The organism is Rhizobium sp. WCS2018Hpa-16 (genome assembly GCF_031843705.1).
In the GTDB taxonomy this organism is placed as follows: domain Bacteria; phylum Pseudomonadota; class Alphaproteobacteria; order Rhizobiales; family Rhizobiaceae; genus Agrobacterium; species Agrobacterium tumefaciens_C.
Genome location: NZ_JAVTIX010000002.1, coordinates 1 through 115,343, shown reverse-complemented (window position 1 = coordinate 115,343; position 115,343 = coordinate 1). Strand labels below are relative to the sequence as shown.

General features: G+C 58.0%; 100 protein-coding genes, 1 tRNA gene and 1 other RNA gene. 63 read left to right on the top strand and 39 right to left on the bottom strand.

Annotated features, from left to right (window positions below):
- Positions 1-47: 47 nt before the first annotated feature.
- On the bottom strand, positions 48-377 hold the full coding sequence (locus tag RQI55_RS06680) for an integration host factor subunit beta (protein ID WP_269082219.1): 330 nt from the start codon (positions 375-377) through the stop codon (positions 48-50).
- Between the two features lie 2 nt (positions 378-379).
- On the bottom strand, positions 380-1,333 hold the full coding sequence (sppA, locus tag RQI55_RS06675) for a signal peptide peptidase SppA (RefSeq protein WP_243256865.1): 954 nt from the start codon (positions 1,331-1,333) through the stop codon (positions 380-382).
- Positions 1,334-1,572: 239 nt separating this feature from the next.
- Between sppA and lptC the strand changes: the two genes are divergently transcribed.
- The 6 genes from lptC to ptsN all read left to right on the top strand — a co-directional run bounded on the left by lptC (position 1,573) and on the right by ptsN (position 6,715).
- Positions 1,573-2,238 (top strand): LPS export ABC transporter periplasmic protein LptC, encoded by a 666-nt coding sequence (gene lptC / locus RQI55_RS06670; protein ID WP_243256866.1) that lies wholly within the window; start codon positions 1,573-1,575, stop codon positions 2,236-2,238.
- A 13-nt stretch (positions 2,239-2,251) separates the two neighbouring features.
- Complete coding sequence (locus RQI55_RS06665; protein WP_192063168.1) at positions 2,252-2,824, top strand: LptA/OstA family protein; 573 nt, start codon at positions 2,252-2,254, stop codon at positions 2,822-2,824.
- Positions 2,825-2,900: 76 nt separating this feature from the next.
- Entirely contained in the window at positions 2,901-3,647 is a 747-nt protein-coding gene (gene lptB / locus RQI55_RS06660; protein ID WP_162196011.1) for an LPS export ABC transporter ATP-binding protein, read from the top strand.
- Between the two features lie 182 nt (positions 3,648-3,829).
- Positions 3,830-5,371, top strand: a complete 1,542-nt coding sequence (gene rpoN, locus RQI55_RS06655; protein WP_243256867.1) for an RNA polymerase factor sigma-54 — start codon at positions 3,830-3,832, stop codon at positions 5,369-5,371.
- A 224-nt stretch (positions 5,372-5,595) separates the two neighbouring features.
- Positions 5,596-6,174, top strand: a complete 579-nt coding sequence (gene hpf / locus RQI55_RS06650) for a ribosome hibernation-promoting factor, HPF/YfiA family (protein WP_192063166.1) — start codon at positions 5,596-5,598, stop codon at positions 6,172-6,174.
- 79 nt (positions 6,175-6,253) lie between these two features.
- Positions 6,254-6,715, top strand: coding sequence for a PTS IIA-like nitrogen regulatory protein PtsN (gene ptsN, locus RQI55_RS06645; RefSeq protein ID WP_042616200.1), 462 nt, complete (start codon positions 6,254-6,256; stop codon positions 6,713-6,715).
- A 128-nt stretch (positions 6,716-6,843) separates the two neighbouring features.
- On the opposite strand, the gene grpE is transcribed toward ptsN, so the two are convergent.
- Positions 6,844-7,479: a nucleotide exchange factor GrpE gene (grpE, locus tag RQI55_RS06640; RefSeq protein WP_243256868.1), complete on the bottom strand. Its 636-nt coding sequence runs from the start codon at positions 7,477-7,479 to the stop codon at positions 6,844-6,846.
- 112 nt (positions 7,480-7,591) lie between these two features.
- A complete protein-coding gene (gene hrcA / locus RQI55_RS06635) occupies positions 7,592-8,683 on the bottom strand; it encodes a heat-inducible transcriptional repressor HrcA (protein ID WP_192063164.1) in 1,092 nt (363 codons plus the stop codon).
- A 159-nt stretch (positions 8,684-8,842) separates the two neighbouring features.
- On the opposite strand from hrcA, the gene rph reads away from it, so the two are divergent.
- From rph to hemW, 3 genes are read left to right on the top strand one after another with little or no spacing between them, the layout of a single operon-like run.
- On the top strand, positions 8,843-9,559 hold the full coding sequence (rph, locus tag RQI55_RS06630; RefSeq protein ID WP_042616197.1) for a ribonuclease PH: 717 nt from the start codon (positions 8,843-8,845) through the stop codon (positions 9,557-9,559).
- A 17-nt stretch (positions 9,560-9,576) separates the two neighbouring features.
- The gene (rdgB, locus tag RQI55_RS06625; RefSeq protein WP_311272431.1) at positions 9,577-10,221 is read left to right on the top strand and encodes an RdgB/HAM1 family non-canonical purine NTP pyrophosphatase; all 645 of its coding nucleotides are present in this window, start codon (positions 9,577-9,579) and stop codon (positions 10,219-10,221) included.
- Positions 10,221-11,426: a radical SAM family heme chaperone HemW gene (gene hemW / locus RQI55_RS06620; protein ID WP_192063162.1), complete on the top strand. Its 1,206-nt coding sequence runs from the start codon at positions 10,221-10,223 to the stop codon at positions 11,424-11,426. The genes rdgB and hemW overlap by 1 nt, the downstream gene beginning before the upstream one ends.
- A gap of 105 nt (positions 11,427-11,531) precedes the next feature.
- Here hemW and RQI55_RS06615 read toward each other — a convergent pair whose 3' ends face one another.
- The 5 genes from RQI55_RS06615 to mutM all read right to left on the bottom strand — a co-directional run bounded on the left by RQI55_RS06615 (position 11,532) and on the right by mutM (position 16,750).
- Positions 11,532-11,966 carry a DUF805 domain-containing protein gene (locus RQI55_RS06615; RefSeq protein WP_243256870.1) on the bottom strand — a complete coding sequence of 145 codons (435 nt, stop codon included), beginning with the start codon at positions 11,964-11,966 and terminating at the stop codon, positions 11,532-11,534.
- 233 nt (positions 11,967-12,199) lie between these two features.
- On the bottom strand, positions 12,200-13,666 hold the full coding sequence (gene dnaA / locus RQI55_RS06610) for a chromosomal replication initiator protein DnaA (protein ID WP_311272430.1): 1,467 nt from the start codon (positions 13,664-13,666) through the stop codon (positions 12,200-12,202).
- A gap of 867 nt (positions 13,667-14,533) precedes the next feature.
- The gene (gene rpsT, locus RQI55_RS06605) at positions 14,534-14,800 is read right to left on the bottom strand and encodes a 30S ribosomal protein S20 (RefSeq protein ID WP_042616193.1); all 267 of its coding nucleotides are present in this window, start codon (positions 14,798-14,800) and stop codon (positions 14,534-14,536) included.
- A gap of 252 nt (positions 14,801-15,052) precedes the next feature.
- Complete coding sequence (locus tag RQI55_RS06600; RefSeq protein ID WP_243256872.1) at positions 15,053-15,826, bottom strand: enoyl-CoA hydratase; 774 nt, start codon at positions 15,824-15,826, stop codon at positions 15,053-15,055.
- A 30-nt stretch (positions 15,827-15,856) separates the two neighbouring features.
- Positions 15,857-16,750 carry a bifunctional DNA-formamidopyrimidine glycosylase/DNA-(apurinic or apyrimidinic site) lyase gene (gene mutM / locus RQI55_RS06595; protein ID WP_243256873.1) on the bottom strand — a complete coding sequence of 298 codons (894 nt, stop codon included), beginning with the start codon at positions 16,748-16,750 and terminating at the stop codon, positions 15,857-15,859.
- Between the two features lie 145 nt (positions 16,751-16,895).
- On the opposite strand from mutM, the gene ubiE reads away from it, so the two are divergent.
- Both ubiE and ubiB read left to right on the top strand, forming a co-directional pair.
- Positions 16,896-17,672, top strand: coding sequence for a bifunctional demethylmenaquinone methyltransferase/2-methoxy-6-polyprenyl-1,4-benzoquinol methylase UbiE (gene ubiE / locus RQI55_RS06590; RefSeq protein WP_192063158.1), 777 nt, complete (start codon positions 16,896-16,898; stop codon positions 17,670-17,672).
- Positions 17,673-17,709: 37 nt separating this feature from the next.
- Entirely contained in the window at positions 17,710-19,284 is a 1,575-nt protein-coding gene (gene ubiB, locus RQI55_RS06585) for a 2-polyprenylphenol 6-hydroxylase (RefSeq protein WP_311272429.1), read from the top strand.
- A gap of 12 nt (positions 19,285-19,296) precedes the next feature.
- Here the strand turns inward: ubiB and RQI55_RS06580 are convergent, their stop codons facing one another.
- Both RQI55_RS06580 and recR read right to left on the bottom strand, forming a co-directional pair.
- Complete coding sequence (locus RQI55_RS06580; protein ID WP_311272428.1) at positions 19,297-20,562, bottom strand: lytic murein transglycosylase; 1,266 nt, start codon at positions 20,560-20,562, stop codon at positions 19,297-19,299.
- Between the two features lie 14 nt (positions 20,563-20,576).
- The gene (recR, locus tag RQI55_RS06575; protein ID WP_042616187.1) at positions 20,577-21,182 is read right to left on the bottom strand and encodes a recombination mediator RecR; all 606 of its coding nucleotides are present in this window, start codon (positions 21,180-21,182) and stop codon (positions 20,577-20,579) included.
- A 55-nt stretch (positions 21,183-21,237) separates the two neighbouring features.
- Between recR and RQI55_RS06570 the strand changes: the two genes are divergently transcribed.
- A complete protein-coding gene (locus RQI55_RS06570; protein ID WP_243256876.1) occupies positions 21,238-21,852 on the top strand; it encodes an MOSC domain-containing protein in 615 nt (204 codons plus the stop codon).
- A gap of 6 nt (positions 21,853-21,858) precedes the next feature.
- Here RQI55_RS06570 and RQI55_RS06565 read toward each other — a convergent pair whose 3' ends face one another.
- The 3 genes from RQI55_RS06565 to ffs form a co-directional block, all read right to left on the bottom strand.
- The gene (locus tag RQI55_RS06565) at positions 21,859-22,182 is read right to left on the bottom strand and encodes a YbaB/EbfC family nucleoid-associated protein (protein WP_042616185.1); all 324 of its coding nucleotides are present in this window, start codon (positions 22,180-22,182) and stop codon (positions 21,859-21,861) included.
- A 19-nt stretch (positions 22,183-22,201) separates the two neighbouring features.
- Positions 22,202-24,070 (bottom strand): DNA polymerase III subunit gamma/tau, encoded by a 1,869-nt coding sequence (locus RQI55_RS06560; protein ID WP_243256877.1) that lies wholly within the window; start codon positions 24,068-24,070, stop codon positions 22,202-22,204.
- 82 nt (positions 24,071-24,152) lie between these two features.
- Positions 24,153-24,249, bottom strand: an RNA gene (gene ffs, locus RQI55_RS06555) — signal recognition particle sRNA small type.
- Between the two features lie 89 nt (positions 24,250-24,338).
- On the opposite strand from ffs, the gene RQI55_RS06550 reads away from it, so the two are divergent.
- Complete coding sequence (locus RQI55_RS06550; protein ID WP_311272427.1) at positions 24,339-24,743, top strand: HIT family protein; 405 nt, start codon at positions 24,339-24,341, stop codon at positions 24,741-24,743.
- Positions 24,743-25,723: an NAD(+) diphosphatase gene (gene nudC / locus RQI55_RS06545; protein WP_243256879.1), complete on the top strand. Its 981-nt coding sequence runs from the start codon at positions 24,743-24,745 to the stop codon at positions 25,721-25,723. The genes RQI55_RS06550 and nudC overlap by 1 nt, the downstream gene beginning before the upstream one ends.
- Positions 25,724-25,725: 2 nt before the next feature.
- Here the strand turns inward: nudC and RQI55_RS06540 are convergent, their stop codons facing one another.
- Entirely contained in the window at positions 25,726-26,583 is an 858-nt protein-coding gene (locus tag RQI55_RS06540) for a prephenate dehydratase (protein ID WP_279290421.1), read from the bottom strand.
- Positions 26,584-26,593: 10 nt separating this feature from the next.
- Positions 26,594-27,343, bottom strand: a complete 750-nt coding sequence (locus tag RQI55_RS06535; protein ID WP_042616181.1) for a 3-deoxy-manno-octulosonate cytidylyltransferase — start codon at positions 27,341-27,343, stop codon at positions 26,594-26,596.
- A gap of 148 nt (positions 27,344-27,491) precedes the next feature.
- Here RQI55_RS06535 and RQI55_RS06530 point away from each other — a divergent pair, with 148 nt between their 5' ends.
- The gene (locus tag RQI55_RS06530; RefSeq protein WP_042616180.1) at positions 27,492-28,064 is read left to right on the top strand and encodes a cytochrome c family protein; all 573 of its coding nucleotides are present in this window, start codon (positions 27,492-27,494) and stop codon (positions 28,062-28,064) included.
- A gap of 141 nt (positions 28,065-28,205) precedes the next feature.
- On the opposite strand, the gene RQI55_RS06525 is transcribed toward RQI55_RS06530, so the two are convergent.
- The 3 genes from RQI55_RS06525 to RQI55_RS06515 all read right to left on the bottom strand — a co-directional run bounded on the left by RQI55_RS06525 (position 28,206) and on the right by RQI55_RS06515 (position 31,815).
- A complete protein-coding gene (locus tag RQI55_RS06525) occupies positions 28,206-28,823 on the bottom strand; it encodes an Imm42 family immunity protein (protein ID WP_311272426.1) in 618 nt (205 codons plus the stop codon).
- A gap of 72 nt (positions 28,824-28,895) precedes the next feature.
- Positions 28,896-31,226 (bottom strand): transglycosylase domain-containing protein, encoded by a 2,331-nt coding sequence (locus RQI55_RS06520; protein ID WP_311272425.1) that lies wholly within the window; start codon positions 31,224-31,226, stop codon positions 28,896-28,898.
- Between the two features lie 130 nt (positions 31,227-31,356).
- Positions 31,357-31,815 carry a YbaK/EbsC family protein gene (locus RQI55_RS06515; RefSeq protein WP_243256882.1) on the bottom strand — a complete coding sequence of 153 codons (459 nt, stop codon included), beginning with the start codon at positions 31,813-31,815 and terminating at the stop codon, positions 31,357-31,359.
- 509 nt (positions 31,816-32,324) lie between these two features.
- Here RQI55_RS06515 and RQI55_RS06510 point away from each other — a divergent pair.
- Positions 32,325-32,534, top strand: a complete 210-nt coding sequence (locus tag RQI55_RS06510; protein WP_042616177.1) for a cold-shock protein — start codon at positions 32,325-32,327, stop codon at positions 32,532-32,534.
- A gap of 459 nt (positions 32,535-32,993) precedes the next feature.
- Here RQI55_RS06510 and RQI55_RS06505 read toward each other — a convergent pair whose 3' ends face one another.
- The gene (locus RQI55_RS06505; protein WP_042616176.1) at positions 32,994-34,385 is read right to left on the bottom strand and encodes a M20/M25/M40 family metallo-hydrolase; all 1,392 of its coding nucleotides are present in this window, start codon (positions 34,383-34,385) and stop codon (positions 32,994-32,996) included.
- A 91-nt stretch (positions 34,386-34,476) separates the two neighbouring features.
- Positions 34,477-34,920: a MarR family winged helix-turn-helix transcriptional regulator gene (locus RQI55_RS06500; protein ID WP_243256883.1), complete on the bottom strand. Its 444-nt coding sequence runs from the start codon at positions 34,918-34,920 to the stop codon at positions 34,477-34,479.
- A gap of 428 nt (positions 34,921-35,348) precedes the next feature.
- Between RQI55_RS06500 and polA the strand changes: the two genes are divergently transcribed.
- The 11 genes from polA to RQI55_RS06445 all read left to right on the top strand — a co-directional run bounded on the left by polA (position 35,349) and on the right by RQI55_RS06445 (position 47,667).
- Positions 35,349-38,336 carry a DNA polymerase I gene (polA, locus tag RQI55_RS06495; RefSeq protein ID WP_243256884.1) on the top strand — a complete coding sequence of 996 codons (2,988 nt, stop codon included), beginning with the start codon at positions 35,349-35,351 and terminating at the stop codon, positions 38,334-38,336.
- A 75-nt stretch (positions 38,337-38,411) separates the two neighbouring features.
- The gene (locus tag RQI55_RS06490; RefSeq protein ID WP_192063144.1) at positions 38,412-39,134 is read left to right on the top strand and encodes a DUF1868 domain-containing protein; all 723 of its coding nucleotides are present in this window, start codon (positions 38,412-38,414) and stop codon (positions 39,132-39,134) included.
- Positions 39,135-39,325: 191 nt separating this feature from the next.
- On the top strand, positions 39,326-39,511 hold the full coding sequence (gene rpmF, locus RQI55_RS06485) for a 50S ribosomal protein L32 (protein ID WP_003507205.1): 186 nt from the start codon (positions 39,326-39,328) through the stop codon (positions 39,509-39,511).
- Positions 39,512-39,694: 183 nt separating this feature from the next.
- Entirely contained in the window at positions 39,695-41,518 is a 1,824-nt protein-coding gene (locus tag RQI55_RS06480; protein ID WP_311272424.1) for a sensor histidine kinase, read from the top strand.
- Entirely contained in the window at positions 41,515-42,879 is a 1,365-nt protein-coding gene (locus tag RQI55_RS06475) for a sigma-54 dependent transcriptional regulator (protein WP_243256886.1), read from the top strand. The genes RQI55_RS06480 and RQI55_RS06475 overlap by 4 nt, the downstream gene beginning before the upstream one ends.
- A 214-nt stretch (positions 42,880-43,093) precedes the next feature.
- Positions 43,094-44,077, top strand: coding sequence for a tripartite tricarboxylate transporter substrate-binding protein (locus RQI55_RS06470; RefSeq protein ID WP_311272423.1), 984 nt, complete (start codon positions 43,094-43,096; stop codon positions 44,075-44,077).
- Positions 44,078-44,149: 72 nt separating this feature from the next.
- Positions 44,150-44,611 carry a tripartite tricarboxylate transporter TctB family protein gene (locus RQI55_RS06465; RefSeq protein ID WP_192063141.1) on the top strand — a complete coding sequence of 154 codons (462 nt, stop codon included), beginning with the start codon at positions 44,150-44,152 and terminating at the stop codon, positions 44,609-44,611.
- An 8-nt stretch (positions 44,612-44,619) separates the two neighbouring features.
- Entirely contained in the window at positions 44,620-46,125 is a 1,506-nt protein-coding gene (locus RQI55_RS06460) for a tripartite tricarboxylate transporter permease (protein WP_192063140.1), read from the top strand.
- A 108-nt stretch (positions 46,126-46,233) separates the two neighbouring features.
- A complete protein-coding gene (locus RQI55_RS06455) occupies positions 46,234-46,446 on the top strand; it encodes a SlyX family protein (protein WP_311272422.1) in 213 nt (70 codons plus the stop codon).
- Between the two features lie 49 nt (positions 46,447-46,495).
- Positions 46,496-47,011: a DUF924 family protein gene (locus RQI55_RS06450; RefSeq protein WP_243257021.1), complete on the top strand. Its 516-nt coding sequence runs from the start codon at positions 46,496-46,498 to the stop codon at positions 47,009-47,011.
- A gap of 71 nt (positions 47,012-47,082) precedes the next feature.
- Positions 47,083-47,667 carry a LysE family translocator gene (locus tag RQI55_RS06445; protein ID WP_243256889.1) on the top strand — a complete coding sequence of 195 codons (585 nt, stop codon included), beginning with the start codon at positions 47,083-47,085 and terminating at the stop codon, positions 47,665-47,667.
- Positions 47,668-47,723: 56 nt separating this feature from the next.
- On the opposite strand, the gene dnaJ is transcribed toward RQI55_RS06445, so the two are convergent.
- Positions 47,724-48,857, bottom strand: coding sequence for a molecular chaperone DnaJ (gene dnaJ, locus RQI55_RS06440; RefSeq protein ID WP_042616168.1), 1,134 nt, complete (start codon positions 48,855-48,857; stop codon positions 47,724-47,726).
- Positions 48,858-48,945: 88 nt separating this feature from the next.
- The gene (gene dnaK / locus RQI55_RS06435) at positions 48,946-50,850 is read right to left on the bottom strand and encodes a molecular chaperone DnaK (RefSeq protein ID WP_042616167.1); all 1,905 of its coding nucleotides are present in this window, start codon (positions 50,848-50,850) and stop codon (positions 48,946-48,948) included.
- Between the two features lie 351 nt (positions 50,851-51,201).
- Here dnaK and RQI55_RS06430 point away from each other — a divergent pair, with 351 nt between their 5' ends.
- From RQI55_RS06430 to RQI55_RS06415, 4 genes are all read left to right on the top strand, one after another.
- A complete protein-coding gene (locus RQI55_RS06430) occupies positions 51,202-52,959 on the top strand; it encodes an alkaline phosphatase (protein WP_243256890.1) in 1,758 nt (585 codons plus the stop codon).
- 92 nt (positions 52,960-53,051) lie between these two features.
- Positions 53,052-53,516 carry a hypothetical protein gene (locus RQI55_RS06425; RefSeq protein WP_243256891.1) on the top strand — a complete coding sequence of 155 codons (465 nt, stop codon included), beginning with the start codon at positions 53,052-53,054 and terminating at the stop codon, positions 53,514-53,516.
- A 2-nt stretch (positions 53,517-53,518) separates the two neighbouring features.
- The gene (locus tag RQI55_RS06420; RefSeq protein WP_243256892.1) at positions 53,519-54,199 is read left to right on the top strand and encodes an ABC transporter ATP-binding protein; all 681 of its coding nucleotides are present in this window, start codon (positions 53,519-53,521) and stop codon (positions 54,197-54,199) included.
- A gap of 1 nt (position 54,200) precedes the next feature.
- Positions 54,201-55,505 (top strand): FtsX-like permease family protein, encoded by a 1,305-nt coding sequence (locus RQI55_RS06415; RefSeq protein ID WP_243256893.1) that lies wholly within the window; start codon positions 54,201-54,203, stop codon positions 55,503-55,505.
- 16 nt (positions 55,506-55,521) lie between these two features.
- Here the strand turns inward: RQI55_RS06415 and RQI55_RS06410 are convergent, their stop codons facing one another.
- Complete coding sequence (locus tag RQI55_RS06410; RefSeq protein ID WP_243256894.1) at positions 55,522-57,150, bottom strand: MFS transporter; 1,629 nt, start codon at positions 57,148-57,150, stop codon at positions 55,522-55,524.
- A gap of 278 nt (positions 57,151-57,428) precedes the next feature.
- On the opposite strand from RQI55_RS06410, the gene rimP reads away from it, so the two are divergent.
- From rimP to RQI55_RS06365, 9 genes are all read left to right on the top strand, one after another.
- A complete protein-coding gene (rimP, locus tag RQI55_RS06405) occupies positions 57,429-58,013 on the top strand; it encodes a ribosome maturation factor RimP (protein WP_243256895.1) in 585 nt (194 codons plus the stop codon).
- Positions 58,014-58,065: 52 nt separating this feature from the next.
- Positions 58,066-59,676, top strand: coding sequence for a transcription termination factor NusA (gene nusA / locus RQI55_RS06400; protein WP_042616160.1), 1,611 nt, complete (start codon positions 58,066-58,068; stop codon positions 59,674-59,676).
- On the top strand, positions 59,673-60,365 hold the full coding sequence (locus tag RQI55_RS06395; RefSeq protein ID WP_243256896.1) for an RNA-binding protein: 693 nt from the start codon (positions 59,673-59,675) through the stop codon (positions 60,363-60,365). Before nusA ends, RQI55_RS06395 begins: the two co-directional genes overlap by 4 nt.
- 102 nt (positions 60,366-60,467) lie before the next feature.
- Positions 60,468-63,227, top strand: coding sequence for a translation initiation factor IF-2 (infB, locus tag RQI55_RS06390; RefSeq protein ID WP_311272421.1), 2,760 nt, complete (start codon positions 60,468-60,470; stop codon positions 63,225-63,227).
- 104 nt (positions 63,228-63,331) lie between these two features.
- Positions 63,332-63,748 carry a 30S ribosome-binding factor RbfA gene (gene rbfA, locus RQI55_RS06385; protein ID WP_042616157.1) on the top strand — a complete coding sequence of 139 codons (417 nt, stop codon included), beginning with the start codon at positions 63,332-63,334 and terminating at the stop codon, positions 63,746-63,748.
- 3 nt (positions 63,749-63,751) lie between these two features.
- A complete protein-coding gene (gene truB, locus RQI55_RS06380; protein WP_243256898.1) occupies positions 63,752-64,699 on the top strand; it encodes a tRNA pseudouridine(55) synthase TruB in 948 nt (315 codons plus the stop codon).
- 191 nt (positions 64,700-64,890) lie between these two features.
- Positions 64,891-65,160, top strand: a complete 270-nt coding sequence (gene rpsO, locus RQI55_RS06375; protein WP_042616155.1) for a 30S ribosomal protein S15 — start codon at positions 64,891-64,893, stop codon at positions 65,158-65,160.
- Between the two features lie 286 nt (positions 65,161-65,446).
- On the top strand, positions 65,447-67,585 hold the full coding sequence (gene pnp / locus RQI55_RS06370; RefSeq protein ID WP_042616154.1) for a polyribonucleotide nucleotidyltransferase: 2,139 nt from the start codon (positions 65,447-65,449) through the stop codon (positions 67,583-67,585).
- A gap of 78 nt (positions 67,586-67,663) precedes the next feature.
- Positions 67,664-68,683 (top strand): class I SAM-dependent methyltransferase, encoded by a 1,020-nt coding sequence (locus RQI55_RS06365; protein ID WP_243256899.1) that lies wholly within the window; start codon positions 67,664-67,666, stop codon positions 68,681-68,683.
- On the opposite strand, the gene RQI55_RS06360 is transcribed toward RQI55_RS06365, so the two are convergent.
- Complete coding sequence (locus tag RQI55_RS06360; RefSeq protein ID WP_243256900.1) at positions 68,684-69,628, bottom strand: AEC family transporter; 945 nt, start codon at positions 69,626-69,628, stop codon at positions 68,684-68,686. It lies immediately after the preceding gene.
- A gap of 307 nt (positions 69,629-69,935) precedes the next feature.
- Here RQI55_RS06360 and RQI55_RS06355 point away from each other — a divergent pair, with 307 nt between their 5' ends.
- Positions 69,936-70,928: an adenosine kinase gene (locus RQI55_RS06355; protein WP_042616151.1), complete on the top strand. Its 993-nt coding sequence runs from the start codon at positions 69,936-69,938 to the stop codon at positions 70,926-70,928.
- Positions 70,929-70,952: 24 nt separating this feature from the next.
- On the opposite strand, the gene RQI55_RS06350 is transcribed toward RQI55_RS06355, so the two are convergent.
- On the bottom strand, positions 70,953-71,489 hold the full coding sequence (locus RQI55_RS06350; protein WP_042616150.1) for an SH3 domain-containing protein: 537 nt from the start codon (positions 71,487-71,489) through the stop codon (positions 70,953-70,955).
- A 184-nt stretch (positions 71,490-71,673) separates the two neighbouring features.
- Here RQI55_RS06350 and RQI55_RS06345 point away from each other — a divergent pair, with 184 nt between their 5' ends.
- Entirely contained in the window at positions 71,674-72,678 is a 1,005-nt protein-coding gene (locus RQI55_RS06345; protein ID WP_243256901.1) for a D-glycerate dehydrogenase, read from the top strand.
- Here the strand turns inward: RQI55_RS06345 and RQI55_RS06340 are convergent.
- The 7 genes from RQI55_RS06340 to RQI55_RS06310 form a co-directional block, all read right to left on the bottom strand.
- Positions 72,675-73,157 carry a GNAT family N-acetyltransferase gene (locus RQI55_RS06340; RefSeq protein WP_192063124.1) on the bottom strand — a complete coding sequence of 161 codons (483 nt, stop codon included), beginning with the start codon at positions 73,155-73,157 and terminating at the stop codon, positions 72,675-72,677. The genes RQI55_RS06345 and RQI55_RS06340 overlap by 4 nt on opposite strands.
- Positions 73,154-73,915 (bottom strand): molybdopterin-synthase adenylyltransferase MoeB, encoded by a 762-nt coding sequence (locus RQI55_RS06335; RefSeq protein WP_243256902.1) that lies wholly within the window; start codon positions 73,913-73,915, stop codon positions 73,154-73,156. Before RQI55_RS06335 ends, RQI55_RS06340 begins: the two co-directional genes overlap by 4 nt.
- Before the next feature lie 40 nt (positions 73,916-73,955).
- The gene (gene recF, locus RQI55_RS06330; RefSeq protein WP_243256903.1) at positions 73,956-75,080 is read right to left on the bottom strand and encodes a DNA replication/repair protein RecF; all 1,125 of its coding nucleotides are present in this window, start codon (positions 75,078-75,080) and stop codon (positions 73,956-73,958) included.
- 101 nt (positions 75,081-75,181) lie between these two features.
- The gene (locus tag RQI55_RS06325; protein ID WP_243256904.1) at positions 75,182-75,811 is read right to left on the bottom strand and encodes a nucleoside triphosphate hydrolase; all 630 of its coding nucleotides are present in this window, start codon (positions 75,809-75,811) and stop codon (positions 75,182-75,184) included.
- Entirely contained in the window at positions 75,808-76,602 is a 795-nt protein-coding gene (locus RQI55_RS06320; RefSeq protein WP_243256905.1) for an ATP-binding cassette domain-containing protein, read from the bottom strand. Before RQI55_RS06320 ends, RQI55_RS06325 begins: the two co-directional genes overlap by 4 nt.
- Positions 76,602-77,666 carry an ABC transporter permease gene (locus tag RQI55_RS06315; RefSeq protein WP_243256906.1) on the bottom strand — a complete coding sequence of 355 codons (1,065 nt, stop codon included), beginning with the start codon at positions 77,664-77,666 and terminating at the stop codon, positions 76,602-76,604. The genes RQI55_RS06320 and RQI55_RS06315 overlap by 1 nt, the downstream gene beginning before the upstream one ends.
- Before the next feature lie 137 nt (positions 77,667-77,803).
- On the bottom strand, positions 77,804-78,826 hold the full coding sequence (locus tag RQI55_RS06310) for a sugar ABC transporter substrate-binding protein (protein ID WP_042616142.1): 1,023 nt from the start codon (positions 78,824-78,826) through the stop codon (positions 77,804-77,806).
- Between the two features lie 273 nt (positions 78,827-79,099).
- Between RQI55_RS06310 and RQI55_RS06305 the strand changes: the two genes are divergently transcribed.
- Positions 79,100-80,332 (top strand): ROK family transcriptional regulator, encoded by a 1,233-nt coding sequence (locus tag RQI55_RS06305; protein ID WP_042616141.1) that lies wholly within the window; start codon positions 79,100-79,102, stop codon positions 80,330-80,332.
- Between the two features lie 431 nt (positions 80,333-80,763).
- Here RQI55_RS06305 and RQI55_RS06300 read toward each other — a convergent pair whose 3' ends face one another.
- A complete protein-coding gene (locus tag RQI55_RS06300) occupies positions 80,764-81,531 on the bottom strand; it encodes an alpha/beta fold hydrolase (protein ID WP_243256907.1) in 768 nt (255 codons plus the stop codon).
- Positions 81,532-81,594: 63 nt separating this feature from the next.
- Positions 81,595-82,416 (bottom strand): alpha/beta hydrolase, encoded by an 822-nt coding sequence (locus RQI55_RS06295; RefSeq protein ID WP_311272420.1) that lies wholly within the window; start codon positions 82,414-82,416, stop codon positions 81,595-81,597.
- A gap of 131 nt (positions 82,417-82,547) precedes the next feature.
- Between RQI55_RS06295 and RQI55_RS06290 the strand changes: the two genes are divergently transcribed.
- On the top strand, positions 82,548-83,000 hold the full coding sequence (locus RQI55_RS06290) for a MarR family winged helix-turn-helix transcriptional regulator (RefSeq protein WP_243256909.1): 453 nt from the start codon (positions 82,548-82,550) through the stop codon (positions 82,998-83,000).
- Between the two features lie 182 nt (positions 83,001-83,182).
- On the opposite strand, the gene RQI55_RS06285 is transcribed toward RQI55_RS06290, so the two are convergent.
- On the bottom strand, positions 83,183-84,154 hold the full coding sequence (locus RQI55_RS06285; RefSeq protein ID WP_311272419.1) for a DUF808 domain-containing protein: 972 nt from the start codon (positions 84,152-84,154) through the stop codon (positions 83,183-83,185).
- A 509-nt stretch (positions 84,155-84,663) separates the two neighbouring features.
- Between RQI55_RS06285 and RQI55_RS06280 the strand changes: the two genes are divergently transcribed.
- Positions 84,664-85,215, top strand: a complete 552-nt coding sequence (locus RQI55_RS06280; protein ID WP_243258750.1) for an invasion associated locus B family protein — start codon at positions 84,664-84,666, stop codon at positions 85,213-85,215.
- Positions 85,216-85,597: 382 nt separating this feature from the next.
- On the opposite strand, the gene RQI55_RS06270 is transcribed toward RQI55_RS06280, so the two are convergent.
- The 3 genes from RQI55_RS06270 to RQI55_RS06260 all read right to left on the bottom strand — a co-directional run bounded on the left by RQI55_RS06270 (position 85,598) and on the right by RQI55_RS06260 (position 97,373).
- The gene (locus tag RQI55_RS06270; protein WP_311276913.1) at positions 85,598-94,741 is read right to left on the bottom strand and encodes a GLUG motif-containing protein; all 9,144 of its coding nucleotides are present in this window, start codon (positions 94,739-94,741) and stop codon (positions 85,598-85,600) included.
- Positions 94,742-94,814: 73 nt separating this feature from the next.
- Positions 94,815-96,536: a ShlB/FhaC/HecB family hemolysin secretion/activation protein gene (locus tag RQI55_RS06265; protein ID WP_311273763.1), complete on the bottom strand. Its 1,722-nt coding sequence runs from the start codon at positions 96,534-96,536 to the stop codon at positions 94,815-94,817.
- Positions 96,537-97,283: 747 nt separating this feature from the next.
- A tRNA-Ser gene (locus tag RQI55_RS06260) sits at positions 97,284-97,373 on the bottom strand.
- A 233-nt stretch (positions 97,374-97,606) separates the two neighbouring features.
- Here RQI55_RS06260 and RQI55_RS06255 point away from each other — a divergent pair.
- The 18 genes from RQI55_RS06255 to RQI55_RS06170 all read left to right on the top strand — a co-directional run bounded on the left by RQI55_RS06255 (position 97,607) and on the right by RQI55_RS06170 (position 115,057).
- On the top strand, positions 97,607-97,924 hold the full coding sequence (locus RQI55_RS06255; RefSeq protein WP_042616138.1) for a hypothetical protein: 318 nt from the start codon (positions 97,607-97,609) through the stop codon (positions 97,922-97,924).
- A gap of 70 nt (positions 97,925-97,994) precedes the next feature.
- Positions 97,995-98,645 carry a peptide-methionine (S)-S-oxide reductase MsrA gene (msrA, locus tag RQI55_RS06250; RefSeq protein WP_243258747.1) on the top strand — a complete coding sequence of 217 codons (651 nt, stop codon included), beginning with the start codon at positions 97,995-97,997 and terminating at the stop codon, positions 98,643-98,645.
- 275 nt (positions 98,646-98,920) lie between these two features.
- Positions 98,921-99,913, top strand: a complete 993-nt coding sequence (locus RQI55_RS06245) for a BMP family protein (protein ID WP_042616136.1) — start codon at positions 98,921-98,923, stop codon at positions 99,911-99,913.
- An 83-nt stretch (positions 99,914-99,996) separates the two neighbouring features.
- Positions 99,997-101,502 (top strand): ABC transporter ATP-binding protein, encoded by a 1,506-nt coding sequence (locus RQI55_RS06240; RefSeq protein WP_311273766.1) that lies wholly within the window; start codon positions 99,997-99,999, stop codon positions 101,500-101,502.
- A 19-nt stretch (positions 101,503-101,521) separates the two neighbouring features.
- Entirely contained in the window at positions 101,522-102,625 is a 1,104-nt protein-coding gene (locus RQI55_RS06235; protein ID WP_042616134.1) for an ABC transporter permease, read from the top strand.
- A 4-nt stretch (positions 102,626-102,629) separates the two neighbouring features.
- The gene (locus tag RQI55_RS06230; RefSeq protein ID WP_192063112.1) at positions 102,630-103,601 is read left to right on the top strand and encodes an ABC transporter permease; all 972 of its coding nucleotides are present in this window, start codon (positions 102,630-102,632) and stop codon (positions 103,599-103,601) included.
- Positions 103,602-103,604: 3 nt separating this feature from the next.
- Entirely contained in the window at positions 103,605-103,994 is a 390-nt protein-coding gene (locus RQI55_RS06225) for a cytidine deaminase (RefSeq protein WP_042616132.1), read from the top strand.
- Complete coding sequence (locus tag RQI55_RS06220) at positions 103,994-104,794, top strand: purine-nucleoside phosphorylase (RefSeq protein ID WP_311273762.1); 801 nt, start codon at positions 103,994-103,996, stop codon at positions 104,792-104,794. Before RQI55_RS06225 ends, RQI55_RS06220 begins: the two co-directional genes overlap by 1 nt.
- 2 nt (positions 104,795-104,796) lie before the next feature.
- Complete coding sequence (gene deoC, locus RQI55_RS06215) at positions 104,797-105,570, top strand: deoxyribose-phosphate aldolase (protein ID WP_311273761.1); 774 nt, start codon at positions 104,797-104,799, stop codon at positions 105,568-105,570.
- 7 nt (positions 105,571-105,577) lie between these two features.
- Positions 105,578-106,888: a thymidine phosphorylase gene (gene deoA, locus RQI55_RS06210; RefSeq protein WP_243258743.1), complete on the top strand. Its 1,311-nt coding sequence runs from the start codon at positions 105,578-105,580 to the stop codon at positions 106,886-106,888.
- A 542-nt stretch (positions 106,889-107,430) separates the two neighbouring features.
- Positions 107,431-108,648, top strand: coding sequence for a bifunctional phosphopantothenoylcysteine decarboxylase/phosphopantothenate--cysteine ligase CoaBC (coaBC, locus tag RQI55_RS06205; RefSeq protein WP_311273765.1), 1,218 nt, complete (start codon positions 107,431-107,433; stop codon positions 108,646-108,648).
- Positions 108,645-108,998 carry an MmcQ/YjbR family DNA-binding protein gene (locus tag RQI55_RS06200; protein ID WP_243258742.1) on the top strand — a complete coding sequence of 118 codons (354 nt, stop codon included), beginning with the start codon at positions 108,645-108,647 and terminating at the stop codon, positions 108,996-108,998. The genes coaBC and RQI55_RS06200 overlap by 4 nt, the downstream gene beginning before the upstream one ends.
- 10 nt (positions 108,999-109,008) lie before the next feature.
- The gene (locus RQI55_RS06195; RefSeq protein ID WP_243258741.1) at positions 109,009-109,590 is read left to right on the top strand and encodes a histidine phosphatase family protein; all 582 of its coding nucleotides are present in this window, start codon (positions 109,009-109,011) and stop codon (positions 109,588-109,590) included.
- Between the two features lie 57 nt (positions 109,591-109,647).
- Positions 109,648-111,159 (top strand): glucose-6-phosphate dehydrogenase, encoded by a 1,512-nt coding sequence (gene zwf / locus RQI55_RS06190; RefSeq protein ID WP_243258740.1) that lies wholly within the window; start codon positions 109,648-109,650, stop codon positions 111,157-111,159.
- A 99-nt stretch (positions 111,160-111,258) separates the two neighbouring features.
- The gene (locus tag RQI55_RS06185; RefSeq protein WP_269082218.1) at positions 111,259-111,387 is read left to right on the top strand and encodes a hypothetical protein; all 129 of its coding nucleotides are present in this window, start codon (positions 111,259-111,261) and stop codon (positions 111,385-111,387) included.
- A 123-nt stretch (positions 111,388-111,510) separates the two neighbouring features.
- On the top strand, positions 111,511-111,711 hold the full coding sequence (locus tag RQI55_RS06180) for a hypothetical protein (protein WP_042616125.1): 201 nt from the start codon (positions 111,511-111,513) through the stop codon (positions 111,709-111,711).
- A gap of 152 nt (positions 111,712-111,863) precedes the next feature.
- Positions 111,864-113,759: an ABC transporter ATP-binding protein/permease gene (locus RQI55_RS06175; RefSeq protein ID WP_243258739.1), complete on the top strand. Its 1,896-nt coding sequence runs from the start codon at positions 111,864-111,866 to the stop codon at positions 113,757-113,759.
- A 122-nt stretch (positions 113,760-113,881) separates the two neighbouring features.
- The gene (locus RQI55_RS06170) at positions 113,882-115,057 is read left to right on the top strand and encodes a zinc-dependent alcohol dehydrogenase (RefSeq protein WP_243258738.1); all 1,176 of its coding nucleotides are present in this window, start codon (positions 113,882-113,884) and stop codon (positions 115,055-115,057) included.
- Positions 115,058-115,343 lie beyond the last annotated feature (286 nt).

Here is a 115,343-nt window from a genome sequence, read left to right as displayed (position 1 = left end):
ACGCCCAGTCGCAACCGTTGTTCAACACTTGCACCGCAAGCTTGGTCTCAGTCTTCGTCTTCGACGTCGCTCATGCCCGGATTGAGCCGCTCACGCAGTTCCTTGCCGGTCTTGAAGAATGGAACCCACTTTTCCTCAACGAAAACCGATTCACCTGTGCGCGGATTGCGGCCTGAGCGTGAAGGGCGGTTCTTGACGGAAAAAGCGCCGAAGCCGCGAAGCTCCACGCGGTTGCCGGCAGCGAGCGCATCCGTGATTTCATCCAGAACGGCGTTGACGATATTTTCGACGTCGCGATGGTAAAGGTGCGGGTTGTGCGCAGCCACGATCTGCACCAGTTCAGACTTAATCACGGTTGCCCCCTGAAAGGATTGGATTTTTAACGTTCTCTAACCTGCCAAACAGAGACAAGACCGTCAAGAAACAACTTGTCGGCTCCCAGTTGGCGCGGCACGTTAAATGGCAGAAATTCATCATAGCCCAGCATTTTTGCAAGGCCAGCGATGCTGAAGAGCGCCAATGGCGAACGCTGCGAAGGCGCTGTCCATTCGACGATGGGCAGATCCTTGGCAATATCGCGACCATCGAAATAGGCGCGAATTTCCTTTTCGCCGCCCAATGTGTCGATGAGTTTGACGGCAAGGGCCTGTCGTCCGGTGAAGATAGAGCCATCCGCAAGCTTCAAAACCTCATCGCGCGGCAGCTTGCGGCGGTCAGCCACCAGATCGACGAACCAGCCATAGCTATCCATAACCATGTTGCGGATCATGGCCTTGGATTCTTCCGGCGGCTCGTGGAATGGCGATGGTTCAGCCTTCATCGGCGAGGATTTGATTTCCTGCAGCGACACACCAAGCTTTTCGAGCAATGGGCCGACCTGCGGATATTGGAAGATGACGCCGATGGAGCCGGTGATCGAGGTGTCACCCGCGATGATCGTATCGCCAGCCGCCGCAATCATATAGCCAGCGGAGGCGGCCAGAGTGCGTACATCCGAAACGACTGGCTTCTTGTCTGCGATGGCGCGGATCGCCTTGAAAATGCGCTCGCCGCCATAGGTCGTGCCGCCGGGCGAGGAGATGGAAACGATCAGTCCCTTGGCGCTGTCGCTCTCTTCAATCTTTTTCAGCCGCTCCAGCAACTCGGTATCGTCCTGGATCAGGCCTGTAATCTCGATGCGCGCAAGGTGCGGGCGGGCGCTCTGCTGCGGTGGCGTCAGGGCGAAACGATAGAGTGCAAAGGCACCGACCACGAGAAGGAAAACGGCAGCAACGCGCCAGAAGGTCAGCTTGCGCCGCAATTGTCTGCGATCTGCGATTGCCATCTGATCCATGTGCTTCCTTTCGCCCAACACTCGCCACAGCGCTTCAACTTCGCCATATGAGCCTTGTAGCCACCTCTTGCAAGGAAACAAACGGGAAAGCATCCTTTTGAGAAAAATAACGTAACCCTTGCGATACTGCAGAGAAAAACCATATTGGCAGGGCATGGCCTCGCGCCAGACCCAATGTTAGAGTGAGTAAGGTCGCTTCAACCTGATGATGCGACGTATTGACCCCCGGATCCTTTAGAATGCTTGAGCGACTAAGCCAACCCAGCCCCAGCCTTGCGCTGTCCCATGGACAGCAGAACGCCTATATCAAGGCGGTGCGCCACTCTGCGCGGGTGCGAAGGCTCAAGATTATTCTGCCTCTGGGTGCGGCCATCATATCGCTGACCTTCATTGCGGTTTCTCTGATCCGCACCTGGGTGCCGGACGAGGTGACGCTTGAAAGCTCGAAGGTCGAGGACGGCAAGATTGTCATGGAAAAGCCAGCCCTTGCAGGCCGCAACAACCAAGGCTTCGATTATTCAATGAATGCCGAAAGAGCGCTGCAGGATATTACCAGCCCTAACCTCATGACGCTTGAAAAAGTGCTGGCGGCAGTGCCAATGAATGACATCGTGGCGCAGGTGGTGGCGCAGGAAGGCCTGTTTGACCGCGCAACGAACCGGTTGCAAATGACGGCCCCCTTTGACATCAATCTGAGCAATGGATTACAAGCGAAATTCCAGTCTGCAAATGTCGACCTGAAGGCCGGAACGATGGAAACGGACAAACCTGTCGCCATCAAGACCAAGGAAGGGTCGATCAATGCGGAAAGTTTACGCATTGCAGATAATGGTAAAACGATTACATTTACGGGGCAGGTACGAGCTCGTATAGCTGCATCGACCATTCAGAACGCCGGCAAGTGAGAGCCCGACACAAATGATGCAGATTTTGCGCACAACCCGCTACACCAACGTTGCCTGCTTCGCAGCCGTTGCTCTTTCATGCCTTGCTGGCACCGCAGCCGCACAGACCGCGACCAACATGGAAGGCCTGAAGCTTTCCAACGATCAGCCAATCGCCATCGAAAGCGACCAGCTTGAAGTTCGGGACCAGGAGCGCAAGGCTTATTTCACGGGCAATGTTAAGGTTGTGCAGGGCACGACGACCCTGCAGGCTGGCAAGATGACCGTGCTCTACAAGAGCCAGTCAGAGGGCGCGGCTGCAAGCTCTTCCATCACCAGCGGTGGTGCAGATATCGATAAGATTTTCGTCGACAACTCCGTATACCTGACGTCTGGCACGCAAAAAGCGACTGCCGACAAGGGCGAGTTCGACATGGCAGCACAGACGTTTATTCTGTCGGGCAAGCAGGTGGTTCTGTCGCAGGACACGAACGTGTTTACCGGCTGCAAGCTGACGGTGCTGATGAACACAGGCGAAGCGAAGCTGGAAAGCTGTGGCGGACCGGTTCGAATTATGCTCGATCCCAAATCACAGAAAAAGCAGTAGTCTTTACCCCGTGAAAATCCAGTCCATCTCAAAGCTTTTTGGCGCAGGCTCTGCGCGCGCATCGGAAACGGACAGCATGTCCGCAGACAAGGCGCGCTATGAGGGCACATTGATTGCCCAGGGCCTGACCAAGACCTATAATACGCGCCGCGTTGTCAACGGCGTGTCTCTTGTCGTGCGTCGAGGAGAAGCGGTCGGCCTTCTTGGTCCCAACGGTGCTGGCAAGACCACATGCTTCTACATGATAACCGGCCTCGTTCCTGTTGATGCGGGCAAGATCGCCATCAATGGCAATGACGTGACGTCTATGCCGATGTATCGCCGCTCGCGTCTGGGTGTTGGCTACCTTCCGCAAGAAGCGTCGATCTTTCGTGGCTTGAGCGTCGAAGACAATATCCGTGCGGTTCTTGAAGTGCATGAGCGCGACGAGACGAAGCGCAATCGCAAGCTCGACGAACTCCTGGAAGAGTTTCACATCTCGAACCTGCGCAAGTCTCCAGCCGTTGCCTTGTCCGGCGGTGAGCGACGCCGTCTTGAAATCGCCAGAGCTCTGGCGACAGACCCGACCTTCATGCTGCTGGATGAGCCCTTTGCCGGCGTCGATCCGATTTCGGTCAGCGATATTCAGAATCTCGTGCGCCACCTCACGGCTCGTGGCATCGGCGTTCTCATCACCGACCACAATGTACGCGAGACGCTCGGCCTGATTGACCGCGCCTATATCATTCATGCGGGTGAGGTTCTGACCCATGGCCGGGCCTCGGAAATCGTCGACAACGCGGAAGTACGCCGCCTCTATCTTGGCAATAACTTCAGCCTTTGACGGATAGGCCCATAAAAGTGACGCCGCCAGCGTCACCGGCCCAAAGATTCTTTATCCCCACCCCCAACTGAGCTTGACCAAACAAGAATAAAAAGCAATTTTTGGGCCAAGTCAGACTTCGCTGCCCAAACTTTTGCAAAAAAGTCGGTGACGAAGGGGTTTATGGGAGTTTAGCGTCCACCATGGCCTTGTCCGCCAGTCTTTTGTTGCGTCAAAACCAGTCTCTGGTCATGACCCCACAACTGATGCAGTCCATTCAACTGCTTCAGATGACGCATATTGAGCTGACTCAATTCATCGCCCAGGAAGCCGAAAAAAACCCCCTGCTCGAAATAGTGGCAAATGACACGGATATGGTCACTGCCGCACCCGATGATGGCTTTGATCGTCATCCTGAACCGCCCGAGCCGGTCTCCGACGCCTCCCAGGACACGGAGGAATGGTATGGCGATCGCGCCAGCACGATGAATGAACAGCTCGATACCAATTTCGAAAACGTCTTTCAGGATGACACCGCCCCTGCCAAGGCTGATGCGCCAGAGCTTGTCGGCCAGTGGAAGTCCATGCCGGGCGCCGAAGCGGGCGAATCCTTCGATCTGGATGATTTCGTCGCAAGCAAACCAAGCCTGCGCGACCATATCGGCCAACAGCTTCCCTTTACCGTATCGCTCCCGCGGGAGCGGATCATTGCCGATGCGCTGCTCGATTATCTCGATGAGACCGGCTATCTCGCAGCCGATGCGCTTGACGATATTTCAGAGCGCCTGAACACATCCAGGGTCGAGATCGAGACGGTGCTGAAGGCGCTGCAAACTCTTGATCCGCCCGGTGTTTTTGCGCGCTCCCTCAGCGAGTGCCTTTCCATCCAGCTGGCCCAGCAGGATCGTCTCGACCCGGCGATGAAAGCATTTGTCGGCAATCTCGAGCTTCTCGCCAAACGCGATTTCGTGTCGCTGAAGCGCCTGTGCGGCGTCGGCGAAGACGATCTTCTCGACATGCTGGCCGAGATAAGATCGCTCAATCCGCGTCCCGGTGCTGGCTTCGAAACGGGTAACGCCGATACGATCGTCCCTGACATCATCGTGCGTCCCTCAAGCGATGGCGGCTGGTTGATTGAACTCAATCCGGAAACCTTGCCGCGTGTGCTGGTCAATCACACCTATTTTTCTGAGGTGTCCAAGGTCAAGGCGCGCAAGGGCGAAGACGAGGAGTTTCTGTCAGAATGCATGCAGACGGCCAGCTGGCTGACCCGCAGCCTGGACCAGCGCGCCAGAACCATCATGAAGGTCGCCAACGAAATCGTGCGCCAGCAGGATGCTTTTCTGCTCCATGGCGTCGATCATCTTCGCCCGCTCAACCTCAAGCAGGTTGCCGATGCGATCAAGATGCATGAGTCCACCGTCAGCCGCGTCACATCGCGCAAATACATGCTGACGCCGCGTGGCCTTTTCGAGCTCAAATATTTCTTCAGCGTTTCAATTGGCGCGGTCGAGGGTGGAGATAGCCATTCGGCCGAGGCAGTGCGCCATCGCATCAAGATCATGATTGCGCAGGAAGCGCCCGACAGTGTTCTTTCAGATGATGATATTGTCGACAATCTCAAGAAAACCGGCGTCGAACTGGCGCGGCGAACGGTCGCAAAATATCGTGAAGCGATGAATATTCCCTCCTCCGTCCAGAGGCGAAGAGAGAAAAAAGCCATGGCAAAAGTTGCGACGGCGTAACGAAATATTCATATATTTCAAAATGTTAATAATGTTGTTTGACTCTTGCCCCCACCACGGCTAGAAGCTCGCCGCACAGATGGCTGAGGGCCCATCAACGCTAAATTGACCACGTCGCTGGGGCGCCAGTCCGGAATGACACTTAAAGTGTTTCGAAACGCTTGGATGAGCGTCTTCCTTGACGTAAGCTGGTATGCGCAAATCACTGAAAAAGGAAAAATTCCATGAGTGTGCGTGTATCTGGTAAACATATGGATATCGGCGAATCGTTCCGTCAGAGGATCGAGGACAACATTAGCCTGGCGATTACCAAATACTTTGATGGGGGGTATTCTGGTCAAGTTACTGTAGAGAAATCCGGCGCGGGTTTCTCGGCCGATTGCAAGATCCATCTCGATACCGGGGTGGTCCTGCACGCAGCCGGGCAAGCCAACGACCCGCAGGCCAGCTTCGATGCTGCAGCCCAGCGCATCGAAAAGCGGCTTCGCAGATATAAGAGAAAATTGAAGGACCACCACCACAACGGTGCTTCGGCCAATGGCATGATGGAAGAATTTCCATATACCGTGATGGATGCCGTGCCCGATGAGGACGAGGAACTGCCGGAAGATTTCGCGCCAACGATTGTTGCCGAAACGTCCAAGCAGGTCAAAACCATGACGGTCGCAAGTGCTGTCATGGCACTCGACATGACGGATGAGCCGGTGCTGCTGTTCCGCAGCCCAGCCAAGGAACTGAATATCGTGTATCGTCGCACCGATGGAAACATCGGCTGGATCGACGCAGCAACGATCAAGAACTGAACAGTCTGATAAAGGCGTCGGGGGCGCAGCCGTTTGGCAGCACTCCCGACCCGCCTCGATCGCATGAAGGATAAACAGAATGGCGTTGGCAGATTTGCTGCAACTCGATGCGATTATTCCCGCCCTCCGAGTCAATTCCAAGAAGCAACTGCTTCAGGAACTGGCGGCGAGAGCATCCAGAATAACGGGTGTGGCAGAACGGGAAGTGTTCGACGTTATCCTGCAGCGCGAGCGACTGGGCTCGACCGGCGTCGGCCACGGCATCGCCATTCCCCACGGCAAGCTCGCCAGTATCGATACGATCGTCGGTGTTTTCGCACGCCTTGAAAACGCCGTTGATTTCGAAGCGCTGGACGATCAGCCCGTCGATCTGGTCTTTCTGCTGCTGGCGCCAGAAGGTGCCGGTGCAGATCACCTCAAGGCGCTTTCGCGCATCGCCCGCGTGCTGCGTGATCCCGAGTTGGTGGCAAAACTGCGCGCAACGGATTCGGATACCGCGATCTACACCTTCCTCAACCAGGAACAGGCCAACGCGGCCTGACACGCTGGTTCGGGACCTTGCACCACCCCAACATCTCCACAAGCAACCACAAAAAACCCCGCCGGTTTGGCGGGGCTGATGACCATTAAAGATGGCTCGGCCACCTCACATGGAGATGGCCAGATATATCACGCGTCTTTTTCGTTGACGCTTGAAGTGCCTGGCTCAGCTGTGGTCGGCACATCGCCCTTCGGTCCACCCTTAGCAACGCCCACCATGGCGGGACGCAGGACGCGATCACCAATGGTGAAACCAGCCTGAACGACCTGCACGACCGTATTGTTGGCAACGGCCGTATTGGGGATCTCGAACATGGCCTGATGGAAATTCGGGTCGAATTTCTGGCCTTCAGCGTCCATCTTGCGCACGCCGTGACGCTCCAGTGCTGAGAGCATCGAGCGTTCGGTCATATCGACGCCTTCAATCAGCCCGGCAATGCCAGCTTCGGAGTTTGTCTTCAACTCCTCGGGAATGGTGTCGAGCGCGCGGCGCAGATTGTCGGATACGGCCAGCATGTCGCGGGCAAAGCCTGCCACGGAATAGGCCTTGGCATCCTTGACTTCACGCTCTGTGCGGCGACGAAGATTGTCCATCTCAGCGGCCAGGCGCAGGAACTTGTCGCGCAGCTCGGAATTTTCCGCCTTCAGCACATCAATCGGATCAGGCTCGCCCTGCTCAGGCGCATCATTATCGATTTCCAGCGCCTCAAGTGCCTCGTCGACGACGTCTGCGTCGGGTCCGTTCTTGTTCGTGTCATCGGTCATGACGTTCTCCAGCTTTAGATCTGTTATGGGTTGTGCCCGATATCGAGCTTTGCCAAGCAAAAATCAAGGCTTGCAGGCAAACCATCTCCTATTCGCCAGCAGGTTTTCACAATCAACGTCGTTTGCTGGACAACCGAGCCATGATCTGGGCGGTGTAATCGACCATTGGCACGATCCGCGAGTAATTCAGCCGCGTTGGCCCAATGACACCCACGGCGCCCACCACCCGGTTTTCATCATCCCGGTAAGGCGCAACAATGAGCGAGGAACCGGACAGGGAAAACAGCTTGTTTTCCGAACCGATAAAAATCCTGACGCCCGATCCCGTTTCGGCCAGATTGAGAACCTCGATCAGATTGTCCTTGCGCTCAAGATCGTCAAACAGCAAACGCACACGATCGATGTCCTCTTCACCGGCCAGACCTTCCAGCAGGTTGGAGCGTCCGCGCACGATCAGACGACCCAGCTTGCCCTCTTCATTGTCGCCAGACCAGACGGCTAGACCGCGCTCGACAAGATCCTGCGCCAATGTGCTCAGCGCCGTCTGCAAGGCATCCTTCTGCTGCAAAAGCTGCGTGCGCAGTTCCGGCAATGTTTGCCCGGCCAGATGCGCATTGATGAAATTGGCGGCCTCGGTGAGTTGCGAGGAGGTGATCCCAGCCGGCAGCTCAATGATGCGGTTTTCAACCTGGTTGTTGTCTCCCACCAGAATGGCGAGGCCCTTGGTTGGTTCCAGCCTGATGAATTCGACATGTTTCAGCACAGCATCGCTTTTGGTCGTCAGAACAAGGCCAGCGCCGCGCGACATGCCTGACAGCATTCGGCTAGCCTCGGTCAGCAGGCCCTCGATGGGCTGCTCACGCCCGGATACCGGGCCGATCTGCCGGTCGATGCTGGCGCGCTGTTCTTCCGGCAAATCCCCCACCTGCATGAAGGCATCCACGAAAAAGCGTAGGCCCGTCTGCGTCGGCAATCGCCCGGCGCTGATATGCGGTGAGTAGATGAGGCCAAGCTCCTCAAGATCGCTCATCACATTGCGCACGGATGCGGGCGATAGCGACATGGGCAACAGGCGCGAGAGGCTGCGCGAACCCAGCGGCTCACCGTTTTCGAGATAGCCTTCCACGATGCGGCGGAAAATCTCGCGTGAGCGATCATCCAGCAGCGCGCCCGGTTCTTTTCCGCTCGGATGAGAAACGCCCATTCACTCAACTCTTCGTTCTGTCAGTAACACATGGAATATAGTCGTTCGCGTCGTTAAGTGACAATGGAAATTGCATATGCCAAAGCCATGGCCCGCTTTTCCTTTGCAAAACCGGTATCACGGCCTTAAGACGCGGAGATTAAAACGGAGACGACCCCTATGCGGCCTTCAGGCAGAAAAACCGATCAGATGCGCAAAGTTTCTTTCGAGCGCAATTTCTCCAAACACGCCGAGGGTTCCTGTCTGGTGAAATTCGGCGATACGCATGTGCTCGTCACGGCCAGCCTCGAAGAAAAGACGCCACCATGGCTGCGCAACAGCGGCAAGGGCTGGGTTACCGCAGAATACGGCATGCTGCCGCGCTCCACCCACGAGCGGATGCGCCGCGAGGCGTCTACCGGCAAGCAGGGTGGTCGCACACAGGAAATCCAGCGTCTCATCGGCCGCTCGCTGCGGGCGGTGGTTGATCTTCAGGCGCTGGGTGAGCGCCAGATCAGCATCGACTGCGATGTGATCCAGGCAGATGGCGGCACGCGCACAGCCTCCATCACCGGCGCTTGGATTGCCTTGCATGACTGCTTGAAGTGGATGGAAACCCGCAACATGATCAAGGTGGAGAAGGTCTTGAAAGACCATATCGCCGCCATTTCCTGCGGTATCTTTGCCAGCCAGCCAGTGATCGATCTGGACTATCTGGAAGATTCCTCTGCCGAAACAGACGCGAACTTCGTCATGACCGGCTCCGGCGGCATCGTCGAAATTCAGGGCACCGCCGAAGGCGCACCCTTCAGCGAAACGGAATTTCTCACGCTGCTGGGCCTTGCCAAAACCGGCTGCGCGGAACTCGTTGAGATGCAGAAGCAGGCGATTGCCTGATCAAGGACGTTAAAACCATGCGCAAACTCGACACCAGAACCATTGTCGTTGCCAGCCACAACAAGGGCAAGATTGCCGAGATTTCCGATCTGATCGGTCCGCTCGGCTTTTCCGCGAAATCCGCCGCTGAGCTGAATTTCGCCGAACCCGACGAGACAGGCACGACATTCGAGGAAAACGCGGCCATCAAGGCGCTTGCCTCTGCCAAGGCCTCTGGCTTGCCATCGCTTTCCGACGATAGTGGTCTGGTGATCAATGCGCTTGACGGTGCGCCCGGCGTCTACACCGCCAACTGGGCGGAAACGGCTGACGGCACGCGCGATTTCGCCATGGCCATGCAGAAGGTGGAAGACGCCCTTCAGAAGCAGGGTGCGACGGATGCTTCCGCCCGCACATGCCGCTTCGTCAGCGTGCTGTGCCTCGCCTGGCCGGATGGCCACACGGAGTTTTTCCGCGGCGAGATCGAAGGCACTGTCGCATGGCCACCCCGTGGCGCAAGCGGCTTCGGTTACGACCCCATCTTCCAGCCGGAAGGCTATGAAACGACCTTCGGCGAGATGACATCCGATGAGAAGCATGGCTGGAAGCCCGGCGATGCGCAGGCGCTATCCCACCGCGCCCGCGCCTTCAAGATATTTGTCGAAACCTGTCTGGACGCATGATGATCGATCTTGGGAGCAGGTTCTCCCCTGCCCCTGATGTGACGATGTTGCCCGATACCGGCGAGCCCGGTTTCGGCATTTACGTGCATTGGCCCTTCTGCGCGGCCAAATGCCCCTATTGCGATTTCAACAGCCATGTCCGCCACAAGCCGGTGGATCAGGATCGGTTCGTCTCCGCTTTCCTTCGCGAGATGGAAACCATGCGGCAACTAAGCGGCGCAAAAGTCGTCTCCAGCGTATTCCTCGGTGGCGGCACGCCCTCACTGATGGACCCGCAGACCGTGGGTGCCATACTGGATGGCATTGCCCGTTTCTGGCATGTGCCTGATGGTATCGAGATCACCATGGAAGCCAACCCTTCCAGCGTGGAAGCGGAACGGTTTCGCGGCTACAGGGCAGCCGGTGTCAATCGCGTCTCCATGGGCGTACAGGCACTGAATGACCGTGACCTTAAATTTCTGGGCCGCCTGCATGATGTGGCCGACGCACTGAAAGCCATCCGGCTGGCCCGCGAGATTTTCCCACGCATGTCCTTCGACCTGATCTATGCCCGCCCGAACCAGACGGTGGACGAGTGGGAGAAGGAGCTTGTCGAAGCGATTTCCTATGCCGTTGATCACCTGTCGCTCTACCAGTTGACCATCGAGGAAGGCACCGCCTTTTACGGTCTGCACAAGGCTGGCAAGCTGATCGTGCCGGATGGCGACCAATCCGCGCTGCTTTACGAGGCAACGCAGGAGATCACCGCCCGCCACGGCATGCCCGCCTATGAGGTGTCCAACCACGCAAGGCCCGGCGCAGAAAGCCGTCATAATCTGACCTATTGGCGCTATGGCGATTATGCCGGTATCGGCCCCGGCGCCCACGGGCGTCTCACCACCGGCGGATCCAAACTGGCGACGGCGACCGAACGTCATCCGGAAACATGGCTCGAAACCGTCGAGCGTGATGGCCACGGCATTCTGGATCAGGAGCTTCTGGGCGTTGAAGAACAGTCCGACGAGCTGCTGCTCATGGGCCTGCGCCTGCGCGAAGGCGTTGATCTTGCCCGCTGGAGCGACCTTTCCGGCCGCGATCTGGACCCGGACAAGGAAGAGTTTTTACTGAAGCATGGCTTCATAGAGCGCCTGGGAAATTCACGCCTGCGCTGCACGCCATCCGGCATGCTCATTCTGGATTCGGTCGTCGCCGATCTGGCCTGTTGAGGCCTGCACAGACATTCCACAAAGTCCATCGTCAGGCAGCACGCTGCTCATCCCCATCACCCATCTGTGGGTAGCGATGCGCAGATCGCACAGTGCCGTCATCCATCAGGTCTCGTCGCGACCCGGCGTGCAGTACCAGACGATGACAACGATGAGCCCGACCGGGGCGAAACAATAGAGAAGCTGATGCCAGCCGCTGCGGTTGATATCGTGAAGGCGGCGGGCAGCGACTGCAATCGACGGTAAAAACAGGATGAGCGACCAGATCAGGCTGATAATCCCGCTATTATCAATGATCTCGACGACAATGGAACTGCAGAAAACGAACAGGAATGAGAACCAATATTCCGAGCGCGCCGCCCTGCCCTGGAAGTTGACAAGGTTTCTGAAAAAACTGGCAATGGCCTCACCGAAACTCATCGGCGTGGGCGCCGCCCCAAACCTGTTGGGACCAGATGGCGGTGGCCTAAAAACGAAAATCAGTGGGAAGAAAATGAGGACTAGGATGATGATCCAGTGCCAATACGACGAACTTCCCAAGCCATTCCCTTCCATCTCTTCAAATCACGATAACAGATTTCAAACCGCATTTAACGCACGCTGATATCACAGCATTGCAGGTGAGAGCGATATAAACACTGCTTCCGATTATTAGATAATCATGCGCAATCCACAGTTACAAGAAGAAAGACCGGCCGCCGCTATTGGAGCGAGGGCCGGTCTTGATGTGACGGGCAGATATTCAGGCGGGGCCGGTTTCCCGGCCGGCGTCTTTATGCGTTGTTTTCGTTGATCAGGCGCTTCAGCAGCTCAACCTCGTGGCCGAGCTTCGTGTCGCCGCCGATTAGTTCCTCGATCTTGCGCACAGCATGGAGAACGGTTGTGTGATCGCGTCCGCCAAAGCGACGGCCGATTTCAGGGAAAGAGCGGGGTGTCAGCATCTTGGCAAGATACATGGCGATCTGGCGCGGCTTGACGATGACGCGCGTCCGGCGGTTCGACACCAGCTCCTGGCGCGAGACATTGTAATGTCTGGCCACAATGCGCTGGATGTCTTCGATGCGAACACGCTTTGGCTCGCCCGAACCCACCAGATGGGCCAGAAGCTCATCCACACGCTCGACCGAAAGGTTCGGCTCGAAGGAGCGGCGGAAGATCAGCTGGTTGAAAGCGCCTTCCAGTTCACGGCCGCTGGCTGTTACGCTGCGAGCCACGTGGGAGACGATTTCTTCGGAAATATCGAAGCCTGGATCTTCCTGACGGGCGACCGCGATGCGCTGGGTCAGCATCTCGTGACGCATCTCGTAGTCAGGACCTTCGACCTCGATGGCCATGCCGCCCTGAAGACGCGAGCGAACACGTGGGTCGAGCGATTCCAGTTCCCATGGCGCACGGTCTGCAGCCACGACAACCTGCTTTGCACTGTCGAGCAGCATGTTAAGCAGATGGCAGAATTCGTGCTGGATCATCTTGCCCTGCAGGAACTGCATGTCATCGATGACGAGAAGATCGATATTGCGCAGCGTGTCCTTCAGCGTCAGCGCATCATTGTCGCGGATCGCGGTCGCGAAACGCCACATGAAATATTCAGCCGTCAGATAGACGACGCGCGGGTTGCGCGGGCTATCGATAGCGGCATTGGCAATCGCCTGCAGAAGATGCGTCTTTCCAAGGCCAACACCCGCATGGATGAAGAGCGGGTTGAACCGAACCGCACCGGCACCGGCCTCAGCAATGGTCTTGGCTGCTGCGAGTGCCACGCGGTTTGACGATCCCTCGACAAAAGTATCGAAGGTGAAACGGCTGTCGAGCGGCGATCCGAACAATGGACCGGAGCCTGAATGGCGCGTGAGCGTTGCAGAGGCGCCAGACATCTGCACATTTGCTGCAGGTGGCTGTGGCGGCAGGAAGGGCTTTGCCCTCTGTATCGATGTGCTGATCTCGGATGCAGGCTGCGCATCTTCCTCAACGGCTACTGGCCGTGCCGGGCGGCTGGCCGAGCGAACCAGAATTTCGACCTTCAAGACATCGGCATCCTCGCTCTGGACGAGCGTGGTGATGAGATCGATGTAGCGATTGTTGATCCATGACTTCAAAAATGTCGTCGGAACCGTAAAACGCACGACGCTTTTTGAAACCGAGTGAAGTTTCAGACGTGCGAACCAGCTTGCATATACTTCCGGTCCAACCTGTGCCTTGAGGCGCGCGCTAAAACGTTCGAACAGCGCGTCATGCTTCATAGCTTGCTTGTCCCCTGCCGCATCAGTCTCAGCTGCATCACATGCCTTCGGTGTGCGGTCCCCGTTCGATACCGCACCCATCAAATTCATTTGCATATTGCCGCCTTTCAAATTGCCAATCATAGCCTGACGAACCAACGCCCGTCAGGGATACCCCTCGTTCTTATTCTCTCTCAGACATCCCCCTCGAAAGTATGTCCTTGAGCCACTTATCTCACCGCGAGCCGGTTATCCCATTATCCTCTACATCATGGAGAGGCCTGCGATTACTCATATACGAACTCCTGCAACACACATTAATCAAACGCCGAGGCGCGGTTTCGCATTTCCACAACCTATAGGATTGCGACCAAAACGACCCCAATACTTGAAAAAACGAACCCAAACAGAATTCGTCCGCAAGAAGCATGTGCCTTCGATACTCAAGGATCGAGATAGCTTGTGGATAGAAATCCTTGCCCCTTGTCGAGATCCATTTAGGCAGGATCAGGGTGGGAGATCAATGCCGATATTTCTTTGATTCGGAAGATCGACCATTGACTCACAGGGGCCGTTTTGCATCGCCTTCATGCCCGTCTGGAGAATCTCTTATGAATCAATGAGATTCAATTTCCTGTCTTTTTTAAGGGCCGATTTGGGAGAAAAATAAAAATTCTCTTGACACAATCTTTGCCTCGTCTTCCCCTACGTAAAGAAGATCGTATTTTCATTACCTTTCACAAGCCATTGATTTATAAGGTACTTTTCCGTCATCTCATTGACGCAGAAGCATCATGTTTTTGCGATGATCGTTAAAGATCTATGACAAACGAAAAAAAGCCCGGTCGCGAGACCGGGCTTTTTTTGGATGAAAATGTGTTAGCCGGATTAGGCCATCAGTGCCTTCACGCGCTGTGCAAGACGGGACACCTTACGGTCTGCCGTGTTGCCAGGCATAACGCCGCGAGTAGCAGCGCGCTGGATCTCAGGCTGCGCTACCTTCAGCGCTTCTGTTGCAACTGCCAGATCACCTGTTGCAATGGCTTCTTCGACCTTGCGAATGAAACCACGAACGCGCGAACGACGAGCCTTGTTGACTTCAGTACGGCGAGCGATCTTGCGAGTCGCCTTTTTCGCCGAAGTTGTATTGGCCATGTATGCCTCTCTTCGAATTCAAACCAAAATCCGCAACCACAGGATCAGGTCCTTCAAAGACCTCGCGTTCCAAAGAGTGCGGGAGTAATTGGAATAAGCCGGATGGCTTTTCCTAACCGTGGGCGGGCATATAGCCTTAAAGCAGCTGCCCGTCAACGCGCATTTGCAGTAAAAACGCTGATATTCCGAATCCTTGGAGCGAAGCGGACTCAAAACACATGAAGTTCTCTAGAGCATCGCAGGTGGTTTCACCTAGCGATTTCTGAAGACGGGTTTTCTCTTCTCCGCAAAAGCCGCCATGCCTTCCTTCTGATCCTGCGTAGCAAAGAGCGACTGGAACAGGCGACGCTCGAACCGCAGACCTTCGCTCAACGTGCCCTCGAAGGATCGATTGACGCTTTCCTTTGCCATCAGCACCGAGGCGCGAGACAGCGACGCGATGACGCCAGCGGCTTCCACAGCCTCATCCATCAGTCGTTCCTGTGGCACGATGCGGGAAACAAGCCCTGCACGCTCTGCCTCCTGCGCATCCATCTTGCGGCCCGTCAGCACCATGTCCATGGCCTTGGCCTTTCCCACGGCGCGCGTGAGGCGCTGAGAGCCGCCCATGCCCGGGATGATGCCCAGCGTGATCTCAGGCTGTCCGAATTTCGCGCTGTCCGAGGCAATGATGAAATCGCACATCATGGCAAGCTCGCAGCCGCCGCCCAGCGCAAAGCCGGATACGGCCGCAATGACAGGCTTGCGGCTTGCGGCCACATCGTCCCAGCCGCCCAGAAAATCGCCGAGATAGGCATCGACGAAATCAAGCGACTGCATCTCCTTGATATCGGCGCCCGCCGCAAAGGCCTTTTGCGAACCCGTTATGACAATCGCGCCGATGGAATCATCCGTCGAGAACGACGCCAATATGTGCCGCAGCTCTTTCAGCAGGGCGGCATTCAGCGCGTTCAGCGCCTGCGGGCGATTGAGCGTGATGACGCCGACATTGTCGCGCTTCTCAACGATCAGCGTTTCATAATCCATGGTGAGGGTCCTCTCCCGTTTTTACTGGCGTCATTTCTGGCAGGCGGCACAATAGAATGTCGAGCGCCCCGCCTGTACAATCCGCTCAACCGTACCCCCGCAACCGGGTGTGGGGCAAGCATGGCCCTCCCGATCATAGACCGAGAAGGAATGCTGGAAATAGCCAAGCGTACCATCTGTCTGGATATGATCGCGCAGGGACGAGCCACCGGCGGCGATGGCATCGGCAATCACCTCGCGGATTTTCTCCGTGAGATCGATGAGGGATGCCCTCGGCTTGTCCGTTTTCGTAACCAGCGTGCCAGCGGCTCTTAACGGAGAGAGGTGGGCACGCCACAGCGCTTCGCAGACATAGATATTGCCCAGCCCCGCAATCACCTTCTGGTCCAGCAGCGTGCTTTTGAGCGGTTGGTTCTTTCCGGCAAAGCGGCGCGCCAGATAATCGGCGCTCAGCGCGTTTCCGGTTGGCTCCGGGCCAAGATCTGCAAAGGCGGGGTAAAGATCAATGTTGGATCGCTCCACCAGATGCATGAAGCCAAAACGGCGTGGGTCATTATAGATGACCTGCGCATGCCTTCCGTCTCTTTGCAGATGGAAGATGACATGGTCGTGCTTGCCATCCTTGGAGCGCGGATGATGGAACACGCCGGGTGCATCCGTCTCCTGCACCTCATCATCGATGCGGAAGGAGCCGGACATGCCGAGATGCGAAACGATCGTCAGCCCGTCCTCCAGCTCGATCAGCAGATATTTCGCCCGTCGCCCCAGGGAGATGATGCGTTTGCCCTCCACCAGCTCAGCAAACCCTTCCGGGAAGGGAAAGCGCAGGTCCGGGCGACCCAGAACAAGCTTTTCAAGGCGCGCACCTTCCATGGTCGGCGCAAGGCCGCGTCTGACGGTTTCCACTTCGGGCAATTCTGGCATCTGCTCAACTCACATGTTTATCGCGACGGTCTTGCGATCTAAATCCTGCGGACATACATGTCGCAGGCATAAACTGCCGCAACAGATAGCGTCGCATTCCTGTTTCCGCTATGGTCCGCCCCGTAATTAAAGATGGAGACCGCCGATGACCGAAGCCCGCACAACCGCCAATGGCGGCATGGAAACGTCCTACGGTTTTCACAAGGTTGAAGAAGGCCAAAAGCAGGGCATGGTCAACGAGGTCTTCCACAAGGTCGCCAAACGCTACGATATCATGAATGACGTGATGTCGGCGGGCATGCACCGCTTGTGGAAAGACGCCATGATTGCCGCGCTCAACCCGCGCAAGGATCCCACCTACAAGACGCTGGATGTGGCAGGTGGCACGGGTGATATCGCCTTCCGCATCGTCGAAGCCTCCAACCGGCTTGCCCATTCTACCGTGCTCGACATTAACGGCTCGATGCTTGCGGTGGGCGAGGAGCGCGCCGCCAAGAAGAAGCTGTCCGACAATGTGACCTTTGTGGAAGCGAATGCCGAAGAACTTCCCTTCGAGGATAAAAGCTTTGACGCCTATACGGTTGCCTTCGGCATTCGCAACGTGCCGCGCATTGATGTGGCGCTGAAAGAAGCGCACCGGGTTTTGAAGCGTGGCGGACGCCTTCTGGTGCTGGAGTTTTCCGAGGTGGACATGCCGCTTCTCGACAAGGTCTATGATGCCTGGTCGTTCAATGCCATTCCGAAATTTGGCAAGATGATTACCGGCGATGCCGAGCCCTACCAGTATCTGGTGGAATCGATCCGCAAATTCCCCAATCAGGATGATTTCGCGGCCATGATCCGTACGGCGGGTTTTTCACGCGTCACCTATACCAATTACACAGGCGGCATTGCCGCGCTGCATTCCGGCTGGAAACTTTAATCGACATGATGGCTGGCAGCAGGAAGAAGGCATTCGCATGAGCACGCCCGGTGCATATTTTCGCTTGGCCAAGGTTGGCTGGGTTCTGGTGCGCGAAGGCGTGGTGCTTGCCCTGCCTTCGGACGATCTACCCGCAACGGCGAAGTTTGCCAAAGCGCTGCTCAAGCCCTTTGCCCGCAACCGCGCCAAGCACACGGAACGCCGCGACCGGCTGGCGACGGCTGTCGAGCGGCTGGGGCCGTCCTATGTGAAGATGGGCCAGTTTCTGGCCACCCGCCCGGATGTAGTCGGCGCCGATTTTGCCGAAGACCTCTCGCGCTTGCAGGACCGCATGGCCTTCTTCCCGAATGCTGCGGCAAGAGCCAATATTGAGGGCTCGCTCGGGCGTCCGATGGCGGATCTTTATCTCGAATTTGGTGAGCCGATTGCTGCCGCCTCCATAGCGCAGGTTCACCCGGCCATGGTGCGCACTCCGAACGGCCAGAAAAAAGTGGCCGTCAAGGTCATTCGCCCCGGCGTACGCCAGCGTTTCCAGAATGATCTGGAGGCCATGTATCTGATTGCCGATCTGCAGCAGCGGTTTATTCGCTCCGCCCGGCGTCTGCGCCCTGTGGAAGTAACTCGCGCGCTGGAACAGACGACGAAGATCGAGATGGATTTGCGGCTTGAGGCCGCAGCGCTCTCCGAAATCGCTGAGAACACCAAAAACGATCCCGGCTTTCGCGTGCCGGAAGTGGATTGGGAGCGCACGGGCCGCGATGTCGTCACCATGGAGTGGATCGATGGCGTCAAGATGTCTGACGTGGAAGGCCTGAGGGCTGCCGGTCACGATCTCGACGCACTGGCCGATACGCTCATTCAGTCCTTCCTGCGCCATACCCTGCGCGACGGCTTTTTTCATGCCGATATGCACCCCGGCAACCTGTTCGTAGACCCGCAGGGTATGATCGTTGCCGTGGATATGGGCATTGCCGGGCGGCTGGGCAAAAAGGAACGCCGGTTTCTGGCCGAAATTCTCTATGGCTTCATCACTCGCGATTACATGCGCGTGGCGGAAGTCCATTTCGAAGCGGGCTATGTGCCCGGCCACCACGACATGGCAAGCTTTGCGCAGGCGATCCGCGCCATCGGCGAACCGATCCATGGGCAACCGGCAGAAACCATCTCCATGGGCAAGTTGCTGACGCTTCTGTTTGAAGTTACAGAGCTTTTCGACATGGAAACGCGACCAGAACTCGTCATGCTGCAAAAGACCATGGTCGTGGTCGAAGGCGTGTCACGCATTCTCAATCCGCGCTTTAACATGTGGAAGGCGGCAGACCCTGTCGTCAGCGCATGGATCAGAGACAATCTCGGACCAAAGCGCATCGTAACCGACATCAAGGATGGGCTGAAAGCCGCCGTCAAGCTTGCCGAAGCCGCCCCCGAGATCGCCGCAAAGACGGAAAAGCTGCATGCCGATCTGGTCTATATGAGCGAACACGGCCTGCGTTTCGATGCCAGCACGGCGGAAGCCATTGGCAAGGCGGAAGCGCGCCACACAAAATGGGGACGCGCCGCACTCTGGGTCATCGCGCTCACGCTGCTCAATATCGCCATCAGGATAAGTTAAGGAAGCGAAGCTCTATCTGAGCTTCGTCTTCAAGGATGCATCCGGGAAGCAGGTCGGGCGCAGCCCGTTCTTTGCCTGCCAGTCGCCGAGGGAACGGCGCGTCTTGAAGCCCGCCAAGCCATCCGCCTTACCCACATCATAGCCCTTGGCGACCAGCGCTTTTTGCATGGACAGCACGTCGGAGCGCAACATGGAACCAACATCGCCCCATTTTGCCTGGAACGGCCCGGCATTATAGGCGATGCGATCTGCCAGATTGCCGATGAAGAGCGCGTAGAGATCGGAGTTGTTATACTCCTTGATGACGTAGAAATTCGGCGTCACCACGAATTCAGGTCCATTGCGCCCGGCAGGCACAAGCATCATGCCATCTGCATCCAAGTCATTGGCCGGAAACGCTTTTCCAGAGATTCTGCTAATGCCGAGCTTGGCCCATTCTGCCACCGGGCGGGCAAGATCCGGCCCTTCCTGCGCACAGGATACAGCGTCAGGTATGGAAACTTCAAAGCCCCAGTCGCGATTGCGCTGCCAGCCGCGTGTAGAAAGATAGTTGGCGATGGATGCCAGAGTATCCGGCACGGAGTTCCAGATATCGCGACGGCCATCCCCATCGAAATCAACCGCATATTTCAAATAGCTTGAGGGCATGAATTGCGGCTGGCCGAGTGCGCCTGCCCATGAACCCATCATCTTGGAGGCTGGAATATCGCCGCGCTCCACGATCTTCAGGGCGTCGATCAGCTCGACGCGGAACATGTCCTTGCGGGTAGATGTATAGGCTTTGGTGGCCAGCACATCGATCACGGCATTGGGCAGCTTTGCCCGCCCGAAACCGGATTCACGACCCCAGACAGCGATCAGAATATTGCCGGGAACGCCATATTTTGCCTCGATGCGCTTCAACGTTGCGGCATGGGTGGCCGCCAGCGAGCGCCCAGTTGCTGCCAGACCCTGCAAACGCTGCTCGGAAAAATAGGCGCCGGGCGAGGAAAATTCCGCTTGGCTTTGGGCTTGTTCCTTCGGTGGCTTCTGGCCGGGAATGACGAGATCAGGCAGTTTCCAGTTGATGGAAAGGCCTGAAAGTGCCGTCTCGATCGTGTTCTGCGAAATACCTGCCTTGCGCGCCTCGGGCCAGATTTCCTGCTTCAGCCACGCATTGAACTGCGCATCATATCTGGCAGCGGCAGCACCGGTTGGCACCGTTTGCGACAAAGATGGGCCTGCGGACAAAGCGCAGAGGACCGCGGCAAGGGCCGCGCCGATAAACCGTGAGCGCATGGGTTTTCCTCTTCTCAGATAAGGGTGCGGGCGCGCAATGCGGCGGTCAGCGTGCCCTCGTCCAGATAGTCGAGCTCTCCGCCAACCGGAACGCCATGCGCCAGCCGGGTGATCCTGACGCCGAGATCGTTCAGCCGGTCGGTGATGTAATGGGCCGTCGCCTGGCCCTCCACCGTTGCGTTTACCGCGATGATGAGCTCCTGGATACCGCCTTCGCTCACACGTTCGATCAAACCTTTGATATTGAGATCTTCCGGCCCCACCCCATCAAGCGGCGAAAGCGTACCGCCCAGAACGTGGTAGGCGGTGTTCATTGCGCCCGAGCGTTCCAGCGCCCAGAGATCGGACACGTCCTCGACAACGATGATGACCGTCTGGTCACGCCGGTCGTCGGTGCACACGGTGCAGGGGTCCATGGTGTCGACATTGCCGCAGCGGGAACAGACCTTCACCTTGTCATAGGCATCGCCCATGGCATGACCCAGCGGCCCAAGCAGCTGCTCTTTCTTCTTGATCAGGTGAAGTGCGGCGCGGCGCGCCGAACGGGGACCAAGCCCCGGCACTTTTGCCAGAAGCTGAATGAGTTTTTCGATTTCGGGGCCGGTGACTCGTTTTGCCATAAGCGCTTTCTACTGCATAAATGTCATAACGGGAATCATAAGCAGAAGGCATTCCATGAAAATACGCGCAGTCTGCCGGGGCGATGCAGAAGTCCTGCCCGGAAAAACCTCAAAGACCGGAATTTTCAAACACCCGGTGCAGGGTGCGGTTCTCATCGATCAGGCGGGAATCGTCAGTGATGCCGTGCTGAACAAGAAACATCATGGCGGGCCGGATCAGGCCATCTATGTGATGGGCTCTGTCGATCTCGATTTCTGGTCACGCGAACTCGGTTTTGCCGTTGAGCCCGGCTTTTTTGGCGAGAACCTCGTCATCGAAGGTCTCGACAGCGCCAAGATGAATGTGGGCGACCAGCTGACGGCGGCCGAAGTGGCGCTGGAAGTCACCGCTGCCCGCATTCCCTGCGCAACGCTGTCTGCAAGGGTCGGTGATGCCTATTTTGCGCCCCGCTTCAAAAAGGCGGGACAACCCGGCTTCTATTGCCGTGTGTTGAAAGGCGGCATGATCGCGCCTGAGGAGACGGTCACGTTGACGCCCTATAAAGGCATCCAACTGCCCATCCCCGTCATCCTTCAACGGTTCAGGCCGCAAAGGCTGTCGCAAGCGGAACGCGAGGCTTATCTCACCACACCGCTTGCCAGCCGTTTCCGGGCCATGCTGGAAGGCTGAGAGCGACTAGAACGGCAGCTTCATGCCGGGCGGAATTGGCAGACCGGCTGTGATTTCGCGGGTCTTTTCGGCAGTGACGGCTTCGGCGCGCTGCTTGGCATCATTGTGGGCTGCGACCAGCAGATCTTCCAGAATTTCGACTTCGTCTTCTTTCAGCAGGGACGGGTCGATCTTCACGCCGAGCAGCGAGCCTTTGCCGCTCATCTTCACTGTCACCAGACCGCCACCGGATTTGCCTTCGACTTCAAGCGCAGAAATCTCCTCCTGCATCTTCTCCATCTTGGCCTGCATTTCCTTGACCTTGCCCATCATGCCCATGATGTCACGCATACGAAACTCCTGTAATTTTCTAGAATTCTATGTCGTCGCCGGGAAGAATGTCGCCTTCGCTCGACTCCGCAACGGATGGCGGCGCAATTTCCTCGATATCATCAGGCACCGGTGTCCTGATGCGCACATCGGTGATCTTCGCACCCGGAAACTGCGCCATGATCGCGGCAACATCAGGGTCCTGCCGGGCATCGACCAGACGTGCGTCGCGCGCATTGCCTTCGGCCTCAACGAGTGTGGCTTCGCCCTGTTCCTTGCTGAGGCTGATGAGCCAGTGGATACCGGTCCATTCTTTCAGCTTCACACCAAGCTCGCCCGGCAGTGAGCCCGGCGCGCCCTCGGCCAGCCGCATATCCATCCGGCCGGGTTCAAGCCGCACGAGCCGCACGAAATTGCGCACCAGCGCCTTCATGCGGGGATCGCGGTTCTTCGTGCAAAGATCGACCACATCCTGAAGGACATTGACCGGAACCTTAGGCTCTGGCCGTTCTTCCGTCTTTGGAGCGGCTACCTGCATATCCTGCGGGCGGCTATCCGGCACGGCGCGCAGCATGGCGGTCGGCTGCGGCGTGGCTTGCCTCTGCGGAGACGCATGAGCCGTCGCAACCGCTTGCGTCGATGAATAAGCGCGTGCACCGCCACCATTGCCAGAGCCGGACGGCGCTCCACTGCCGGAGCCACCGCCTTCACCACTGGAAAGCTCTAGGAGGCGACGGGCCGCATCTTCAGGCGCGGGCAGATTGGCAGCGTGGGAGAGCCTTATCAGCACCATTTCAGCGGCACCGGCGGGGCGGGAGGCATTTTCTGTCTCGGGAATACCCTTCAATAGCATCTGCCAGATGCGCGATAGGGTGGACACCGCAATCGTATCGGCAAAGTCGGCACCGCGTGTGCGCTCCACCTCAGACAGGGATGGGTCGTCTGCCGCGTCGGGCACATATTTCATGCGCGTCACAAGATGGGTGAAATCCGCAAGATCGTTCAGGACAACGACCGGATTGGCACCTGCCTCATATTGCCCGGTAAATTCTTCCAGCGCCGAGGAGACATCGCCCTTCACCACGTGGTGGAACAGGTCAACGATGCGGGCGCGATCGGCAAGGCCCAGCATGCCACGAACGGCGTCCGCCTCGACCCGCCCTGCCCCATGCGCAATGGCCTGATCCAATAGCGACAGACCGTCACGGGCAGATCCCTCAGCCGCACGGGCAATCATCGCCAGCGCCTGCGGCTCGGCCTCAAAGCCTTCCTTGGATGCAATGGCGGTAAACAGGCCCACGAGATCGGCAGCGCTGATGCGGCGCAGATCGAACCGCTGGCAGCGCGACAGGACCGTGATCGGCACCTTGCGAATTTCGGTGGTCGCGAAAATGAATTTCACATGCTCCGGCGGCTCTTCCAACGTCTTCAAAAGACCGTTGAAGGCCTGCGTGGACAGCATGTGCACTTCGTCGATGATGTAGACTTTATAGCGAGCCGAGACGGGACGGTAGCGCACCTGTTCGATGATCTCTCTGATATCATCGATACCCGTATGAGAGGCGGCGTCCATCTCGATCACATCAACATGGCGGCCTTCCATGATGGCCTGACAATGCTCGCCGGGAATGCGCAGATCAATCGTCGGCTTGTCGATTTCATCGGTCTTGTAGTTGAGCGCACGCGCGAGAATGCGCGCCGTCGTGGTCTTGCCCACACCTCTGACTCCCGTCAGCATATAGGCTTGCGCAATGCGACCGGTCTCGAACGCGTTGGTCAGCGTGCGAACCATCGGCTCCTGGCCAACCATCAGATCGGAAAAGTCTTTCGGGCGGTATTTGCGCGCGAGAACCCGGTAACCTGTACCCTGCTCTTTGGTCTGGGGCATATTGGTTCCGGTTTCGCTCATCGCCTCGCCAGTGATTGGGTGCTGCCCGCTAAGTGGCCGAACTGGCCCGGCGATACCTGAGCACGTCTTCAAAAAGAAAAAGGTGGGAGGCTGGCACGGCGACCCGTGCCTGGCTCGTTAGGGCTGCTTCCTTCCGGACCTGACCCGGTTGGCGAGTGGCTCGTCCACCACCAACCTCCCGGAGGCACATATCGGCAATAATAAAACCAAATGCAAGCCAAGCTGATAAAAAACTGCTATCACGACCAAAACAAATTGGGAGGACGCCTTGCACACATTCCGGCTTGACGAGAGACTGGCTCGCGACAGCGAACTGATTACCAAGCTGGGCCTGTGCCAATTGCGCATTCAAAACGATAAACGCTGGCCGTGGCTGGTTCTCGTGCCGCAGCGAAACGATGTGAGCGAACTGTTTGAACTCACCCCGCTCGATCAGGCCATGCTGTCTTTCGAAACCAATCAGGTAGCGTCCGCCCTAAAAGAACTGACCGGCGCGACCAAAATCAATGTCGGCGCACTTGGCAACATCGTGCGGCAACTCCATGTTCATATCATTGCCCGCACCGAGGGTGATCCATGCTGGCCAGGTCCCATCTGGGGGCAAGGCACGCCTGAGCCCTACTCCGACAATGACAGACACGATTTCATGAAAAAACTCGCCGGCGCACTCTGATGACATCAAGCAGCATTTTCACCACCAACGCTCCCCATCCCGAACCCAGCACGATGACAGCATTTTCCCAGAACGGTCTCGACCGTCTGGCGGAAAAGCGCACGGAAGATTGCGTTATCGATGCCCTGAAGGTGGAAGGCACGCATCTTCTGGCGTTTTCGGGCGCAAAGCTGATCCTGAAACATGACGATCAGGTGCTCGACCCCCTGTTTGCGGCCTATGAACTGGCAGAGCTTGAGCCTTCCTTCGATGACGCCATCCTCCTAGGTCACAAGGATAATGGTGAGCCGCGCATCGCCGTGCCTGTCGGCATTGCGCCGGATGCTCTCGCCAGCCATTACAAGGCGGTGGATGCCCGCACCCTTTACCGCGATCAATTGATCGGGGACGAGCTTCTGGGAGAGGTGGCGCAGGCCGTTGCGCTGATCAATTGGAACAAAGACAACCGTTTCTGCGGGCGCTGCGGCGGCATCATGGAAACCCGCATCGGCGGTTACAAGCGCATCTGTGCGGCCTGCGAACACACCATCTTTCCGCGCACCGACCCTGTTGTCATCATGCTGACCATCGATATCGAGCGGGAATTGTGCCTTTTGGGCCGAGGCCCGCATTTTGCGCCCGGCATGTATTCCTGCCTCGCCGGTTTTGTGGAGCCGGGCGAAACCATCGAAAATGCCGTGCGCCGTGAAACCCGCGAGGAGGCCAATATCGAGGTCGGCCGGGTGCGCTACCACGCCTCGCAGCCATGGCCGATGCCGCACACGCTGATGATTGGCTGCTATGCCGAGGCGCTGAGCCGCGACATCACCCGTGACGAAGCCGAACTTGAGGATTGCCGCTGGTTTACCCGTGAGGAGACGGAAGCGCTGTTGAACGCAACGTCTGCCGATGGCCGTTTACCGCCGCCGCGCGGTGCCATCGCGCAACGGTTGATGCGCGACTGGATCGATTGGGGCAAAGTCGTCGAGCAACCTGACTGACGTCAGGCGAAATTGAGCTTGCGGCGCATCGCGTGGCCCTTGTAGACACCGAGAATGCGGACCTTCTCCGAGAAGAACCGCAACTCGTCCAGCGCATGGCGCACGGAGCCGTCTTCAGGATGGCCTTCAATATCGGCGTAAAACTGCGTCGCCACGAATTTCCCGCCCAGTTGGTAGCTTTCCAGCTTGGTCATGTTGATGCCGTTCGTCGCAAAGCCACCCATGGCCTTGTAGAGCGCTGCTGGAATGTTGCGGACATTGAAGACGAATGTGGTGACGATCACCTCATCCGGTGCTGTCCGCTTCACCCAGCTCTCATCCCGAGACAGCACAACGAAGCGGGTGACGTTGTTTTCCGAATCCTCGACATTCTCGGCCAGGATGTCGAGACCGTAGAGATCGGACGCAAGCCTTGGCGCAAGGGCCGCCATGCTGCGGTCGCCCAGCTCCGCAACCAGCTTTGCAGCACCGGCGGTATCGCCCGCCACGACAGGCTTCCAGCCATTGGAACGAATGATCTTGCGGCATTGGCCAAGCGCATGGATGTGGCTGTGGACCGTCTTGATCTCGTGCTTTTCAACGCCCGGCAACACCATCAGCTGAAAGCGGATCGGCATGAAATACTCACCGACGATGTGGAGGCGCGATTCGGGCAGAAGGTGGTGAATATCGGCAACGCGCCCGGCAAGCGTGTTTTCGATCGGGATCATGGCGAGATCGGCCTCACCATTTTCCAGCGCGTTGAACGCATCTTCGAAAGTGGGGCATGGCAGCGGCTCCATATCCGGAAATACGTCACGGCAAGCCATGTCGGAATTTGCGCCAAAGTCGCCCTGAAAGGCAATGCGGTTGCTGCTCATGATGATCAATCTATCTGTTGGCGAGGATTTCGCGGGCCTTATCGAGTTGCGCCTGGGTATCGACACCCAGCGGAACCGAGTTGACGATTTCCGCATCGATGCGCATGCCCGCTTCGAGCGCTCTCAACTGTTCGAGGCTTTCGCGCAGCTCCAGCGTCGATGGCTTGAGCGACACGAACTTCTCCAGCGCGGCGCGGCGATATGTGTAAAGCCCGATGTGGTGATAAAGCGGCCCCTGACCGTAAGGCGCTGTCGCACGGGTAAAATAAAGGGCGCGCAGCCGTGATGGGGAAATCGGGCTTCCGACGATCTTGACGATGCTCGGGTTCGTCTTTTCGTCCTCATCGGTAATTTCAACGGTCAGCGTCGCAATATCGGTCGATGGGTTTTCCATCGGGCGAAGCGATGCGCGGATGGTTTCCGGCTCGATGGTGGGCAGATCGCCCTGAACATTGATGATGAACTCGGCATTGCCGTCGGGATCTGCTTTTTGCAGGGCTTCAAAGATGCGGTCGGAGCCGGACTGGTGATCGTCGCGGGTCATGGTCACGTCAAAACCAGCGTTCTTGACAGCCTCGAACACACGCTCGTCATCCACGGCGACGACGATTCGCTGGGCACCGGCTTCGCGTGCGCGCATGGCAACCTGAACGATCATCGGGTGGCCGCCAATATCGGCCAGAGGCTTGCCAGGCAGGCGTGTGGAGGCCATTCGAGCCGGAATCAACACGACTGCCTTTTCAAAATTCCGATTATTCATCCAACACCCTTCAAATCCCGGCGAAAAAGTGGCAATAGGTCACGGTGCGGGGAGCATATTCAAGTTGCACGCGCTGTGCAAAAGCCATAGCTTTCGAGCAATTTCAAGATGTCCGTTTTATGCGAACGGTGTGAGGGAGCGCAAATCAATGAATTCACGTGTTAACATGGCGGTCGGCGCCCTCTTGGGCACGATCTTCGTCCTGATGTCGGTATCGATCGCGTCCGAGGGGATTTTCCACGCGCCGGCACCGGAAAAGGAAGGCTTCGCCATTGTTGCCGAAACGAGCGCTGATAGCGCTGCCGGTGAACCTGCGGCTGCTGCCACTCCGATTGCCAAGTTGCTGGCCAGCGCCGACGCTGCCAAGGGCGAAACCGTCTTCAAGAAATGTGCGAGCTGTCACACCGGGGAGAGCGGCGGCCCCAATAAAGTCGGCCCTAATCTCTTCGAGATTGTTAATCGCCCCATCGCCAGCCACGAAGGCTTCAGCTACTCGGCAGCTATGAAGGATTTCTCCAAGGGCGGCACCGTGAAGTGGGATTATGACCACCTCAGCTACTTCATCGAAGCACCCAAGAAGCATGTTGCAGGCACGGCCATGGGCTTTGCAGGTATCAAGAAGGAAACAGAGCGCGCCGATCTCATCGCCTATCTGAGAACGCTCTCTGCCAGCCCGGCCCCGTTGCCGGATCCGAATGCGGCACCTGAAGTCATCAACTGATACAAGAAAAGCCCGGTTCGACCGGGCTTTTTGCTGACTGGATGATTGTTTCGCAACGGCTAAAGCGTTTCGTTGTTGAATGGAGATGTTCCGGTGCGGTTGTTAAAGTCAGGTCGCGTCGCATTCAAAAACAGCGTTGAGTCATTCTTCTTTCGGTTCGAGAAGCCAACGTCCAACAGCAGGCGAGCGAGTGGCTTTCGCCTCCAGCAGACCTGTTCGCTCCATGGCGAATAATGTCTTCCAGCCAGAAACAATGGCGTAGAAAAGGTCGGCATTCATCCATTCTTCGCAGATGGTTTGAGCAAAATCGTCGGGCGCTTGTGTATTCAAAAATGCGATAATGCGCACGCGATCACCCATATCGAATTGCAGAATGTGACTTCCATCATCGAAGGCCTCGTCCCCATCCGGGGCCCATATCGACCCGTTGGCTAGCAAGCCATCGACGAATTGCTGATGCGAAAGTCCAAAGTAATCAATCCGGGCGTCATCTCGATAGAAAGCATCAAGGTATGCTGCAGCAACCTCAGGCGCTGGAACTTCGGGCGGAATAGGAGACACATGCGTGCCGCGCCGCCCCAACCTACGTTCAACTTCGTTGAATGAGCATGCAAGCATTGACGCATCGGGCCGCCTGACCCCGAAAGCTCGCCCGCCGACATAGACCACGAAAAAACCCAATGCTAATTGGGAAAGACTTTCTGTAGCTTCAGTGATCCCGCTTTCGATTGCGAAAACACGGCAGTCACCCACTATCATCGATAATCCCCATGCCTCTGTTTCCGGTACGATCAAGACTGTCCGGCGGAGGCATTGTCAATATTTCCTGGATCAGTTGCCCATCAGGATATCGAACAGGGTCGTCTGCTTGGGTGCAGCCTCCCTTTGCTGCCCACCGCCGCCGCCAATATCGGCTGGCGGTACCGGTCCGCCATCATAGGGCTGCTGCCGGGGAAACTGCTGGGATGGCGCATCGACCGGCGGATATTGTGGGTTGGAGGCTGTCTGGTCGCGCCCGACAGGGGCTGCCGGATAGTCTGGCGGCACCGGCGCCTGACTGCCACCCAATGCATTGGAGATCATATCGGTCAGCGTTTGTGGCAGGGCTTCCGGCGCGTTGACCATGGGCTGGCCAAGTTCGGGTTCACCATAGGTGCCGAGACCAAAGAGCGGAGATGGCGAGAGGCCGGAATGGGCCGCCGTCATGAATTCCTTCCACGCTTTGGCTGGCAGACCGCCACCCGTCACCTTTTTCATCGAGGTGCCGTCGTCGTTGCCGAACCAGACACCTGTGGTGAGCGTGCTCGTATAGCCCACAAACAGAGCGTCGCGGAAGGATTGTGTGGTGCCGGACTTGCCTGCCGCCTGCCAGCCCTTCAACTTCGCGGCCTTGCCCGTGCCTTCGTTGATGACCCCGGTCAGCATGCCGTTCATGGTCGCGGCAATCGCTTCGCTCAGCACCCGCGGCGGATTGTCGTATTTGTTCTCATAGAGAACCTTGCCGTCCGCATCTGTGATTCGCTTGACGATGTGCGGCGTCGCCTTGAAGCCGCCATTCATCATCGGCGCATAGGCCGAAGTCAGCTCCAGAAGAGACACTTCCGATGTGCCGAGCGCAATGGAGGCATTGGCTTGCAGGTCCGATTCAATGCCCATGCGGTGCGCCACTTGGGCAACGCGATCCGGGCCGACTTCCATCACCAACTGGGCGGCGATGGTGTTCAGCGAATTGGCCAGCGCCGTCGCGAGCGTGACTTCACCGCGATATTTCTGATCGTAATTTTCCGGTGTCCATTTGCCGATCTTGACCGGCGCGTCGTTGCGCACAGAGTTCGGGGTCAGCCCATTTTCCAGCGCCGCAATATAGACGAAGGGCTTGAAGGCCGAACCGGGCTGGCGCTTGGCCTTGGCGGCGCGGTTGAACTGGCTCTTTGAGTAATCGGCACCGCCGACAATGGCCCGGATTGCGCCCGTGCCATCGATGGAGGCGAGCGCCGCCTGTGATGCGCCAAGCTTCTTGCCTTCGGTGCTCAGCACATTGGACAGCGCCTTCTCGGCTTCCTTCTCCAGATCGAGATCAATGGTCGTGTCCACCACCAGATCCTGCTTCACGTCACCGACCAGCATGCGGACTTCGTCCAGCACCATATCGGCAGCGTAATGCTCTGCCCCGGACCAGAAACGCTTGGCCTTTGTCGGCGGCTGCGACATGGCCGTCTTGATTTCGTCTTCGGTGATAAAGCCGACATCCTGCATGGATTGCAGCACGACCTGCGCACGCTCCTCGGCGGCCTGCGGATCACGGGCGGGCGAAAGGCGCGATGGCGCTTTCAGCAAGCCCGCCAGCAATGCGGCTTCGCCCAGATTGACGTCCCGGGCAGACTTGTTGAAGTAGCGGCGCGACGCCGCTTCCACGCCGTAAGCATTGGAGCCGAAATAGACGCGGTTCAGATACATCGCCATGATCTGATCCTTGGTGTATTTCTGCTCCAGCCAGAAGGCGAGCAGGACTTCCTGGATCTTGCGTTCAAGCGTGCGGTCTGGAGACAGGAAGAGGTTTTTCGCCAGCTGCTGCGTCAGCGTCGAGCCGCCCTGCACGGTGCGACCGCTCAGAATATTGGTGATGATGGCGCGGCCAAGCCCCAGCGGGTCGATGCCGAAATGCGAATAGAAGCGCCGGTCTTCAATCGCCATCACGGCTTGCGGCAGGTAAGGCGACATATCCTCAAGCGCCAGCGCCTCACCGCCCGTCGTTCCACGATTGGCAAGAACCGAGCCATCCACCGCCACGATTTTCAGATTGGGCGGACGCTCGGGAATGGTCCAACTGCTGGCGCTGGGCATGCGCGCCGCATAATAGGCAACGATACCGGCTACACCGATGCCACCCCATATGCCGAGCACGATGCACCAATAGGTGAAAGAGCGGATGAAGCGGGTGATGCCGCCGCTACGCGATGCACGTGCGCTACCTCTTTCCCGACGCGGTTTCGCCCGCTCACGCTTTTGCGGTTTCTCAGGACCAGAACCGGATGCCTTTTTACCACCGCCCTTGGCACCATTGATCCGGTCGCCTTCGTTCAAGCGGAGGTCATCACCGGACTCGTGAAAATCTCCGAAAGAAGGTTCTACACGCTGGCCTGATTTACCGGGTCCTGCCATATGCGGGAAATTGCTCCGTGAACGAGAGGCGCGCCATATGCGCGGTTGCGGGTGTTGGTTCTATCGAGATGAAGCTTAAATGCGGCGATTTAAGGTGGGGTTAAGTCCGGCTAACGCCGGAACACCGCCATTACTGGCAGACATCAACCCATTGTGCACCCGTCAGCTCCGCCATGCGCTCGGGCGTGATCACGACAGCTGAATTGGTTGCTCCTGCCGCAGGCACGACCTTGGCATGGTTCTTCAATGACACATCGCAATAGATCGGCAGTGCCGTTGGCAGTCCGAAAGGGCAGACGCCGCCAATCGGATGGCTGGTCACTTCAACCACCTCTTCACCGGCCAGCATGCGAGGCTTGGCGCCGAAATGGTCCCGGAATTTCCGGTTGTCGAGCCTTCTCGTGCCAGCGGTGACGAGGAGAAGAATGGTGTCGCCGGCTCGCAGGCAAATCGTCTTGGCAATCTGATCCGGCTCCACCTTGTGTGCCAACGCGGCCAATTCCACCGTGGCGGAGCTCTCATCCGTCTCGATGACGCTGATATCAGGCGCGTATGCCGCGAAATAGTCTCGAACGGATGCAATCGTCATGCGCAATCTTTAGGCGTTACCGCTCTTAAAATCAAGTATTCTAAAGAAAGCTATGCAAATCGCGCAATGCTGCGCTGCAATGTAAGGTCTGTTCTCCGTCAAAAATTATTGTATCTTCAAACCATCGAAGCGACGCACTCCTCCTCCCAGCGTCGCTAGATTGGACTGACAGCACTCCTCCTCCCAGTTGTCAGTCAGTATCAAGAACCCGGCGCACCTCCTCCCGCGCCGGGTTTTTGCTTTCTGGCATTCATTCAGTCCTGTCGCGCAATGCGACCCCACAGGCTTCGCTTAAAAGGCGGTAAAGCCTGCTTTTTCTCGTTCTCATGCGTGTCAAACAAACTTGACTTATCCGCTTCGTCATTTTAGGTGTTTCGCCATCGATATTTGTTTGACGACCAGAGCTTCGGTGTCTTTATAGGCGCATACGACGATCTTTCCTTCAAAATCGAGAACACCCGCACTGACGTTCAGTGCACGAGTAATTTGCCAACGGAAGGAACATCGTTATGGCGACTGGTACAGTAAAGTGGTTCAACGCAACCAAGGGCTACGGCTTCATTCAGCCTGATGATGGCGCACAGGACGTGTTCGTACACATTTCTGCTGTTGAGCGCGCTGGCCTGAACGGCCTCAAGGATGGTCAGAAGATCACCTACGAACTGGTTCAGGATCGCCGCTCTGGCAAGATGTCTGCTGACAGCATCGTTGCTTCCTAATTGGAGCTTTCATCGGTCGTGAGACCGATGATGCAGACTTTAAAGGCCGGGTTTTCCCGGCCTTTTTCTATTTCGGCCTGACCTCATCCTCGCCCTGCGCGGTGATCCGTAGAGGAAATTTTCGATGGCGGCCTTGTAATCCGTGTGATGCCTTCCGATATACAGCTTCATGAGCGTTTCAGAATATTCTGAATGTCTGGTCACAGATCGCATGTTTGCAGTTCACGCGTTAACTAAAACTTAACCGAAGCAGCGCAAACATGTATAGGAAGACGCGAGAGACAACCAAGTGTTGTCGCCGCGCTGAAACACCAAGCCGTTTCTTGCACTTTGACCACGGATGTACTGGCACTGAAGCAAAAAACGGAATGAAAGGTCGGGCTTGCCCGGCCTTTTTGTTTTCAAGAGACTTCATCTCTATAAAGGCGCCACCCTTGTTTCGGGGCGGCGCCTTTTTTGTTACTTCACGCTCAGCGCCGACAGGATCCGCACCCAGGAGCGGATGCCCTTGTGGAAGGATTGCAGATCGTATTTTTCGTTTGGCGAGTGGATACGGTCATCGGTCAGGCCGAAGCCAATCATCAGCGAATCCATGCCCAGCATGGTCTGGAAATCGCCCACAATCGGAATGGACCCACCCATGCCGATAACGACGGCGGGCTTTGCCCATTCATCCGAAAGCGCGTTCTTGGCCTTCGTCAGTGCTGGCGAATCATAGGAAAGCTGGATTGCGGGCGAGCCGCCATGCTCGTGAAAATCCACCGAGCAGTCGGCCGGAATTTGCGAGCGGACATAGGCGCGGAAGCTTTCGCGGATGGCTGCCGGGTCCTGGCTGCCAACGAGGCGGAAGGAGACCTTGGCGGAAGCCTTGGCCGCGATCACCGTCTTGAAGCCCTCTCCGGTGTAACCGCCGGTGATGCCGTTCACCTCAGCCGTCGGGCGTGCCCATGTCAGTTCCAGAACCGACCGGCCCTTTTCGCCTGCAGGAACGGACAGGCCGACGCCGCCCAGAAAGCCTTCCGCCGTCAGGCCGAGATTGTCCCAGGATGCCTTGATGTTGGACGGTGTTTCTTCGACACCATCGTAGAAACCTGCAAGCGTGACCTTGCCGGTCTCGTCGTGCAATCCGGCGAGGATTTTCGTCAGAATGTGGATCGGGTTGGCAGCCGCACCACCGAACAGACCGGAGTGGAGATCACGATCGGCGGCGGTGACGACGATTTCCTCGCCGACCAGACCGCGCAGAGCCGCAGCAATGGCGGGCGTTTCCGTGTTCCACATGCTGGTATCGCACACCAGCGCATATTCCGCCTTCAGCTCGTCGGCATTGGCGTCAAGGAATGGCTTCAGCGATGGCGAGCCAGATTCTTCCTCACCCTCGAACAGGATGGTGATGCGCAGCGGCAGGGAGCCGTGCACCTGCTTGTAAGCCCTGCATGCTTCTACGAAGGTCATCAACTGACCCTTGTCGTCGGATGTGCCACGGCCGGTCATGACCTTGCGGCCGCCGCCAATGTCTTTCAGTGCGGGTTCGAACGGGTCGTTCTCCCATAGCTCGATCGGGTCTACGGGCTGGACATCATAATGGCCGTAAAACAGCACATGCGGCGCATCTGGTTGCGCGCCATCATGATGGGCAACGACCATGGGATGGCCAGCGGTATCTCTGATCGAGGCATCGAAACCGATCGTCGTCAGATCACGCACCAGCCATTCGGCGGCCTTGCGGCATTCAGCCTTGTAGCTTGGGTCTGTCGAAATCGACTTCAGACGAACGAGTTCGAAAAGTCTGTCGAGGCTGGCTGTGAGATTGTCGTCAACCGCCGAGAGAACGGGGGATATGTCTGTCATTACGCGATCCTGTCATGCGAAGATCGGCGCAGGATAAAGCAAAGCGGCCCATGGATCGAGCCGGAAAATCATTTCATGCCATCGCGTTTTTTCATGCTTTCGCGTCTGGCGCTTTCCCAGCCTTGATGGCCCGGCTCATATATTCCAGAAGAAGGTGACGCTCGAACCTCAGAAAGCCTGCAAGGACCGCATCGTCGGTTGCCATGGAGGCGGAAATGGCGGTTTCTTCCAGCGCCCGCCCCTTGGCCGTCAGCTCTATGATCTGGGCGCGGCGGTCACGCGGGTGTGGCTTTCGCTCGATCAGCCCGTCGCGTTCCATGCGCGCCAGCGTGTTGGCAAGCGTTGCCTGCTCCACATCGACACGGTCCAGCAATTGCCGCTGCGTCAGCCCGTCTTCGCTCCACAGCTCCAGCAAAACGGGAAATTGCCCCCGGGAGAAACCAAGCGTCCGGGCACGTGCATTCAGCGCCGACGAAAAGGTCTTTGCCAATTGAGCCGAAAGATAGGTGGCTGAATCGTTTCGTGAAAAACGCATATCTTCGTTTCCGGGGTCGCAGACGGCAGTCATCCACAATGTCCATTTCCCCATGGTAAATGCGCAGGCTTTCGCGAAACATGTGCGCAGACCCCGCCTGAACGGTGGCACAAAAAAACGCCATGGCCGGGAGGGGACAGCCATGGCGTTTATGTTGAAGGACAAAGGCCCGGAGAGGGGGGATAGGCCTTTGTCCGGTCTGACGCGGCGGGGGACGAGCCTGCAATCAGACTACGGCGTGATCAGTCGCCGTCGTTAAAGAAATGAGGCTCCAAATGAGGCTTTTCAAGGGAAGCCAGGATTACAAATTTGTAACGTTCTGGTGAAGATGTCGTTCGGTTTCAGGGTGCTCGGAAACAGTGGGTTGCCGGTCTAAAAGGTTAACTTTGTCTGGACGGCACCCATGGCCCACGCTATCCATGCTTCCCATGAAAAAAGGCGATCACCTCTTCCTCGTAGACGGCTCCGGTTTCATTTTCCGGGCGTTCCATGCCATCCCCGCGCTCAACCGCAAATCGGATGGCCTGCCGGTCAATGCCGTCTCAGGTTTCTGCAACATGTTGTGGAAGCTGTTGAAGGATGCCCGTAACACAGATGTGGGGGTCACACCGACCCATTTCGCTGTCATTTTCGACTATTCCTCGAAGACGTTCCGCAACGAGCTTTACGATCTCTACAAGGCCAACCGCTCGGCCCCGCCGGAAGATCTGGTGCCGCAATTCGGCCTGATCCGCCAGGCGACCCGCGCCTTCAACCTGCCCTGCATCGAGACCGAAGGTTTCGAGGCGGACGACATCATCGCAACTTACGCCCGTCAGGCAGAAGCCATCGGGGCTGACGTTACGATCATCTCGTCGGACAAGGACCTGATGCAGCTCGTCAGCGCCAATGTGCATATGTATGACGCGATGAAGGACAAGCAGATCGGCGTTCCCGATGTCATCGAGAAGTGGGGCGTGGCGCCCGAAAAGATGATCGACCTGCAAGCGATGACGGGTGATTCCACCGATAACATTCCCGGCATTCCCGGCATCGGCCCGAAGACGGCGGCGCAATTGCTGGAGGAATACGGCGATCTCGATACGCTTCTGGCACGCGCTGGCGAAATCAAGCAGCAGAAACGCCGCGAAAACATCATCGCCAATGCCGAACTGGCCAGATTGTCACGCCAGCTCGTGGCTCTGCGCACCGATGTGCCGCTGGAAATGGCGCTGGATGCCCTGACGCTGGAACCACAGGATGGCCCCAAGCTCATCGCCTTCCTGAAGGCCATGGAATTTACCACTCTGACACGGCGCGTTGCGGAAGCAACGGGCGCGGATGCAGCCATCATCGACGCCGCCCATGTGGCTGTCGAGCGCGGAGCGCTTGCTCGCGGCCCTGATCTGGATGCCGCAGGCGCGGCCTCGACTGACCAGCCGATTTCGCTGGATGAAAGTGCCGTCGGCATACCCGGCATCGCATCGAAAATGGAAGGTACTTCGCCTGCGGGCCTCGCTTCCTCACGCGAAGCGATCTTCTCCGCATCCAAGATCGATACGACCTCCTACCAGACCATTCGCACGGTTGAGGAGCTGGACCGCTGGATTGCAATGGCGCGGGAAACCGGCGTCGTGGCCTTTGACACGGAAACCACATCGCTTGATCCCATGCAGGCGCAGCTGGTCGGCTTTTCCCTGGCCTTTGCCGATAATGGCAAGGATGCCAGCGGCGCCAACATCATCGCCGCCTATGTGCCGATAAGCCACAAGACCGGCTCCGGGGGCGATCTTTTCAGCGATGGCATCAAGCTTGCCCCGGACCAGATCCCGTTCAACGATGCGCTTGACCGGTTGAAGCTGCTGCTGGAAGACGCTTCTATCCTCAAGGTCGCGCAGAATTTGAAGTATGACTATCTGCTGGTGAAGCGCCTTGGCATCACCATGCAGAGCTTTGATGATACGATGCTCATGTCCTACGTGCTGGAAGCGGGCAAGGGCCTGCACGGCATGGATGCCCTGTCGGAGCGGTGGCTGGGCCACACGCCGATTGCCTACAAGGATGTGGCCGGTTCCGGCAAGTCCGGCGTGACCTTCGACTTTGTCGATATCGACAAGGCCACCGCCTATGCCGCCGAAGATGCAGATGTGACCCTGCGGCTGTGGATGGTGCTGAAGCCGCGCCTTGTCGCTGATAGGTTGACGACGGTCTATGAGCGGCTGGAGCGCCCGCTGCTTCCGGTTCTGGCCGCCATGGAAGAACGTGGCATTACCGTTGACCGGCAGATCCTGTCGCGTCTCTCGGGCGAGCTTGCGCAGAAGGCAGCGGCCTATGAGGACGAGATTTACGAGCTTGCTGGCGAGAAATTCAATGTCGGCTCTCCCAAGCAGCTGGGCGATATTCTGTTCGGCAAGATGGGCCTGCCCGGCGGTTCCAAGACCAAGACCGGGCAATGGTCCACCTCGGCGCAGGTGCTGGAAGATCTCGCCGCCGAAGGTGCTGAATTTCCCCGCAAGATCGTGGACTGGCGTCAGCTGACCAAGCTGAAATCCACCTATACGGATGCCCTTCCCGGCTATGTGCATCCCGAAACCAAGCGTGTGCACACCTCCTATTCGCTGGCGTCCACCACCACGGGCCGCCTTTCATCGTCAGAACCGAATTTGCAGAATATTCCGGTGCGAACAGCGGAAGGCCGCAAGATCCGCACCGCCTTCATCTCGACGCCCGATCACAAGCTCCTGTCTGCCGATTACAGCCAGATCGAGCTTCGGGTCCTGGCGCATGTCGCCGATATTCCTCAGCTGCGAAACGCTTTTGCCGAGGGCATCGACATTCATGCGATGACGGCGTCGGAAATGTTCGGCGTTCCTGTGGAAGGCATGCCATCAGATGTGCGCAGGCGCGCAAAAGCCATCAACTTCGGCATCATTTACGGCATTTCGGCCTTCGGCCTTGCCAACCAGCTGGGCATTGGCCGTGGCGAGGCTGGCGATTACATCAAGAAATATTTCGAGCGCTTCCCCGGCATCCGCGATTATATGGACAGCACCAAGACCTATGCCCGCGACATGGGTTATGTCGAAACCATCTTCGGTCGCCGCATTCATTACCCCGAGATCCGGTCATCCAACCCGTCGGTGCGCTCCTTCAACGAGCGTGCGGCCATCAACGCGCCCATTCAGGGCTCGGCTGCCGATATCATCAGGCGGGCCATGATCCGCATCGAACCGGCGCTGGAAAAGGCCAATCTCTCGGCGCGCATGCTTTTGCAGGTGCATGACGAATTGATCTTCGAAGTCGAGGACGGCGAAATCGACAAGACGCTGCCGCTCGTGGTCTCCATCATGGAAAACGCCGCCATGCCCGCCATCGACATGCGCGTGCCTCTGAAGGTCGATGCCCGCGCTGCTACGAACTGGGACGAGGCACACTGATCCAGAGGGTGTCATCGGCGTGTCGCGTGCCGGGCGTAGGTGAAGCTGCCTTACCCCCAGGGAGCTTCAAGCATCATGCACGCACCGTTCGTTTCACCCGCGCTGACCATCTTCTCCACCGCCCATAACGATCTGCCACCACGCCATCTCGGCACCCGGTTCGATATGAGCGGCACGTTCCTGCATGAGCCCGGCAATACGGTCGTGTGCCATCTGGTGGAAGGGTCGCGAACGCAGCATGCCATCGTCAAGGCCCGTCAGCGCATTCTGGACATGCCGCAGGCCTCAAGCCATCTGGCCTTTACCCCTGTTTCCAGCCTCCATATGACGGTGTTTCAGGGCATTATCGAGTATCGCCGCGACTGGCCCTTCTGGCCAAGGGAAATGCCTGCCACGGCATCCATCACCCAGATGACGGAGTATTATCTCGAAAAGCTCGAGGGCTTTGCAAGGCTTCCGGCCTTCGCCATGCAGGTCAAGGCCGTCACGCCGAACGGGCTGACGCTTTGCGGAGCAACCGCCGAAGATGACAGGATCATCGCCGCGTGGCGCAATGCCTTTGCCGAGGTCTTCGGCTACCGGCATCCCGATCACGACACTTACGAATTTCATATCACCTTCGCCTATGTCATCCGCTGGTTCGATCCGGCCAGCCTGCCCATGTGGCAAAGAACACTGGATGAATGCCTTGAGGAGCTGCGCTCCGAAGTGCCCGTTCTTGAGATGCGGCCACCGGCATTTTGTGAATTCGACGATATGAAGCATTTTGAGGAATTGATGGTTTTTGAACCGGGGTGATGCTATGGAGTGAAATCCGTCGCAGGGATCCATCGTCTCGAATCAGGCATTTTTGAAAAATTATGCGCCGGGGCTGGTCAAAGCTCCGGGAGGCATGTATAAGCGCGCAAAATTTCCGAATAAAGAAACATGACATCAGGCCCTTGTTCTGGCTGGTTCGCGTGTTTCGCCGCTGAATTGGAGTTACACAAATGGCAGTACCTAAGAGAAAAACAAGCCCGTCCAAGCGCGGCATGCGTCGTTCGGCCGATGGCCTGAAGTCCGCAACCTACGTTGAAGACAAGAACTCCGGCGAACTTCGCCGCCCACACCACATCGACCTGAAGACAGGCATGTACCGTGGCCGTCAGGTTCTGACACCAAAGGAAAGCGCATAATTTCTGCGCATTCTACCGTTTTCGAGAAAGCCGGCCTTTGGGTCGGCTTTTTTGTTTCAGGCACCTGCCTCTCTCGCGCCAACGAAAATATGCGCGGCCTGATGTTTCCATTTGCGCCTGAATGGCTCTAGACTTCTCCATGGGAGCAGGCTCGATAAGTCTGGATGTGGAGGGAATAGACCGGTGAAATATCGCTGGATCGGCATTGTGCTTGTGTGCCTCAGCCTAGGCGGCATTGCCTTGACCCGGGGAAGCGATCTGGTTGCAGAAAGCTATTTCGATGAAGTGGCGGCACAGGGCGGCACGACGTTGCGACTGGCAGTCTCAGCACTTGGCGGGCATCTCAGCCGCTATGAGCCGCTGCCAGCATTGATGGCGGATCGTGACGATATCGAGGAGCTTGTCGCCCATCCGCAGGATCAGGCCTTGCGGCTGCGCGCCAATATCTACCTGAAATCCATCAACGACCTGCTGAAATCCTCCGATATCTACATCATGACGCTGGATGGAGAGACGATTGCCGCCAGCAATTATGATGGTCCGGCAAGCTTTGTCGGCCAGAATTTCAGTTATCGTCCGTATTTTCAGGATGCCGCGAAAGGCCAGCAATCCAAGTTCTTCGCGCTGGGCACCACCTCGCACAAGCGCGGCTATTATTTCGCCTCTCCCATTCTCTTCAAGGGAGAGATCAAGGGTGTCATTGTCTTCAAAGTGGACATCGAAGGCATCGAGGCATCCTTCGGCAATGGCGAGAACCGCATTTTCGTCAATGATCCCGAGGGCATCATCTTCATGACGGGAACGCCGGAATGGCTCTACGCTGCCATCCAGCCACTGACGCCGGACCGGATAGCCCGCACGGAAGGCTCGCGCCGCTATGCCGATGCCAACCTCACGCAGCTTGACCTGACTCGCAGCACCTTCGGCACCCACGACCTGATGACCATCCGCGAAGGCCAATCCGAGCGCGAGTATATCTTCCTTTCCCAGCCGATGCCCGACGCTGGCTGGACGGTGAATGTGCTGATGGACACCAGCTCCGTGCGCACGCAGGTGCAGACGACCATGATCGCCATCATGCTGTGCCTCTGCCTTGCAGGCGCTGTCATCGCCGCCATGCTGCAACGGCGCGAGCGGCTTCAGGACCGGCTGGTCCACCAGGCAGAAGCGCAGGCTGAACTGGAGCGGCGGGTGGAAGAGCGCACCGCCGATCTTGCCCGCGTCAATGTCGACATCAAGCATGAAATTGCCGAGCGGCGTCAGACCGAAAAGCGGCTTCGCAAAACCCAGAAGGATCTGATCCAGGCGGGCAAGCTGGCTGCACTGGGGCAGATGTCGGCAGCCCTCTCCCATGAGTTCAACCAGCCTCTGGCTGCCGCCAAGACCTATGCGGAAAGCGCCTCCCTGCTGATCGAGCGCGGCAGGGTCAGCGAAGCCTCGGATAATCTGAAGCGCATCTCGGTGCTGATTGATCGCATGGCCGCCATCGGCAAGCATCTGCGCAATTTCGCGCGCAAGCCCAACGAAAAGCTCGGCCCCATGCCGCTTGATGCCGTGATCAGCGACACGCTGGAGATCGTTAATGCGCGACTAAAGGCAGCGGATGCGGATTTGAGCGTTGATTTAGGACCGGTGCCTCTTCAGGTGAAAGCCGGTCCCGTGCGGCTTCAGCAGGTGCTGGTCAACATCATTTCCAACGCCGCCGATGCCGTGGAAGGACTTGAGGACCGCCGCATCGATCTTGTCGCCCGTCAGGAGGGTGCCAAGGTCATCCTCTCCGTTTCCGATCACGGCCCCGGCGTACCAGCCGCGATCATGGAGCGCATTTTCGATCCGTTCTTTTCTACCAAGGGCGTGGGCAAGGGGTTGGGCCTTGGGCTTTCCATCTCCTACAATATCGTCAAGGATTTCGGCGGGCGTCTGAGTGTCACAAACCTGCCTGAAGGTGGTGCGCGGTTCGATATCGAGCTGGATGCCGAAGTGCCGATGGAGATTGCTGCCGAATGACCACGTCCCGCGTTTTGCTGATCGATGATGAAGAGGATTTGCGGCTTTCGACCGCGCAGGCGCTGGAGCTTGCCGGTCTGGATGTCGTCACCGTCGATAATGCCGACCATGTATTCGAGCTGATCGGCTACAGTTTCGATGGCATCATCGTCAGCGATATTAGAATGCCGGGCATGGATGGCATGACGCTGTTGCAAAAGGTGCGGGAGCTGGATGCGGAAATTCCCGTCATTCTCGTCACCGGCCATGGCGATGTGCAGCTTGCGGTCAGCGCCATGCGCAACGGCGCCTATGACTTCATCGAAAAGCCGTTCAGCGTTCAATATCTGGCTGGCATCATCAAGCGGGCGATAGACCGTCGTTCGCTGGTTCTGGAAAATCGCCGCCTGCGGGCCGTCGCTGGCAAGCGCGATGATCTGGAAACCCGCCTGCCGGGTCGCACGCAGGTCATGGTGGATCTGCGCTATCGCATCCGGGCCATTGGTGCTGCCGATGCCGATACGCTCATCATCGGCGATACCGGCGCCGGCAAGGAGGTCGTTGCCCGTGCGCTTCACGATGTCAGCGCCCGGGCAGATAAACCCTTCGTTGCCATCAACTGCGCAGCGCTGCCGCAGCACCTCATCGAAAGCGAATTGTTCGGCCATGAGGCAGGCGCATTTCCCGGCGCGCTTCGGCCTCGCTATGGCAAGTTTGAACATGCCCGTGGCGGCACCGTTTTGCTGGATGAAATCGGCTCGATGCCGTTCGACATGCAGGGCAAGCTGTTGCGGGTGTTGCAGGAGCGTACGATAACCCGCCTCGGCTCCAACGAGACCGTGGAGCTCGATGTGCGCTTCATCGCCACCAGCAAGGCGGATTTGGCTGAGGAGGCGCTGGCAGGTCGCTTTCGGCAGGATCTGCTCTATCGGCTCAATGTCGCAACCGTGCATGTGCCATCGCTTGCGCAACGCCGCGCCGATATTCCGCTGCTGTTTCTCCAGCTGGTGCGCGAAGCCGCCGCCCGCTATGGCCGGGATGATCTCGATGTCCCCTCCGATATTGTCTCGAGCCTTTCCATGCGCGATTGGCCCGGCAATGTGCGCGAGCTTCGAAATGCGGCAGACCGGCTTGTGCTGGGGCTGGATGGCAGCATCTCGGACGGGCCGCAGACACTGTCGGAAAACCCGGCAAGCCTCTCGGCCAAGGTCGCCGAGTTCGAAAAATCCATTCTGGCGCGGGCCATCACAGCGCATCGCGGCAATCTGAAAGCCGTCTATGAGACGCTCGGAATATCGCGCAAAACGCTCTACGAGAAAATGCAGAAATATGCGCTGACCAAACATGGTGCCCTTGGCGAAGACCTGAAAACCCTGTCTTGACGGCAGCGGTTCAGACCATGGGCGGATTTCCACCCATGCACCATGTCTAATGTTTCGATTTCCACCCATTGGGGCCGAAATAAGACGCCTTTTGTGACGGTTGTCCTGCGCCGCCATTGCGTGTGCGCAAGCACCCATTTCAAAGTGTGTCACCCCGACCGACCGCAATAGGAGTGCGCCGGTCGATGAGGCCATATTTCATCGGGAGGAAAAGATGAAAATTCTCAAGACCGTCACAGGTGCCGTGGCTCTTGCTGCCGTATCGCTGTTTGCCTTGTCCGCCGCTGCCCAGACTTACCCGCAGCGCAACATTACCATGGTCGTTCCCTTCGCCGCAGGTGGCCCGACGGATACGGTTGCCCGCCTTGTGGCTGAATCCATGTCCAAGGATCTTGGACAGCAGATCGTCGTGGAAAATGTTGGCGGTGCCGGTGGCACGCTGGGTGCAGGCCGCGTTGCAGCCGCTGATCCGGATGGCTACACCGTTCTGCTCCACCATATCGGCATGGCCACCAGCGCCACGCTTTACCGAAAGCTGGCCTATAACACGCTCGAAGCCTTCGAATATGTCGGCCTCGTTACCGAAGTGCCGATGACCATTCTGTCTCGCAAGACACTTGAGACCACAGACCTCAAGGGCCTCATCGAATACGCCAAGGCCAACAAGGACAAGGTCACCGTTGCCAATGCGGGCATCGGCGCAGCGTCGCATCTGTGCGGCATGCTGTTCATGAGCGCCATTCAGACCCCGCTCGTGACAGTGCCTTACAAGGGCACCGGCCCTGCCATGACCGATCTTCTCGGCGGTCAGGTCGATATCATGTGCGACCAGACGACCAACACCACTAAGCAGATCCAGGGCGGCACGGTCAAAGCTTACGCCGTCACCACGCCGAAGCGTCTGGACGTGCTGCCAAATGTGCCGACCTCGGCTGAAGCCGGTCTGCCGAACTTCGAAGTGGGTGTCTGGCATGGCGTTTACACGCCAAAGGGCACACCTGCCGATGTCAATGAGCGCCTGTCCAAGTCGCTTCAGGTCGCCCTGAAAGACCCGAATGTCGCAGCACGCTTTGCTGAACTCGGCACCACGCCGTCTTCGGCGGCAGATGGCACGCCTGCGGCGCTGAAGGCAAAGCTTGAAAGCGAGATCACGCGCTGGAAGACGGTCATCGAAGCCGCTGGCCAGTACGCCGACTAAGCCTGCTCTCAAGCACCCAACCGGTGGCCGCAAAAGCCACCGGTTTTCACTCGTCAGCGGGGGGACCAAAACATGAAATCACTTTCTTTCGATGCAACAGAGGCGGTCTGTGGCGCCTTCTTCATAGTGCTCGGCATTTTCTTTGCCTGGCAATCCTATGGGCTTGAGCTGGGAACAGCCTTTCGCATGGGCCCGGGATATTTCCCGCTGGTGCTGTCGCTCATTCTCGTCGGGCTCGGCACACTCATTCTCGTGCGGGCGGGCAAGGTGCAGGGCGAGCCACTGGGCCCCATCGCGTGGCGCGGCATCTTCCTCATTCTGCCTGCGCCGATCATCTTCGGCATGACCGTGCGCGGCCTCGGCTTCGTGCCTGCCCTTTTCATCAGCGCGCTGATCGCATCCTTTGCATCGCATAAGATGAACCCCTTGATGGCGCTCATCCTGTCGGTCGGCATCACCGTCTTTTCCGTCGCAGTCTTCGACTACGGTCTTGGTCTGCCCTTCCAGCGCTTCGGCCCCTGGCTCAATTTCTGAGGTGCATGATGGAACTGTTCAATAATCTCGCGCTTGGTTTTTCCACCGCTACTTCTCTCGACAACCTGTTCTTCTGCTTTATCGGCGTCATTCTGGGAACATTGATCGGCGTTTTGCCGGGCATCGGTGCCACGGCAACCATTGCCATGCTGCTGCCCATCACCTTCCAGCTGGAACCGGTCTCGTCCCTCATCATGCTCGCCGGTATCTATTACGGTGCGCAATATGGCGGCTCGACCACCGCGATCCTCATCAACATGCCGGGCGAATCCTCGTCTGCCGTGACCGCCATCGATGGCTACCAGATGGCGCGCAAGGGCAAGGCAGGCGTCGCTCTGTCCGTCGCAGCCCTTGGCTCCTTCTTTGCTGGCACGGTGTCGACTTTTCTCGTTGCGATCTTCGCTCCACCGCTCACCGCCATCGCGCTTAATTTCGGTGCCGCCGAATATTTCTCGCTGATGGTCGTGGGTCTCGTTTCCTCCATTGCGCTAGCCCATGGCTCCATCATCAAGGCTCTGGCCATGGTGGTTCTCGGCCTGCTGCTGGGCCTTGTCGGCACGGATATCTATAGCGGCACGCCACGCTTCACGCTGGGCATCCGCGAATATGCCGATGGCCTGAACTTCGTGGCGGTCGCCGTTGGCGTGTTCGGTATTGCCGAAATTCTGCGCAACCTCGAAAGTGAAAAGACCCGCTCGGTCTTGATGGCAAAGGTCAGCGGCCTTCTGCCCAGCAAGGAAGAGTTCAAGCAAATGGTCGGCCCCGTTCTGCGCGGCACTGCCATTGGTTCGGCGCTTGGCATCCTGCCGGGTGGTGGTGCCATTCTTGCGGCTTTTGCATCCTATACCGTCGAAAAGCGTGTATCCAAGCACCCGGAAGAATTCGGCCATGGCGCGATTGCCGGTGTGGCTGGGCCAGAATCCGCCAACAATGCGGGGGCGCAGACATCCTTCATTCCGCTGCTCACGCTCGGCATTCCTGCCAACCCCGTCATGGCGCTGATGATTGGTGCGATGATCATTCAGGGCATCGTTCCCGGTCCCAATGTCGCCACCGAGCAGCCCGCGCTGTTCTGGGGCATCATCGCCTCCATGTGGATCGGCAACCTGATGCTGGTCATTCTCAACCTGCCGCTCATCGGGCTATGGGTGAAGCTGCTGACCATACCATACTATGTATTGTTCCCGATCATCATGGCCTTCTGCGCCATCGGGGTCTACAGCGTCAATTCCAACGTCTATGACCTCTATGCCGTCGCCTTCTTCGGGTTGATCGGCTATGCGCTGGTGAAGCTGCGCTGCGAACCGGCACCGCTTCTGCTCGGCTTCGTGCTGGGGCCGCTTCTGGAAGAAAACCTGCGGCGAGCGATGATCCTGTCGCGTGGCGATGCGACGACCTTCGTCACGCGCCCCATCAGCGCAACGCTGCTGCTGATTGCCGTGGCCGTACTCGTCGTCGTCTTCCTGCCGAGCGTCAAGAAGAAGCGCGAAGAGGTCTTCCAGGAAGAAGACTGATCGCTCACCGATTGTCTGAAACACACAAAGGCCGGGCATCGCGTCCGGCCTTTGTCTTGTCTGCGGGGCACAAAGCTGGCAAAGCAATGCGTAACTCAAGAGGTGATCATGGCTGACGACAGCGAAAACCGTATTATTGCGCTCGAAGAAACCGTGGCGCATCAGGCGAAAACCATTGAAGAGCTTTCCGATCAGCTGACCGAACAGTGGAAAGTCGTCGAGCAGACCCGCGCCAAGCTGGATCTGTTGACCGACAGGTTCCTGAACCTTGAGGAGCAATCGCTCGAAGCCCCCGCCATCACCAAGCCCCCGCATTACTAAGGAAAGCGCCGTGCCTCTTGATCGCTCCGAGACGCTTGTTTCCGATATCATGACATTCTGGAAAGAGGCCGGACCGGAGAAATGGTTCGACAAGGACGCGCAGTTCGACGCAACCTTCCATGACCGTTTTCGCGATGCCCATTTTGCTGCCGCCAGACGCAATCTGGAACCATGGCTTGAGGGCCCCGAGAGTAGTCTTGCGCTTCTCCTGCTGCTGGATCAGTTTCCGCGCAACTGCTTTCGCGGCACCGCGCATATGTATGCCACCGATCCGCTCGCGAGGCTCTATACACAAGGTACGCTTCGCCGCGGCCACGACATGACGATAGATCCCGAGCTTCGGATTTTCTTCTATCTTCCGCTCATGCATTCGGAAGGGCTGGAAGATCAGCAATTGTGCTGCAAGCTGTGTGAGCCTCTTGGCGAGCGCTACATGCCCTTTGCCATCGAGCACCGGAACATCATCGAACGCTTCGGCCGCTTCCCCCATCGCAATGATATTCTTTTGCGAGAGAGCACTGAGGAAGAGCGCATCTTTCTGGAAGAAGGCGGGTTTTCCGGCTGAGAAAACTTGACTGAAATCAAACCACCTGTGCCCTGATCCGGCTATGTCTCAACTCTCATCTGGAGCATGACATGTCGACAATTCTGGAATTTACCGGTGCGATTCTGCTGCTGTTGCTGACGCCCGGCCCCACCAACACACTGATGGCGCTTGCGGGCTATTCCCGTGGCATCGCCCGGGCTCTGCCGTTGATAACAGCCGAATGCGCCGGCTATCTCACCATCATCATACCCGTCGCCGTTCTGGCCGCGCCTTTTCTCGCCGACCACCCGGCCCTTCTGCTTGCCGCCAAGATCTGTGCCAGCCTCTGGGTGCTCTATTTAAGCTATCGACTATGGTTCAAGGGCGTGGCAGAGCAAAACGCAGCCGAGGTGACGGCAAGAGATGTCATGGTAACGACCATGCTCAATCCCAAAGCGCTGATGATCGCCATCGTCATCATGCCGCACGGACATTTTGTTGATCTGTTTCCGTGGCTTGCACTGTTCACTGGCCTTGTGCTGTTTGCGGCATCTGGCTGGATCACCCTTGGCCATTGTCTATCGAAGGGCAAAGTCGCTCGCGTACAGCCGCGAGCCATCCAGCGCATTGCCGCCGCGTGTCTGCTCGTCTTTGCCGCCGTTCTTGCCACCGCATCACTCAGGGCCATGGCATAAAAAAACCGCGCATCCTTTCGAATGCGCGGTTTTTTGAACGTAATCGGCCCTAGCCATCAGCCGTCGAAGAATTCCTTCATCCGGGCAAAGAAGCCTGCGGATTCGGGGTTATTTTCCTTGGATGACAGCGTCTCGAATTCCTGCAGCAATTCGCGCTGGCGTTTCGTCAGCTTCTGCGGTGTCTCGATCTGGATCTGGATATAGAGATCACCCTGCTGCGCGGAACGCAGCACAGGCATGCCCTTACCCTTCAGACGGAACTGCTTTCCGGCCTGCGTGCCTTCCGGCACCGTCACCCGCGACTTGGTATTGTCGAGCGTCGTTACATCGAACGTGCCGCCCAGTGCTGCCGTCGTCATGGAGATCGGAACCGCGCAATAGAGATCGGCACCGTCGCGCTGGAAGAACTCATGCGGACGTACCGACAGGAAAATATAGAGGTCGCCCGATGGGCCACCGCGCATACCGGCCTCGCCTTCACCCTGAAGACGAATGCGGGTGCCGTCTTCGATGCCCGAGGGAATATTGACCGAGAGAGACCGCTCTTCCGTCACACGGCCCTGACCGTTGCACTTGGTGCAGGGGTCGGTGATCGTCTGGCCGCGACCGTGGCAGGTCGGGCAGGTGCGCTCGACCGAGAAGAAACCCTGCGCTGCACGCACACGGCCTGAACCCTGGCAGGTGCCGCAGGTTTTCGGCTGCGTTCCGGGCTTTGCGCCGGAGCCGGTGCAAACGTCACAGGTGATGGATGTCGGCACACGGATCTGCGCTGTCTTGCCCGCAAAGGCTTCTTCCAGCGATATTTCCATGTTGTAGCGAAGATCGGCACCGCGTTCACGGCCACCGCTGGAACGACGCGCACGCCCGCCGCCCATCATCTCGCCGAAAATGTCTTCGAAGATGTCGGAGAACCCGCCGCTGGCACCACCGCCAAAGCCGCCGCCAGCATTGCCCATGCCGCCCTGCTCGAAGGCCGCGTGACCGAAGCGGTCATAGGCCGCGCGCTTCTGCGGGTCTTTCAGTGTCTCATAGGCTTCGTTGAGTTCTTTGAATTTTCTCTCGGATTCAGCGTCGCCAGGATTCTTGTCGGGATGATACTTCATCGCGAGTTTGCGGAAGGCGCTTTTCAGCTCTTTTTCGTCAGCTGTTCTGCCAACGCCGAGTGTTTCGTAAAAGTCTGGTTTCGCCATTAATTAACAAGCCCCGGGAAATGGATTTCCGGCTGCACGAGGCAGCCGGATTTCAGTCAAGCATCAATTGGATTTCAAAAGCCGCTGCTTATGCGGACTTCTTGTCGTCCTTGATTTCCTCGTAGTCTGCGTCAACGACGTCGTCCTTATGGCCTTCGCCAGCGCCTTCGCCGCCTTCAGCCTGCTGGGCTTCGTAGACAGCCTGACCGAGCTTCATGGAAACTTCCATGAGGGTCTGGGTCTTGGCCTGAATGTCATCGGCATCCGGCTCGGACGCTTCGACAGACACCTTCAGCGCAGCGATGGCATCTTCGATGGCCTTGCGGTCCGTTTCGGAAACCTTGTCGCCATATTCCTTCACCGACTTCTCGGAGGAGTGGATCAGGCTTTCGGCCTGGTTCTTGGCTTCCACACCGGCGCGACGCTTCTTGTCGGCCTCAGCATTAGCTTCGGCGTCCTTCACCATCTTGTCGATGTCGGCGTCAGACAGACCACCAGATGCTTGGATACGGATCTGCTGCTCCTTGCCGGTGCCCTTGTCCTTGGCGGAAACCTGCACGATGCCGTTGGCGTCGATATCGAAGGTAACTTCGATCTGCGGAACGCCGCGTGGCGATGGTGGCAGGCCAACGAGGTCGAACTGGCCGAGAAGCTTGTTGTCCTGCGCCATTTCGCGCTCGCCCTGGCTGACGCGAATGGTCACGGCAGACTGGTTGTCTTCGGCGGTCGAGAAGGTCTGGCTCTTCTTCGTCGGGATCGTCGTGTTGCGGTCGATCAGACGTGTGAAGACGCCACCCAGTGTTTCGATGCCGAGCGACAGAGGCGTCACGTCGAGAAGCAGAACATCCTTGACGTCACCCTGCAGAACGCCGGCCTGAATGGCCGCGCCCATGGCAACAACTTCGTCAGGGTTCACGCCCTTATGTGGCTCCTTGCCAAACAGCTGCTTGACGATTTCCTGAACCTTCGGCATGCGGCTCATGCCGCCAACCAGCACGACTTCGTCGATTTCAGCAGCCGTTACGCCTGCATCCTTCAACGCTGCCTTGCACGGCGCAACAGTGCGCTGAACCAGGTCATCGACCAGGTTTTCGAACTTGGCGCGTGTCAGCTTCAGCGTCAGGTGCTTTGGACCTGTTGCGTCTGCGGTGATGAAGGGCAGGTTGATTTCTGTCTGCTGCGAAGAAGACAGCTCGATCTTTGCCTTTTCAGCGGCTTCCTTCAGGCGCTGAAGCGCAAGCTTGTCGCCCTTGAGGTCAATGCCCTGATCCTTCTTGAATTCGCCAGCCAGATACTCGACCAGACGCATGTCAAAGTCTTCACCGCCAAGGAATGTATCGCCGTTGGTGGACTTCACTTCGAAGACGCCGTCGCCGATTTCCAGAACGGAAATATCGAAGGTACCGCCGCCCAAGTCGTATACGGCAATGGTCTTGCCTTCGGTCTTGTCGAGGCCATAGGCCAATGCGGCAGCCGTTGGCTCGTTGATGATGCGCAGAACTTCAAGACCGGCGATGCGGCCTGCATCCTTGGTTGCCTGGCGCTGCGCGTCGTTGAAGTAGGCAGGAACGGTGATGACGGCCTTCTCGACCTTTTCGCCGAGGTAGGATTCAGCCGTTTCCTTCATCTTCTGAAGAATCATGGCAGAGATCTGCGAAGGGGAATAACCCTTGCCCTGTGCCTGTACCCAGGCGTCGCCATTGTCACCCCGGACGATATCGAACGGAACGAGGCCCTTGTCCTTTTCAACGGTCGGATCTTCGTAACGGCGACCGATAAGGCGCTTTACGGCAAAGAGAGTGTTGGTTGGGTTGGTGACAGCCTGACGCTTCGCAGGCTGGCCGACCAGACGCTCGCCATCGTCGCTGAATGCAACCATGGAAGGGGTCGTGCGTGCACCTTCTGCGTTTTCAATAACTTTGGTGTCCTTGCCGTCCATCACTGCAACGCAGGAATTGGTCGTGCCAAGGTCGATACCGATTACTTTTGCCATTTTTCTTCTCTCCTTGAAGCGAATTGTCGGAACCCCGGGAGGCATTCCACTGACAACTCCTTGACTTGGATGGTCTTCCGGTTTGGGCAGCATTTCTGCTGGTCTGCGTGGTATATAAGGAGCGATTTTTCTGCCTGCAAGGCGATACCGCTGCTGAGGGGCGCAAAAATGAAGAAATGAAGCCTTCATAACCAATTGAGGCACCCCCGTACCGGCGCACCGCATCGCAATGCCGAAATCTTCGCCCTTTCAGCGCTCGACGCAATATGGCCAGAACCGTCACGCCGTTGTCATGCACCTTGCCTATAGGCGTGTACATCTTCAACGAAACACCCATACCGCGAGGTTCTCATGCGCCAATTTCTCGCCATGCTTGTTGCAACCACCGTTCTTGCCGGTGCTGCCCAGGCCGCGACTGTCTACCCCCTTGATCGTGCCACGATCCTGACCGGCTCGCCGTTCGACTTCAAGGTCGAGTTCAAGAGCGTGGTCAAGACCGATGACATCAAGATCATGGTCAATGGTCAGGATTACAAGGCTGTGTTCGGCGCTGACGTGACATTTGTTGCGGAAGAAAAGGGCAAGGAAGACAAGATCCTTGGTTCGGCGGTAACGCTTCGTGGTCTCAAGATTGCCAAGGCTGGCGATTACAAGGTGGAAGTTTCTGCCGGTTCGGAAACCAAGAACGTCACCTGGACTGTTTACGGCACGCCGGAAGCACCAAAGGCCAAGAACATCATTTTCCTTCTGGGTGATGGCCTGTCTGTTGCGCACCGCACCGCTGCCCGCATCATGTCCAAGGGCATGACGGAAGGAAAGGCGAACGGTCGTCTCAACATGGATGAGATGGACCGCATGGCCTTCATCGGCACATCGTCCACGGAAGCCATCGCGACCGATAGCGCCAACACCATGTCTGCCTACATGACCGGCCACAAGGCTCCTGTGAACGCTCTTGGCGTTTATGGTGACCGCACGCCCTCCAGCCTTGACGACCCAAAAGTTGAGACGATGGGTGAGGCTCTGCGCCGCCAGACGAAGAAGTCCATCGGCATCGTGACCACATCCGAATTGCAGGATGCGACGCCTGCGGCCATCGTTTCCCACACCCGCAAGCGCGCCGACAAGGCCGAAATCACCGGCATGATGCTGGATGTGAAGCCAGACGTAGTTCTCGGTGGCGGTTCCGCCTATTTCCTCGGCAAGGAAACACCCGGCTCCAAGCGCAAGGACGACAAGGACTATATCAAGCTGTTCAAGGATGCAGGCTACACGCTGGCAACCGACAAGGCCGAGCTTGAAAAGGCTGAAGGCTCCAACTCCGGCAAGCTTCTTGGCCTGTTCCACACAAGCAACATGGATACCGTGCTTGACCGCAACTTCCTCAAGAAGGGCACTGTCGACAAGTTTCCAAACCAGCCCGGCCTGGTCGATATGACCGAGGCAGCACTCGGTGAACTGTCCAAGAACCCGGACGGCTTCTTCCTGATGGTCGAAGCAGCTAATATCGACAAGATGTCCCACCCGCTGGATTGGGACCGCGCCGTCATGGAAACCATCGAATTCGACAAGGCCGTCGGCGTTGCGCGTGAATTCGCTGCCAAGAACCCTGACACGCTGATCGTCGTGACCGGCGACCACACCCATGGCGTTTCCATCATCGGCACCGTTGATGACGAAAAGCCGGGCGATGAAATGCGCGCCAAGGTCGGCACCTATGCCGAAGCCGGTTTCCCGAACTACGAAGACAAGGATAATGACGGTTATCCAGACCGGATCGACGTGACCCGCCGCCTGTTCCTGAATGCCAATAATGGTCCAGACCATTATGAAACATTCCGTCCGAAGATGGATGGTCCTTTCGTTCCGGCAATCCAGAACGAGAAGAAGGAATACATCGCCAACGAAGCCTACAAGAACGTTCCAGGCGCTGTCTTCGTTCAGGGCAACATTCCCAAGGATGGCGATAGCGGCGTTCACGCCGTAGACGATATCGTTCTTCAGTCCACAGGCCCCGGCTCGGAAGAGTTCAAGGGCTACATGGAACAGAGCGACGTTTACCGCGTGCTGGCCGATGCATTCGCCCTCGGCACCAAGCAGACGCAGTAATCACCGCTTTTGCTGATCAGGATCCGGCTCGCAGCCTGCGGGCCGGATCATCTCGTTTAAGAATAACTGCACAGGTCAGATCGGAGATCGCCATGGCGCACCCCTCCCCACCGCTCACACGCAGGCAGTCGCTTCAGTTCGCCGGTCTGGCGGGTTTTTCCCTTTGGGCAGGGCCGTCTCTCGCGGCACCGTCGCCGCTCACCTTCGATGAGATGTATGGCAAGATCGGTGTGCTGGGCCTGGAATTTTCCGAAAAGCTGAAACAGTTGAGCGGCAAGGAAATCCGCATGAAGGGCTTCATGGCGCCGCCCTTGAAGGCGGAAGCTGCCTTCTTCGTGCTGACGGAAATTCCCATGGCGCTCTGCCCGTTTTGCTCGTCGGATTCTGACTGGCCGGACAATATCGTCGTCGTCTACCTCTCGGAAAAACAGACCTTCGTGCAGCCCAGCACCACGATCGATGTCACCGGCATCCTTGAACACGGCTCCTGGACCGATCCGGAAACGGGTTTCGTCAGCCTCGTGCGCATTCGTGACGCACAATATGCGGTGTCCTGACCATGCTATCCCTCACCATAACAGACCTTGCCGTTTCCTATCCCGGCCTTGCCAAACCCGTCCTTCACATTGATACGCTGAGCATTGCTGCTGGTGAGATGGTGGCCATCTCGGGTGCATCCGGTTCGGGCAAAAGCACCTTCGTTAATATCATCACCGGGCTGGAGCGGGTTTGCCAAGGCAAGGTGGTCTGGAGCGATGATGACATTGCCGGATTGACCGAAACCAGACGAGACCAGTGGCGCGGCCAGAATGTCGGCCTCGTCATGCAGGATTTTCATTTGCTGCCGGGCCTGTCGGCCATCGAAAACGTGCTTCTGCCCGTTCGCCTCAGCCGCGCAATGTCGAGAGATTACGGCAAGCGGGCAGCAAAGCTGCTGAAAAAGACCGGCTTGAAACGACCGGACCAGTCCATCGACACCATGTCGCGCGGCGAGATGCAGCGCGTGGCGATTGCGCGTGCGCTGTTGCGAAAGCCCGGCGTCATAGTTGCCGATGAGCCCACCGCAAGCCTTGACCCTGATCATGCCGAGGCCATCGGCCGCCTGCTGGTCGATCTGGCCCGGGCGGAAGGCGCCACACTTGTTGTCATCACCCATGACAGGCTTCTGGCAGACCGCCTCGACCGCCGTCTGGAACTCGCCAATGGCCGTATCCTGACCGACACCGCCGGGAACCCTTGATATGATCCGTTTTATTCTCTCCGATCTGAAGCGCCTCTGGGCCGGTTCTCTCGTCGTCGTGCTTCTTGTTTCGCTCGCGACGGCGCTCGGCGTGACCGTGACCCTGCAGGAGCGCGCGCTTCGGCTGGGAACCGCCCGCGCGGCCGATAAGTTCGATCTCGTCATCGGCGCTGCCGGTAGCGAAACGCAACTCGTACTTTCCTCGGTCTTTCTACAGGCTGCACCCTTGCCGCTCGTCGGTGGTGAGACATTGGCAAAGCTGGCCAAGGATCCCCGCGTCTCATGGGCCGGGCCGGTCGGCTTTGGTGATTCCTTTGCCGGCTATCCGATTGTCGGAACGACCACCGCGCTCATCGACAACACGTCAGGCGGTCTGACGGAAGGCCAGGGTTTTGCCGATGGTGAAGATGCCGTGATCGGTTCTGCCGTGGATTTGCCTATTGGCGCAGAGATCAAGCCGATGCATGGCTCAGCGGAAGAAGGCGGCCATACCCATACGGAAATCGTCTATCACGTTCAGGGGCGTCTGAAGCCAACGGGCACGCCGTGGGATCGCGCCATTCTGGTGCCCATCAGCTCCGTCTGGCACATTCACGGCATGGAAGCCGGAGAGCATGCACACGATCATGAAGGGCATGAGCATGCAGCCGAGGGCCATGCGGCGCATGCGTCCGAACCGCACGATCACGATGCACACAATCATGAGGCACATGACCATGACGCCCATGCCCACGAAGAAGGCGGACTGGACGAAACCTTCACGACCGAAACGCCCGGTGTTCCGGCTATTCTGGTGAAGCCAAAGACAATCGCCGATGCCTATAAGCTGCGGCAGGAATACCGGCAGGGCAACACGCTTGCGGTGTTTCCCGGTGAGGTCCTTACAAAGCTCTATGCCACGCTGGGTGACGCACGTCAGGTGCTGTCTGTTGTCGCCATCGGAGCGCAGGGTCTGGTGGGCGCATCGCTTATTCTCGTCACCCTGACCCATATCGTGCAGCGGCGAAAACAGATCGGTGCCTTGAGGGCTTTCGGTGCGCCCCGCTCGTCCATCTCGCTGATCGTCTGGACGGAGCTGTTTGCGCTGTTTGCAACGGGTATCGCACTTGGCTTCGCCATTGGTTTTGCAGCGGCTAAAGTCATCACCGGCATGCTTGTCGCCAAAAGTGGCGTCGTCATGCCGGTGGAATTTGCACAGGCGGATGTAACGCAGGCGGCGGTGCTGCTCGCCGTTGCGGCAGCTCTTGCCGTTCTTCCGGCATGGCTTGCCTATCGCCAGTCACCTGCCGAGGCACTTCGCGGTTAGCATCCGCGATGTCCCATCAATGCGGATCGATATGCGCCTTGTGGAAAATATCGTCCTGAGGCGGTATCGCCTGACGTTCGATCATCCGGTGCACGCGAGGGCGGGTCGCGCCACGGTGCAGCTTTAGAATGCTGTCCCAGCTTTCCGCATCCGCCTGAGTGCGGCGCTGGTTGTGCCGGACATATTCGACCCATGTCGGCACGTGGTAGATTTCCGTCCAGATATCGGGGTTCTCGAGATCGCGCATCAAGGTCCAGTTCTGTGCGCCATCGCGCAGGCGAATGCGTCGGCGCTCGACCATGATGGTCATGAACTCCGCAAGGTCAGAATCGTCGATCTCGTAATCCACGAGAATGGCAATCGGGCCGCTACGAGGCTTGACGTCGAGCAACAGGTTCGGCTCCACGAAGCGGTTGAGCGGATCGAGATTGAGCGAGGCGAAGGCTGGCATCGTCAGCTTGAAACCGACGATAACACCCAGCAGCATCAGTAAGCACGAACAGAGAAGCGAATAGCTTAAGCCATAATTTTCGGCCAGCGATCCCCACAGCCAACTGCCCAGCGCGATGCCGCCAAAGGTCAGCGTCTGGTAGAGCGACAAAGCACGCCCCACCACCCAGCGCGGCGTGGACAGTTGCACGATGGTGTTGAACAGCGACAGCGCCAGCACCCAGCTCGCGCCGGCGATGGTGAGGAAAAGCGCCGTCACAATTGCATTGGTGCTGATGGCCGTCACACCGGCACTCAGCGCAAAGCCGAGAAAGGCGACGCGCACGATCCACTCACTGCTCAATGTTTCGCGAAGACGCGCACTGATCAGGGCACCGCCCACGGCCCCCACACCGAAAGCGCCCAGCATAATGCCATAGGTCAACGGCCCGCCCTGCACCAGATCCCGCGCAACCAGCGGCATCAGCGCCAGAATCGCGCTGGCTGACAGGCCAAACAGAAAGCCGCGCACCAGCACCTTGCCGATATTGGGTGACATCGCCACGTAGCGCATGCCAGCGGAAATCGCCGCAAACAGTTGCTCGCGCGGCAGGGTCGATGTGCTTTTCGGCGGCTGCCATTTCACCAATGCGTAGATCAATGCAAAATAGCTGAATGTGTTGACCAGAAACGCCGCCGCCGCGCCGCCAACCGCCACGATGACGCCGCCAATGGCCGGGCCGACGCTGCGGGTAATATTAAAGCCGACGCTGTTCAGCGTCACGGCTGCGGGCAGATCCTCACGCGGCACCATTTCTCCCACGGATGCCTGCCATGACGGGTTGTTGAGCGCCGTTCCACAGCCGATCATGAAGGTGAAGAACAGCAAGAGCCATGGCGAGAGCCAGCCGAACCACGCAAAAACCGTCAGCATGACGGAGGCCGTCAGCATCAGCAACTGCGCCGAGATCATGATGCGGCGACGATCGAAACTGTCGGCCAATGCGCCAGACACCAGCGAAAACAGCATGATGGGAAGCGAGGTCGATGCCTGCACAAGCGCGATCATGTTTTCAGACGACGACAGTGCCGTCATCATCCATGCCGCGCCCACGGCCTGAATAAGCCCGCCGAAATTCGACGCGATACTCGCAAACCAGATCGTTCTGTATGTCTGGTGGCGCAATGGCAGCAGTGGGGATTTTCTATCAGGCACGGGCAGTCCAATTGATGCAATGGCTCATCCGGCTGACACTATAGACGCCGTTTGAGAGGATGCTACTGTTTCAAGCGATTGGACGGTAAAATTGTGACGGCGGGCAATTTTGCTCGTTTTACGCCGCATCCTTGCAATATTGCAGATAAGGGTCTATACGGACATTCAAATTCTTGATCGTCTGATGAAGAGTGGGGCCGAAAGGCTCCGCTCTTTTTCGTTAGGCGCCCTGAAAACCGGACCAAAAGCCGGTTTGGACATGAGACCGGAAGGCCACAATGGCAGAAGCCGAACCAAGACTGATAACCGAAACAGGCGTTGACCAGCGCATCGCCGAAATTATCGAGCCGGTGCTGACAGGCATGGGCTATCTTCTGGTGCGGGTTCGCCTGTCCAACCAGAACGGCTCGACCTTGCAGGTCATGGCCGAGCGTGAAGACGGAACCATGACCGTTCAGGACTGCGAAGCGGTGTCGCTCGCCATTTCTCCGGTTCTGGATGTAGAAGATCCCGTTCAAACGGCGTATCATCTTGAAGTGTCATCGCCCGGCATTGACAGGCCGATGGTGCGCAAGGTGGATTTTGTCCGCTGGCAGGGCCATATTGTCAAAGTCGAGACATCCATTCTGGTGGATAACCGCAAGCGTTTCCGCGGCAAGATCGCCAGTGTCGAAGAGGACGGCTTCAGACTGGAACGTGACCAGATCGCCTATGGTGAAGAGCCTGTGGTGATGATCCCATTCAATACCCTTTCCGACGCGAAGCTGATCCTGACCGATGATCTGATTCGCGAGGCACTGAAGGCGGACAAGCAGGCCAAGGCCGCTGCCGCCAATCAGAACGAAGAAGCAGACGAAGACTAATTCCCAACGTAAGCCCTGATACGCGGGCAAAACGACTTACGGAGACATAAAAATGGCAGTAAGTGCTAACCGGCTTGAGCTTCTGCAGATCGCCGATGCTGTGGCGCGCGAAAAGGTCATCGACCGCGAAATCGTGCTCGCCGCGATGGCCGACGCCATCCAGAAGGCTGCCCGCTCGCGTTACGGTTCCGAAAGCAACATCCGCGCCGACATCAACTCCAAGACCGGCGAAATCCGCTTGCAGCGTCTGCTCGAAGTTGTCGAGAAGGCCGAAGATTACGGCACGCAGATCCCTCTGGAATTGGCACGCGACCGCAACGTCGATGCAAAGATTGGCGATTACATTGCCGATCCACTGCCACCGATGGATTTTGGCCGTATCGCTGCCCAGTCCGCCAAGCAGGTCATCGTTCAAAAGGTTCGTGAAGCCGAGCGTGATCGCCAGTTTGACGAGTTCAAGGACCGCATCGGCGAAATCATCAACGGCACTGTCAAGCGCGTCGAATATGGCAACGTCATCGTCGATCTCGGCCGCGGCGAAGGCATCATCCGTCGCGACGAGATGATTCCTCGCGAAAACCTGCGCTATGGCGACCGCGTTCGCGCCTTCGTTTACGATGTGCGCCGCGAACAGCGTGGCCCGCAGATTTTCCTGTCGCGTACCCATCCGCAGTTCATGGTCAAGCTTTTCACCATGGAAGTGCCCGAAATCTACGACGGCATCATCCAGATCAAGTCGGTTGCCCGTGACCCAGGTTCGCGCGCCAAGATCGCTGTTATTTCCAATGACAGCTCGATTGATCCGGTCGGTGCCTGCGTCGGTATGCGCGGTAGCCGTGTTCAGGCCGTCGTCGCCGAACTTCAGGGCGAAAAGATCGACATCATTCCGTGGTCGCAGGACCCGGCATCCTTCATCGTCAACGCTCTTCAGCCTGCTGAAGTCGCCAAGGTGGTTCTGGATGAAGAAGCCGAGCGCATCGAAGTCGTCGTGCCGGATGAGCAGCTGTCGCTCGCCATCGGTCGTCGCGGTCAGAACGTGCGCCTTGCTTCACAGCTGACCGGCTGGGACATCGACATCATGACGGAAGCCGAAGAGTCCGAGCGCCGTCAGAAGGAATTCAACGAACGCACCGGCATCTTCATGGAAGCGCTGGATGTGGACGAAATGGTCGGTCAGGTGCTCGCATCCGAAGGCTTCGCCCAGGTCGAGGAACTGGCTTATGTGGACCTCAGCGAAATCTCGTCCATCGACGGTTTCGATGAAGACACGGCTGTTGAAATCCAGACCCGTGCCAAGGAATATCTCGAGCGTATCGAGACCGAAATGGACGCCAAGCGCAAGGAACTCGGTGTCGCCGACGAGCTGCGCCAGATCGAAGGCCTGACATCGCAGATGCTGGTTGCGCTGGGTGAAGAAGGCGTCAAGACCATCGAAGACTTTGCAGGCTGCGCCGCCGACGATCTCGTTGGCTGGAGCGAGCGCAAGGACGGCGAGACGAAGAAATTCGAGGGAACTTTCTCCAAGCTCGACGTTTCTCGTGTTGAAGCTGAAAACATGATCGTTCAGGCCCGCCTTCTGGCTGGCTGGATCACCGCTGAGGATCTTGCTGCCCAGCAGGAAGCTGCAGCGGCCGAGGAGGCGGATACCGCCGATCAGGAATGACATCGCAGGCGCATGAGCCCGAAGAGCTGCTCGACGACGAGCCGTTCGAAGGTACCGCCAGCGAGCGGATGTGCATTGTGACACGACAAATCGGAACACCGGATGAGTTGATCCGTTTTGTCGCAGGCCCGGACCAGAGCGTTGTTCCGGACCTGAAACGCCAATTACCGGGGCGCGGTTGCTGGGTTACACCCGAGCGCGCCCTGATAGAAAAGGCAATTGCGAAGAAGCTCTTTGCACGCGCCTTGAAGACGGATGTGAAAGCCGGACCGGACCTTCTGGATACGATGGACCGGTTGATGGCGCTGAACCTGACAGGAATGATGAACATGGCGCGCAAGGCGGGCCAGTTCATTTCCGGCGCGACGAAAGTCGATGCGTCGGTCCGGTCTGGCCAGGTGCTTGCGGTTTTTCACGCAACCGATGCAGCGCCAGATGGCGTGAGAAAGATAAGCCAGGCCCGCAAGGCCTGGACGCTCGGCTCTGGAGCCGAGAGCGAAATACCAGCTTTCCAGCTCTTCAGTGAGCAGGAAATGGACGAACTGATGGGCCAGAATGCTTTTATCCATGCCTGCGCGCTTGCAGGACAGGCGGGTGAGGGTGTAGTGAAGCGCGCAAAGATGCTCGAGCGGTATCGCCATGGCGATAGACCTCAAGTGGATTTAGACGCTGCCCGGACAGAACAATGACGCGGTCATCGGACAATATCCGCCGCCGCGTACGGATGCAGCTAGTTAAAGACGAGGCCAGATGAATGTCATCCGGCTCTCGTTTGAAGGAACGGGAACGGAATGACCGATAACAACGACGACAAGACACTCAACGCACAGCCCAAGAAGACCCTGACACTGAAGCCCAGTGGAGCGTCTCAGGGTACTGTGCGTCAGGATATGGGTCGTGGTCGCACCAACGCGGTTGTGGTGGAAACCCGCAAGCGCCGCCCATTGCGTCCAGAAGACGAGAAGCCCATCACACCTGTAACACCTGCTGCGACTGCTACACCAGCGGCTGCACCGCAGGCGGCAAGACCTGCCGCACCGGCAGTGCCTGCCCCGCGTCAGCAGCCACAGGGCCAGCGCCCTTACCAGTCTGGCAACCAGAACAACAATCAGAACCGTTCTGCGCCATCGCAGCCTTCGCGTCAGCCAGACCGCCCACGTGGTGCCGTTCTGCATGACCTTTCGGCTGGCGAAATGGACGCGCGTCGCCGCGCTCTGGCAGAAGCTCAGGCTCGCGATATCATCGAAGCCAAACAGCGCGCCGAAGATGAGGCACGCCGCAAGGTAGAAGAAGAAGCTCGCGCCATCGCCGAGAAGGAAGAAGCTGCGCGCCGCGCCGCCGAAGAGGCTCTGGCCGCGAAGTCCGCGCCTGCCCCTGCTCCAACGCCGGCTCCGGTCGAAGCAGCGCCCGCTCCTGTTGCCGCCAGGTCTCCTGCTGGCGCCGGTCGTGGCGATACACGTTCACAGACGACGACACGCACAATACCCGCCGCTGTTCCTACGCCCATCGACAATGCCGGTCCTCGCGGCCGTCGTCCCGGTGGTGAGGAAGAAAGTGATGATCGTGGCGCACGTCGCGGCGGCGTGCCGGTTCGCGGCAAGGTAACGGCTCCCGTTCCTGCCAAGCCTGCTGCTCGCCTCAAGACAGAAGAAGAGCGTCGTCGCGGCAAGCTGACGGTTACCTCCAATCTGGAAGAAGACGGTCAGGCTCGCGGTCGTTCGCTGTCTGCCATGCGTCGCCGTCAGGAGAAGTTTCGTCGCGGCCAGATGCAGGAAACGCGCGAAAAGGTGCTGCGCGAAGTCACTCTGCCTGAGACCATCACCATTCAGGAACTTTCTCAGCGTATGTCCGAACGGGCTGTCGATGTGATCAAGTACCTGATGAAGGAAGGCCAGATGATGAAGCCCGGCGACGTCATCGACGCCGATCTGGCTGAAATCATCGCAGTGGACTTCGGCCATACCGTCAAGCGCGTATCGGAATCCGACATTGAAGAAGGTATCTTCAACGTCTCCGACGATGATGGCGGCGAACTGGTTTCGCGTCCTCCTGTTGTTACCATCATGGGTCACGTCGACCACGGCAAGACTTCGCTGCTCGACGCTATCCGTCAGACGAGTGTTGTTTCCGGTGAAGCCGGTGGCATCACCCAGCATATCGGTGCCTATCAGGTCGAGAAGAACGGTCACAAGATCACCTTCATCGACACCCCCGGCCACGCCGCCTTTACGGCCATGCGTGCCCGTGGTGCACAGGCCACCGACATCGCCATTCTGGTGGTCGCAGCCGATGACAGCGTGATGCCGCAGACGATTGAATCGATCAACCATGCCAAGGCAGCGGGTGTTCCGATCATCGTCGCGATCAACAAGATCGACAAGCACGAGGCAAACCCTGAAAAGGTTCGCCAGCAGCTTCTGCAGCACGAAGTCTTCGTGGAATCGATGGGTGGTGAAGTTCTTGACGTGGAAGTCTCCGCCAAGAGCAAGATCAACCTCGACAAGCTTCTCGAAGCCGTCCTGCTCCAGGCTGAAATTCTCGACCTGAAGGCAAACCTCAACCGCACCGCGGAAGGTACGGTCATCGAAGCCGAACTCGACCGTGGCCGTGGTGCCGTGGCAACGATCCTAGTTCAGAAGGGCGTGCTGCGTCCGGGCCAGATCATCGTGGCTGGCGACCAGTGGGGCCGTGTGCGCGCGCTTGTCAACGACAAGGGTGAACACGTCAAGGAAGCTGGTCCTGCCATGCCGGTCGAGGTTCTCGGTCTTTCGGGCACACCATCTGCCGGTGACCGCTTCGCGGTTGTCGAAAACGAAGGTCGCGCTCGTGAAATTTCCGAGTACCGTCAGCGTCTGGCCCGTGACAAGGCCGTTGCCCGTCAGACTGGCCAGCGCGGCTCGCTGGAGCAGATGATGACGCAGTTGCAGGCGACAGGCCGCAAGGACTTCCCGCTGCTCATCAAGGCTGACGTGCAGGGTTCTGTCGAAGCGATCATCGCATCGCTGGACAAGCTTGGAACAGATGAAGTTCGTGCACGCATCATCCATTCGGGCGCCGGTGGTATCACCGAGTCTGACATCTCGCTGGCAGAAGCGTCGAACGCGGCCATCATCGGCTTCAACGTTCGTGCAAATGCTCAGGCCCGTCAGGCTTCCGAGCGCGCTGGCATCGAAATTCGCTACTACAACATCATCTACGATCTGGTGGATGACGTGAAGTCTGCAATGTCGGGCCTTCTGTCTCCGGAACGCCGCGAAACCTTCCTGGGCAACGCCGAAATTCTGGAAGTCTTCAACATCACCAAGGTCGGCAAGGTTGCCGGTTGCCGTGTCGTCGAAGGCAAGGTGGAACGTGGTGCAGGTGTACGTCTGGTGCGCGACAACGTCGTTATCCACGAAGGCAAGCTCAAGACGCTCAAGCGCTTCAAGGACGAAGTCGGCGAAGTGCCGGTTGGTCAGGAGTGTGGCATGGCATTCGAAAACTACGAAGACATCCGCGCTGGCGACACCATCGAGTGCTTCCGCGTAGAGCACATCACCAGAACGCTCTAAGCGTTTTGCCGTACACAAAATAAAACTTGCGGCCGCCGGCTTAGATGTTTCCTGTTCATTGGAAATTTTCTAACCGGCGCTGCTTTGTTTGAGGCTAAGACAAAATGGCAAAAGCATCATCATCCGCGCCCACACAACGCATGCTTCGTGTTGCCGAACAGGTTCGCGCAGCGGTGACACAGATCCTGCAGCGTGGCGAAGTGCGCGACGACCTGATTGAAAAGACCGTGATTTCCATCTCGGAAGTGCGCATGTCGACCGATCTCAAGATCGCGACCGCCTTTGTGACCCCTATCGGTGTTGACGACCACACAGATACGATTGCGGCGCTGAACCGTCACGCCAAGTTTCTGCGTGGCCGCCTCGGCCCGCATATTCGGCAGCTGAAATATGTGCCGGAACTGCGTTTCCGCGACGATACCAGCTTCGACAATTACAAGAAGATCGACGCGCTTTTGCGCTCCCCGGAGGTCCTGCGCGATTTGGGACCTTCAACCGATAAAGACGACGAGCAGAACTGAAGCATGTCCAAACCACGCAAACAGCAGCACCGCAAGCCGAAAGGCCGGGACATTTCCGGCTGGCTTATTCTCGATAAACCCTTCGATTTCGGCTCGACAGAGGCCGTCTCCAAGATCAAATGGCTCTTCAACGCCCAGAAGGCTGGCCACGCTGGCACGCTCGATCCCTTAGCATCCGGCATGCTGCCAATTGCGCTGGGTGATGCGACCAAGACCGTCCCTTATGTTATGGATGGCCGAAAGATCTATGAATTCACCGTCTCCTGGGGCGAAGAGCGCACGACCGACGATATGGAAGGCGAAGTGCTCAACACATCGCCCAACCGGCCGGACGAGCAGGCAATCCGCGATATCCTGCCCAACTATACCGGCACGATCATGCAGATCCCGCCGCAGTTTTCCGCCATCAAGATCGCTGGCGAGCGCGCCTATGATATTGCCCGCGGTGGCGAGGTCGTGGAAATCCCTGCACGTGAAGTCGAGATTCACCGCATCACGCTTCTGGCCTGCCCGGATGCCAATACGGCGCATTTCGAGGTCGAATGCGGCAAGGGCACCTATGTGCGCGCGCTGGCCCGCGATTTTGGCCGCGATCTCGGCTGCTACGGCTTTATTTCTGAGCTTCGCCGCTCCATGGTTGCGCCGTTTGCCGAAGACGCCATGGTGCCGCTGGCCAAGCTGATCGAGTTAGAAGCCATTGAAGACCGTGATGAGCGACTGGCCGCACTGGATGCCTATCTGATCGATACGTCTGAGGCGCTGTCATCCCTGCCCCATCTCATCATCAATGATGATCAGGCACATCGTCTGAAGATGGGCAACGCCATTCTGCTGCGCGGGCGCGATGCCCCTACGGCGGAAATGGAAGCCTATGCCACGGCCCGTGGCAAGCTGATTGCCATTGGCGAGATTGCCGAAGGCGAGTTTCGCCCCAAGCGCGTTTTCGGCTAGGCCCTGCCGCGCCCCATCAGCTCAATGCGTGTCATCCTGAAAGAGGCGGTTTTAATCGCCTCTTTCCTTTATGGTGCAATTGGTTTATAGGCGGGGCAGCTTGGGCAGCGCCCGCGCTATACATGGCCAGTGCTGGACGACATCCCGGCGCTTGGCGTCCCGTTTTTCCTTAAAATAGAAAGGATCGTCCGATGTCGATTACTGCAGAGCGCAAAGCCGCCCTCATCAAGGAATACGCCATCAAGGAAGGTGATACCGGTTCGCCGGAAGTTCAGGTCGCAATTTTGACCGAACGGATCAACAACCTGACAGGCCACTTCAAGGATCACAAGAAGGACAACCACTCGCGTCGTGGCCTTCTGACCCTGGTTTCCAGCCGCCGTTCGCTTCTCGACTACGTCAAGAAGAAGGATGAAGGCCGTTACACCAAGCTGATCACCGCACTCGGCATCCGCCGCTAAAAACTGACACCGGCGGGTTTCGAGAAGAAAATCCCGCCGGTTTTTCTTTAAGGCTGTTCTTCACGGACGCCAAAACGAAGATGGGCCGGATGGGCCGGTGCCGTCTGAAACAAACCGATGACCTGTCATGGGGCAGGATTGCCGGATGCTTATGCAGCGCTTGCTGCGTTGCCGCATGTCTTCAAAGACATGCGCGTTCAAGCCTCCCGCTGTCTTGCCCGTGACGTGTTAAAGCCGCCGCGTTTTCCTTTGCTGTGAGAACCGAGGCTACATTTGAGGACAAGAAATGTTCAATCAACATTCCGTCGAAATCGAGTGGGCAGGCCGCCCGCTTAGACTTGAAACAGGCAAAGTTGCCCGTCAGGCTGATGGTGCGGTTATCGCAACCTACGGCGAGACCATGGTTCTTGCGACCGTTGTTTCTGCAAAGTCTCCTAAGCCCGGTCAGGACTTCTTCCCGCTGACCGTCAACTACCAGGAAAAAACATATGCAGCCGGCAAGATCCCCGGTGGCTATTTCAAGCGCGAAGGTCGTCCTTCTGAAAAGGAAACTCTGGTTTCCCGCCTGATCGACCGCCCGATCCGCCCGCTGTTTCCTGAAGGCTACAAGAACGACACACAGGTTGTCGTCACTGTCATTCAGCACGATCTCGAAAATGACCCGGACGTTCTGTCGATGGTTGCAGCTTCTGCTGCCCTGACATTGTCGGGCGTTCCTTTCATGGGCCCCGTCGGCGGCGCGCGCGTTGGCTACATCAACGGCGAATATGTTCTGAACCCGCATCTCGACGAGATGGACGAGTCGGTTCTGGATCTGGTTGTTGCCGGTACGCAGGACGCCGTCCTGATGGTGGAATCCGAAGCCAAGGAACTCAACGAAGAAATCATGCTCGGCGCTGTGATGTTCGGTCATCGCGGTTTCCAGCCGGTCATCGATGCCATCATCAAGCTGGCTGAAGTTGCTGCCAAGGAACCACGCGAATTCGAACCGGAAGATTTCTCCGCTCTCGAAGCTGAAATGCTGGGCCTTGCCGAAGCTGAACTGCGCGATGCCTACAAGATCACTGAAAAGGCTGCCCGTTACGCAGCTGTTGACGTCGTCAAGGGCAAGGTCAAGGCTCACTTCTTCCCAGAAGGCGAAGAGCCAAAGTACACCAACGAAGTGATCGGCGCTGTCTTCAAGCACCTGCAGGCGAAGATCGTTCGCTGGAACATTCTGGACACCAAGAGCCGCATCGACGGCCGCGACCTGTCCACGGTTCGCCCGATCGTTTCTGAAGTCGGCTTGCTGCCACGCACCCACGGTTCTGCGCTGTTCACACGCGGCGAAACACAGGCCATCGTTGTTGCCACACTCGGCACCGGCGAAGACGAGCAGTATGTCGACAGCCTGACGGGCATGTACAAGGAACGCTTCCTTCTGCATTACAACTTCCCTCCCTACTCGGTTGGTGAAACAGGCCGCATGGGCTCCCCAGGCCGCCGCGAAATCGGTCACGGCAAGCTCGCATGGCGCGCTATCCGCCCGATGCTGCCATCGGTCGAACAGTTCCCTTACACGCTGCGCGTCGTCTCCGAGATCACCGAGTCCAACGGCTCGTCCTCGATGGCAACCGTTTGCGGCACATCGCTCGCGCTGATGGATGCAGGCGTTCCGCTTGCCAAGCCAGTGGCCGGTATTGCCATGGGCCTCATCCTTGAAGGCGAACGCTTCGCCGTTCTGTCCGACATCCTGGGTGATGAAGATCACCTCGGCGATATGGACTTCAAGGTTGCCGGTACAGCTGACGGCATCACCTCGCTGCAGATGGACATCAAGATCGCCGGTATCACCGAAGAGATCATGAAGGTCGCTCTGGAGCAGGCAAAGGGCGGTCGCACGCACATTCTCGGCGAAATGGCCAATGCCATCACCGAAGGACGTTCTCAGCTCGGCGAGTTTGCACCGCGCATCGAAGTCATGAACATTCCGGTCGACAAGATCCGTGAAGTCATCGGCTCCGGCGGCAAGGTCATCCGCGAAATCGTTGAAAAGACAGGCGCCAAGATCAACATTGAAGACGATGGCACCGTCAAGATCGCTTCCTCTTCCGGCAAGGAAATCGAAGCAGCTCGCAAGTGGATCCACTCCATCGTGGCAGAGCCTGAAGTTGGCATGATCTACGAAGGCACGGTCGTGAAGACCGCTGACTTCGGCGCATTCGTTAACTTCTTCGGCGCCCGTGACGGTCTGGTTCACATATCGCAGCTGGCAGCCGATCGCGTTGCCAAGACCTCCGACGTCGTCAAGGAAGGCGACAAGGTCTGGGTCAAGCTGATGGGCTTTGACGAGCGCGGCAAGGTTCGCCTGTCCATGAAGGTTGTCGATCAGGCAACCGGCAAGGAAGCCACTGAAAAGAAGAGCGAAGGCGAAGCTGCCGAGTAAGGCCGCATGCGCTGACCGATATCGAGGCGCGGGGCATCTCCCCGCGCCTTTTTTCTATTTGAACTTAGGACCGACCCCATGAGCCGTGACGCTGTCAAAACCCTGTTCCATCCCTTTGCCGCAGACATGCTGGCGATCCCGAAAGCGGGCGAGCGCGTCCTGTTTCTGGGCGCAGAAGCGGATGCGCCGCGTGTGGAAGGGTTTGAGGCCAGTATCACTGCCGTTCAAAACCTTCGCCCGCTCTACCGCGCACTGCATGCGCAAGGCGTCGAGGTCACTCCTGACATTTCCGGCGAAGATTATGATGTCGCACTTCTGATCGGTGGCAAGCACCGTGGCGAAAACGAAAACCGTCTGGCGCAGGCTCTGACCCGCGTGAAGGCCGGTGGCCTCATCGTCGCAGCCGGTTCCAAGGAAGACGGCATCGTTACGCTTCGCAAGACCTTGTCGAAGCTCGGCATCGAAGCGGAATCCACACCGAAGTATCATGGCGTTGCCATCTGGTTCCGCCGCCCTGAAGATGTGACTTCGGCTGTTGCCAAGCTCCAGCAGGGTGCTGTCACCGTCGATGGTCGCTTCACAGCCATGCCCGGCATGTTCTCGCATGATCGCATCGATGGCGGCTCGGAGCTTCTGGCATCGCGGATGCCAACGGATTTCGATGGCAACGCGGCCGATTTCGGCGCAGGCTGGGGCTATCTCTCCGTCATGCTGGCTGAAAAATCCCCACGCACGGCCCGCATCGATCTCTTCGAAGCCGACTGGAACGCGCTGGAATTTGCCAAGACCAACATGCTGGAAAATTGCCCGCGCCTCACAACGCGCTTCTTCTGGCAGGATCTGGTGGCAGAGCCGCCGAAGGAAAAATACGATCTCATCATCATGAACCCGCCCTTCCATGCCAATGGGCAGGCGTCAGAGCCAGCTCTCGGCCAGGCTATGATCAAGACTGCGGCCACGGCCCTTCGCAGCGGCGGAAAGCTGCTGATGGTTGCCAATCGCGGCATGCCTTACGAGACTGTCCTCTCCACGGAGTTCCGTTCCAGCCAGGAAGTCTGCCGCAATTCACGTTTCAAGGTCCTGAGCGCACAGAAGTAATCAGCTCAAGAGCCACGCCCAGAACGACACGGTCAGCACACCAAACAGGGTGGAAATGCTGATCGTGGAGGCGGCAATGCTGTGGCCAATGCCAAAGCGGTTGGCCAGCAGCCAAGAATTGATGCCAGTTGGCACGCAGGAAGTCAGAACCAGCGCCGCAGTCCATGCGGGGCTCAGGCCCAGCGCATGGGCCATCAGCCACACGCAGGCTGGCATCAGGATCAGCTTGAGAGCGGTCATCGCCACCGCAATGCGCAGATTGCCGCGAATGGGGTATTTCGTCAGCGCCATGCCCAGCGAAATCAACGCCGCAGGCCCTGCCATACCGGCAATCTGATCGATCACCGTCGTCATCACCTCAGGCATGGCAAAGCCGGTCATATTGAAGCTGAGGCCCAGCACAAGCGCGATGACCAGCGGGTTCTGCGCGAGGTTTCGCCCGACCTGCTTGAGCACGGCCAATGCACTGCGCTTTTCGCCACCGGTCACCTTGTGGGTGGCGTTTTCCATGAGAATCGTCCCGGCAATCATCATGATCGGCAGATGCACGACGAGGAGGATGGAGATTGCCACGATGCCATCGCTGCCGATGGAGCGACCGACCAGCGGCAGGCCGATGAAGATATTGTTGGCAAAGGCCGATGAAATCCCGGCAATCACACTGATCCGCAGATCCTGTTTGAAAACGTGGCGCGTTATCAGCTGCCCTGCCGCCCAGGTAATGGCAACGCCGAAGAAATACGTAATCCAGAGTTTGAAGGGTGATGCGCCGTGAAAATCCGCCGTGGCAAGAGTTCGAAAGATCAGTGTGGGAACGGCGATCTTGAACACTAAGTCACTCAGAACATCGCTCGCCTCCGCCTTGAACAGCTTTGCCTTCACCGTCATCCAGCCAATGAGAATGAGAAGAAAGATTGGCGCGACATTGATGGCGACAGCATACATTGCGGAGGTACTTTCGCAGGCCCTTACAGAAGGCTTCCGGTCTAGCGCATCTGTCGTAAGCTAACAACGCCAGCGGTCTGCACAAAAGAAAAAAGCGGGGTCAGCCCCGCTTTCATCCGCTTGCCCCACCAGTACATCCGTGGTGACGCAATACGCATTCCATAACAATTCACTATGACAGACACATGACGCGTGATCTTTTTTGCTTAAGATGATGGCGCGCCGTTTTGGCTTTTCTTGACGGTAAAATTCTTTAAGACCGGATGGTATATAACGCATCCAAAGATCCATCCCGGACAAGAGGCCCATGACAAAATTCGACGTACTGACAGTTGGCAATGCCATTGTGGATATCATTTCCCGCTGTGATGATGGGTTTCTCAATGAGAACGCAATCACCAAGGGCGCGATGAACCTCATCGACGCCGAGCGTGCCGAACTGCTCTATTCCCTCATGGGACCAGCGCTTGAAGCATCCGGCGGCAGCGCCGGGAACACGGCAGCGGGCATTGCCAATTTCGGCGGACGCGCCGCCTATTTCGGCAAGGTGGCCGAAGATCAGCTTGGCGAGATTTTCCAGCACGATATCCGCGCCCAGGGCGTCCACTTCGAAACCAAGCCGCAGGGCACATTCCCGCCCACTGCCCGCTCAATGATCTTCGTGACCGAAGATGGCGAGCGCTCGATGAACACCTATCTCGGCGCCTGCGTCGAACTTGGCCCTGAAGATGTGGAGCCATCCGTCGTTGCGGAATCTCAGGTCACCTATTTCGAGGGTTATCTGTGGGATCCGCCACGCGCCAAGGATGCAATCCGTGATTGCGCCCGTATTGCCCACGAAAATGGCCGCGAAGTGTCCATGACACTCTCTGACAGTTTCTGCGTTGGCCGTTACCGCGAGGAATTTCTGGAGCTGATGCGCTCCGGCACCGTCGATATCGTCTTCGCCAACAAGCAGGAAGCGCTCTCGCTCTATGAAACGGACGATTTCGAGCTGGCGCTGACCAAGATCGCTGCCGATTGCAAGATCGCGGCTGTGACCATGAGCGAAGAAGGCGCCACCATTGTTCGCGGCAGCGAGCGCGTGAAGGTTGAGGCCTATCCTGTCTTCGACGTGGTGGACACGACGGGTGCAGGCGATCTTTTTGCTTCGGGCTTTCTTTATGGTTACACGCAGGGCCGTTCGCTGGAAGATAGTGGCAAGCTTGGATGCCTCGCGGCCGCAGCCGTCATCCAGCAGATCGGCCCGCGCCCCATGTCTTCATTGAAGGCGCTGGCAGAAAAGCACGGCCTTATCTAAAGGCAGTTAAAGGAGAGCCTTCAGCTACTTGAAGGCTTCTCCTGGGTAAGCGCCCCATATTTCCCCCTGAGACACCCAGCCGGTCACCTGACCGGCCTGCGCCTTGCACCAGTCGCCATTGCATTCGCCAATGCTGATCTGGACGCCGGGCTCCAGCTTGGCAACCACAGGCGCGCCCGACTGTGACTCGCGGCGCATGTTCACATAGACATCCTTGCCTTTGCCACGCATCCACGGTGCTGCAAGGGCCGTTCTCTCGCCAGAGAGCAGCGCCTGGTTGACCCAGCCTTCCGTGCCGTCGGCATCGCGAATGCGCCTCCAGTTCTCATATTCCTGAATGATTTCCACAGGCATGCCGGACTTCATATACATCCACGATACCGCGTAATCGGTGCTGGGGCCGATGCGCATGTTGACGCGTCTTGATTTGAGGCTGACGAAGCGTGGCAGGGGCAGACCGCTCGCACCCTTGGCGGCACCTTGTGCCAAAACGGGCGCGCTTGCAGCGTCGAGAAAACCCAGCGACAATGCAATGCAGACAGTAAAGACAACGCTACGCATGCCGGTTTCCGTTTCCTAGCAGTTCAATAATCAAGCAGACGAACGAGACGACCATTATGAAAGTCGACACCAGCAACATGCGAGATTTGTTTGTCTTCGCCGGTGGGTCTGGTAGAAACGCCCGTGACAAACGAAATTATCGCTCTTTTTGGTTAACGACCTCTGAACAAGGTACCTGCTGACAATGACGAATAAGAAGAGACCGAGCGTCTATTTGACACGCAAGTTGCCGGATCTGGTCGAAACCCGCATGCGTGAGCTGTTCGATGCGGAATTGAACATCGAAGACGCGCCCCGCAGCATGGCAGAGCTGATTGCCGCCATGCAGAAGGTGGACGTGCTGGTGCCGACCGTCACGGATCGCATCACCGCCGAGATGATCGAGCAGGCCGGTCCTCAACTGAAACTGATCGCCGGATTTTCAAACGGCATAGACCATATCGATGTGGACGCAGCGGCCCGCAAGGGCATCACCGTCACGAACACACCCAATGTTCTGACCGAAGACAGCGCCGATATGACCATGGCTCTGGTTCTGGCCGTACCGCGCCGGCTGGTGGAGGGGACACGCGTTCTTGCCAATGGCTCGGATGAATGGCGCGGCTGGTCGCCCACATGGATGCTGGGGCGTCGCCTCTCGGGCAAGCGCATCGGCATTGTCGGCATGGGCCGCATCGGCACCGCCGTCGCCCGCCGCGCCAAGGCGTTTGGCCTGTCGATCCATTATCACAACCGCAAGCGCGTCAACCCTGCTACTGAAGCGGAGCTGGAAGCAACCTATTGGGACAGCCTCGACCAGATGCTGGCGCGGGTCGATATCGTCTCGGTCAATTGCCCGTCAACGCCTGCGACCTATCATCTGATTTCCGCCCGGCATCTGGCGCTGATGCAGCCCACGAGCTACATCGTCAACACAGCGCGTGGCGATATTATCGACGAGCCAGCTTTGATCCGGTGCCTGATGGAGGGCAAGATTGCCGGTGCGGGGCTCGATGTTTTTGAAAACGAACCGGTCGTGAACCCCAAGCTCATCAAGCTCGCCAAAGAGGGCAAGGTCGTGCTGTTGCCGCATATGAGCTCTGCCACCATCGAAGGCCGCATCGACATGGGTGACAAGGTCATCATCAACATCCGCGCCTTCTATGATGGCCACCGCCCACCAAACCGCGTTTTGCCGGGACGAAGCTAAACGGTTTCAGTCAAGACCTTCATCATCTCGATGGAGGTCACTCTGGTGTAGCCGGGATGGGAGTTTTCTGCCGTGCGCACAAAGCCCCAGGCAGCGAAGCGGCGATGGTTTTGCGTCAGCTCGATGCGGGTTTCCAGCCGCAGCGCCGGAAGCTGAAGATCACGGGCAACCTCCTCAGCTTGTCCCAGCAGTGCCGCGCCCACGCCTTTGCCCTGCGACGAGGGTGAAACGGCAAGCTTGCCGACATAGAGGCTTGTCGCTTCCGGCTTGCAGAATATGCAGCCCTGCAAATCTTCCCCATCCAGCGCGATGAAGGCGATTTCGTCTCGGGTTTTCTGCACCAGATTATCCAACGTCAGCCGATGGGCCGAAGAAGGCGGATCGATCACCCCATCCATATAGGCAAAGGAGGAGAGGATCAGTGCCAGCAGATCCTCATGGCGTGAAAAACTGTCATCGATCCTGATAATCTCGATCATGCTTTGCTTGCCCTGCGTTTGTATCGCATCGTATCGAACCGCGCTGAAAGCGAATCATAGAGCAGCAACCGGCCAATCAACGGCTCGCCGGTTCCTGTGATCATCTTGATGGCCTCCATCGCCATGATGGTGCCAATCACGCCGGTCAGGGCCCCAATCACACCCACTTCTGCGCAGGACGGAACGACGCCCTGCGGCGGCGGCATTGGGAAGAGATCACGGTAGCGCGGAAACAAGATGCCGTCGGCACCGGCTTCATAGGGTTTCAGAACCGTCACCGAACCATCGAAACGCCCGACAGCACCTGTGACCAGAGGAATTTCTGCGGTTTCTGCCGCATCCGCTGCCGCATAGCGCGTATCGAAATTGTCGGAGCCATCAATGACCAGATCGAAGCTTTTCAGATGGTCATGCGCCCAGACGAGCGAAAAGCGTTCCTCGAAACTGAGGGTTCGGACATGCGGGTTCAGCCGCGCTATGGATTGGCGGGCGCTTTCTGTCTTCAGGTCTCCCAGCGTGCCGGTGTCGTGGATGACCTGACGCTGGAGGTTGGACAGAGACACCACATCGTCATCGATGATGCCGAGCGTTCCCACGCCCGCAGCCGCCAGATAATAGAGCACAGGCGCGCCAAGACCGCCCGCGCCGATGACAAGCACTTTTGCCGCTTTCAGGCGCTGCTGGCCGACGCCGCCGATTTCCGGCAGTAGGATATGGCGCTTGTAACGTTCGATTTCATCTGGTGTCAGGGGGTCCAAAGTGTCGTCTCCCGGCAATCTCAACAGGGTGCAAGACCTATCACCCGATGCGCCCATGGGAAACATCGAAAAACTGTGCCCGGTCGCCAAGCCCTGCAAACATGGCCGCATCGGTGCCGGTCATGAAGCTTTGCCCGCCCAGCGCGTGAATAAGATCAAACAGCGCGGTGCGCCGTCCCTCATCCAGATGCGCGGCAATTTCATCCAGCAGCAGCACCGGCGCATGGCCGGTCATGTTGGCGGTGAGTTGCGCATGGGCGAGAACAAGACCAACGAGAAGCGCCTTCTGCTCGCCTGTCGAGCAGCGTCCCGCATCCATATCTTTTTCCGCATGGCGCACGAACAGATCGGCCCGGTGCGGCCCTTCCAGCGTACGTCCGGCGCTAGCATCGCGGTAACGATTGTCCTTCAGAGCCGCCAGATACTCATCTTCCAGATCAACCGCCGGACGGTGAAATTGTCCATCCATGAAGCCTGACAGCGTCAGCGATGCAGTCGGGAAATTCGTGTCATCGCTGCGGCTGTCGATCAACGCCTTCAGCAGCCCCAGCATCTCGTGGCGGGCCACGGCCATGGAAATGCCCAGCTCCGCCATCTGTTTTTCGATGCCCTCCAGCCAGACCGGATCAAACCGGCCATCCGACAGAAGCCGGTTGCGGCCGCGCATGGCTTTTTCAAAATCGCTGGCCCTTCGGCCATGGCCGGGGTCTAGCGACAGCACCAGCCGGTCTAAAAAGCGGCGGCGGTCGGATGAGGAGCCGGTAAACAGCCCATCCATGGAGGGTGTGAGCCACAGCACGCGCAGATGGTCGGTCAACTCGTCAACGGATCTGACTGATGTCCCGTTCAAACGCAGGCGGCGCGCCAGCGCCTCCCCTTCGCCTTCCAGCCCGGTGCCAATGGCCACCTCGCCATCCATTCCGCTCACCTCGGCAAAAATGGAAAAGCCTGGGCTCTGCGCGCCCACCCGCGTGACATCGGAAAGGGTGGCACGGCGCAATCCACGGCCCGGCGACAGAAAGGAGATGGCTTCCAGAAGATTGGTCTTGCCCGAGCCATTGTCGCCCGTCAGCACCACATGCCGGTCATCAAGGCGCAGCGAGACCTCCGCGTAATTGCGAAACTCGGTCAGTGTCAGCCGGGAGAGGAAAACCTTGGCAGTCATGCCGCATCCAGAATCGTCATGGGATCATGACCTACAACATGCGGCTTAAAATCGGAATGGATTTTCAGACAAACCGCATATTGCTGCAGGTTTTGGCGCGACTATTCCCAGATATCGATGCTGATATCAGCGGTGGTCGAATTCTCAACCACGCGCTTGCCGTTTGGCAGGTCGTTATCATAGAGCTTGGCCTGTATTCCCGCCTCATCAAGCCCGTAGCCGACCCAGCGGTCGCGCAGACGCTGCTCCAGAACCTCGACGGTGGGGCCGACGAAAATGGAAAAATCGTAGCTGTCTTTCAGCTTTGCCCAAGGCTCTTCATTGAGGAGGAGATAATTGCCTTCCACCAGAATGAACCGCGTTTCAGGCGAAACGGCCCTGGCTGACGCGATGGCGATTTCCCGCGAACGGTCAAACACCGGAACCAGAACTTCCTGATCGGCCTTGCGAACCGCTGCCAGAATGTCGGAGAAGCCGCGAACATCGAATGTTTCGGGCGCGCCCTTGCGGGCCAGCAATCCGCGATGTTGCAGAATGCCGTTATCCATATGGAACCCGTCCATGGGCAGAACTTCGGCTTTTTCGCCGCGTCGGATCAATTCGCCATGGAGCGCATCGGCCAGCGTGGACTTGCCGGCCCCTGGGGGACCGGCAATGGCAACCATGAAACGGGATGCGTCTGACGCGCGCTGGATGATCTCATCAGCCAGCGCATCAAGTGTCATCGTCATGCGGCAAGTATCTCTTTCGGCGGTTCTTTCGCGCCTGTCATGAAGGCAACCGCGTCGGACATTGTGTATTCCTTCGGGTTGATGACGCACAGGCGCTTGCCAAGCCGGTGGATGTGAATGCGGTCTGCGACCTCGAACACATGCGGCATATTGTGGGAGATGAGCACGATCGGCATTCCGCGCGAGCGGACATCGAGAATAAGCTCCAGCACGCGACGGCTTTCCTTCACACCCAGCGCCGCCGTTGGTTCGTCGAGAATGACGACCTTGGAGCCGAAGGCTGCCGCTCTTGCCACGGCAACGCCCTGACGCTGGCCACCAGACAGGGTTTCCACCGACTGGTTGATGTTCTGAATGGTCATCAGGCCAAGTTCAGACAGCTTGCTGCGGGCAAACTTGTCCATGGCAGCATGGTCGAGCTTGCGGAACACCGAGCCCAAGATGCCGGGCTTTCTCAGCTCACGTCCCAGGAACATGTTGTCGGTAATCGACAGAGCGGGCGAAAGGGCAAGGTTCTGATAGACGGTCTCGATACCGGCATCGCGGGCTTCGAGCGGCGTCTTGAACTGAACGACTTCGCCATCCAGCCTGATCTCGCCTTCGTCCGCGCGCACCGCGCCTGAAAGAGCCTTGATCAGCGAGGACTTGCCCGCGCCGTTATCGCCGATCACGGCCAGGATCTCGCCCGGATAGAGATCGAAATCCGCATGGTCGAGGGCGGTCACGCGGCCATAACGCTTGACGAGACCATGAGCGGAAAGAATGGGTTTCCTTTTGTAATCAACGGTCATCACACGCCTGCCTTTCGGATCCACTGGTCAATTGCGACGGCGGCGATAATCAGCCAGCCTGTCAACATGACTTTCCATTGGGGGTCTGCACCCAGCATATTCAGGCCCATGGACACTACACCCACCAGCATCGCGCCAAACAGCGTGCCGAGAATGGAGCCACGCCCGCCAAACAGCGAGATGCCGCCAATCACCGTTGCCGTGATGGCTTGGAGATTATAGTCGGTCACGGCAGCGGATGGCGAAATCGAGCCGTTACGGCCAATGGCCACCCACGCAGCAAAGGCTGCGATAATGCCGGCAACCGTGTAGACGCTGAGAAAGACTTTGCGGGTCTGAATACCAGACAGCTTTGCCGCTTCGGGATCATCACCCACGGCATAGACGTGGCGGCCCCAAGCGGTGTGGTTGAGAATATACCAGAGCAGAGCAACCAGCAGGACCATGGCGATGACGCCGAGCGTCAGAATGGCGCTGCCGATGCGGAAATTGGTGGCGAAAATCTGGAGAAGCGGTGCATTCGCCGCAACATCCGTATCGCGGATGGTCTCGTTGGCCGAATAGATGAAATTCGTCGCCATAACGATGTTCCATGAGCCCAGCGTCACGATGAACGGCGGCAACTTGACCACGGAGACCAGAAAGCCGTTGAAGAAGCCGCACAAACCGCCAACCACGAAGCCTGCAAGAACGGCAACGCCGCTCGGCAGTCCGTAGTTTACGGCTACATTGCCCATCACGACCGATGAGATCACCATGACAACGCCGATCGAGAGATCGATACCGGCGGTCAGAATGATCAGCGTCTGGGCTGAGCCGAGAATGCCGACGACGGCAATCTGCTGCAGGATCAGCGTCAACGTGTAGGATGAAAAGAAACGTCCGCCGATGGTCAGACCGAAAATGGCGATCGACATCACCAGAACGATCAGCGGCACAGCCGCAGGCGTCGAATGCAGAAAATGCTGCGCGCGTTTCAAAGGTGAAATTTTTTGCTGTTCGAACGACGCGACATTCTTGTCGCTGCCATCAAGCACTCGCTCGAATTCCTGTATTCCGCTCATGTTTCCTCCTCCCGCTCGCCAGCGTCCGCCCGCTGCGGGGCTCGATCCTTAGTCGGATAATCTGACTGCGAAAACTTATGGGAAAGCCAGCCGGAACCCGGGTTCCGGCTGGCCTGGTTTTGTCAAGGGTTAAGGGATCAGCCCCAGCACTTCGCAAGGCCTTCCTTGACGCTGATCGAAGGTACGCCTTCAACCGGCTTGTCGGTTACGAGCGAAACGCCCGTGTCGAAGAAAGACTTGCCTTCGGTTGGCTTTGGCTTAACGCCGGTGTCAGCGAACTTCTTGATCGCTTCCACGCCAAGCGCTGCCATCATCAGTGGGTACTGCTGCGATGTTGCGCCGATAACGCCATCCTGAACAGACTTCACGCCTGGGCAACCGCCGTCGACGGAAACGATTAGCACGTTACCTTCCATACCAACAGCCTTGAGTGCCTGGTAGGCACCGACAGCAGCCGGTTCATTGATGGTGTGGATAACGTTGATGCCTGGATCCTTCTGGAGAAGGTTTTCCATGGCCTTGCGGCCGCCTTCTTCATTGCCGTTGGTCACGTCGTGGCCAACGATGCGTGGATCGTTTTCGTCACCGATCTTGCTCGCGTCCTTCGGATCGATACCGAAGCCCATCATGAAGCCCTGGTCGCGCAGAACGTCAACGCTTGGCTGGTCAGGCGTCAAATCGAGGAAGCCAACCTTGGCGTCCTTTGCCTTGTCGCCCATGGTGCCCTTGGCCCACTGGCCAATCAGCTTTCCGGCAAGCAGGTTGTCGGTTGCGAATGTCGCGTCAGCGGAATCGACAGGATCAAGTGGTGTGTCGAGCGCGATCACGAGAAGGCCAGCTTCGCGGGCTTTCTTGATGGTCGGCACAATGCCCTTGGTGTCGGATGCGGTGATGAGAATGCCCTTGGCGCCATCGGCGATGCAGGATTCGATAGCAGCAACCTGGCTTTCGGAGTCACCATCGATCTTGCCGGCGTAGGACTTCAGCTTCACGCCAACTTCCTTGGCCTTGGCCGTTGCGCCTTCCTTCATCTTGACGAAGAAGGGGTTCGTATCTGTTTTTGTGATCAGGCAAACCGACGTATCGGCAGCCGAAGCGACTGAGCCAAAGGAAACGCCGAGCGCGAGCGCGCCGAGAATGGCGGAAACAGTGCTTTTCATGTAGTCCTCCCGATGATGAGACAAGTGCTTCCTGTTGAAGCGACTGTTGCGACCCTTCTCCTCCAAGAGCGGGGCCACTGCGACAGATGGAAACACCAAAACAATGCCCTGTCAATAAATAAATCCAATTGAATTATTAATTCTTTGTGGCATTTTATGAATTCCGCATCTAGGAAGATTTGGTGGGAGGACACCTTATTTCCGGCAAAAACAAGGATGTGGAGAGCATATGCAGCCGGCGAAAAACCATTGCCGGCCGGGAGGGAATGCCACATGAAACGCGAAAGCGAGCCGCTGCAGCAACCAGCAGCAACTGCACCGGATTTGAGCGGAGGTGCCAATCAGGTCCGTGTGCGCGCCTATAATGAACGCCTGGTCCTGTCGCTGGTGCGCCGACACAGCGGCATGTCGAAGGCCGAGATTGCGCGCCGCAGCGGCCTGTCGGCTCAGACCGTTTCCGTCATCATGCGCTCGCTGGAAAGCGACGGGCTTCTTATTCGCGGCGAGCCCCTACGCGGCAAGGTTGGCCAGCCATCGACGCCCATGCGGCTTAACCCCGATGCGGTGCTTTCCTTTGGCGTGAAAATCGGTCGTCGCAGTGTCGATCTCGTGCTGATGGATTTTGTCGGGCGCATCCGGCTCAAGCTGCGCAACACCTACCCCTACCCCATGCCGGAATGGATCCTGCCGTTTGTCATCAATGGCATGGCAGAGCTGGAAGCGCGGCTGACACCTGAAATGCGCGAACGAATTGCGGGCATCGGCATCGCCGCACCCTTTGAAATGTGGAGTTGGGCGGCAGAGGTGGGTGCGCCGCAACAGGAAATGGACCGCTGGCGCGGGTTCGATCTGCGCGCCGAAATTGCCGCCAAGGTCAGCTATCCCGTTTTCCTGCAGAATGACGCGACAAGCGCCTGCGGTGCCGAACTCGTCTTTGGTCTGGGCCAGCAATATCCCGATTTTCTCTATGTCTTCATCGGTTCCTTCATCGGCGGCGGCGTGGTGTTGAATTCGGCGCTGTTTTCCGGGCGAACGGGTGCAGCCGGTGCCATCGGGCCCCTGCCCGTTCAAGGCCGGGATGGCTCCACCGTACCCCTGCTCAAGATCGCCTCGATCTTCGTTCTGGAAGACATGCTGCGCGAAAACAATATAGACCCCAAGCCGCTCTGGTTTTCTCCCGATGAATGGGTGGATTTCGGTGAGCCGCTGGAACTGTGGATTCAAAACACCGCAGCAGCGCTGGCACAAGCCGTACTCGCGGCCGCCTCGATTATCGATTTCGCATCCGTCATCATCGATGGAGGCTTTCCCGCATGGGTGCGCCAACGCATCACCTCCGCCACCAAGAAGGCACTGGAATTGCACGATCTTCAGGGCGTATCGGTCCCCGAAATCATGGAAGGCTCCGTCGGCAGCCAGGCCCGCGCCATCGGCGGCGCAAGCCTGCCGCTCTTCTCACGCTACCTGCTGGACCAGAACGTGCTGTTCAAGGAAACGGCGGGGTGAGCACGCTTCGCGCTCTGAGCAATTTCGGAATTTTTGTTCGGGGGATGGTGGACAGGGCGGCTGATTCTCGAAGCGACCCATCGAAACTTATTAAATGCCATATCATATCGTAATTGCTATGTATTTAACTCCACTTTCGTTTACCCCGCAGCATTAAATCTCGGCGCTTGTTGCGGGCTAGGAATCCTTCATGAGGTGCATGAAGGCGAGTAAAATATGCGCGGCGGCGCCAAGCCCCGGAAGCTGTAACCGGACGACAAACTCGTTTCGGACAGCACCATCACCAAGGCTTTATTTCGTACCGGGCGGTAGCCTCCGGGAACTGCAAATGGATCTGCTTCCCCACCATTTGTGATGGGGAAGCGAAGATTTCTTGGTCAGGCTGTTCCCCCTAGAGGAATACGGCAGCGGGGTCTGGATTCAAAAGGCGCTTATTGCGCCGCTTCTTCGATAAGGTCTGCGACTGCCTGTGGCTGCGAAACCATCACCACATGCGACGCTCCTTCAACGACAACAGTTCGTTTCGATCCTGCCCGCTCAGCCATGAAGCCGAGCGCCTTGGCAGGAATATTCTTGTCGCCGTCACCATAGACAAAGTAAGACGGCAGCGCCTTCCAGGCCGGCTTGCCTGACTTTTCGGTCAACGCCATCTCCGTGATCGGCCGCTGACCGGCCGCCATGAGGGCAGCGTCGTCGACGCCCACGTCATGTGCAAACTGGTCATGGAACTTCTTCTGGTCGATGGAGAGATCGGTACCGCCATCGGCAAGTTTGACCGGAGCCGCAAGCGCCTGCCCAAGCGTGCCACCCGGAAATTTTCCAGCAAGATCGGCCGCAGCTTCACCTTCATCTGGCGCAAAGGCCGCCACATAGACCAGTGACTTGACGTTATCCTTTCCATTGGCAGCGGTCGTGATCACCTGACCGCCATAGGAATGGCCGACGAGAACGACGGGGCCGCTGATACTCGCAACCACATCGGAGATGTAGGCAGCGTCAGATGAGACGCTGCGCAACGGATTGGCGGCAGCAACGACACGGTAGCCATCCTTCTGCAGGATCCGGGTGACACCGTTCCAGCTCGAGGAATCGGCAAATGCGCCATGAACGAGAACAACGGTGGGCTTGGAAGGCTGGGCAACCGCGTTACCCGAGAGCAGAGCGCCGGCAACTGCAAGGCTTGCAACAAACTTGGACATGGTAGTTCCTTTTCTCAAAGATGAGTTGATGTGGGATATTGAGGTCGACGAGGCTGCCGATGTTCAGCCGCGGATGAAAGCGAGCACGTCGGCGTTAAAACGATCAGCCTCGGTCTCAGCCAGTCCGTGAGAGCCGCCCGAATAGATTTTCAGCGTGGCATCGGCTACGAGATCAGCAGCCCGATGGGCAGAGGCGTCGATGGGCACGATCTGGTCGTCATCGCCATGGATGATCAGCGTCGGGCGATCGATGCTCTTCAGATCCCGGGTGTAATCGACCTCCGAGAACTCCCGGATGCAATCGTACTGACCCTTGATGCCGCCCTGCAGACCGATACGGCGGAAGTTCTCCCGCAAGCCGTCATTGGTCGCGACACCGTCCCGGTTAAATCCGTAGAAGGGCACCGTCAGATCAAAGAAGAACTGCGAACGGTTCTTCGCGGTGTTCTCACGAATGCTGTCGAAAACCTCCATCGGCGTGCCGTTCGGGTTGTCGGCGGTCTTCAGCATCAGCGGCGGAACCGCACCCACCAGAACCACCTTAGCAACACGAGCGGTGCCATGACGGCCGATATAATGCGAGACTTCTCCGCCACCGGTCGAGTGGCCAACCAGGATCAGGTCTGACAGGTCGAGTGCATTGATCAATTCGGCAAGATCGTCGGCATACTGGTCCATATTGTTGCCGTCGAATGTCTGATCTGAGCGGCCGTGGCTGCGGCGATCATGGGCGATCACGCGGAAGCCGTTCTGGCTGAAGAACAGCATCTGCTGGTCCCAGGCATCGGACGACAGCGGCCAGCCATGGGCAAAGAGGATAGGCTGGCCTGCTCCCCAGTCCTTGTAAAAGAGGCGCGTACCGTCGGTGGTGGTGAAAATCGACATCTTGTTCTCCTATTTTGTTTTAATTTGTGAGCGATTAGTTTGTGTGCGATCTATATGTCGAATCTTTTGCCGCTTGTCAATCGCTTGCAATTAGATTGCGTACAAATTATTTAAGGGGAAAGGAGAACGTTATGACAAACGCCCCATCTGGCACCGACAACGGCTTGTCCGACGTCAACGGCATGCTGTGTTTTTCTCTCTACTCAGCAGGCCACGCATTCACACAGCTCTACAGGCCGCTGCTCGACAAACTCGGCCTCACTTATCCGCAGTATCTGGTTATGGTCACACTGTGGAATCGCGACGGTCAGAACGTGAAGGAGCTGGGTAACACCCTGTTTCTGGACTCCAGTACGCTCACACCGCTCCTGAAGCGGTTGAATGCGGCTGGGCTGGTCACCAAGACCCGAAACCCCACGGACGAGCGGGAGGTGCTCATTCACTTAACGGAAAAAGGGCATGCCCTTCAAGCCAACGCTGCCGATGTCATGCGGTGTATCGAGGAAGCCGTCGGACTGGATGCCGAAACCGTAGGAGCGATCAAGAAATCAGTCGACACGATCCGGGACAAAATCAAGACATAGCGCCCGAGTAGCCAAGTGGGGTCGCAGCCCAGGAAGCATTCACCTTTCTGGGCCGCGCTGGTTCATCTGAAGCGTCTTGGCGATGTGGCGATGACGCGATTTGCTATCTGGCGAGCTGATCCGCGAACAGGCATCACCAGTTGTAGCGCAATTGGTGAAATGTTACCCTCGAAATCGTTTCCTCAACTATGATCGCGACCGCGCAACTTTCTCCACATTGGCGCGATCACAGTTCCCATGGCAGCCACGGCAACCGCACCAATGATGATGGCGAGCACAGCCTGCTGGACAGACGTCGCGAGCCAACCGACGACGGATGGAGCCAGTGAAACGGCGGAAACGACAGCCGCGGAAACATCGTGGATGAGGTGTTCTGGACCAGCATAACCGAGCTGAGCAAACCCGTGAACCAGAATGCTGCCTCCGACCCAGAGCATCGCTGCGGTGCCGACGGCTGCGAGCACTTTGAGGAAGATGGGCATGCCATAGACGAGACCGCGACCGATGATCTGTAAGACCGACGACGAGGTCTTCGCCATTGCGATGCCGACGTCATCTGCCTTCACGATGAGTGCGACGAAACCATACACAGCGAGCGTGATCAAAATACCGACAGCCGCAAGCACGAAGCCCTGCACATAGACACTGGACTGCGAAACCTCGGCCAGCGTCAGCGCCATGATTTCCGCTGAGAGGATGAAATCGGTGCGAACAGCTCCGCTGACCTTCTGGTTTTCAAGAGCGACCGGATCAAGCTCCTCACCCAGAACCTGCTTTTCGTGACCGTGCGCAGCATGCGGAAAGAACACCGCATAGAGCTTTTCGGCCCCTTCGTAGCAAAGATAAACACCACCGACCATGAGCAGCGGCGTGATGACCCAAGGCGCAAAAAATCCAAGAAGAAGCGCGGCCGGCAGAAGAAACAAGAGTTTGTTCTTCAACGAACCCAATGCGATGCGGGCAATGATGGGGAGCTCTCGGGCAGGACTGAGGCCAACGACGTATCGCGGCGTGACGGCAGCATCATCAATGACGACGCCTGCTGCCTTACCAGTGGCTTTGACGGTTTGCGCGGCAACATCGTCGAGTGACGCAGCAGCCAGTTTTGCGATTGCCGCGACATCATCGAGAAGCGCTATGAGACCTGTTGCCATAGAAAATGCAGCCTTTGTATTTTGAAATCAATGAATATGAATTTGTGTCCGTCAGGAAACCAAGACAGAGATCGCCTGTTCCCTGATATGAAACAACACGGGTGTACTGGTCCTTAACTCTCCCTGAAGATTGATTGCGCGCCGCTTGCTGGTGCGAATGGTTACATGCTTGGTCGAGAACAACCTGATATCGTTTCAGTCGCCATTCGTACCCTTGCGCATGCTTGGCGAAACCGCCAGCATCTTCCACCAGTGGTCAAGCTCGAGACTGTAAAAATCCGACATGGCGTGTGCAGACACCGGCGCTGCATTTGCGAGCCCTCAAGGCGAATTGGCACTACCGATAGAAAGCTGGCTCGCCGGAGAAAGCGTGATGCAGAATTGAGACGCCAGGCGCGCTGTGTGGAAAACGATGGCTTGATGAAGGGTAAAATTCTGGCCCTGAGGGGCCAATTGCCGTAACGCTTTAACGAACCATAATATTTAATGAATTTAAGATTGGAGACTTTATGACTTACTCTGGCGCTGTCACGGCTGCACTGTTTGGTTTCTCGCTGTTGTGCTCCGCCAGTTCGGCATCATCGGTGTTGGCTGAAAGTATAGTTGCGGAACAATTGCCAGGTGGAGCGACTGCGCTCACCGAGACTTTCGAAAACTGGACAGTCAATTGCGCAGTTGCGCAGGGAAAAAGGCGCTGCGTGCTCCTTCAGCAGCAAACCAACCAGCAAACCCGCCAGCTGATGTTCGCCATAGAGCTGTCGCCGACCCCTCAGGGGACGGTCGGTGCGACGCTTGTGTTGCCGTTTGGCCTGGCACTTGAAAACGGCTTGACGCTGCAGATCGACGATCAGGCCAAGGGCGAAGCGCTAAAATTCCGCACCTGCCTGCCGGTCGGCTGCCTGGTCGGCGCAACATTCGATAAGGCAACCGTGTCCAGCCTGCGCACGGGCACAACGTTGAAAGCCACGGCACTGGCCGACGGCGGCAATGACATCGGCTTCACCGTGCCGCTCAAAGGCTTCTCGGCAGCGCTCGACCGGGTGCAGGTCCTTGTGAAGTAAAGCGGATACGTCTGTCGATCTTCCCCTGTGCACGGTGACCTGTGGGCATCGTAGAAAACAGAAGAGTGGCGCGAACCCAGGATGTGTTCAAATGGGCTTCGTGCTTTTAAAGAGCAGGGGTTATCGCAAACATATGCGCGACTACCCCCCTCAGCATTCTCCTTTTCATGCTTTTCAAACTTTTTGCAGTCCGAAGCGGCGCGTAAGAGAGTAGTTCAGATCGTTGACAGTCCAGCGTCCGGAAGAGCCAAAACCTTTCCTCAGCCACATAGCACCGCATCGAAACCCACCATGGTTCGTCGCACTGTTTTGAAGGATTGGAAGCCACCGATCATCGGCGCTGCGGCGATCCTGAATATTTCCACCTGCCTTCCGCTTAACGTCAATTCAAGGCGCACTGAACGCTGGTGACTGAGCCAGCGCCCGACGCCGTATCATTCTGGTTTTGAGCCATACATGAGACCGATAAATTGCTGGAGCCGAGGGTAAGCGGTGGGCCGTCCTCTTCTTGAATCGTCGTTCCGGTCGACAGCAGATTCTTGAAAATGAAGGGGGAAGGCGTTGCTGAATTCCCGATGGGCATGAAGACCGAATACACCAGCGGTTGCCTCGGTATTGTCGTCGATCCGGCGTGGCTCTGATTGCCGTCAAGGTCAACCGGCAGAGGACTTATCGTCAGCGTTGCCGATGTCGCATAGGTGATAGCGTAGTCCGAGGTCGAGATCCCCTGCACGGCCGAGGAGGTAATCGTATAGGTACCCGCGGCGGTCGTCGCCGTCGTCGATGAGACCGGTGTGCCGCCGACATTGATGGTCTGTGTCAGGCCGGTGATGGTGTCGCTACCCTGCAGGCCGCTGGCTGTGTAGCCGGTTGCAGCCGATGTATCGAGCGCCTGCGCCGTGCCGTAGGTGGCGGTCTGGTTCGATGCCGTGATCGTCAGGGAGGCGTGCGTCACGCTGACCCCGCCGCTGCCGCCAAGGACGGTGTAATTGCTGTTCGACAACGTCAGGCCTGCGAGCGAAGTGATCGCCTGTGTACCACCGGATATGACATGGCTGCCGGCCATCGTCGCCGTGCCGCCGATTGTCATGCTATCGCCGGCAACGAGATTGGTGACACTAAGGTTGCCGATATTGACGGCGGTCGATCCAGTGTAGCTCTGACTGCCACTCAGGATGACGGCTAGCGAATCGATGGTCAGCGCCGAAGTGGCATAGGTGATCGCGTAGTCCGAGGTCGATATCCCCTGCACGGCCGAGGAGGTAATCGTATAGGTGCCGGCGGCGGTCGTCGCCGTCGTCGATGAGACCGGTGTGCCCCCGACGTTGATGGTCTGTGTCAGGCCGGTGATGGTGTCGCTACCCTGCAGGCCGCTAGCCGTGTAGCCCGTTGCAGCCGATGTATCGAGCGCTTGCGCAGTGCCGTAGGTGGCTGTCTGGTTCGATGCCGTGATCGTCAGGGAGGCGGGTGTCACGCTGACCCCGCCGCTGCCGCCGAGGACGGTGTAATTGCTGTTCGACAACGTCAGGCCGGCCAGCGAGATGATCGCGTGCGTGCCACCGGATAGGACATGGCTGCCAGCCATCGTCGCCGTGCCGCCGATTGTCATGCTATCGCCGGCAACAAGATTGGCGACGCTAAGGTTGCCGATATTAACGGCGGTCGATCCACTGTAGATCTGACTGCCACTGAGGATGACGGCTAGCGAATCGATGGTCAGCGCCGATGTGGCATAGGTGAGCGCGTAGTCCGAGGTCGAGATCCCCTGCACGGCCGAGGACGTAATCGTATAGGTACCCGCGGCGGTCGTCGCCGTCGTCGATGAGACCGGTGTGCCACCGACATTGATGGTCTGTGTCAGGCCGGTGATGGCGTCGCTGCCCTGCAGGCCGCTGACCGTGTAGCCGGTTGCAGCCGATGTATCGAGCGCCTGCGCAGTGCCGTAGGTGGCGGTCTGGTTCGCTACCGTAATCGTCAGGGAGGCGGGTGTGATCGACACCGTACCCGACGCATAGGATACCAGATAGTTTAGATCATTGCTGTTGAGCCCGCCTGGTATCAGGACGTAGTCGCCGACGTGTCGGCTTGAGGTCGTCAACCCGGTTACGGTGCCAGCGAGCGCATGCGCCTGCGTATCGCCGTTGAGCAAGCCGCCGACGGAATAGCTGCCGGATTGGGTATTCCCGTTATAGACGAGCGATTGCGTGGTGGCCGTGACGGTCAGCGTCGGCTGATAGCCGTAGACGAAACGGTCACCGTTGTTCGTGGTGGCGGCAAAGGTTCCCGTCGTGAAGTCATAGGCATTGCCGTAATAACTGAGGCCAGTCAATCCGGTGAAATCGTTGCCGACCGCGGCAGCGCCCGATGAGCCCGTCGCCTGAGTGTAGATCAGCCAGCGGCCGTTGGCGGTAGAGATTGGTGCCGTACCAGCATTGTTGACGAAGGCTCCGTTCACCGCAAGGACGATCGCATCGCCGCTGGCCGCCGAAGACAGCGAGCCACCGGCGCTGACCGTCATGGCGCCCGCTGTCCGGATCTGAATGCCGCCGGTTCGGCTGAGGGCCGTATCGATCGTGAATCCGCCCGATGCTGTTGACAGGATATTGTTCGGAACGGCGGTGAGACTGGCCTTGATCGCGGCTTCGACTGATGATCCGAAGGTGGATGCGAGATTGGCTTCAAGGATGGAAAGGCTTGGCGCTGAGGTCGTCAGGTTGTGTTCGCCGGACGTGATATCAGGCAATGCGACATTGCCCGAAGTCAATGTTCGCTGGTCGCTGTAGGTTCTGGCGCTGAGCGCATTGGCGCCTGATGGCGTCAGTGTCACGCCAAGGCCGCTCGTGGTATTGACGGAGCCGCCGGCGAACACTTGATAGTATGAGCCGTCAGCGCCGACCGAGGCCGTACCATAGCCGAGCAATGCGCCGGACTTGTAGAAGCCGACCTGACCGCCGACAGCAACGTTACCCGTGCTCGTGTAGGCGTGGCCGGAAATGGACTGCGGCAACGTCGAGAAAATCGCCGTTAGATACGGATAGAGCCCGGCTCCAGCAGCCCAGGCGGAGGTGTCGAACCCTGTCGGCAGTGCGCCGATCAACTGGCTCGTGGTCTTGGCCGTCACCCCGAGATAGGAGCCGCTATAGATGCCGTTGGATGGGCCGACGCCTGCGGCTTGGGCCGATGTCTGGGTATTCCAAACACCGTTGGTAATAGTGTCATTGATGGTGTTGACGCTACCGACGAGGCCACCGACATTGCCGGTCGAAGCAGTCACATTGCCAATGGCAAAAGCATTCGTCAGCGTCGCGTTCTGCATGTAGCCAGCCAAGCCACCGACCTGATCATTGCCAGTAACGGCCCCCATTGCATAGACATTCGCCGTGTTGTTCGTATTGAGCAGGAAGCCTGAGAAGCCACCGACCTGATTGACACCGACCACAGCACCTGTCGCGAAACCGGAGGTTACACTGCCGCCCTCGATCCGGCCCGCGAAACCGCCGACCTGACTGCCCAGGCTTTTCACCGAACCTGTCGCGAAGTTGCCGGTCATCGTTGCATAATATTCAAGGCCGACGAAGCCGCCGACCACATTGCTTGCCCCGTAGACCGTGCCGGTCGCGTAGGAGTTCGTGGTGGTACTGCTCTGGCTCTGCCCGGCATAGCCGCCGACCATCGAATTGCCGGTAACCGCACCTGTGGCGTAAGTCTGATTTGCCTGGGCGTATTGCAGGCCGGCAAACCCACCGGTGTAATTGACACCGGTGACCGTGCCTGTCGCATAGGAATTGTTGATCGAATTGCTGTTGTGCTGCCCAACGAAGCCGCCTGTGGCATCGCCCGTGCCGGTGACATTACCGGTCGCATAGCTGTTGGAAATCGTGCGGTCGTTATGGCCGACGAGACCGCCGGTACGACCGCCGCCGGTGACATTGCCCGTAGCCCATACACTGGTCAGCCCATTGCCCTGCTCGACGCCGACAAAGCCACCGGTATAATTGCCGCCGGCGTTTATGACGGTCGCCGTCGAATACTGCCCTGAGCCGATTGCGCCATAGTCCCAGCCAACGAAACCACCGACACCTTCACCGTTGCCGGTCACGCTCGCGCCGGTCGTATAGCTGTTGGTGATTGTGCTCTGGTTCTGGCCGACGAGCCCACCGACGCGGCTGATGCCGGTGACGGTGCCGGTCGCCCAGACATTGTTCAGGGCGCCGCCCTGTGCGATCCCGACGAAACCACCGGTAAAATTGCCGCCCGTACTGATGACGGTATTGGTCGAATATTGCCCCGAGCCGATTGAGCCATAATCCCAACCCACGAAACCGCCGACACCGTCACCGTTGCCGGTGACGGTCGCGCCCGACGAATAGCTGTTGGTTATCGTGCCCTGGTTCTGACCGACGAGCCCGCCGACGCGGCTGCGGCCAGTCACATTGCCCGTTGCGAAACTGAGATTGATCGTGTTGTTCTGCGTGATACCGACGAGGCCGCCAGTATAGTGGGCGCCGATGACGTTGCCGGAAGAGTTGGACTGGCTGATCGAGCCGCCAGCCATATTGCCGATAAGGCCACCGACCGCATCGCTGAGACCGGTGACGGTGCCCGATACAGTTGCGTTCGCAATGCTACCATTCGACCAGCCGACGAGACCGCCGATCTGCGAGTTGCCGGAGACTGCGACGCTAGAGACCACATTGCTGATCGTATTGCTGCCGGTCGTGTAAAAGATGCCGGCAAGGCCGCCAATATAATTTTCGGCTGTTGCGCCACCGGACCACGTCGACGCCGCAACCGAGCCGCTAAGAGTAAGGTTGGATATATTGGCATTGTTGACGACGCCGAAGAGGCCGAGATTGGCCGAGTGCTGGTCGAGCGCGAGATTGCTGATCGTATGGCTGCCGCCATCGAATGAGGTACCGCTGAAATAGGGTGTGAAGAGACCCGGCGTCGATGTGAGGTCGAGATCACTCGTCAGCTTCCAACGGAGGCCTGCAGTTCCGGCAAACCCCTGGAAATTGATGAAGTCCTGCACCGAGGAGATGCTAAAGGCGCCGTTGCCGTCAGGCGTGAAACCATAGGCCGCCAGCGAGAGCGACCGGCCATTGTTTATCCATGACGTATATTGACTATTGCTGATGCCGCCGATGCTCCATAGCGCAGCAGAGTTGACCAGGACCGTACCTTGGTCGTAGTGCGAATTTCTGACCTGCGCGCCGTTGGTGAGATACCCGATCATCCCACCGAGCGAAAACGTGCCCGTGACATTGCCCGTGGAATAGCTGTCCGTCAGCGTCGCGCTACCGTCCATACGGCCGATCAAACCGGCTATCTGCGAACTGCCGGCCGTTGTGCCTGAGACGTTGCCGGTGGCGTAAACAGTCGTCATGGCGCCATTGCTGCCGCCGGCGAAACCGCCGATCTGGCTGCCGGTTGCCGTGACAGCGCCGGAGCTGTACGAGTTGTTAATCGCGCTTTCGTTATAGCCGACGAACCCCCCGACATTGTTATGGCCGCTGACGGCACCGGTCGCGTACGAGATGGCGACACTGGCATAGTTTCGTCCGATCAGGCCGCCGACCTCGTCGGATGTCGCGGTGACAGTCTTGGTGGAATAGGAATTGGTTACCATCGACTGGTTCTGACCGATCAGGCCGCCGATGCGATAGCCGCCACTGATCCAGCCGGTCGCGTAGCTATTGTTGATCGTGCCGCCGCAATTGCAACCGACCAAACCGCCAGCGTAGTTCCCCGCATAGACCGCGCTCGACGACCATGACGCGGTGATGGAATTGTCGGAATGGCCAGCGAGGCCGCCCGTCCAGTTTCCGTTGGTCGCAGTGACGGTTCCGGTTGCCCGGGCGTTGACGAGAGCTGTGCTGTTACGGCCGATGAGGCCACCGGTTTGGTCGCCATAGGCCGTCACGCTGCCTGTGGCACTTGCGTCGGTGATCGTTCCGTTGAGGCTGTGGCCGATAAGGCCGCCGGTATAATGCCGTCCGCCGACAATCGTCCCGCTCGCCGAGACCGTCGTTGCCGAGCCCATGAAGTAGCCGGCAAGCCCACCTGTGTAAAAGCCGCTACCGGTCTGGGTGCCGCCATATTGCCGACTGGTGACGTTGACGCTGGAAGCCACATTCGAAGCCGCGATAGCCGAGTTGGACGAGTTATACATCGCTCCGATGACGCCGCCGACATAATCTAGACCCTCGACCGAACCGGTGACCGTCAGATTGGCGATTGCCGCGTCGCGCGCGTATCCGAACAGGCCGAGATTGCTGTTCAACTGATTGACCGAAAGATCGCTAATCGTGAAATTTCCGCCATCGAACGTGCCGGAGAAATAGGGGATCACTTGGCCCGGTATGGAGGCGAGGCTGATATCGTTCACGAGCTTCCATTTGAGCGTGGAATCCTCTGCAAAGCCCAGGAGATCCTTGAGGTTCTGGATCGTCGACAGCGAGTAATAGCCGTTTGCGTCGGCAGCGCCGAAATAGGTCGATGCCGTCAACGACTTTGTCGGCAGCCAGCTCTGGAATTGCGCGTCGTAGATGCCTCCGGCGGTGATCATGTTTACGCCGTTGATCGCCGTCTGATCGATATCGTAGTGGGAATTGGTGATCCGTACGCCGGGGAGCATGTAGCCGACGAGCCCGCCGACATTGGTGAGACCGGTGACCGAGGTGCCATAGTAGTAGCTGTTGGTAAGCGAGCCGTTCCCTTCCAACCGGCCGACGAGGCCACCAAACTGGTCGCCACCATTTCCGTATGTGGACGAGTAGCTGACCGTGCCCGTGGCATAGGCCGACGAGATGCTGTTATTGGAAAAGCCGGCGATGCCGCCAACAAAATTCATGCCACTGACATTACCGGTCGCATAGACGGTGTTCGCGGTATTGTAGTTTACGCCGATCAGACCGCCGATATAGTGGTAACGGCCGTTCACCGACCCCGTCGCATGGGCTGTATTGACCGCGCCTTCGTTGATGCCAATGAGCCCGCCGACATTGCTGTTGCCGGTGACTGTGCCCGTCGCATAGGCGTTGCTGACGTTCGAATAATTGCGGCCAATCAAGCCGCCGATCTCGTCGCTGCCGTTACTGAGTACCGTACCGGTCGCATAGACGTTCGAAAGCGTGCTCCTGTTGTCGCCGACCAGGCCGCCGAGGCGATAGCCGCCAGTCACATTGCCGGTCGCGTAGCTGTTCGTGGTGAACTGTCCCCAGTTCGCACCGACGAGGCCGCCGGCATAGTGAGAGGCATTGACGGTGCTCGTCGAATAGGACTGATCGATCGATCCATTGCCTTCGGAGAAGCCGACCAACCCGCCGGTCCAGTCACCGGAGCCGGAGACCGTGCCGGACGAATGCGCATTGCTGATAGTGACCTGGCTATTGCCGATGAGGCCGCCGGTTCGGTAGTTGCCGCTCACCGCATCCGTGGTGAAGACGTTGGTGACACGGCCAGACGCGTTTGCGAAGCCGATCAATGAGCCGACGTAGTTCTGGCCCGCAATCGTGCCACCGGTCAGCCCGAGATTCTGCACCGTCGCATTCGTCGTGTAGCCAAAGAGCCCTGTGAACTGGGCGTTGGTGTGGTTGATCGAAAGGTTCGCGATTGTGTGGCCGAGGCCCTCAAACTTACCGCTGAAACCGTTCGAGCCGGGGATCAGACTGCCGTTGCCATCTGTGCCGATCGGCACCCAGTTCGTCGTCGACGATGCATCTGCGATGGAATTCGCGAGCGCGTAATGGCCGATGAGGGATGATGCCGAATTGTTGATGGCGGCAATATCGGCCATCGACTTGATAAGCGTATAGCTATTTCCGTTGATGGTCAGCGCGCCGCCGGCCCCCGTGTAATCGAGAGAGCCCGCAAAGCTGCTCGCCCCCATGCCGAAGCCGAGAGTTCCGCCCGAACCGCCATTATTCGTGGTGAGGACCACCCCACCCGAGCCGGTCACAGTGATCGGCGCAGTGATGGCGATGCTGTGGTAGGCGTCCAGCGTCAGTGTGTTGCTGCTTGCCCATGTGATGGCGGAGGTAATGTTGATATCGCCGGCACCGGCAGGGTTGACCGTTCCTGTGCCGGTCGCGCTGCTCGCCGTCGTCTGGAGCGTGACGTTGGTGCTCGCGAGATTATTGGCGATCGTCGTTGCATCCGAAGACCCGACGGTGATGTCATAGGGGTCGGTCAGCCATAGACCCGTGGTGCCGACCGAAGCCGAGGTATTGACCCGCACTCCGGTGAAATCGACGCTCTTTCCAGAGGTCTCGACCAAGCCGCCATTGCCAGAGATCGAGCCGCCTTCGGCCGTCATCGTGCCATGGGCTTTCGTCAGTCCGTCCGACCAAAGAACGATCTGGCCGCCGTTGCCTGTACCGATCCCATTGGCCGTGATGGTCGAGGCCACGTCCATCGTGACGGACTGCGCATGCGCCAGTGGGCCGAGACCCAGCGGGCCTCCGCCGACCAGCACCGTGCCGCCGGTCGTGCCGGACGCATCAACCGTCGTGCCGGTGAGATCAACGTGGGTCGTCGCCGTGGTCGTTACCGTGCCGCCGGCTTTTTCCTTCGAGGCAACGCTGACGCGTGCCTTGTTCAGGGCAACGCTGTTGCCCGAGATCGCGATTTTGCCTGAAGCCGATGTGAGTCGACCGGAAACCTTGACATTGCCTCCGTCTCCGCCGCCAAGCACGATCTTACCATTTTTACCTGATATCGAGGAGGCCTCAATCGAGCCAGGGATATTGATGGCATCGCGCACGGCCTTTCGCGCGGTCGCGGCAGTCAGCACGACCTGTCCGCCTGAGGCCTTGATCTCACCAGAGTTACTGATGAGCGGCGTGCCAGCTGCATCCGTGGCATTGGTCGGGACCGCGACCTGAAGGAACTGGTCGCCGGTGAAATCGAACGTCGCTTGTTCGCCCGAACCAAGGCCGATCTGACCGAGCGGCGCAGAAATCATGCCGGAATTGTCGACCATGCCGCCGAGGAGCGCGACGAAGCCGCCCGATGCCGTGGTGATCCTCCCGGCATTACTGACGGAAGCCGAGGCGCCGGTCCCCAGAAACCTATCTTTGCCAGCCATGAAGTCGTCATTGCTGACATCAAGCGTCGACGCGACAAAGCCGCGCTCGACGGAGATGACGCCGGTTGGCGTGACCTGGATGCCGTTCGGGTTGATCAGGAAGACGCTGCCGTTCGAGGTCAGCGATCCCGCGATCGTCGAGGTTGTGGATCCCGTCACCCGGTTCAACGTCGCCGAGGACGCATCGGGCTGTATGAACTGAACCGAATTTCCGGCCCCTATGCTGAAGGATCCCCAGTCGATGACGGCACGGTCTGACTGTTGCTGGACTGTCAAAGCGCCCTGTGTCGGAGCGCCAATTTTCGCGCTGCCGCTGGCGACGGTGCCGTTGGCTGGCAGGATATCGTCAGCCCGTAAGGTGAACGGCGCGGCGACCGCCATATAGGCGATCAGGCTTGCCGATCTGAGCAATTTATCCCTGCGAAAAAAGCAGATCATATTGAATACTGAATCCTGAACTTGATTAAAATGGTCTTGCAGGTAGGCACGCGTCGTCGGATTGTCGTCCCGATCAATATTTTATGTTCCAACTTGCTGTTATCCGGGTGTCATCATTGCCGGCAATAGAGGAATTTCCCCGGCCCAGTTCAATCGTGGCGAACGACCAAAGCCCGGTTACGGCTGAATTGAAATTGAAGCGGAGGCCGGCGCCGAATGACGTGGCGGTCAGACGGGATGTCTCGACCGCAGTCGGGGCCTTGATCTTTCCGACTCCAGCAGCGCCGAAGAGATAGGGCGAAGCGGTCGCCGTGAGACCCAAATCGGCCAGGCTGAACACGCGCCCAAGCTCGCCTCGCACACTGATGCCCGTGTCGGCCATCAGGGTGCCTGCGTCGAATGCCGACAGCGCGTCGTCACCTTGCAGCGAAAACTGGCCCCCTGCGGGCATAGGGCCGGAAATCGCCTGTTGTGCGTGCAGGATAGCCGCACCAGTGAAGTCACCAGGGAGCACCTGTTCATACCGTAGGTCCGCCTCGATCTTGGTGTAATCCGGGCGAGAGCCCTGTCGTGACAGCGGAACGCCCGACGCCGCGGCATCGACTGCTGTCCGTGCGCCGAACCAATCGGTGCCCTGCGTGACGAGGACACCGCCAGAGACAATCGCATTCCAGTCGAGGCTGTGCGATCCCTCAAAACCGGCCGTGAAGACGCGCAGGCGATCAAGGCTCGTTGTCACCCCGAAATCAGGAGCTGTCTGTTTCTCATCGGTGATTTCAAACGAACCGGTTAACGTTAGGGTCGTCTGACGCGTCTTGATGAGCGGATAGAGCGAGCGAAACGCCCAGCGCTCGAAGACGCCGGTGCTTCGCATAGCCGTAGGGCCGAGCCGAGGATTGGTGTCCGAGCGGGCGTACTCCGGATTGATGGTCCAGCCATCGATGCCGACAGGCAGGATGACGCCTGCCGCAGCGATCTGGCGAGATGGCAGGCCTGAAAACACGGTATCGACGTCCGGCCCGGTAATCAGCGATGCATAGATCGTCTCGCCGAAGCCAAAAACGCTGTTGAGCGAAACCGTTACTGGAAATTCAGCGTCCCGGTAAAGGCTACCGACCTTGTTGTCGACGCCAATAGAAGCCGTAACCGGACGCCAGTCAGCCTGAAGCACCAGCTTCGCACCGCCGATCTTCTCGCCGCGCATGACGGCACTCGCCAGCTGCAAACCCGGCACTTCACCCGCCAGCAACAGTCGTCGCTCGATCTCGCCTATCGTCAGGCCGCTTGCCCCAATCAGCGATGCGACCCGGTCGCGGACGACATCGCGCACGCGCTCCGGTACGCCTGACGCATCGACGGACTCGATGAAGCCATCGAGTACGATGAGCTTGAACACACCACCATCGACCAATTCCTGAGGTGGGACGATCACACGAGCCAGAACAAAGCCCGCTTGCGCGTAGGCCGCCTCGATCTCCGTCGCTGCCGCATAGAGCGTCTCAACGCTAACCGTCTTGCCGTTGATCCGGGCGAGCACGGCGTCGGTTCGGGATTTCAGCTGCGGCAGGCCGCCTTCGACCGAAGACGAGGCGATCAGGACGGTATATTTTTCAGCACCGTCCGGCACATTGCCCGGCTCTGTCGCCCCGAGCGTCATGCCGCCGCCCTGATGTCGCTGAACCGGCGCGAACGATTTCGGCGTGACATTGCTTGGATCCGTCGATTGCGCGAGCGCGGGCGACCCGGTGAAGACAAGAAGTATCCAAAACGCGATCAATCTGCTGTTCGACATCATCGATCGCTTTCTCGTTGAAGACTGAGAACCGCAGTAGACTGATTCTAATATCTTTTCGAGGGCCGTCTCTATTTTCAGGCGAGGTATTATCCTAGGCATAACGCGGTGCCTGGAGTGGACGAAGCGCAGCGCTTCGCACCGCCGAGAGCGCGCGACTGGTCAATCGCCTCGCAGTTCGAACATGACTATGAAATCCCCACCAGCAAGGTTCTGGCGGAAGCACCCATTTCAGCCAGAGAACGAACGCAAATATTAGCCTTGAAGGCAAGTGACCGGAGGCAAGCCCATTGACCTGATCCTGGGTCTGATCTGCGGTGCCCATAACATCCCAAACATTTTCGCACTGCTGATGATCGGGCATTCATATTCCAAGCCATGTGAATTTCAACTCCCGGGATAGTTACAAGTCAAAGGGGAACATGCAACTCTAAAGATCGTTGGTTAGCTCGGCTTACGCGCGGCTTTTCTTCGATCGTTAATGCACTTTGATCCTCGGCCGCTGAAACGTGTCTCGAAGCAGGACGCTCTCCTGCGGAAATGGCCGCTGCCAACTCAACGAGATGACGGGAAACAGCACGTCTTGCGCAGTGGCGCAACGAATCTCACGTAGCCGAATGTCCTCACGAATGGCGGCGGTCGACCCGATTCTGTCTGAGGATCGCACGAAAATCCTGCCTAAATCGCGTGGCGTGCCAATTCCAGCTAGTCAGAAATTTTATGGAGAAATCGGTCATATACCGAAGAGGGTGGCGGACAGGGTGGGATTCGAACCCACGGTACGCTTTCACGCACACACGCGTTCCAGGCGTGCGCCTTAAACCACTCGGCCACCTGTCCTAATAAACGTCTGCATGTTTGGAAAACTGCAAATCACTGGAACGGCGCGATATATACCGATGAATTCGCGCGGATCAACCCAGATTCGTGAGTTTTTTTATTTGCCGGGCAATTAGATGCGATTGGCGTGATTGCAAAGGGGGGTTGGCACCTTTATCCAGTGGGGGAACAGGCTTGTATGGAACAGATTTGATCCGCACAGCCGCGCAAAGCCATCGGCAGAGGTTTTTTTCGTGAAATCGATTTTTCGGCTCATCAGTTTCCTGTGTCTCGCGGCAGCGGTGAGCATTGGCGTCTATGATTCGATCCGCTCCGTTTCGACTTCTTCGGTTGATCTGTTGAGCACCCGCGATGTCTGGTTCCAGTATTTTCCTTCCTCGCTTGCCATGGCACAGGCCGGTTTCGATCACTATATTCATCCTGAAGCGTGGCGATGGCTGGAAAACGGCCTATCGATGGTTCCGGCCTTTGCGGTTTTTCTTGCCCTTTCGCTCCTGTTCTGGATGGCGGGATACAGCAAGCGCCGGGCATTGGGCCGCTTTTCCGCTTAAAAGCGGTCATCGTCACGATCCATGAATGCAGAAACCAGAGCGCGGCAGATGCTGCCGCAAGGAGAATGCAATGTTCGGATTGAATAGCAGTTCCAAGAAGACCGTGATGCCAACGCCAGAGACCGCCTTCCCCGGTCGCGATGCGGAGGTAAAGGTGAATGAGCGCCACTTCGTCAATGGCAACCCGTTGAAGGGGCCTTACCCCGACAATCTGGAAACGGTCTATCTCGGCATGGGCTGCTTCTGGGGTGCGGAGCGCCTGTTCTGGCAAACGCCGGGCGTGTGGGTCACGGCTGTGGGTTATTCTGGCGGCATCACCCGCAATCCGCATTATGAGGAAACCACCACGGGCCTCACAGGCCACGCCGAAGTGGTGAAAGTGGTATACGATCCAGCGAAAGTATCGCTAGCCGCTCTTCTGAAGACCTTTTTCGAGGAGCACGACCCGACCCAGGGAATGCGCCAGGGCAATGATATCGGCACGACCTACCGCTCCGTGATCTATACGACCAGCGACGCGCAATTGGCGCAGGCCAAGGCAGCGCGCGACACGTTCCAGCAGGCCTTGAAGGCGGCGGGACATGGTCAGGCGATCACGAGCGAAATCGAGCCGCTGGATATCTTCTATTATGCGGAAGATTATCATCAGCAATATCTTGCCAAGAACCCCGGCGGATACTGCGGCCTTCGCGGAACAGGTGTCAGCTGCAACATCGGCTGATAGACCGGCCTAATATACCTTCAAAAGCGCGTTCTCACCCCCAAACGGGGCTGAGGCGTGCTTTTATTTTTTGCAGATGCCTGTCGTCTCAGCCCAAAAGAACGGCAGTTAACGGTTTTTCCATCGGGTCAAAAAAACCGGATGAATTTTTCTTGCAGGCATGCAAGTATCCTCGCGCACAGTCTAGAAAAGGCTGGCATCTCCGCAGACATGCCCTTACCGGGTTTGCGGGAGGACCCTTTTAAAAAACCAAACTGTAACAACAGGGCTGCACAATGAAAAAATCCCTTCTGACGCTTTTCGCGCTGGCTGCGATGTCGGCTTCCGCCTTGGCTGCGGACATCAAGCCTGCGCTGGTCTATGGCACGGGCGGCAAATTCGACAAGTCGTTCAACGAAGCCGCTGCTGCGGGCGCCGAGAAGTTCAAGGCTGAAACCGGCACCGAATTCCGCGATTTCGAGCCAACCAGCGACACGCAGGGTGAGCAGGCCATCCGCAACTTCGCCAGCCGTGGCTTCAACCCGGTGGTCGCCGTGTCCTTCGCCTGGACATCGGCCATGGAAAAGGTTGCAGCAGAGTTTCCTGACACCAAGTTCGTTATTGTAGACTCCGTCGTTGAGCTGCCAAATGTGCGCTCCGTCGTCTACAAGGAAGCAGAAGGCTCTTACCTCGTTGGTCTTCTGGCCGGCATGGCATCCAAGACCGGCAAGGTCGGCTTCATCGGCGGCATGGACATTCCATTGATCCGCAAGTTCGCCTGCGGCTACGCCCAGGGCGCCAAGGCTGCGAACCCCAAGATCGAAGTGTTCCAGAACATGACCGGCACGACCGGCGCTGCCTGGAACGACCCGGTTCGCGGTGGTGAGTTGACCAAGAACCAGCTCGATCAGGGTGCGGACGTTGTTTACGCGGCAGCCGGTGCCACAGGCCTCGGCGTGCTTCAGACAGCTGCCGACAACAAGAAATACTCCATCGGCGTGGACTCAAACCAGAACCACCTGCACCCCGGCTCTGTTTTGACCTCCATGGTCAAGCGCGTCGATCTGGCCGTCTACAACGCATTCAAGGACACTAAGGACGACAAGTTCACCGCTGGTGTAATGTCGCTAGGCGTCAAGGAAGATGGCGTTGCCTACGCGCTTGACGACAACAACAAGGCGCTGATCACGCCGGAAATGATGGCTGCTGTCGACAAGGCAAAGGCTGACATCATCGCTGGAACCGTCAAGGTTCACGATTACATGTCCGACAAATCTTGCCCGAACTGATGTGATTTTATGGCATGGGGCGCATCGCGGATTTCGCGTTGCGCCCCTTGTCATATCCAGCCTCCGGAGACGTTGGGTTGACGATGGAACCTGCAATCGAGCTTGTCGGTATCGATAAAAAATTCGGCACCGTGCACGCCAACAAGAATATCAATCTCACCGTTGCCAAGGGTACGATCCACGGCATCATCGGGGAAAACGGGGCGGGGAAATCGACATTGATGTCGATCCTTTACGGCTTCTATTCCGCCGATTCCGGTGAAATCCGCATTGATGGCAAAGCCGTCAACATCAAGGACAGCCAGGCGGCGATCGATGCCGGTATCGGCATGGTGCACCAGCATTTCATGCTGGTCGAGAACTTCTCGGTTCTGGAAAACATCATGCTTGGTGCCGAAGGCGGCGCATTGCTGGCCAAGGGCACGGCTGCCACCCGCAAGGAGTTGAAGCGGCTGGAAAGCGAATATGGCCTTGAGGTCGATCCCGATGCGATCATCGAGGATTTGCCGGTTGGCCTGCAGCAGCGCGTCGAAATCCTCAAAGCCATGTATCGTGGCGCTGAAATTCTCATTCTCGATGAGCCAACGGGCGTTTTGACGCCAGCCGAAGCCGATCACCTCTTCAAGATCCTTGGTGTGTTGCGCGATCAGGGCAAGACGGTCATCCTCATCACCCACAAGCTGCGCGAAATCATGGCCATCACCGATGATGTCTCCGTCATGCGCCGCGGCGAAATGGTGGCCACCCGCAAGACATCGGAAACGACGGTTGAGGAATTGGCCGAGTTGATGGTCGGTCGCCGCGTGCTTCTGCGCGTGGAAAAAGGCGAAGCAAATCCGGGCGAGGTTCTGTTTTCGGTCCGCAATCTCACTGTCAAAGACAGCCGTGGTGTGACCATGGTCGACAATGTCTCTTTTGATGTCCGCGCCGGTGAAATCGTCGGCATTGCCGGTGTGGCCGGCAACGGCCAGTCGGAATTGCTGGAAGCCATTGCAGGTATTCGTAAGCCCCATTCCGGCGAAATCCTGATGGGTGGCAAGACGGTCGACAAGGTCGATCCTGCCATCCTGCGCAAGCTGGGCCTAGCCCATATTCCCGAAGACCGCCACCATATGGGGCTGGTTCTGAAATTCGAGGAATATGAGAACTCCATTCTCGGCTATCACCGCGATGACCGCTACGGCAAAGGCATGTTCCTCAACCCGGAAGCGATCCGCAAGGATGCCATCGAGAAGATCGAAAAATACGACATCCGCCCACCCAATGCGAATTTGAAGACCGCCAACTTCTCCGGTGGCAATCAGCAGAAGATCGTCGTTGCGCGTGAAATCGAGCGGGACCCGAAGATGCTGATCATCGGCCAGCCGACACGCGGCGTGGATATCGGCGCCATCGAGTTCATTCACCGCCGCATCATCGAGATGCGGGATGCGGGCAAGGCCATTTTGCTGGTATCGGTGGAGCTTGATGAAATCCGCTCTCTGTCAGACCGTATTCTGGTCATGTTCGCGGGCCGGATCGTTGGAGAAAAAACGGCGGAAGCCGAAGAACAAACGCTTGGCCTGATGATGGCCGGCATCGCCGCATAAGGCAAAGGCTTTAAAGCTCATGAGTACAGCTTCCGTCCCTCTTCCCAACTGGATGTCCTACGGCCTTCTGCCGTTGCTCAACCTCGTCACCGCTTTGTTCATCTCAGGCATCGTTGTCTGGGGCATCGGTGAAGACCCGTTCGCCGCCCTGCGCCTTCTGGTAGAAGGTGCGCTGGGCCGTGGTGATGCCATTGGTTTTACATTGTTTTACACCACCAGCTTCATCTTTACCGGCCTTTCGGTTGCCGTTGCCTTCCATGCGGGCCTTTTCAACATCGGCTCGGAAGGACAGGCCTATATTGGCGGTCTCGGTGCTGCCCTGGTGGCCTTGGCGCTGGATCACTACGTGCCATGGTATGTCACCATGCCCTTTGCCATTATCGGCGCTGCGGTGTTTGGTGCGGCATGGGCGTTCATTCCGGGCTGGCTTCAGGCCAAGCGCGGCAGCCACGTGGTCATCACCACCATCATGTTCAACTTCATCGCGGCCGCGTTGATGGTGTACCTGCTGGTCAACGTCTTCATCGTTCCCGGCAAGATGGCGCCTGAAACCCGTACCTTCCTGCCCGGTGGCCAACTGCCGAAGCTGGACTGGTTGATGGCGATGTTCGGGTTGAAGCTCGGCCCGGCACCGTTCAACGTGTCCTTCCTCATCGCACTTGTTGCCGCCTTCCTCGTCTGGGTGCTCATCTGGCGCACGAAGCTGGGTTATGAGATGCGCACGCTTGGCATCAGCCCGTCCGCTGCTGTTTATGCAGGCATTCCCTATTCGCGCACCGTCATCATCGCCATGCTCATCTCAGGTGGCTTGGCGGGCATGATGGCGCTGAACCCGGTCATGGGCGCATCGGCACGCTTGCAGGTGGAGTTCGTGGGCGGTGCCGGCTTCGTCGGCATTGCCGTGTCGCTGATGGGGCGAAGCCACCCGGTCGGCATCGTCTTTGCCGCTCTTCTCTTTGGTATTCTCTATCAGGGTGGCGCGGATCTTTCGTTTGAAATGCCCAATATCACCCGCGAGATGATCGTCGTCATTCAGGGTCTCGTTATCCTGTTTGCAGGCGCGCTTGAATATATGTACCGCCCCGCGCTGGTGCGCATCTACCAACAATTCGTGAAGAGGTAAGGCCATGGACACCTTCGATATGCTGGTCAGCATTCTCGGTTCTACCGTTCGCCTGACCATTCCCCTGTTGTTTACAGCCCTTGCCGGTCTGTTTTCCGAGCGCGCCGGTGTGTTCGATATCGGCCTTGAGGGCAAGATGCTGGCGGCAGCCTTTGCATCCGCCTGCGTCGCCTATCTCACCGCTGACCCTTGGGCAGGTCTTGCCGCCGGTATCGGTGTGTCGATCTTCTTCTCGCTGGTGCATGGCTTTGCCGTCATCACCAACCGGGGCAACCAGATCGTCTCGGGCGTGGCGCTCAATTTCGTCGCAGCCGGTCTGACGGTCGTGCTGGGGCAGGCATGGTTCGGTCAGGGCGGTCGCACGCCGCAGATCCCGGGCGAAGGCCGTTTCACGCCGATCATTCTGCCGGGTGTGGATGCCATGCGGGAAATTCCCTTCATCGGCCCGCTCTACGCCAATGTTATCTCCGGCAACAATATCCTGACCTATCTCGCCTTCATCGCAGTGCCGATTTCGTGGTGGGTGCTTTACCGCACTCGTTTCGGTCTGCGTCTGCGCGCCGTGGGTGAAAATCCCGGCGCTGTGGATACGGCTGGCATTTCCGTCACATGGATGCGCTTCCGCGCCGTCATCGTCGCAGGCTTTCTCTGCGGTTTTGCAGGCACCTATCTCGCCGTCGCACAGTCTGCCGCCTTCATCGCCAATATGTCGGCGGGCAAGGGCTATATTGCGCTGGCCGCTCTGATCTTTGCCAAGTGGAAGCCGGTTCCGGTCATGTTCGCCTGCCTTCTGTTCGGCTTTCTGGATGCGGTCGCAAACTTCATGCAGGGCAAGGCGATTCCCGGCATCGGTGAAGTACCGGTGCAGATTTTCCAGGCACTGCCTTACATTCTCACCTGCATTCTGCTGGCCGGTTTCATCGGCGTTGCCAAGCCGCCAAAGGCTGGTGGCGTTGCCTATTCGAAGGAGCGTTAAACCATGTCGCACGAACTTTTCGAGGCAGCCCGCGAGGCCATGGCCTTTGCCCACGCACCCTATTCGAAATTCCCCGTCGGCGCGGCCATCCGCGCCGAAGACGGAAAGATCTACAAGGGCGCGAATATCGAAAACCTGTCCTTTCCTCAGGGCTGGTGCGCGGAACCTTCCGCCATCAGCGCCATGGTCATGGGCGGGGCTAGAAAGATCACTGAAATCGCCGTGATTGCTGAAAAGCTGGCGCTTTGCCCGCCCTGCGGCGGTTGCCGCCAGAAGATCGCGGAATTTGCGTCCGCAGATACGAAAATCTATCTGTGTGACGATGCGGGCGTGCAGAAGGTCATGACGATGGAGGAGCTTCTGCCCTTCAGCTTCAAGACAGAGCTTGCCTGATGGACAACGCCATCATCGATGTTCTCGTTGACCGGCTGAACGGCCTGATGCCACGCACCGCCATCGTGCTTGGCTCCGGCCTGGGCTCACTGGTGAGTGAGGTGACGGACGCCATCCACATTCCCTATGCCGAAATCCCCGGCTTTCCCGAAAGTGCTGTTTCTGGCCATGCGGGCGAGCTGGTGGCGGGATATCTGGGTGGCCAGCCCGTTATCATGCTGGCGGGTCGCGTCCATTATTACGAACAGGGTAATGCCAGCGCCATGCGCCCGGCCATCGAGGCTCTCGCAGGCATCGGCGTTCAGTCGCTGATTCTGACCAATGCAGCAGGCTCGGTTCGGCAGGATATGCCGCCGGGCTCGGTCATGCAGATCACCGATCACATCAACTATTCCGGCATGAACCCGCTGATCGGCGAAGACAGCGACCGCCGCTTCGTCGGCATGACCAATGCATACGATGCGGATCTATCGATTGCGATGCGCAATGCCGCCATCCGCGCAGGCGTTCCGCTGTTTTCGGGCGTCTATATGTGGTTTTCGGGCCCCAGTTTCGAAACACCAGCGGAAATCCGCATGGCGCGAACGTTGGGTGCGGATGCCGTTGGCATGTCCACCGTGCCGGAAGTTATCCTTGCGCGCTTTTTCGGGATGCGAATTGCCGCCGCTTCAGTTATTACCAATTACGGTGCCGGGATGACCGGTGAAGAACTGAGCCATGACGAGACCAAAGACATGGCACCCATTGGCGGCAAGCGATTGGCCGCAATTTTAACGGAAATGATTTCAGGAGGAAATTGAGCATGGAACTTCAGCGCCCGCGCGAAGCCGCCGCTCTCGCCCTGTCCTTGCTGGACCTCACCAATCTGAAGGAAGATTGCACACCGGAGCAGATCGCTGCGCTGTGCCAGAAGGCCCATACGCCCTATGGCACCACAGCCGCCATCTGCATCTGGCCGCGCTTTGTGGCACAGGCCCGTGCCGCCTTTGGAAAAGACACATCGGTGCGCATCGCAACCGTCGTCAACTTCCCGTCCGGTGACCTCGATGTCGCAACAGTTGTTGCCGAGACCGAACGCGCCATTGCTGATGGCGCAGATGAAATCGATCTGGTCATTCCCTACAAAAAATTCATCGTAGGCGATGAAAATGCTGTCAGCGAGATGGTCTCAGCCGTTCGCAAGGCATGCCCATCCCCTGCGCTGCTCAAGGTTATCCTTGAAACCGGCGAGTTGAAGGACAAGGCACTGATCCGCCGTGCCTCCGAGATCGCCATTGCCGAAGGTGCTGATTTCATCAAGACATCCACCGGCAAGGTGTCCATCAATGCCACGCTTGAGGCTGCGGACATCATGTTGCAGGCCATCCGCGACAGCAGGAAGAATGTTGGCTTCAAGCCCGCTGGCGGCATCGGCACCGTGGAAGATGCCACGCTTTATCTGCGCTTGGCAGAAACCATCATGCGGCCCAACTGGGCCATGCCATCCACCTTCCGCTTCGGCGCATCCGGCATTCTGGACGATATTCTGAACGTGCTGGCCGGTGGCGAGCCCTCCAAGGCATCCAGCGGATATTGAGCCACCCATGATCCCGCAGGAAATCATCCGCCGCAAACGGGACGGTGAAGTGCTGACGGCGGATGAGATTTCCGCTTTCATCGCTGGCCTCTCCAAGGCAACGATCTCGGAAGGACAGGCGGCAGCCTTCGCAATGGCCGTGTTCTTTCGCGGCATGAGCCGGGATGAAACCGTGGCGCTGACGCTGGCTATGCGCGATAGCGGCGATGTTCTCTCATGGGCCGATATCGGCAAACCCATTGCTGACAAGCATTCCACCGGCGGCGTGGGCGATAATGTCTCGCTGATGCTGGCACCCATCGTCGCTGCCTGCGGGCTTGCGGTGCCGATGATTTCAGGCAAGGGCCTTGGCCATACCGGCGGCACGCTGGATAAGCTCGAATCCATCGCAGGCTATGATATCATGCCTGACGAGGCCCTGTTTCGCCGCACGGTGCGGGATGTCGGCTGCGCCATTATCGGCCAGACGGGCGATCTTGCCCCCGCCGACAAGCGCCTCTATGCCATTAGAGACGTGACCGCGACGGTGGATTCGGTTCCACTGATTACCGCCTCCATCCTGTCGAAGAAACTTGCGGCTGGCCTCGAAACGCTGGTTCTGGACGTCAAGTTCGGCAATGGCGCCTTCATGCAAAGCGTTGATGAAGCCGAGCAATTGGCCCGGTCTCTGGTCGAGGTCGCCAATGGCGCAGGCGTGAAGACCTCCGCCCTCATCACCGATATGAACGAGCCTCTGGCCGATACAGCAGGCAATGCTCTCGAAATCATCCATTGCCTCGATTTTCTGCGCGGTGAGAAAGCCGGAACACGAATCGATACGACAGTCTTTGCCTTCGCGGCTGAAATGCTGGTGCAATCCGGCGCTGCCTCCAGCCTTGAAGAAGGCGAGCGGCAGGCGCGGAAGGCCTTGAACAGCGGTCAGGCCATGGAGCGGTTCGGGCAGATGATCGCAGCGCTTGGCGGTCCGGCTGATTTTGTCGACCGGCCTCACGCCTATCTGCAACCCGCGCCTCATATGCTGCCTGTTCACGCACCGAACGCCGGATGGTTGTCTTCGTGGAAGACGCGCGATCTCGGCATGGCCGTGGTCGAACTCGGCGGTGGTCGCCGCCATCCCGGAGATACCATCGACCATCGAGTTGGTCTGTCCCATATTCTGCCGCTCGGCACCCACGTCGAAAAAGGCCAGCCGATTGCGACGGTGCACGCAGCCTCAAGCGAAGATGCGGAGCGCGCAAGAGCCCGGGTGCTCGATGCGCTCGGCTGTTCGGAAAAGCCCTTTATGGCCGCACCTGTTGTCGCCGCGCGCATTGGCTAAGAGCCGGAAATGCAAAAACATCTGAGCAAAATCAGATGCTTGTTCAAAAAACGCAAAAATATCGAAAAAACGTCCAAACGCTTTCTCAATGACGAGCGGACCCGTGCCTACAATCTCTCCACTTCCGACGCGCCATGTTTTCGCGAGACATGGGCGCGGGCGGGAGGCTGGTGGATGGACGCAGACGTGCGGGCAGGCATCAGAATGCGATGACAGGAAAGGCGGACCGGACCACCTAGACCCGAAAGACCATTCACGGCTTTCGGATGCGGGACGGGCTGGTTTGCCGGATGCACCTCAAAAGCTTGGAGACCGGATCATTCACGATCCGGTCTCCAGCGGTAACGGCAGGCCCACGCAAATGCGGCACACCCTGCAAGACCATACCAGAGACACTTCCCGCATTTGCGTGGCCTCTCCGGGTTGAAACAGACATGCCACGGGCGCGATGCGTCGCGTGAACGGGCAACCGCGTCTGCCGCGATTGCACTTTGAAAGCCAAGGGCTTAGGCTCCATGTCAAACAGGATACTGGTCGGCATCATGACACTTTCGGGCAAGCATATTCTTCTCATAATCTCCGGTGGCATCGCGGCCTATAAGAGCCTTGATCTCATCCGCCGTCTGAAGGAGCGCGGCGCACGGGTAACGCCTGTGATGACCGCGGGTGCGCAACAATTCGTGACGCCGCTTGCCGTCGGCGCACTCTCGGCCACCCACGTCTTTACCGAGCTGTTTTCGCGGCAGGATGAGCAGGACGTGGGCCATATCAGGCTGGCGCGGGATTGCGATCTCATCGTCTTGGCCCCCGCCACTGCTGATCTGATGGCGAAAATGGCGCATGGCCTTGCCGATGATCTGGCCTCCACCATTCTGCTGGCAACCGACCGCAAGGTGATGGTAGCCCCCGCCATGAATCCGAAAATGTGGGCGGCAAAGCCAACGCAGCGCAATATTGCAACGCTTCAGGCCGATGGTGTCGCCTTTATAGACCCCATGGCTGGAGAAATGGCCGAGAAGAACGAGGTGGGCCTTGGCCGCATGGCGGAGCCCTTGCAGATTGTCGAGGCTGTCGAGAAGGCGCTGGATGATGGGCTGAAGCCTCTTTCGGGAAAGAAGGCCATCGTCACATCAGGCCCGACGCATGAGCCGATCGATCCGGTGCGCTACATTGCCAACCGCTCCTCCGGCAAGCAGGGCCATGCGATTGCAGCTGCATTGGCGCAGCTTGGGGCAGAGGTCACGCTCATTTCCGGCCCGGTCACGATTGCCGACCCGGCCGGCGTCGTCACCGTTCATGTGGAACGGGCGCAGGAGATGCTGGATGCGGTGCTTTCGCAACTGCCTTGTGACATCGCGGTGATGGTGGCAGCCGTTGCCGACTGGCGCGTGGCAGCAGCTGGAGACCAGAAGATCAAGAAGCAGCCCGGCGATAAGCCGCCTGCCCTGCAGCTCACCGAAAATCCGGATATTCTCAAAACCCTTGGCCACCATGCGCAAAGGCCTGCCATCGTCGTCGGCTTTGCCGCGGAAACGCAGGATGTGGAGGCCAATGGCCGCGCCAAGCTTGCGCGCAAGGGCGCTGATATCATCATTGCCAATGACGTATCCGCCTCCACCGGCATCATGGGCGGCGACCGCAACAGCGTGAAGATCATTTCCCAAGATGGCGTCGAGGCATGGCCTGATCTCGACAAAGTGGATGTGGCGAAACGGCTTGCGTCGATGATTGCAACCATGATCTCGGACAAAGCGCAATGAGCTTTTTCGAGCTCAGCTTTTTCGACGCGACCCTTGCGGCTTGGCCCGGCGTCCACTTTGTCGATCAGTGGGATTCCCATGTCGCAAAGGTTGGAGACAAGGTCTTTGCGGTTCTGGGGCAGCGCGAAAACTGGCGCCTCGTTGTCAAATGCACCGAAGAGAGCTTTGAAATCCTGACCTCGCTCGAGGGCATCGCCCAGGCGCCCTATTTTGCCAAGCGCAAATGGATTTCCATTTCCGAACACTCACCGCTCGAGCAGAAAGAGCTGGAACATTACATCCGCCGTTCCTACCAGCTTGTGGCAGCAGGATTGACGAGGAAGCTGCGGATGGAGTTGGGTATCCTGTGAGGCAAAATCGATGAACAAGAAATTTCCGCAGATTTTCCTCGTCAGGCACGGTGAAACGGAGTGGTCGAAGTCCGGCCGCCACACCGGGCGCAGCGACATTCCCCTGACAGAAAAAGGCGAGGCCGCAGCTGCGTGGCTGGTCGAACGCCTGCCGCCCCGTGCCTTCGATGCGGTTTTGACCAGCCCGTCCCAGCGCGCCCGCAGGACCTGCGAACTCGCGGGCTTCGGCTCCCGCGCAGAAATCGACGACGATCTAGCCGAATGGGACTATGGCCAATATGAGGGTGTGACCACGCCGGATATTCACAAGCAGCACCCCGGCTGGAACCTCTTTCGCGATGGCTGCCCTGACGGAGAAACGGGCGCGGATGTGGCGCTGAGAGCCGATGCCGTGATCGAAAAGATCAGGGATATCGCGGGCGATGTGCTGATTTTTTCCAGCTCCCACTTCTTGCGCGTTCTGGCCGCCCGATGGCTTGGCTTAGGCCCCGAAGCGGGTCTGTTCTTCGTTCTCGATACGACCAGCATCAGTATTCTGGGTTATGAGCACAATCTGGATGAGCCGGTCATCAGGAGCTGGAACGAGACATAATCCGGTCCGAACGATGTTCTATGCTCAAGGCCAATTCAGACAGTTGGAGACATTGCTTTGGACGCTGCACCTGCCCCTCCGGTTACACTCGTCATCTTCGGTGCCACAGGCGATCTGACGCGCCGCCTTCTGGTGCCCGCGCTCATCAACCTCACACGCAGCGGACTGGTGGCGGATGACCTTCACATTATCGGCGTGGGGATAGAGCCCGGCGACGATTCGGTGCTGGTTGATAAGCTGGATGGTTTCCTCGCTGGACTTGGAGGCGACGAGCCCGTTTCCGCCGATCAGGCATGGCTGCGACTGAAGAAACGCATTTCCTATATCAGCGGCGATTTTACCAAGGACGAGGTCTTTGTCGAAATCGCCCGCAGGCTTGCCCAGTCTGAAACGGGAAATGCCGCCTTTTATCTGGCCGTTCCGCCGCAGTTCTTCGGCACCATCGTCGAGAAGCTGGGTCAGCACGGGATGGTGACCGAGAAGGACGACGCTTTCAGGCGTATCGCCATCGAGAAGCCTTTCGGAACCGACCTTGCCTCGGCCCGCGCGCTGAACGCAAAGATCCTGAGCATCATCGCTGAAAAACAGGTCTATCGTCTGGACCACTTCCTCGGCAAGGAAACCGTCCAGAACCTGATGACGGCGCGTTTTGCCAATATGATGATCGAGGCATTGTGGAACAGCAATTACATCGACCATGTGCAGATTACCGCCGCCGAAACCGTAGATGTCGGCACGCGCGGCAAATTCTACGATGCGACTGGCGCTCTTCGCGACATGATCCCGAACCATCTGTTCCAGCTTCTGGCCATGGTCGCCATGGAGCCGCCCAACAGTTTCGATGCGGAAGCCATCCGCAATGAGAAAAGCAAGCTGCTGGCTGCCTTGCGCATCTACACAGAGGAAGAAGCGCCAAGCCATTCCGCACGCGGCGTCTACACGGCAGGCACGTTGAACGGCGTTTCCATTCCGGCCTATCAGGACACTAGGGATGTCGCACCCGGCTCCAGCACGGAAACCTTCGTCGCGCTGAAAATCTATGCCGATACGTGGCGCTGGGCGGGCGTTCCCTTTTACCTGCGCACCGGCAAGGCGATGACGGCCCGCGACACCGAAATTGTCGTGACCTTCAAGAATGTCCCCTTCACCCAGTTTCGACAGTCGGATTCCAGACCAAAGCTGCCGCCAAACCGCCTCGTCATTCAGGTTCAGCCGGATGAGGGGCTCAGCCTGGAAATGTCGATCAAATCGCCGGGCCAGACCGTCGATACCGTGCCCGTTTCGCTCGATTTCCGCTATGCGGACCGCTTCGATATCGGCAAGACGACCGGTTACGAATCGCTGCTCTATGAACTCTTTGTTGGCGACCAGACGCTGTTTCAGCGGGCCGATGGCATTGAAGCCGGTTGGGCCGTGGTTCAACCCTTCCTCGATCTCTGGGCTAAAGAGGGGCATCCTGAACCCTACCAACCGGGCAGCATGGGCCCGAAATGTGCGCAAGAGCTGATCGAGCGCGACGGGCGGCAATGGCGCGAGCTGGGCGTGCTGCACCCGCACAAACAGGCATAGTCACCCGAGAATGGCGCCGGAGGGCTTTTGCGATCAAAAATCTCTTGCCTTTACCATCCACATCATCGCTAATCTGCAAGACAAACAAGGAGACATTCCATGGCTAAGGGTCAGGTCCGCAGCAACAAAGAAGTCAGAAAGCCGAAGAAGGACAAGGTTGCTCCAGCAGCCGCGCCAACGCTCGGCTCTCAGGTCAAGGCCAGCGAAAGCTCGACCAAAAAGAAGTAACGCATTCACCTGCGACATCAAACTCCGGTGCGCACAGGCTGCCCGCCGGAGTTTGTGTATCTATGCGCCCGATAGTGGCGGCGAGCATTTTTTGACGATGGAGAGACTACGATTATAAAGATAATGGTTCTGCTACACAGCGCCAAAGGCATGGAATGGCAAACGCCGCCTAAAGGCACCAGCCTCAAGACATTGGGCGAAGCCGAAGAGCAAGGCTACATTTCCATTCGCGGTGAATTTCAAAAGCGCCAGTTTCGCCTGACGCAGTTCGGCTTTGACTATGTGGAGCGCGACAAGCGCCGCCTGGAAGCGCGCAATCAGTAGGGCATGATTGTCAGGCCCAGACGTTGCGCGTCTGCGCCTCATTCATAAATCTGAAAACCATCATAAAGCTGGAACCAGATCGGGGCCGCCCCGTTGATAGCAGGAACATTTTTTGCTCCCAACGTCGCCCTCACATTTGACCAGGAGTGAGAATGGTTTCTGATCCCTCAGTGTCTTCGGACGCCTCCAATTCCCATCACGATATGACGCCCGAAGAAGCGGAAGAGGCCCGCAAGGCCTTTCTTCTTAAGCGCTTCTGGATCAGTGCGCGTGGCTTCTGGGGCCGACAAGGTGATCGATTGGCATGGCCGCTCTCCATCGGGCTTCTGGTCATGATTGGCATCAATGTCGGTTTTCAATATGGTATCAATGTCTGGAACCGTGGGCTTTTCGACGCGATTGAGCAGCGAAACGCCGAGGGCGTCTATTCGCTCGGCTCGATCTTTCCGTTTCTCGTTCTGGGTAGCGTGGGATTGGTGAGTTCGCAGGTCTATGTGCGCATGCGCATGCAAAGACGCTGGCGCTCGTGGCTGACCAAGGGGCTGACTGGGCGCTGGCTTGCCAGTGGCCGCTACTATCAGCTGAACCTGATTGATGGCGATCACCAGAACCCAGAAGCGCGAATCTCCGAAGATATGCGCATTGCCACCGAAGCTCCGGTTGATTTCACCGCCGGTGTCATTTCCGCCTTCGTTTCCGCCTCGACATTCATCGTCGTCTTGTGGACCATCGGCGGTGCGCTGACCTTGCAGATAGCTGGCTCGACCGTCACGATACCCGGATTCCTCGTCATCGCCGCGGTTGTCTATGCCATCATCACCTCGAGTGCGATTGCGTTTATCGGGCGCAATTTCGTCAAGGTTTCCGAGACCAAAAATCAGGTAGAGGCCGAGTTTCGCTATACGCTGACACGGGTACGTGAAAATGGCGAAAGCATTGCCCTTTTGGGTGGCGAGGAAGAGGAACGCGATGACCTCGACCGACGCTTTTTCAACGTCAGAACGCAGTGGCGGCTGTTGTCCAACCAGTATATGCGCACCTCGCTCGTTTCCCACAGTTCCATGCTGATTGCGCCTGTGGTGCCGGTGCTTCTCTGTGCGCCGAAGTTTCTGGATGGAAGCATGTCGCTCGGCCAGGTCATGCAGGCCGCATCCGCCTTCACCATCGTTCAGGGCGCGTTTGGCTGGCTGGTGGACAACTATCCACGCCTGGCAGACTGGAATGCCTGTGCACGCCGTGTCGCATCGCTGATGATGTCTCTCGATGGTCTCGAGCAGGCGGAAAAGAGCGATACGGTCGGGCGCATCCAGCGCGGGGAAACCACTGACAATACGATGCTCAGCCTCAGCGATCTCTCGGTTTCGCTGGGCGATGGCACGGCGGTGGTGAAGGAAACCGAAGTGCAGATCCAGCCGGGTGAGCGGGTTCTGGTCGCCGGTGAATCGGGCTCTGGCAAGAGCACGCTGGTGCGCGCCATTGCCGGGCTATGGCCTTGGGGCGGTGGGCGTGTTGATTTCCATCCCGAGCATCAACTCTTCATGCTTCCGCAAAAGCCCTACATTCCGACCGGCACGCTGCGCCGGGCGGTCTCCTATCCCCGCCCCGCAGATAGCTGGGGTCAGGAAGATATCCAGATTGCACTGGACAAGGTCGGACTTGGCGAGCTTGGCGAAAAGATGGAGGAAGAGGCTCCATGGGACCACACCTTGTCGGGCGGTGAAAAGCAGCGCCTCGCCTTCGCCCGTCTTCTGCTTCACAAGCCAAATATCATCGTGCTGGATGAGGCGACGTCGGCTCTTGATGACAAGACGCAGGACAAGATCATGGCCATGCTGATTGAAGAGCTGCCCGACGCGACCGTTCTCAGCGTTGCGCACCGGGTCGAACTTGAAGCGTTTCACACACGCAAGATCACGCTCGAAAAACGCGAGGGTGGCGCAAAGCTGGTCAGCGATATCGGTCTCATGCAGCGCCATCAAAAGCGGGGAAGGCTTTCAAAGCTGATCAAAAAGCCGCGCTTTCGCAAACAGAACCGCCAGCCTTCCTGAGGCTGGCGCCCGCCTTTGCCATAACGATAAAGAGCGAACGGAACTTCTGCCCTCCACTTCGGTTCGGACGCTAACAACAGCGCGACGCGTCACGAAAACCGACAATAAAGAGGAATAGAACCATGAAAGCTCTCTGCTGGCACGGCAAAGGCGACATTCGTTGCGACAGCGTACCCGAACCGCAACTCCAGGACGGGCGTGATGTCATCATCAAGATGACCGCCTGCGCCATTTGCGGCTCTGACCTGCATCTCATGGATGGCTATATTCCCTTCATGGAAAAGGGCGACATTCTCGGCCATGAATTCATGGGTGAAGTCGTGGATGTTGGCCGCGACAACAAGACCCTTAAAGTTGGCGACCGCGTGGTTGTGCCCTTCACCATTTCATGTGGCGAATGCATCCAGTGCCGCAAAGGCAACTGGTCTGTGTGTGAACGATCAAATCCAAAACCGGAAAATGGCGTCAAGGCCTTCGGCTACCAGACGGCCGGTCTATTCGGATACTCTCATTTGACCGGTGGTATCCCCGGTGGTCAGGCCGAGTTTGTACGCGTACCCTATGCGGATGTCTCGCCGATCATCATACCCAACGGCATGACAGACGAGCAGGCTCTGTTTCTGGGTGATATCTTCCCCACGGGATGGATGGCGGCGGCTAATTGTGAAATTGAGCCGACCGACATCGTTGCGATCTGGGGCTGCGGACCGGTTGGCCAGTTCTGCATCAAAAGCGCCTTCATGCAGGGGGCGGAGCGCGTCATCGCCATCGATAACGTGCCGGAGCGCCTTGCACTGGCACAAGCGACCGGGGCTGAGATCATCAACTACGACCAGATTGATGGCACCATTCCCGATTACATCAAGGATATGACGGGCGGTCACGGGGCCGACAAATGCATCGATGCCGTCGGTGCTGAATCCCACGCTACCGCATCGTTCGACGCAGTTATCGACAAGGTCAAGGCAGCGACCTTTCTCGGAACCGATCGCCCGCACGTTCTGCGCACCGCCATCATGGCTTGCAGACCTGGTGGCATCGTCTCAGTCCCGGGCGTTTATGGCGGCATGCTCGATAAGATTCCATTCGGTGCGGCGATGAACAAAGGCCTGACCATCCGCACTGGCCAGACCCATGTAAACCGTTATGCGCAAGACCTTCTGCGCCGTATTGAAGAAGGCGAAATCGATCCAAGCTTCATCATCACCCATCGGGCGAAGTTGGAAGACGGACCTTCGCTCTACGAAACCTTCCGCGACAAGAAGGATGAATGCATCAAAGTGGTGCTGACGGCGTAAGTGCCGGACGTATTTTACGACAAACGGCGGGCATGGCCCGCCGCTTCTTTCGTAGCTGAGCGATTGAGGTCGACAATGGGCATTGGGCTTCATGCGCGTCCTCGCCCGTACTAATCCTGCAGTATTGACCAAGCATACTCGTTCACACGCTTGATGGCGCCTGGGATCAATCGATTTGGCCAGCAATTCTGAGCTTTTTATTTCGGTTATCTTTAATGGGAGAATTTTTAGTTTTGGTTGCGGGGGCAGGATTTGAACCTGCGGCCTTCAGGTTATGAGCCTGACG

Excerpts from the sequence above, each read along its gene's own strand:
- sppA (WP_243256865.1), bottom strand. The coding sequence starts at position 1,333 with ATGGATCAGATGGCAATCGCAGATCGCAGACAATTGCGGCGCAAGCTG.
- lptC (WP_243256866.1), top strand. The coding sequence starts at position 1,573 with ATGCTTGAGCGACTAAGCCAACCCAGCCCCAGCCTTGCGCTGTCCCAT.
- RQI55_RS06665 (WP_192063168.1), top strand. The coding sequence starts at position 2,252 with ATGATGCAGATTTTGCGCACAACCCGCTACACCAACGTTGCCTGCTTC.
- lptB (WP_162196011.1), top strand. The coding sequence starts at position 2,901 with ATGTCCGCAGACAAGGCGCGCTATGAGGGCACATTGATTGCCCAGGGC.
- rpoN (WP_243256867.1), top strand. The coding sequence starts at position 3,830 with ATGGCCTTGTCCGCCAGTCTTTTGTTGCGTCAAAACCAGTCTCTGGTC.
- hpf (WP_192063166.1), top strand. The coding sequence starts at position 5,596 with ATGAGTGTGCGTGTATCTGGTAAACATATGGATATCGGCGAATCGTTC.
- ptsN (WP_042616200.1), top strand. The coding sequence starts at position 6,254 with ATGGCGTTGGCAGATTTGCTGCAACTCGATGCGATTATTCCCGCCCTC.
- grpE (WP_243256868.1), bottom strand. The coding sequence starts at position 7,479 with ATGACCGATGACACGAACAAGAACGGACCCGACGCAGACGTCGTCGAC.
- hrcA (WP_192063164.1), bottom strand. The coding sequence starts at position 8,683 with ATGGGCGTTTCTCATCCGAGCGGAAAAGAACCGGGCGCGCTGCTGGAT.
- rph (WP_042616197.1), top strand. The coding sequence starts at position 8,843 with ATGCGGCCTTCAGGCAGAAAAACCGATCAGATGCGCAAAGTTTCTTTC.
- rdgB (WP_311272431.1), top strand. The coding sequence starts at position 9,577 with ATGCGCAAACTCGACACCAGAACCATTGTCGTTGCCAGCCACAACAAG.
- hemW (WP_192063162.1), top strand. The coding sequence starts at position 10,221 with ATGATCGATCTTGGGAGCAGGTTCTCCCCTGCCCCTGATGTGACGATG.
- dnaA (WP_311272430.1), bottom strand. The coding sequence starts at position 13,666 with ATGAAGCATGACGCGCTGTTCGAACGTTTTAGCGCGCGCCTCAAGGCA.
- rpsT (WP_042616193.1), bottom strand. The coding sequence starts at position 14,800 with ATGGCCAATACAACTTCGGCGAAAAAGGCGACTCGCAAGATCGCTCGC.
- RQI55_RS06600 (WP_243256872.1), bottom strand. The coding sequence starts at position 15,826 with ATGGATTATGAAACGCTGATCGTTGAGAAGCGCGACAATGTCGGCGTC.
- mutM (WP_243256873.1), bottom strand. The coding sequence starts at position 16,750 with ATGCCAGAATTGCCCGAAGTGGAAACCGTCAGACGCGGCCTTGCGCCG.
- ubiE (WP_192063158.1), top strand. The coding sequence starts at position 16,896 with ATGACCGAAGCCCGCACAACCGCCAATGGCGGCATGGAAACGTCCTAC.
- ubiB (WP_311272429.1), top strand. The coding sequence starts at position 17,710 with ATGAGCACGCCCGGTGCATATTTTCGCTTGGCCAAGGTTGGCTGGGTT.
- RQI55_RS06580 (WP_311272428.1), bottom strand. The coding sequence starts at position 20,562 with ATGCGCTCACGGTTTATCGGCGCGGCCCTTGCCGCGGTCCTCTGCGCT.
- recR (WP_042616187.1), bottom strand. The coding sequence starts at position 21,182 with ATGGCAAAACGAGTCACCGGCCCCGAAATCGAAAAACTCATTCAGCTT.
- RQI55_RS06570 (WP_243256876.1), top strand. The coding sequence starts at position 21,238 with ATGAAAATACGCGCAGTCTGCCGGGGCGATGCAGAAGTCCTGCCCGGA.
- RQI55_RS06565 (WP_042616185.1), bottom strand. The coding sequence starts at position 22,182 with ATGCGTGACATCATGGGCATGATGGGCAAGGTCAAGGAAATGCAGGCC.
- RQI55_RS06560 (WP_243256877.1), bottom strand. The coding sequence starts at position 24,070 with ATGAGCGAAACCGGAACCAATATGCCCCAGACCAAAGAGCAGGGTACA.
- nudC (WP_243256879.1), top strand. The coding sequence starts at position 24,743 with ATGACATCAAGCAGCATTTTCACCACCAACGCTCCCCATCCCGAACCC.
- RQI55_RS06540 (WP_279290421.1), bottom strand. The coding sequence starts at position 26,583 with ATGAGCAGCAACCGCATTGCCTTTCAGGGCGACTTTGGCGCAAATTCC.
- RQI55_RS06535 (WP_042616181.1), bottom strand. The coding sequence starts at position 27,343 with ATGAATAATCGGAATTTTGAAAAGGCAGTCGTGTTGATTCCGGCTCGA.
- RQI55_RS06530 (WP_042616180.1), top strand. The coding sequence starts at position 27,492 with ATGAATTCACGTGTTAACATGGCGGTCGGCGCCCTCTTGGGCACGATC.
- RQI55_RS06525 (WP_311272426.1), bottom strand. The coding sequence starts at position 28,823 with ATGATAGTGGGTGACTGCCGTGTTTTCGCAATCGAAAGCGGGATCACT.
- RQI55_RS06520 (WP_311272425.1), bottom strand. The coding sequence starts at position 31,226 with ATGGCAGGACCCGGTAAATCAGGCCAGCGTGTAGAACCTTCTTTCGGA.
- RQI55_RS06515 (WP_243256882.1), bottom strand. The coding sequence starts at position 31,815 with ATGACGATTGCATCCGTTCGAGACTATTTCGCGGCATACGCGCCTGAT.
- RQI55_RS06510 (WP_042616177.1), top strand. The coding sequence starts at position 32,325 with ATGGCGACTGGTACAGTAAAGTGGTTCAACGCAACCAAGGGCTACGGC.
- RQI55_RS06505 (WP_042616176.1), bottom strand. The coding sequence starts at position 34,385 with ATGACAGACATATCCCCCGTTCTCTCGGCGGTTGACGACAATCTCACA.
- RQI55_RS06500 (WP_243256883.1), bottom strand. The coding sequence starts at position 34,920 with ATGCGTTTTTCACGAAACGATTCAGCCACCTATCTTTCGGCTCAATTG.
- polA (WP_243256884.1), top strand. The coding sequence starts at position 35,349 with ATGAAAAAAGGCGATCACCTCTTCCTCGTAGACGGCTCCGGTTTCATT.
- RQI55_RS06490 (WP_192063144.1), top strand. The coding sequence starts at position 38,412 with ATGCACGCACCGTTCGTTTCACCCGCGCTGACCATCTTCTCCACCGCC.
- rpmF (WP_003507205.1), top strand. The coding sequence starts at position 39,326 with ATGGCAGTACCTAAGAGAAAAACAAGCCCGTCCAAGCGCGGCATGCGT.
- RQI55_RS06475 (WP_243256886.1), top strand. The coding sequence starts at position 41,515 with ATGACCACGTCCCGCGTTTTGCTGATCGATGATGAAGAGGATTTGCGG.
- RQI55_RS06470 (WP_311272423.1), top strand. The coding sequence starts at position 43,094 with ATGAAAATTCTCAAGACCGTCACAGGTGCCGTGGCTCTTGCTGCCGTA.
- RQI55_RS06465 (WP_192063141.1), top strand. The coding sequence starts at position 44,150 with ATGAAATCACTTTCTTTCGATGCAACAGAGGCGGTCTGTGGCGCCTTC.
- RQI55_RS06460 (WP_192063140.1), top strand. The coding sequence starts at position 44,620 with ATGGAACTGTTCAATAATCTCGCGCTTGGTTTTTCCACCGCTACTTCT.
- RQI55_RS06455 (WP_311272422.1), top strand. The coding sequence starts at position 46,234 with ATGGCTGACGACAGCGAAAACCGTATTATTGCGCTCGAAGAAACCGTG.
- RQI55_RS06450 (WP_243257021.1), top strand. The coding sequence starts at position 46,496 with ATGACATTCTGGAAAGAGGCCGGACCGGAGAAATGGTTCGACAAGGAC.
- RQI55_RS06445 (WP_243256889.1), top strand. The coding sequence starts at position 47,083 with ATGTCGACAATTCTGGAATTTACCGGTGCGATTCTGCTGCTGTTGCTG.
- dnaJ (WP_042616168.1), bottom strand. The coding sequence starts at position 48,857 with ATGGCGAAACCAGACTTTTACGAAACACTCGGCGTTGGCAGAACAGCT.
- dnaK (WP_042616167.1), bottom strand. The coding sequence starts at position 50,850 with ATGGCAAAAGTAATCGGTATCGACCTTGGCACGACCAATTCCTGCGTT.
- RQI55_RS06430 (WP_243256890.1), top strand. The coding sequence starts at position 51,202 with ATGCGCCAATTTCTCGCCATGCTTGTTGCAACCACCGTTCTTGCCGGT.
- RQI55_RS06425 (WP_243256891.1), top strand. The coding sequence starts at position 53,052 with ATGGCGCACCCCTCCCCACCGCTCACACGCAGGCAGTCGCTTCAGTTC.
- RQI55_RS06420 (WP_243256892.1), top strand. The coding sequence starts at position 53,519 with ATGCTATCCCTCACCATAACAGACCTTGCCGTTTCCTATCCCGGCCTT.
- RQI55_RS06415 (WP_243256893.1), top strand. The coding sequence starts at position 54,201 with ATGATCCGTTTTATTCTCTCCGATCTGAAGCGCCTCTGGGCCGGTTCT.
- rimP (WP_243256895.1), top strand. The coding sequence starts at position 57,429 with ATGGCAGAAGCCGAACCAAGACTGATAACCGAAACAGGCGTTGACCAG.
- nusA (WP_042616160.1), top strand. The coding sequence starts at position 58,066 with ATGGCAGTAAGTGCTAACCGGCTTGAGCTTCTGCAGATCGCCGATGCT.
- RQI55_RS06395 (WP_243256896.1), top strand. The coding sequence starts at position 59,673 with ATGACATCGCAGGCGCATGAGCCCGAAGAGCTGCTCGACGACGAGCCG.
- infB (WP_311272421.1), top strand. The coding sequence starts at position 60,468 with ATGACCGATAACAACGACGACAAGACACTCAACGCACAGCCCAAGAAG.
- rbfA (WP_042616157.1), top strand. The coding sequence starts at position 63,332 with ATGGCAAAAGCATCATCATCCGCGCCCACACAACGCATGCTTCGTGTT.
- truB (WP_243256898.1), top strand. The coding sequence starts at position 63,752 with ATGTCCAAACCACGCAAACAGCAGCACCGCAAGCCGAAAGGCCGGGAC.
- rpsO (WP_042616155.1), top strand. The coding sequence starts at position 64,891 with ATGTCGATTACTGCAGAGCGCAAAGCCGCCCTCATCAAGGAATACGCC.
- pnp (WP_042616154.1), top strand. The coding sequence starts at position 65,447 with ATGTTCAATCAACATTCCGTCGAAATCGAGTGGGCAGGCCGCCCGCTT.
- RQI55_RS06365 (WP_243256899.1), top strand. The coding sequence starts at position 67,664 with ATGAGCCGTGACGCTGTCAAAACCCTGTTCCATCCCTTTGCCGCAGAC.
- RQI55_RS06360 (WP_243256900.1), bottom strand. The coding sequence starts at position 69,628 with ATGTATGCTGTCGCCATCAATGTCGCGCCAATCTTTCTTCTCATTCTC.
- RQI55_RS06355 (WP_042616151.1), top strand. The coding sequence starts at position 69,936 with ATGACAAAATTCGACGTACTGACAGTTGGCAATGCCATTGTGGATATC.
- RQI55_RS06350 (WP_042616150.1), bottom strand. The coding sequence starts at position 71,489 with ATGCGTAGCGTTGTCTTTACTGTCTGCATTGCATTGTCGCTGGGTTTT.
- RQI55_RS06345 (WP_243256901.1), top strand. The coding sequence starts at position 71,674 with ATGACGAATAAGAAGAGACCGAGCGTCTATTTGACACGCAAGTTGCCG.
- RQI55_RS06340 (WP_192063124.1), bottom strand. The coding sequence starts at position 73,157 with ATGATCGAGATTATCAGGATCGATGACAGTTTTTCACGCCATGAGGAT.
- recF (WP_243256903.1), bottom strand. The coding sequence starts at position 75,080 with ATGACTGCCAAGGTTTTCCTCTCCCGGCTGACACTGACCGAGTTTCGC.
- RQI55_RS06325 (WP_243256904.1), bottom strand. The coding sequence starts at position 75,811 with ATGACGATGACACTTGATGCGCTGGCTGATGAGATCATCCAGCGCGCG.
- RQI55_RS06320 (WP_243256905.1), bottom strand. The coding sequence starts at position 76,602 with ATGACCGTTGATTACAAAAGGAAACCCATTCTTTCCGCTCATGGTCTC.
- RQI55_RS06315 (WP_243256906.1), bottom strand. The coding sequence starts at position 77,666 with ATGAGCGGAATACAGGAATTCGAGCGAGTGCTTGATGGCAGCGACAAG.
- RQI55_RS06310 (WP_042616142.1), bottom strand. The coding sequence starts at position 78,826 with ATGAAAAGCACTGTTTCCGCCATTCTCGGCGCGCTCGCGCTCGGCGTT.
- RQI55_RS06305 (WP_042616141.1), top strand. The coding sequence starts at position 79,100 with ATGAAACGCGAAAGCGAGCCGCTGCAGCAACCAGCAGCAACTGCACCG.
- RQI55_RS06300 (WP_243256907.1), bottom strand. The coding sequence starts at position 81,531 with ATGTCCAAGTTTGTTGCAAGCCTTGCAGTTGCCGGCGCTCTGCTCTCG.
- RQI55_RS06295 (WP_311272420.1), bottom strand. The coding sequence starts at position 82,416 with ATGTCGATTTTCACCACCACCGACGGTACGCGCCTCTTTTACAAGGAC.
- RQI55_RS06290 (WP_243256909.1), top strand. The coding sequence starts at position 82,548 with ATGACAAACGCCCCATCTGGCACCGACAACGGCTTGTCCGACGTCAAC.
- RQI55_RS06285 (WP_311272419.1), bottom strand. The coding sequence starts at position 84,154 with ATGGCAACAGGTCTCATAGCGCTTCTCGATGATGTCGCGGCAATCGCA.
- RQI55_RS06280 (WP_243258750.1), top strand. The coding sequence starts at position 84,664 with ATGACTTACTCTGGCGCTGTCACGGCTGCACTGTTTGGTTTCTCGCTG.
- RQI55_RS06270 (WP_311276913.1), bottom strand. The coding sequence starts at position 94,741 with ATGATCTGCTTTTTTCGCAGGGATAAATTGCTCAGATCGGCAAGCCTG.
- RQI55_RS06265 (WP_311273763.1), bottom strand. The coding sequence starts at position 96,536 with ATGATGTCGAACAGCAGATTGATCGCGTTTTGGATACTTCTTGTCTTC.
- msrA (WP_243258747.1), top strand. The coding sequence starts at position 97,995 with ATGTTCGGATTGAATAGCAGTTCCAAGAAGACCGTGATGCCAACGCCA.
- RQI55_RS06245 (WP_042616136.1), top strand. The coding sequence starts at position 98,921 with ATGAAAAAATCCCTTCTGACGCTTTTCGCGCTGGCTGCGATGTCGGCT.
- RQI55_RS06240 (WP_311273766.1), top strand. The coding sequence starts at position 99,997 with ATGGAACCTGCAATCGAGCTTGTCGGTATCGATAAAAAATTCGGCACC.
- RQI55_RS06235 (WP_042616134.1), top strand. The coding sequence starts at position 101,522 with ATGAGTACAGCTTCCGTCCCTCTTCCCAACTGGATGTCCTACGGCCTT.
- RQI55_RS06230 (WP_192063112.1), top strand. The coding sequence starts at position 102,630 with ATGGACACCTTCGATATGCTGGTCAGCATTCTCGGTTCTACCGTTCGC.
- RQI55_RS06225 (WP_042616132.1), top strand. The coding sequence starts at position 103,605 with ATGTCGCACGAACTTTTCGAGGCAGCCCGCGAGGCCATGGCCTTTGCC.
- RQI55_RS06220 (WP_311273762.1), top strand. The coding sequence starts at position 103,994 with ATGGACAACGCCATCATCGATGTTCTCGTTGACCGGCTGAACGGCCTG.
- deoC (WP_311273761.1), top strand. The coding sequence starts at position 104,797 with ATGGAACTTCAGCGCCCGCGCGAAGCCGCCGCTCTCGCCCTGTCCTTG.
- deoA (WP_243258743.1), top strand. The coding sequence starts at position 105,578 with ATGATCCCGCAGGAAATCATCCGCCGCAAACGGGACGGTGAAGTGCTG.
- coaBC (WP_311273765.1), top strand. The coding sequence starts at position 107,431 with ATGACACTTTCGGGCAAGCATATTCTTCTCATAATCTCCGGTGGCATC.
- RQI55_RS06200 (WP_243258742.1), top strand. The coding sequence starts at position 108,645 with ATGAGCTTTTTCGAGCTCAGCTTTTTCGACGCGACCCTTGCGGCTTGG.
- RQI55_RS06195 (WP_243258741.1), top strand. The coding sequence starts at position 109,009 with ATGAACAAGAAATTTCCGCAGATTTTCCTCGTCAGGCACGGTGAAACG.
- RQI55_RS06185 (WP_269082218.1), top strand. The coding sequence starts at position 111,259 with ATGGCTAAGGGTCAGGTCCGCAGCAACAAAGAAGTCAGAAAGCCGAAG.
- RQI55_RS06180 (WP_042616125.1), top strand. The coding sequence starts at position 111,511 with ATGGTTCTGCTACACAGCGCCAAAGGCATGGAATGGCAAACGCCGCCT.
- RQI55_RS06175 (WP_243258739.1), top strand. The coding sequence starts at position 111,864 with ATGGTTTCTGATCCCTCAGTGTCTTCGGACGCCTCCAATTCCCATCAC.
- RQI55_RS06170 (WP_243258738.1), top strand. The coding sequence starts at position 113,882 with ATGAAAGCTCTCTGCTGGCACGGCAAAGGCGACATTCGTTGCGACAGC.